Origin of the sequence: Pseudodesulfovibrio aespoeensis Aspo-2, from assembly GCF_000176915.2 — a bacterium.
In the GTDB taxonomy this organism is placed as follows: Bacteria; Desulfobacterota; Desulfovibrionia; order Desulfovibrionales; family Desulfovibrionaceae; genus Pseudodesulfovibrio; species Pseudodesulfovibrio aespoeensis.
Map to the genome: position 1 here is coordinate 3024786 of NC_014844.1, position 113445 is coordinate 3138230.

Genomic DNA, 113445 nt, shown 5'->3' on the forward strand with positions numbered 1-113445 from the left:
CAAACTCAACTATCAATATCTGGGCATTTCTATCCACTCCTTTCCCTCCAGAAGCCGCCCATTTTTTTTCTTTGACCGCTTCACGCTATCTGCCCCCCAAGTACCCCATTGTTTGAAATAAAAAGGAATATTTTGGGCAACACATTGATTTCTAATATTAACAACCCATCGAGATTCCATTTGCCGTGCCCTCGGGCCACTTTCTCCTCCGACAATAACCCAGTTTATTCCTTCCAAATTGATAAACCCCAAATCCTCCAAAAGTGGTTCAATCGATAAAAAACGAACTTTAGCAGCTGACAACTGACGTAGATCATCAATGCGTGGAATACCATGATCAACATTTTCTACGGTTACACCCAGCATTACATTTTCAGGAATAACTCTACTTGCAAAATAGTTGAGCATTCGATCAGAACGTTTTGTCAATATTTGGTATCTATGCTGAGGCGTTTTGCAGATCGTGTTGAGTACCTCATCAATAAATGAACCAGGCATTTCTTCATGAAAAAGGTCGCTCATTGAATTGACAAAAAAAATGGTTGGCCGCTTTATCAAGACTGGTTGCGAAAGCCTATGTGGAAGAATTGTGAATTTGAATCCTTTTGCATAGTCTACCATTTTCATTGACTGTAATCTTTTTGCCATCACTTCGGCATAGCAATTGATACACCCAGGGCTAATTTTGGTGCATCCAACAGAAGGATTCCAAGTCTCTTCAGTCCACTCGATTTTACTAGGCATTACACTCCCATCAAAATAAAGACCCCTGATTTATTGATGCAGAGATAACTATTCTTCGGTCATTGTTTTTATAGTATTTTTTTCCAAGAAAAAAAATCCCTTTACCACGCTTCACGCCATCATTCTTCTTGATATGAATCAGCTCCCTGCTTTCCAATTTTTCAAGGCAGGCTCGAACTCCGGATGGCGTGAAACCATTTTTAAGGCCAAGCATGTACATCTCACAGTTGTCCACCCCCCTATCCGGCAATATGGCTAACAACTCTTTTTCTTCTCCCATGGGGATCAAAGAAAGTTGAGAACTACATTGATCTTTTAAAATTTTGTCTCTTGCTTCAAGAAATTTTTCTAAACCATAGTGGTGTCGGCTAATAAAAACAAGTGAGTAATGAAGTGGCCCCTCTACCATCGTCGCATGCCATGAGTAGTTATATAGCTCTTGCATCTTTCTTGATATTAAATCTGCAAAGGCAATAGGGGTTGAACATAACCTAGCCTCTTTTTGCGCTATCGAATAGTCATTGAGAAATTTTGCAACAGGCTTAAGTTTAGCGTCATGATCCAAATTTCCGTTTAAAAACCTATATATAAATGTTAGTGGTATAAACAAAAGAACTTCGGAACTTGCTTGCTCCATTATTTTTGAAACGCTGCTTCTACCGACTTGCGTATATCCATATGGATCGATGAACCAGAGTTTGTGCCCAGAATGTCCAGCGCTGCAATACTTTTCAATAAATGACTCTGCCTTTTGATTATCGATGCACTCAACAAATTCATACGAACAAACCTTTGACAACTCTTTACGGTTATCATCATCTGGCTCATTTAGATACAAATGAAACCCCACTGAGGGGGCATAAGGTAAATGAGCACGAATATTATTACAGGCAGTCAACGCGCTCCCTACACAATCACCATATATTCCCTTACCCGCGCAAGGGTCATATATGCTTACACGCGAATATCCTCCCTTTGATACTATCTTCAGATATCTCTTCAAATAGGCATCAAAAATAGCAACCTTCTGCCTCGTATGCTGATCCATCTCTAGCTTCTTAGGATTACCCACGCACTCCTCACTGGCTCTCGTCTATAGGATATACAATTTGCCATTTATGCTTTCTTACCCCAAAAAGCTAGATAACAATGGTTCTTTTCTGAGAATGAACGTGCAGCACTGGATAGCAGACGATCACAACAACACATTCCCATTACACATATTTTTGTTTTTTTACCACCCCCCCAGCCATTAAGCCTCCTAAGGGTTAGAAGCTGACCAATCGGGCGGAGCGGCTCTTCGAATCACGGAGCCGCTTCGGCGACTTGATTCGGGGAGCGGAGCCGATTGGATCAGCTTCTTGGCCGTGGAGTGCGGCGGCCAAGCTAGAAAGCCGAGCTTTTTTTCCTATGTGGCCCACCGTCAAGGGAATCTGTGTATAGCCTTTTCCTATTCGTGCTCTCTGGCACCAAGTACCATTCGTTCGGTACAAAATCATTATTGCGCCATTTGGTTCACGCTGTCTAAACAGCCGAAAAACGCCCGCGCAGATTGGTGATTCAGGTTATGAACTTTGATAACAACGGCCCGAAAGACTCAAACGCCATAAAACGATTGCCAGGAGGCGAGCTATGGCTGCAATGGCTTTTTGCGGCACTCCTGTTTTTGCGACAAGCTGGTTGTAACGTTCTTTGATTTTAGGAACTTTTGCCTGCCATATCCAAGCGGATTCGACCAGGAGGCTTCGCAATCGTTTTTGTCCGACAGGAACAAGTCGGCCGCGTGATGATCGCTCACCACTTTGGCGAACCGTCGGCGCAAGACCGAGATACGACACGACCTGTTCATGACACTGAAAACGCTCCGGACGAAAGACCTCCAGCAAAAACGTGGTGGCGACCGTCGGGCCGACGCCGGGGACCGTCCGCAGCCGCTTCATAGCCTCTTCATGCCGTTTTACCATGATCATGGACAGAGTCGCCTCGATCTCTTTTAGCTCCACCTTCTGCCAAGACAACTCGCGCAACAGGCTGTCCAGCGTCAACTTGGCGGCAGGCTCGATTTGAAGAGTCGACAGTCTCCCAACGGCTTGCCCGGACCACTGCGATAGCCCTGGCGGCTCCTCCGCGCCGACGTAAAGCAGCAACGACTTGATCCGTAACTTGGCGCGGCGGATGTTGTCGACAATCTGCGACCTGCGGCGAATCAGGCTGCGCTCTCCTTCCTCGGCAGGAGTAGGCACGGCGATCCCCTTAAGCATGCCCTTGGCGGCATAGTCGGCCAGTTTGATACAGTCCAACCGATCTGTCTTTGACCCCGCAACCACAGCACGGGGAACCTTGCTCGGGGCAACCACGCAGCAATCTATGCCAGCCTCTTCCATGGCCCGACATAGCCCAAAACCCGTTGGGCCGGATTCATAAGTGACCTGTGCTATTGGCTGCCCCAATTCGAGCAACGCCAGGACCAAATCATATGGCTTGGCAGGCGCTACCCATGTCTCACAAGCCCCATCCTCGCGACGCACCGCCACATGATAACTGAGTTTGTGAACGTCCACGCCGACGTGAATCTCCCGGCCTTCAAACGCTTCCAGAAAATCGCTGATTCGTGATACTGAATACTTTGCCATGCTGTGCCTCCTGCGGTTCTAAGTTGTCGTTCAAACTCAGACTACCTCAGGTAAGGCCAGCATGGTATTTGGTTCTTTTTTGGGGCGGCTCAGCCAAAAAAGAACCCCGCCGGGAGGGCTCTTAAAAACTGGAGGAGCGCAAGCGACGGCTCTTCCCCCCTCCCTCATCACCTCTCTCCCCGCTCCGCCACATCGCGCAAAAAAAGAGAGCGACCCTCAGGCCGCTCCCTTCATTTCGAATCAATCAAATCTCGATCTACCAAGCGTAGAGCGGGAACTCGCGGGCGAACTCCTCGACCTCTTCGCTGATCTCTTTCAGAATCTTGTCATCCCCAATGTTCTCCAGCGCAGCGGTGATAGCCTCTGCCACCACGATCATGTCTTCCTCGATCATGCCGCGGGTGGTCAACGCAGGGGTGCCCAGCCGGATGCCGGAGGTCTGGAACGGCGACTTGGTCTCGAACGGGATGGTGTTCTTGTTGACGGTGATGCCCGCCTTGTCCAGGGCGATCTGCGCGTCCTTGCCGGTGTAATCCCTGTCGGAGAGGTCCACGAGCATGAGGTGGTTGTCCGTGCCGCCGGACACGAGCCTGTACCCCGCCTCCTGCATGCTGGTGGCCAGCACCTTGGCATTCTTGACCACCTGCTGCTGATACTCGGTGAATCCGGGGGAGAGCGCCTCGCCAAAAGACACGGCCTTGGCCGCGATGACATGCATGAGCGGGCCGCCCTGGATGCCGGGGAAGATGTTGGAGTTGAGCTCCTGCTCCAGCTCCTCGCCGCCCAGGATCATGCCGCCGCGCGGTCCGCGCAGGGTCTTGTGGGTGGTGGTGGTGGTGTAGTGGGCGTGCTCGATGCAGGACGGGTGCTCGCCTGCGGCGATGAGGCCCGCGATGTGGGCCATGTCGACCATGAGCTTGGCGCCCACCTCGTCGGCGATGGCGCGGAACCGGGCGAAATCGATGATGCGCGGGTAGGCCGAGGCACCGGCGATGATCATCTTGGGCCGGTGTTCCTTGGCCAGGGCTTCCACCTGATCGTAGTCTATGGTCTGGGTCTCGCGGGAGACGCCGTAGTGCACTATGTTGAAGAGTTTGCCGGAGAAGTTGACCGGGCTGCCGTGGGTCAGGTGGCCGCCGTGGGACAGGTCCATGCCGAGCACGGTATCGCCGGGCTTGCAGGCCGCGAAATAGACGGCCATGTTCGCCTGGGAGCCGGAGTGGGGCTGGACGTTGGCATAGCCTGCGCCGAAAAGCTCCTTGGCGCGGTCGCGGGCCATGTCCTCGACCATGTCCACGAACTCGCAGCCGCCGTACCACCGCTTGCCGGGGTATCCCTCGGCGTATTTGTGGGTCATGACGCTGCCCTGGGCCTGACGGACGGCTGTGGACACGAAATTCTCGCTGGCGATGAGCTCAAGCTTGCTGACCTGTCGCTCGATCTCGTTGGCTATGGCCGCAGCCACTTCGGGATCTTGTACGAACAACTCTTCCATGGTGTTACACCTCGTTTTGGATGTGGATACGAATGGCTTCCCACCGTCTCATGCGGCGCGGCTGGTTTCAGGCGGCAGCCGGGCACAGGGACATTCATCCCTGCGGGCGACCGCACCCACCGTCCCATGCGGGGTGGAGATCCGCTTTATATCAAAAAAGGGAGGCCGTTCAGCCTCCCTTGTTGTTATCCCGTGAAGCGCTTGAACAGGATGCAGGCGTTGGTGCCGCCGAAGCCGAACGAGTTGCTCAGCGCATACTCGGCCTGCTGCTGTCGCGGCCCTTCGGCACACACGTCGAGGTCGCATTCCGGATCGGGCGTGTCGCGGTTGGTGGTGCCGGGGATGATGCCCTCGGCCAGGGTCTTGACCGCAAAGACCGCCTCCACGCCGCCGGCAGCGCCGAGCAGGTGGCCCATCTGAGACTTGTTGGCACAGATGGCGATGTCGTAGGCGTGGTCGCCAAAGACATTCTTGATGGCCCTGGTCTCGCACAGGTCGTTGAGTTTGGTGGAGGTGCCGTGGGCGTTGATGTGATCGATGGCCGACGGCTCCACCTTGGCCTCGCGGATGGCGGCGGCCATGGCCAGGGACATGCCCGAGCCGTCCTCGGGCGGGGCGGTCATGTGGTAGGCGTCGCCAGACGCGCCGAACCCGACCACCTCGGCCAGGATGGTGGCCCCGCGCGCCTGGGCGTGCTCCAGCGATTCGAGGAGCAGCAGGCCCGCGCCCTCGCCCATGATGAAGCCGGTGCGGTCCGCGTCGAAGGGACGCGACGCCTTTTCCGGCTCGTCGTTGCGCACCGAGAGCGCCTTCATGGCGTTGAACCCGGCCACACCGAGCACCGAGATGGTGGACTCCGCGCCGCCGCAGATCATGACATCGGCCCGACCGATGGCGATATCGGTGTAGGCCACGCCGATGGCATGGGTGCCGGAGGCGCAGGCCGTGGTGGTGCAGATGTTCGGCCCCATGGCCCCGGCCTCGATGGACACCTGTCCGGCGGCCATGTTGGCGATGAGGATGGGAATGAAGAACGGCGAGATGCGTCCCGGCCCCTTGTCAAGGAGCTTGGTGTGCATCTCCTCGATGCTGTGCAGGCCGCCGAGCCCGGCACCGATGATGGTGCCAGCGCGGTGCTTCTCGGATTCCGGGATGGTCCACCCGGCGTCCTTGAACAGCATCTTGCAGGCGCAGACCGCAAACTGGGTGAAGGTCTCCATGCGCCGGACTTCTTTGGTGTTGATGTAGATGGTGGGATCAAACCCTTTGACTTCAGCGGCGATCTTGGTGTCATACGCGGTGGTGTCAAACTTGGTGATCATGCCCACGCCGGACTTGCCAGCCAGAAGATTCTGCCAACTGGTCTCAACGTCGTTGCCGAGCGGGGTAATGGCCGCAACGCTGGTGACGACAACCCTTTTCATAATGGATATCCGTGCTGTCTGCGTTTCAGAAAAGAAAAAAAGGAGCGCCTTACACCTTGTTGTGCATAAGGCGCTCTCATAATCGTCGTAATCAGGACAGAGCTGGTCAGCCCACGGCCTTTTCGATGTACGCGATGGCGTCCTGGACCTTGATGAGCTTCTGGGCCTGCTCGTCGTCGATCTCCAGGTCAAACTCTTCTTCCATGGCCATGATCAGTTCGGTCAGGTCCAGGGAATCCGCGCCCAGGTCTTCGACAAAAGCGGCACCATCGACCACTTCGTCTGCGCTCACGCCCAGCTGGTCCACGATGATCTCTCTGACTTTTGCGGCTACGTCGGACATGCTTTCCTCCAGTATCAATTGTTTTTGTTGTGACTCGATTACATATACATGCCGCCGTTGACTCCCAGGACCTGGCCGGTGATGTACCCGGCTCCAGGACCCGCCAGAAAGGAGACGGCGGCTGCGATATCCTCGGACTGCCCGAGGGTGTTGAGCGGAATCTGCGCCAGCATGGCCTCGACCACCCTTTCGGGCAGCTCGTCGGTCATGTCGGTCTTGATGAAACCGGGGGCCACGGCGTTGACCGTGATGTTGCGCCCGGCCAGTTCGCGTGCGGCGGACTTGGTCAGGCCGATGAGCCCGGCCTTGGCCGCGCAGTAGTTGGCCTGCCCCGCGTTGCCCATCTGCCCCACGATGCTGGTGATGTTGATGATGCGGCCCAGGCGCTGCTTGCCCATGATCTTGGAGGCTTCCTTGAGAAAGGCGAAACAGCCGGTCAGGTTGATGCGCAGGACCGTGTCCCAGTCCTCGTCCTTCATGCGCATCATCAGCCCGTCGCGGGTGATGCCCGCGTTGTTGACCAGCACTTCGAGCGTGGCCTTGCCCTTGATTTCGTCCCGGAAGAAGTCGGCAATGGCGTCGCGGTCGCCGGAGTCGAGCTTGAAGGCCCTGGCCTTGCCGCCCTGCGCCTCGATGACGGCCACGACCTTGTCCGCCTCCTCGGGACGGCTGACATAGGTCAGGTAGACCTCGAATCCATCGCTGGCCAACCGCTCGGCCACCTTGCGGCCAATGCCGCGAGAACCGCCGGTAACCAGCGCGACTCTGGGAAGATCACTCATCGACACACCTCGTGGTTCGCTCGTTGGTCAGCCCCCAATATACCAATCCAGAACGGACTGCAAACACTTGGGGGGTACGCCTGCCACGCCGTATCAGGCGACTGTGGCGTGATCGTGTCCAACAGGTCAAAATTGAAAGGCTGATGCAAAACGACCCGAACCCGGCGCAGGGGCTGCCCGCGCCGGAGCCGCTAAAATTGCAGGAGCATCGCGCCCCAGGTGAACCCGCCGCCAAAGGTGGGCACCAGCACCCGGTGGCCCGGCTTGATCACGCCCAGGTCAAGGGCCTCGGACAGGGCCACGGGCACCGAGGCAGCCGAGGTGTTGCCATACCTGTCCACATTGGAGAAGACGCGCTCCACCGGCACCTCAAGCTTGCGGCCCACGGCGTCGATGATGCGGTAGTTGGCCTGATGCGGGATGAGCACGTCCACATCGGCCTTGGTCAGGCCGTGCTTGGCCAGAAGCGCCTCGCTGATGGCGGTCATGTGGCGCACGGCGTGCTTGAACACCTCGCGCCCCAGGAACTCGACGAAATATTCCTCGCCCACGGCCTGGCCGAGCTTGTAGGCAATGGCCGAGCCGCCGCCGCGCACCGTGAGCAGGTCGCCCAGGGCGCCGTCCGCGCCGAGCATGATGTCCACCACCCTGGGGGTCTCGTCCGCGTCGCCGTTGGTGAGCACCGCCGCGCCCGCCGCGTCGCCAAAGAGCACGCAGGTGGCGCGGTCCTCCCAGTTGACCCGGCTGGTGAGCGCCTCTGAGGCCACCACAAGTATCTTGCTCTGCGGATGCAGGGCCAGATATCCGCGCGCGGTCTCCATGGCGTAGAGAAACCCGGAGCAGGCGGCCTGCACATCGAGGCAGACCTGGCCCGCGATGCCGAGCTTTTCCTGGAGCACGCAGGCTGCCGAGGGGATGACGTAGTCCGGGGTGAAGGTGGCGAAGACGATGTGGGTCAGGTCCGAAGCGTCCATGCCCGCGGCGGCCAGGGCCTTGCGCGCGGCCTGAAGCCCCATGTCGGACGAGGTTTCGCCCTCGGCCACGATATGCCGCTCCTTGATGCCGGTGCGGCTGGTGATCCACTCGTCTGTGGTCTCGACGATCTTTTCGAGGTCCGCATTGGTCAAGACGCGCTCTGGGGCGTAATGGCCAAAGCCTCTGAGAATGAAATGAGTATTCATGGAGGGTGGTGTAAGCATTTGGCCTGTCCGGGTCAAGCGGCGCGGGGAGGGGGCCGACGGGCGGCGCGGCTCTAGGCGGCGTCCTTGGCGGTTTTTTCGAACTTGCCCGCCAGGCTGCTGTGGGCGGCCAAGCCTTCGGCCAGGTGCTCGTGCATCTTGTTGCGCACGCTGGTGGCGGCCATCTTGATGGCGTTGACCATGGCCAGCTCGTTGGACTTGCCGTGGCAGACCACCACAAGGCCCTTGAGGCCGATCAGCGGAGCGCCGCCGTACTCGGCGTAGTCCACCACCTTCTTGAACCGCTTGAAGGCGCGCAGGGAGAGCAGGGTGCCCAGCCGGGACAGCCAGCTCGATTTCAGCTCGGTCCGGAGGATGTTGCCCATGGACTTGGCCAGCCCCTCGGACAGCTTGAGGGCCACGTTGCCCACAAAACCGTCGCAGACCACCACGTCCACGTCGCCGGTGAAGATGTCACGCCCTTCGACATTGCCGATGAAGCGCAGGTCCGACTGGCGCAGCAGCTCAAAGGCGTCGCGCACCGTGGCATTGCCCTTGCCCTCTTCCTCGCCGATGGACAAAAGGCCCACCGCAGGATTGGGCACGCCGAGGACGTAGCGGGAGAGCACGTCGGCCATGAGGGCGAACTGGAGCAGGTGCAGCGGCTTGGAGTCCACGTTGGCCCCGACATCGATGAGCACCACCGGGTTCTTTTCGGTGGGCATGATCCCGGCCAGGGCCGGGCGCATGACGCCCTTGATGCGGCCAAGCACGAACATGCCGCAGGCCACGGTGGCCCCGGAGTTGCCCGCACTGACCACGCCATCGGCCACGCCCTCGGTCACGCAGCGGCAGGCCACCTGGATGGACGAGTCCTTCTTGCGCCTCAGCGCGTCCGAAGGCTTGTCGTCCATCTCGACGACCTGCGATGCGGCCCGGACAGTGATGTCCAGCCCGGCAGTGTTCAGCCTGGAAAGCTCGCTTTCGATGCGCTCCGCGTCGCCCACGAGGACGACGGCAATGCCGTTCCGCGCGGCCTGGACCGCGGCGGGCACGACGACATGGGGGCCGAAATCGCCCCCCATGGCATCCACAGCGATGCGCGGAACGATGTCGGAACCGGCGTTAGGCATCTTTGCCGCTGATAACCTGACGTCCCTTGTAGTTGCCGCACACGGAGCAGGCGCGGTGAGGAAGGGTGGGCTCGCCGCACTCGCAGAAGACGACGTTGGGAACGGCCACGTGATCGTGGGAGCGGCGCATGCCCTTGCGGGAGCGGGAAGTCCGTTTCTTGGGAACTGCCATGATGTATACCTCGCTAAAAACTGGTTGTGGTCGTATTAGTGCAGGGCGTGTCGGCTGGCAAGCACAATTCGCCGGGACGCCTATTTTAACTTCAGATTGCGGAAGACGGCAAGCCGGTCGTCCCCGTTGTCCTCAACACATTCGCAGGACTCGATGTTGCGGTCCCTGCCGCAGCCGGGGCACACGCCCTTGCACTCCTCGGAGCACAGGGGCTTGACCGGCAGGGCCAGGGCGAACTCTTCCCACAGCAGCGCGCCGATGTCGAGCTGCAACTCGCCGCTCACCTCGCGCATGCGGGGTTCCTCGCCCACCTCACTCGCGATGACCTGCTCGAAGAGGTCGAAGCTCGAATCGATCTCCACCTCGGCCCGGGCTGCGCACCGGTCGCACGGCATGAGCACCGATCCCTTCAGGGTTCCGCGCACCAGCGCGCCTCCGTCGGACTGGGGCATGATCGTGACCACGGCCACGAGATCGCGCCCCGGTGCGACATCAAGGGAAAAGGCTTCGCACCCCTCGCGCCACAGCGCCTGGTCGTCGAAGATCATGTCCCTGCCCTGGGCGGGAATGTCGCTTATCGCTATCCATTGTTCCGGCATTGTTTCCTCCGCCCGCTGACCGGGATTCCGGTGCGGGCAACCGATGCTTCGTATATGGGAACTTTTTCTCTTGTCAAGAAAAAAACCCTTGCCATTTGGCTTTCAACTCGGTAAAGAATCACTCCCGTCGCATGGAGGGTACCGACTCTCCGGCGACTGTGACTCAAAAATTTTCAAACGATTCAGGATGATTACCCAGGAGGTCGCCATGTCCCAGGTTTGCGATATATGTGGAAAAGGTCCCCAGAGCGGCAACAACGTCAGCCACTCCCACATCAAGACCAAGCGTCGCTTCATGCCCAACCTGCAGAAGGTTCGCCACCAGCTTGAGTCCGGCCAGGTCGTAAGCGTCAAGGCATGCACCCGTTGCATCCGCAACGGCGCCATCACCAAGCCCGTGGCTGTCAAGAAGGCCGACTAGCCCGGATCCGGGCCAGACGCACGCTTTTTATGTCCACACGCTGCCGCCGAATCCTCGGCGGCAGCTTTTTTGCGTCACTGCCCCCCCCCTCGACCAGCTTCAGCCACAGGGCCAAGTCGTCGCACAGGCTATTTTGTGCAAAAAGCACACAACCGGTTGCCGCATATTTGCACATCTGCACAAACCGCGCACAAGACTGCAACGCATGCTCGTTGATTTCATTCATTTTAATTTTTGGCACGACTCCTGCAAATTAGGAGTCACAGAGAGCGGACATCCCGCCCGCCCTTGAACCGCAACGAGGTCCCGATGAATTTTCTTAGTTCATTTGGCACATGGTGCACCCCCGGAGCGTGGCATGGGATCGGGCACGGCGGCGGGGGCATGTTCGGGTTGTTCCCCCTGCCTCTGGGGCCGTTCCTGCAGATCGTCCTTGTCGGCTTGCTCGCCTATGTCCTCATGCGGCGGTTCGGAACCTCTGATCCCGCCCCGGCCAGAGGCCAGTCGCCTGCGGACATTCTCAAGAGGCGGTACGCCCTGGGCGAGCTGGACCAGGAAACATTCGTGCGGATGATGAAAAATCTCGGATAAATTTCTCAGCAGCGTAGCAGCGCGACACCTCCCCTTGTGAAGAGCCCCCTGCCGACCTCAGTCCCGGCAGGGGGTTCGCCGTTTCAGGCAGGGAAAAGCCTTCCGAAGGGCGCCACTGCCCCCCCCTTTGTCGTTGGTCATCTCACCCCGCTTGCGAACACCTCCTTTGCATAACTATGCCGCCAGTGGCATAGTTATGCAAAACCGTGCCACTGATGGGTCGGCTTGCAATCCTTTCGCTGGGGCATACGGTGAGGCCCAGTCACAGGAGTGCAGACAGGTATGCAGCGCGACACACACAGACAGAAACCCGCCATCGGGATCGCCATGGCCGGACCCGCCATCCTTCAGGATGGCGGAGGACCGGTTGGCCGCTCCGTTTGGGATCGGCCTTTCCGTCGTCCTGCCCAGCGCCTGTCCATGCACATGTCTGATGGAGCCCTGTCCCCGGTAACGGGCCAGTTCGCCCCAGAGGCAGTGGGCCACGAGAACCATCGAAACCAGTTCCTCGGGCCGCGCGTCGCGGCCTGGCGACTCTGACTGGTACGCCATGGGAATCAGGTCTGGTCCCCCTCATACACCTCCCCGCAGAGCAGCCGCCCGGCCCCGCACGCCGCAGCCCCTGCTCCTGGAGACGCCACAGCGCCCAGCGCCAGCTGATTCGACGCCCTCTGATCCGGCTTTCTGGCCGGGCATTCCCCAATCCACAGCCCTGATACCGCTTCCTTTTTTGCGAACCGTTGCCGGTTCGCGCCTGTCGCGTTTCCCGCATGGCCCTTGGCCGGGAGCGCGCATCTCTTTGCTTGCGCCTGCCAACCCAGGATGCGTCCCGCCTTCGCGGGGTGTTCGATAACGTCAAAGGAGCATCGAATGTTTTTGTCAACCAGTACAACAGGCACGCCATCTCCGCAGATTCCCGCACCGCCCCCGTTCTCCGGACTGGGGCATGCGCTGGAGGCAGTTGAAACCATCGCACGGGATATGCGTCCCCAATGGGACATCCGCATTGATTGCGAAGTGATCGACATGCTGCCGCTCCCGGCGCACGGCTACGCCCTCCAGCTCTGCCTGGGCCGCGAGATTCGCGGAAGATGACACAACCGACAACCCGAGGAGAATCCATGAAAGTCAACAGAAGGCGATTTCTCAAACTGACGGCTGCCACTGCGGTGGCCACGGCCTTTGGCGGGCTGGGCTTCGTGCCCGACGCCCAGGCGCTCGACAGGGTGGCCATGCTCGGCCCCAAGTGGAGCAGGCAGACGACCAGCATCTGCCCATACTGTGGCGTGGGCTGCGGCCTGATCGTCAACACCGACCTGAAAACCAAACGCGCCATCAACACCGAGGGCGATCCCGACCACCCCATCAACGAAGGCTCCACCTGCGCCAAGGGCGCGTCCGTCTGGCAGTTGGCCGAGAACGAGGAACGTCCCAAGCGCCCCCTCTACCGCGCCCCCTACGCCACCGAGTGGAAGGAAGTGTCCTGGGATTGGGCGCTGGGCGAGATCGCCAAGCGGGTCAAGAAGACGCGTGACGCCACCTTTGCCGTGAAAAACGCCAAGGGCCAGGTGGTCAACCGCTGCGACGGCATCGCCTCGGTCGGCTCCGCTGCCATCGACAACGAGGAATGTTGGGCCTATCAGGCGATCCTGCGCTCCCTCGGACTGGTCTACGTCGAGCACCAGGCCCGCATCTGCCACAGCTCCACCGTGCCGGCCCTGGCCGAGAGCTTTGGCCGCGGGGCCATGACTAACCACTGGAACGACATCGCCAATAGTGACTGCGTCCTGGTCATGGGCAGCAACGCGGCCGAGAACCACCCCATTTCCTTCAAGTGGGTGACCAAGGCCATGCGCAAGGGCGCCAAGCTCATCAACCTCGACCCGCGCTTCACCCGCACCTCGTCCAGGGCGGACCTCCACTGCCATATCCGCGCGGGCACCGATATCGCCATCCTCGGCGGGCTCATCAAGTACATCCTCGACAACGACCTGATCCAGAAGGATTACGTGCTGACCCACACCAACGCCCCGACCCTCGTGGGCGAAAAGTTTGGCTTTGAGGACGGCCTGTTCACCGGGTTCACCCGCAACGGCGACGACAAGGACTACGCAGGCTCCTACAACAAGTCCCTGTGGGCCTTTGACAAGGACGCGGAAGGACTGCCGAGGAAAGACCTCACTCTCAAGCATCCCCGGTGCGTCATCAACCTGCTCAAAAAACACTACGAGCGCTACGACCTGGACACGGTCTCCTCCGTTTCCGGCGCGGACAAGGCGAGCCTGCTCGAATTCTACAAGCTCTTCTCGGCCACGGGCAAGCCGGACAAGGCCGGGACCATCATGTACGCCATGGGCTGGACCCAACACACCGTGGGCGTGCAGTACATCCGCACCATGGCCATGGTCCAGCTGCTTCTGGGCAACATCGGCGTGGCCGGGGGCGGCGTCAACGCCATGCGCGGCGAATCCAATGTCCAGGGGTCCACGGACCACGCCCTGTTGTGGCACCTCCTGCCCGGCTACCTGGCCACCCCCAATGCGGGTCTCGACTCCTACCAGGCGTATGTGGCGGCCAAGACCCAGCCGCACCTCGACGGGGCCAAGGATCCCAAGAGCGCGGCTTGGTGGCAGAACTTCCCCAAATACATGGCGAGCTTCCTCACGGCCATGTACCCGGACGCCACGGCGGAGCAGTCCTACGCCTGGCTGCCCAAGGCCGAGGACGGCAAGACCTACACCTGGCTCCAGCTCTTTGACGCCATGTCCAAAAGCGAGTTCAAGGGGTTCTTTGCCTGGGGCATGAATCCGGCCTGCGGCGGTGCCAATGCGGGCAAGAACAGGAAGGCCATGGCCAACCTCGACTGGATGGTCAACGTCAACATCTTCGACAACGAGACCGGCTCATTCTGGCGCGGTCCGGGCCAGGATCCCAAGAAGATCAAGACCGAGGTCTTCTTCCTGCCCTGCGCCGTGTCCATCGAAAAGGAAGGCTCCATCATCAACTCGGGCCGCTGGATGCAGTGGCGCTATCAGGGACCCGACCCCCGCGGCGAATCCAAGACCGACGGCCACATCATGACCGAGCTCTATGACGTGATCCGCGCCCTCTACGTCAAGGAGGGCGGCGCGCTCCCCGAGCCGATCAAAAACCTGTCCGTGGACATGTGGAAACAGGGCCACGGCTTTGACGCGCACAAGGTGGCCAAGCTGATCAACGGCTACTTCACCCGCGACGTGACCATCAAGGACACGACGTACAAGAAGGGGACCCTGGTGCCGAGCTTTGCCCTGCTCCAGGACGATGGCTCGACCTCTTCGGGCAACTGGCTCTACTGCAACTCCTACACCGAGAGCGGCAACATGGCCGCGCGCAGAAGCAAGGAGCAGACCGCCGAACAGGAGAACATCGGCCTGTTCCCCAACTGGGCCTGGTGCTGGCCGGTGAACCGGCGCGTCCTCTACAACCGCGCCTCCTGCGACAGTACCGGCAAGCCGTATGCCCCGCAAAAGGCCGTGGTCCAGTGGAACGGCGAGAAATGGATCGGTGACGTGCCCGACGGCGGCTGGGCACCGGGCGAAAAGTACGCCTTCATCATGCAGGCCGGGGGCCTTGGCCAGCTTTACGGCCCAGGCCGCGAGGACGGTCCCTTCCCGGAACACTACGAACCCATGGAGACGCCCTTCAAGAGCCACAGCTTCTCCAAGGAACTGAACAACCCCGCAGTCCTGCGCTTTGCCCATGAGGCCCTGGCCGTGGCCGACCCCAAATACCCCCTGGTGGCCACCACCTTCCGGGTCACCGAACATTGGCAGACTGGACACATGACCCGGCACACGCCGTGGCTGCTGGAGGCCATGCCCCAGATCTTCGTGGAAATGAGCGAGGAGCTGGCCAAGGAAAAGGGCATCGAAAACGGAGAAAAAGTGACGGTCGAGAGCATCCGCGGCAGCATTTGGGCCGTGGCCATGGTCACCAAACGGTTGCGCCCGCTGACGGTCATGGGCAAGACCATCCACCAGATCGGCCTGCCCTGGCACTTCGGCTGGCAGATGCCCCACGACGGCAGCGGCGGCGATTCGGCCAACCTGCTGACCCCGTCGGTGGGCGACCCCAACACCGGCATCCCAGAGACCAAGGTCTTTGTGGCCAACGTCCGCAAGCTGTAAGGAGAACGCAATGAATGGAAAGACCTTCTTCGTCGATCTGACCCTGTGCACGGCGTGCCGCGGCTGTCAGGTGGCGTGCAAGCAATGGAAGAAACTCCCGGCTGAGAAGACCGTCAACTGGGGCTCCTACCAGAACCCCAAGGACCTCTCGTCCAAGACCATACGCGTCGTCCGCTTCTCCGAGGTGGAAGTTGACGGCAAGCTGCGGTGGCTGTTCTTCCCAGAGCAGTGCCGCCACTGCATCGAGCCGCCGTGCGCCACGGTTCCGACGAACCCGGCGTCCATCATCCACGATCCGGCCACCGGGGCCGTGGTCTACACCGACCTGACCGCCAAAGAGGATGGCGAGGCCCTGCGCATGAGCTGTCCCTACGACATCCCGCGCGTGGACCCGGAGACCAAGGCCGTGGTCAAGTGCGACATGTGCCTGGACCGCGTCAAGGCGGGCATGCTCCCGTCCTGCGTCCAGGCCTGCCCCACCGGCACCATGAACTTCGGCGACAGGGACGCCATGCTCGAACTGGCCGATAAGCACCTGGCCGAGGCCAAGGTGAAGTTCCCCGGCGCCACGCTCATCGACCAAGACTCGGTCCGGGTCATCTACCTGGCCGCCTTCCGCCCCGCAAGCTACTACGATTACCTTGAAGCGGATGCCTCGGGTGTCGCGCCCGGTCCGCTGACCAGAAAACAGCTCCTGGCCAAGCTCAGCTCGCCAGTCAAACGCATGATCTCGTAACACACCGTACCTGCCGTGCCCGCCCACGCGGAACACGGACCCAAACCAAGCGGCCCGGAAGCGATTCCGGGCCGTTCTCGCGTCGGGCGCTGCCGCGTGTGGCCGTCCGGCGTGCCTCCAGACGCAAAAAGCCCCCGCCGGAATGAATTCCGGTGGGGGCGCTCAAATCTCTTTGCGGGGCGGCGGGGCTACAGGCTGACGGCCCGTCTGAGCCGGGCCAGGGTCTGCTCCCTGCCGAGCACGGCCATGGTCTCGAACAGGCCGGGCGACTGGGTCGTGCCTATGATGGCCACGCGGATGGGTTGGGCAATGGCCTTGAACTTGATGCCGTGGTCCTCGATGAACTGCTTGTGCAACGCCTCAAGGGACGGCTCGGTGAACTCGCCGAGCCCTTCCATGCGCCCGGCGATCTCTTCGAGCAGGGGCTTGGTCTCAGCGGTCAGGTGCTGCTGCACCGCAGTCTCGTCGTAGTGCAGGAACTGGGCGTCCACGATGAAGGGGCGGGCCTGCTCCAGCATGTGCACCACGGATTTGGCCCTGGGCTGGAGCAGGGGCGCGATCCTGGCAAAGGTCGCCCGGTCCACTTTCGCAGCCTCCTCCTCGCCCACCTCGCGGGCCAGAAAATCGCAAAGCATCCCGGCCAGCCGGTCCGGATCAGCCTTTTGCATGTACTGGCCGTTGACCCACTCGAATTTGGTCAGGTCAAAGACCGAGGGCGACGCGCCGAGGTTGTCCGGGTTGAAGAGGGCCTGCATCTCGTCCATGGTGAACAGCTCCTGGTCGCCCGAGGACCAGCCCAGCCGGGCCAGGTAGTTGCACACGGCCTCGGGCAGGTAGCCCATCTTCTCGTACTCCATGACCGAGAGCGCGCCGTGGCGCTTGGAGAGCTTCTTCTTGTCCGGGCCGAGGATCATGGGCACATGGCCGAACTCGGGCACGTCCCAGTTCATGGCCTGATAGATGAGGATCTGGCGCGGGGTGTTGTTGACGTGGTCGTCGCCGCGCAGGACCGAGGTCACGCCCATGTCATGGTCGTCCACCACCACGGCCAGGTTGTAGGTGGGCGAGCCGTCCGTGCGGCGCAGGATCATGTCGTCCATCTCGGCGTTCGCCACCACGATGGGCCCCTTGACCATGTCCCTGAAGGCCGTGGCCCCCGCTTGCGGGGCCTTGAGCCGGACCACGCCGCTGGTCAGCCCCCTGTCGCGGCAGGTGCCGTCGTACTTGGGCTTGCCCCCCTCGGCCATGGCCTTTTCGCGCATGGCGTCCACGTCTTCCTTGGAACATTGACAGTAATAGGCGTGGCCCGCCGCGATCATCTGGTCGATGACCTCGTTGTGGCGGTCAGCCCTGGCCGACTGGTGGACGATCTCGCCGTCGTGATCGAGGCCGAGCCAGCGCATGGAGTCGATGATGGCCCTGGTGGCCTCGTCCGTGGACCGCTCACGGTCGGTGTCCTCGATGCGCAGGCGGAACTCGCCGCCCTTGGAGCGGGCCAGCAGCCAGGAAAACAGCGCGGTGCGCGCGCCGCCAATATGCAGAAATCCCGTGGGGCTCGGTGCGAACCGGGATACGATCTTGCCCATGGGCATGGTCTCCTTGCAGGTGAACTCGATTCAGTGCCGCCCCTGATATGGGACGCGGCACCCTTGATCCGGGCGGTTAGCTGACCGCTTCGACGCCCTTGATTTCGGGAATTTCCTTCAGAATGATCCGCTCGATGCCGTTTTTCAGGGTCATCTGGGACATGGGGCAGCCCTTGCAGGCTCCGGTCAGGCGCACCTGGACGATGCCCTTGTCCGTGATGTCCACCAGTTCCACATCGCCGCCGTCGCCCTGGAGCGCGGGGCGGACCTTGTCCAGCACCTTCATGACTTTCTCACGCATGACGTTTCCTCCGTATGGTTTCCTGGGACGCAGGAGTACGGGGTTCGGCCACCCGTGTCAATTGACGGGCCGGATTCCCGGACGGCGGGGGCCGATTCCCGGACAGGGCTCAAAGGACGAAATGGGGGTTGTACTTCTTTTCATGGACGACCGTGGTCATGGGGCCATGACCCGAATAGACGCGGGTGTCGTCGGGCAGGATGAAGATGCGCGAGCGGATGGAGCCGATCAGCTCCGGCCCGCTGCCGCGCGGCAGATCGGTCCGGCCCACGGCGATCATGAAGAGCAGATCGCCCACAAAGACGCACCCGGCTGCCGGAAAGAAGAAGGAGAGGCTGCCCGGCGTGTGGCCCGGCGTGTCCAGCACCACCATGGGCTGGCCGAGCACGGTGCGCCGCCCCGGCCCCAACGGCTCAGAGGGAAAATCCAGATACTGCGCCAGTTCGCGCACCCCGCCCGCCTCAAGGGAGATGTCCTTGAGAAAATCGTCGAGCGGGCTGACGTAAACCGGCGCGCCGAAGCGTTCGCGCAGTTCGCCCGCTCCGCCCGCATGGTCTATGTGGAAATGGGTCAGATAGACACCGCGCAGGGCAAGCTCCTGCTCCTCGATGCGCGCCGCCAGCCGCGCAGGGTCCACGCCCGCGTCGATGACCACGGCCTCGCCGCCTGCCGAAAGCAGGTAGCAGTTGGTCTCGTCCGGGCCGAGGACAAAGGTCTCGACAGTCAGTTTTTGCATGTTCCCAATGCTCCCGGCCCGGCTCAGCGGCGGGTCAGGCCGAACTTCTTGAGCTTGTATTGCAGGGTGCGGCGGCTGATGCCCAGGGCGTCCGCCGTGCGCTCGCGGTGATTGCCGTTCTCCTCCAGGGCGCGCAGGATGGCGAGCTTTTCCGCCTCTTCCAGCGAGGCCGGGGAGGTCATGGCGTGGCTGAAACCCGGCCCCAGGTCCACTGCGGCCTCGCGTGCGCCCGACACCTGGGGCGGCAGCAGGTCCGGCCCCAGCGCGTCCGAGCGCGAGAGAATCAGGGCGCGCTCCAGCACGTTCTCCAGCTCGCGCACGTTGCCGGGCCAGTCGTAGCCGGACAGGGCGTCCAGAAAGGCCGGGGTCACGGTGCGGATGATCTTGTTGTTCTTGTTGCCCAGCTTGCGCATGAGGAAGCTGACCAGAAGCGGCAGGTCCTCCTTGCGCTCGCACAGGGGCGGGATGCGGATTTCCAGGACCGCCAGCCGGTAATAGAGATCCTCGCGGAAGCGGCCCGCCTCCACCTCGCGCTTGAGGTCGCGGTTGGTGGCCGCGATGATCCGGGTGTCCACCTTGATGGTCCGCACAGAGCCGAGCGGCTCGATGGTCTTCTCCTGGAGCACGCGCAGGAGCTTGGCCTGGAGCGCGCCCGGCATCTCGCCGATCTCGTCGAGAAAGAGCGTGCCGCCGTCGGCCAGCTGGAAACGGCCCGGCTTGTCCTTGACCGCCCCGGTGAAAGCGCCCTTCTCGTAGCCGAACAGCTCGCTCTCCAGCAGGTCGTCTGGCAGGGCCGCGCAGTTGACCTTGATCAGCGGGCGCGAGGCGCGGTTGCTGGCCCGGTGCAGCCCCTCGGCCACCAGCTCCTTGCCCGTGCCGGACTGACCCAGGATGAGCACCGTGGCCTCGCTCGGCCCGGCCTGGGCGATGAGGTCGCGCACCCTCTCCACGCCGGGACTGGCCCCGATGAAATTCAAATCGCCGCCCACCTCGGCTTTGAGCCGGACATTCTCCCGGACCAGCTTGTGGTACTCGAACGCCTTGCCCAGGACCACGGTCAGCTCGTCGTTGTCCGCTGGCTTGGTCAGGTAGTCGAAGGCCCCGCGCTTCATGGCGTCCACCGCGCTGCCCACGCTGCCAAAGGCGGTCAGCAGGACCACGGGCATGCCCTGGCGGCGCATCTGCAACTCCTTGAGCAGTTGCATGCCGTCCATGCCGGGCATCTTCATGTCCACCAGGGCCACATCGGGTACAGTGCCGGACTCGGCGGACTCGGCCAGCACGGTCAGGGCGCGTTCGCCCGACGACGCTTCCAGCACGGTCCAGCCGTCGTCCTCAAGAACCGCCCGGACCATGAGCCGGTGACCCGGTTCGTCGTCAACCACGAGTACCACGCGATCTTCTATCATTCATCCTCCGGCGGCGCGCATTCCTGTCAGCCAGGGGCTGCTGCGCCGTCTTGTCACATTGATACCCTGTCCGCCCTGATCCGTCACGCCTCGCGCGCCGGATCGTCCGCGGGTTCCGGGCCGTTCCCGGTCCCGGTCCCGCTCCCGTTCGTGCTCCCGTTCGTGCTCCCGTCCCTGCTCCCGTCGGGCCCGTCCGGGAAAAAGAGCCGCACCCGGACGCCCTCGTCGGGCCGGGAGTCCAGGACCGCCTTGCCCCGGTGGGCGCGCATGATGTTCTGGACGATGGCCAGCCCCAGGCCGGTGCCGGTCTTCTTGCCGGTGACAAAGGGCTTGAACACGTCGTCGCTCATGTCCGGGTCCATGCCCGGCCCGTCGTCGGCCACCACGATGCACACGCCGCCCTCCACCCGTTCGCTCGTCAGGCAGACATGACCGGGCTTGTGGCACTCCTCGCAGGCAACGATGGCGTCCAGACTGTTGGAAATGAGATTGAGCAGCACCTGCCTGAGCGCGTCCTGGTCGGCATAGACCGTGGGCTGGGCAAAATCGAACACCGGCTCGATCTGCTTGTTCTTGAAGTCGAAGCGCATGAGCTGGCGCAGGGATTCGCCCACCTCGGCCAGATCTGTTTCCACAGGATCAAGCCGCCGGGGCTTGGCCAGGTAGAGCAGGTCCGTGACCACGCGGTTGAGCCGGTCCGCCTCCTGGACCATGGTGGCCGCATACTGGTCCAGCGGGGGCTGGTCCTTGAGCTTGGACGCGAAAAGCTGGGCAAACCCGCGCAGGGAGCTCAAGGGATTGCGCACCTCGTGGGCCACGCCTGCGGCCAGGGAGCCGATGGCGGCCAGCCGCTTGGCCTCGTTCAGGTCTTCCTCCAGGGAGCGTATCTGGGTGCGGTCGCGGATGAGCATCAGCCGCTGGCCCAACTCTGGCGCGGCGTCCTCATCCAATCCCTGAAAGGAGAGCGACAGGATTTCCAGCTGGCGGCCCTGGTAGTCGAACTGCTCCCAGTTGTAGGACGCGGTGCTCGCGGTTTCGCCAGCCCGGCGGGCAAAGGGGTAATCGCCCCAGTTGACGCCGATGATCTCCGGCGCGCCCTGCGCACCCTTGGGGGCGAGCAGCTTCTTGGCCGAATGGTTGGCGGCCATGATCTCGCCGCTCTCGGACAGGGTGACCAGACCGTCGGGCATGTTGTCGAGCAGCTTGCTCTGAAACCGCTCAAGGCGCACCAGCTTGCGCCCCTCGCCCTTGCGCCTGAGATAGGCAAAGGCCAGGGACCACAGGACCACGGCGGCCAGGAAAACATAGCCCGTCTGATAGGTGGCCGCGCGGCGGTACTGGCGGAACTGGGCCAGATGCTTCTCGGCATTGAGCCCCACCAGCAGATACACGGGCGGAACCTCGAAACCCGGAGGCAGGTCCAGGGCCGGATCAGGGGGCATGCCCGGCTCCATCATGCCGTGCCCCATGCCCGGCCCTGCGCCAGACCCTGCGCCAGACCCCGCGCCTCGCCCTTGTCGCCGACTGGGGATGGGCTCCCCTCGCGCCAGCAGGGCGGTGGTGGCCCGGACGCGCAGGCCGGAGATGAGCACAGCCTTCTTGTCCACCTCGGCCATGGCGTGAAAGGCCCGGCCCGGCTCCAGGTCGCGGGTGACCATGTCGGGCAGGGCCACGACCGGGAAACCCGCCTCCTTGTCCGACGAGGCCAGCGGTTTGCCCTCGGCATCGCACAGGGAGATGAAGACGATGTCGTCGGACTTGGAAAGCTCCTGGAAGAGATCCTCGGCCATGGAAGGAAAGATCGGGGAAATGAGCGGGTTGACGCGCATGGAGCGGGCGATGCGCGAGAGGTTGTTGTCCACCCCGCGCAGGATGGAGCCGCCGGTCATGACGATGTGCCCCTCGACGATCTCGCGCTGATGCGCGATGGACCGCCACGTCAGGTAGAGGCTGCCCAGCCCCAGCACGATGAGCGCCAGGACCAGGGCCACCAGCGGGCCTTTTTCTTTCCCTATGGAGTGTACTTCCATCGACGCGCCTGCTCCCCGGTGGTTGTCTACGCCGCTGCGGGGGTTTTGAAAACATGGTTCGCGGCCCTGACCGGCTGCCTGGGTTCGCCCGGACACGCACAGCGGTGTAGCATTATTCCGCCCGGCGCGAAACCTCAAGTCGGGACGACCATGCGGACAGCGGGACGGACGATAAAACGGGCGTACCGGAGCACTCCCCGACACGCGGGAAACGGAGCGGCATTCCCGATGAATGACCGCTCCGCCCGTCCTGGTGTTCCGCGTTTATCCGGAAATCGGAGCTAGGAGCGTCCCGGTCCGCCAAAGCCCTGGCCGTAGCGGGGACCATCCTGCATGCCCTGCCCGCAGCCATAGCCGGAGCCGCAGTCAGGACCAAAGCTGCGGCCGCAGCGGCCAGCGCGGGGCATGATACCGGTCTCCTTGACCAGCTCGTCATTCATGGACGCGCGCAGCTCGCCCATCTTGTCGCGCAGGACGCGGATCTCGCTGACCAGGGCTCCGAGCTTCTTCTCGTCGGCCTTGCCGCCGTTGATCAGGGCCTGCATGGTGGCGTGCTTGGTCCACAGGGCGTCGCGGGCTTCGTCGATCTGGCCGTCATACTTGGCGACAATCGCCTCTGCAGCTGCCTGTTTCTCCGGCGAGAGCTGGGCATAGGGGGTCTGCCCCCAGCCCTGTCCGCCGCAGCCGCCGCGCCCGGAACCGGGACCGGCAATGGCCCAGGACGACAGGGCCAGGATCAGGGCCGCAGCCATGACAGTGGTGGTGATGTTCTTCTTGGTCATTAAAGCCTCCAAATGGTTATATGCAATCAGGGGAAAGGAGAAAACGTCGGTTTCTGACCAAAACCAAGCATACCCCGTGCCAACCATGTAAAGTTCGTGATTTCAGCGTTCTATACGTATGGCCATTTTTTGATCGGAATCGATTTGCACAAAATGTGCGCAATTAGTTGCACGCGATGTGCATGCTTGGCAGCTGCCTCGCAGGCTGGTGACCCTGGCCATATGCTCATTTCCTTTCAGGAAGAGACGTGATAGGGGGTGCTTTCTGTTCACGGCACGGCACTGTGCTGGCCGCCGCTTCCGTCATCATGGCCGACAAGGCCCGACACCATGCCGGAACCCGTGCCGGACATCACGCCAGACGCCACCGGAGGAAACATGCCCGACAGACTGCCCTGGCCCGAATACTTCATGCGCATCGCCCATCTGGTGGCCCAGCGTTCCACCTGCACCCGCCGCGCCGTGGGGGCCATCGCCGTGCGCGGCAAGCGCATCCTGGCCACCGGCTACAACGGCGTGCCCACCAACATCGCCCACTGCGAGGAGGTCGGCTGCATCCGCGACAAGCTGAAAATCCCCTCGGGCGAGCGGCATGAGCTGTGCCGGGGTCTGCATGCCGAGCAGAACGTCATCATCCAGGCCGCCACCCACCACCTCGACCTGACCGGCTGCGACATCTACTGCACCACCAAGCCCTGCATCCTGTGCACCAAGATGCTCATCAACTGCGAGGTCAGGAACATCTATTTCTCCCAGAACTATCCCGACGAACTTTCCGAGCAGATGCTCGAAGAGGCCGGAGTGAACTATGTGTTCATGGAAGGCGACTTCAGCTAGCCCCACCCCCATGGCCCGCGCCATCGAGCTGGCCCGCCTGGGGCGCGGCGCGGTGGCGCCCAACCCGTGCGTGGGCGCGGTCCTGGTTGACGGCGACCGGATCGTGGCCGAGGGCTGGCACATGCGCTACGGAGGGCTGCACGCCGAGCGCGAATGTCTGGTGGACGCCCGCAGCAAGGGCGTGACCCCCAGGGGTCTGACCATGTTCGTCACCCTGGAGCCGTGCAACCACCACGGCAAGACCCCGCCCTGCACCCAGGCCCTCATCGAGGAGGGCGTGGCACGGGTCGTGGTCGGCACCCGCGACCCCAACCCGGTGGCCGCAGGGGGCATTGAGCGACTGACCGCGGCAGGCATCGAGGTCGAGGTGGGCGCGCTCGAATCCGAGTGCCGCGACCTGATCGCGGATTTCCTGGTCTGGCAGAACTCCCACTCCACGTTCAACATCATCAAGATGGCCGCCACCCTGGACGGCAAGATCGCCTCGCGCCTGCGCAGGCCCGAGCCGGTCTCCTGCGCCGAGTCCTTTGCCAGGGTCCACGCGCTGCGCAGTCGGGTGGACGCCATCATCGTGGGCGGCTCCACCTTCCGTGCCGACGACCCCAGTCTGACCTGCCGCCTCACGACCTTGCCCGACGGGTTTGTCCAGCCCTACGGCGTGGTCATCACCTCGCGTCTGCCCGACGATCCGGCCCGGCATGTCCTGACCCGCACCCGGCCCGAGCGCACCATCTTCATGACCACCGACACGAGCGCACGCAGCCAGGAGGCGGACAGGCTGCGCGAGGGCGGCACCAGCGTCTGGCCCCTGCCGGGCCCGCCGGGCGGGCTGAACCTGTCCCTGGGCCTGGAGCGGCTGCGCTACGACCTGGGCTGCCACACCACCCTGTGCGAGGGCGGCGGCCAACTGGCCATGCAGTTTGTCGGCCAGGGGCTGGGCGACGAGATCGTCCACTTCGTGGCCCCGCGCATCCTGGGCGACGAGGGCGCGCCCTCGGCCTATTCGGGCCGCCAGGGCGTGACCATGGCCCAGACCCTCAACTACCGCATCATCGACATGCACCCCTCGGGGAGCGACATCATGCTCACCCTGCGGCCCAGATAGCCCCTCCAGACTATCGGCCGCAAGGCCGCTTTCCCTCCCACGCGACGCCCCCCTGTCCCACATTGCGCCGCACGGCTTCCCAGAGATTGCTGACAGCGGCTTCACCATATACTTGCTCCTGCCGACAACTCCGGCCCTGTCACATCCTGGCGCGCAACCGCCTGTCTTCTCCAGTTGTCCTTGCCATCATTGCCATCATCGCTCTTGGGGATTGACAATATGAACTTGAGGTCGTATTCATATTCAAACATTCAGGAGGAACCATGAACTATCTGTTCCGCAACCAGGGCGACCACGTCTTTAACTTGCGCAACCATTGGATCATCGACAATCCCGTCAGGCGGTGGCTTCACCCCCCGGACAGGCTGCTGGGAGGATTTGTCAGCCCCGGCATGACCGTGGTCGATTCGGGGTGCGGCACCGGCCTCTTCACCCTTGCCATGGCCCGGATGGTCGGGCCGTCAGGACGGGTCGTGGCCGTGGATGTCCAGCCGGAGGCCCTGGCAATGGTTGAGAAGCGGGCGGAACAAGCCCGGCTGCATTCCATCGTCGAAACCTGGAAATGCGAGGCCGACGACATCGGGGTGTTGCCTGCCTGCGATTTCGCCCTCGCCTTCAACATGGCCCACGAAACGCCGGACATCATCCATTTTTTCAGCCGGATGAGCCAGTGCCTGCGGTCCGGTTCGGCCCTGCTTCTCATCGAGCCGATGTTTCACGTCAGACAGGAGCATTTCGACAGGGAGCTCGCTGCCGCGGCCAAGGCCGGTCTTTCCCGCGAAGACGGGCCTTCAGTCAGGTTGAGCCATGCGGCGATCCTCCGAAAGGGTTGATGGACGACCCTCCTCCGGGTAGCATGGGCGGTGGAGGACACATGAATAACGACAAAGCCACCAGAACCCCCCAACAGGCGCGCAGCATGGAAAAACGCAGGCGTCTCATGGACGCGGCCATGCGCCTCTTCGACACACACGGGTTCGACGGGACCAACGCCAAGGCCATCGCCCGTGACGCCGGGGTCTCGGTGGGCACCTTCTACGCCTATTTCAAAGACAAGAAGGATCTGCTCATGGAAATCCTCGGCGAACACACCGCCGAGATCGACACCATCTTCGGCAAGCTGGAGGCCGCTGTCAGGGACGGGGCAACGGGCCGGGAGATCCTGCGCCTGGCCGTGGCGGCGGGCCATGCCAGCCACACCCAGCCGCCGGGCCTGCTGCGCACGATGCTCGCCATGCGCTACACCGACGACGACATGCGCCGTTTCCAGGAAGCCGAGGAAACGGCGCACCTCAAGCGCATGGTCGGGTTCCTCGAAACCCTTGGCCCACGCCTGCGCGTGAGCGACCTTGAAGCAGCCGCCTCCGTGTTTGGGAGCGCCTTTGAGGATATCCTGCACTCGGCCATCGTCTTCAGCCAGGACATTGACCGGCAACGGCTCCATGACGCCCTGGTCGACATGGGCGCGGCCTACCTCTTCACCGATCCCGACGCCAGGGGCTGACCGCTCTGATTTACACCGCCCCGCCTGCCTGCTACAACCACGGGCAACAACGCATCAGCAAGGAGAGGCCATGTTTACAGGTCTGATCATGGGCATGGGCCGCGTCGAGGCGGCGGACGCACGCGGCGCGGAGACGCGGCTACGCATCCGCGCCCTCTTCCCCCTGTCCGATATCGAGGCGGGCGAATCCATCGCGGTCAACGGCACCTGCCTGACCGTGGAGACCTTTGGCAACGGCTGGTTCACGGCCTACGCCAGCCGCGAGACCCTGTCCGTCACCAGCCTGGGCGCGCTCAAGGTCGGCTCGCAGGTCAACCTGGAACGGGCCATGGCCATGGGTGACCGCTTCGGCGGCCACATCGTGGCCGGACACGTGGACTGCCTGGCCGAGGTGGCCGGGGTGCGCCCGGCAGGAGAATCGCGCATCTACCGCCTGACCTTTCCCCTGGCCCAGGGACGGCATGTCATCCCCAAGGGGTCCGTGGCCCTTGACGGCATCAGCCTGACGGTCAACGACTGCGGGCCGGACTGGCTCGAAGTCAACATCATCCCCAAGACGCAAGAGGCCACCACCATCGCGGGCTGGACCCCAGGCAGACGCGTGAATATGGAGACCGACATCATCGGCAAATACGTGGAGCGCATGGTCGCCCCCTGGACCGACCGTCAGTCGGATCGCCAGCCCGACGCGGCCAGCGGCCAAAAATCCGCCATCACCATGGACTATCTGCGCGAACACGGCTTTTGAGGACTGCCCGGCCAACGCCCGGACAAATTGTCTCTCTTCCCGCATTGTTCCCTAAAGCTTCCCCGGATCTGAGCCGATACACAAGAAGACCAGCTGGGTGAAACCGGCTGGGCCGCATAGGAAATCCGGGGTTGGGAGACCCTTGCAAACCCGCAGGGACGCGGGGAGGGAGCAGGCGTATGGCCAGGGACGGCGATATCCTCTTTTCAGTCATCATGCCCACCACGGGCAACCGGCCAAAGGCGCTGCGCAAGGCAGTGGACTCGGTGGAACAGGCCGCCCGCTTCGCCGGACTGGAAACCGGGCAGGTGGAAATCCTCATCGGCTTCGACGGCGTCCGGGGTCTTTGCCCGCGCTCGGTCTACACCGTGCGCGGCCTGAACCTGCCCGCCGACCGCAACGGCGGCAACGGCATCCGCGCCCTGCTCACCAACCTGGCCCAGGGCGACAAGCTCATCTATCTCGACGACGACAACGCGCTCAAGGCCCAGGCCCTGCGCCTCTACCTGAAACACTTCGACACCGAGCTGATCATAGGCCGCATCGACACCCAGCTCGCCCTTGACGCGCCGAGCATCCCCAGGCCGGGGATGGGCGACGTGATCCGGCCCGGCAACGTGGACCCGCTGTGTGTCTGCGTCTCACGGCGGCTGGTCACGGCCCGGTGCGGCGGCTGGCGCTATCGCGACCGCGAGGACGCGGACTTCATGAACATCCTCGACTGGCACGTCAACGCCCACAGCGAGACCGTGGTCGAGGACATGGTCGGCGTGTTCGACGCCGGGCGCAGCCTGGACGCCTCGGCCCTGTCAGACCGGCAGGCCGCGCTCCTCGACCGGCTGGCCGCAGCCCGCGACTGCCCGGCCTGCCCGCCCGGACCGTTCTGCCGCGCGCACAGGGCCGACCCGTTCTGCGCCAGCCGGGCCTGACCGGCCCGCCTGCATGCGGGCCGCATTGAGCCCGCATCCCAGGCCGTATCCAGGGCGAACGCGCCGCACGACCGTGTCCTCTGCCCTCGAAACACGCCCGCCATCTTTGTATCAAACTGGAAATACTGACTTTTTGCCTGGGAATTTTCCCCTTCCCCAGCGCACCCATTTGCGATAAGTAGTGGGGTTCCGCGTGCGCGGGGAGCGGGCCTGCCCGGCTGCCCGGCCCGGAAATAGAACAACGAGGTACTTTGAACATGGCACTGTGCACCCTTGAAGAGGCCATTGAGGATATCCGCCAGGGCAAGATGGTGATCATGGTGGACGACGAGGACCGCGAGAACGAGGGCGACCTCGTCTGCGCTGCCGAGGCCGTCACCCCGGAGATCATCAACTTCATGGCCACCCACGCCCGCGGACTCATCTGCCTGCCCATGAGCAACACCATGGCCGACAGCCTCGGCCTTGAGCTGATGACCAAGAAGAACGAGTCCGGGTTCGGCACCAACTTCACGGTTTCCATCGAGGCCCGCGAGGGCGTGACCACCGGCATCTCGGCCAAGGACCGCGCCACCACCGTGCTGGCCGCCGTGGCCGACGGGGCCGACGAGAACTCCATCGTCACGCCGGGCCACATCTTCCCCCTGCGGGCCAAGGACGGCGGCGTGCTGGTGCGCGCCGGGCAGACCGAGGGCGGCACGGATATCGCCCGGCTGGCCGGGTTCAAGCCCGCCGCAGTCATCTGCGAGATCATGAACGAGGACGGGACCATGGCCCGCATGCCCGAGCTCGAAATCTATGCCAAGAAGCACAACCTCAAGATATGCTCGGTGGCCGAACTGATCGCCTACCGCATGAAGTTCGGCGGCTACTCGGTGACCAAGGTGGCCGAGGCCAACCTGCCCACCCGCTGGGGCAACTTCAAGAGCGCGGCCTTCTATTCCGAGACCGACGGCAAGACCCACATCGCGCTCTACAAGGGCGACATCACCCCGGACGATGCCACCCTGGTGCGCGTCCACTCCGAGTGCCTGACCGGCGACGTGTTCGGCTCGGTGCGCTGCGACTGCGGCCCCCAGCTCCAGGACGCCATGTGCATGATCAACAACGAGGGCAAGGGCGTGCTCGTCTACATGCGCCAGGAGGGCCGGGGTATCGGCCTTGGCAACAAGATCCGGGCCTACCACCTCCAGGACCAGGGCTACGACACCGTGGAGGCCAACGTGAAACTCGGCTTTCCCGCAGACCTGCGCGAATATGGCACCGGGGCGCAGATCCTGCGCGCGCTGGGCGTCTCCAACATGCGGCTGATGACCAACAATCCCAAGAAGATGGTGGGTCTTGAAGGCTACGGCCTCAAGGTGGTCGAGCGCGTGCCCATCGAGGTGGGCGCCTGCGAGCTGAACAGGAACTACCTCAAGACCAAGCGCGACAAGATGCAGCACATTCTCCACGTTGACGAAGACGACAAAGCGTAACATAGTACATAGACCAATTTTCATCACACGGGAGACACCATCATGCCCCTGAAGACCATCGAAGGACAGCTCAACGCGCAGGGCCTCAAGGTGGCCATCGTGGCCGCGCGCTTCAACGACTTCATCGTCGACCGCCTCATTTCCGGCGCGGTCGATTACCTGGTGCGCCACGGCGGCAGCGAGGAAAACCTGACCCTGGTGCGGCTGCCCGGCGCCTTTGAGCTGCCCCTGGCCGCCCAGAAGCTGGCCCGCTCCGGCAACTACCACGGCGTGGTCGTGCTCGGCGCGGTCATCCGCGGGGCCACCCCCCACTTCGACTATGTGTGCAACGAGTGCGCCAAGGGCGTGGCCCAGGCCAGCATGGAATCCGGCGTGCCCATGGGGTTTGGCCTGCTCACCTGCGATTCGCTCGATCAGGCCATCGAGCGGGCGGGCAGCAAGGGCGGCAACAAGGGTGTAGAGGCGGCTTCGGCCATGCTCGAGACCATCCGCGTCCTGGAACAGCTCTAGCCCATGTCAGGCAATAAAAAGGGCAACCGGCCCGGCATCCGCAGGGTGGGACGCACCCTGGCCTTTCAGGTGCTCTACGGCACCCACTTTGACGACCCCAAGAACCCGGTGGACATAGGGACCGCGTTTGAGCGCAACCCCATGGTCGAGGAGCAGGAATCCGAGACTGCGCGGGAGTTCGCCCGCGCCCTGGTCCTGGGCGTGGACAAGAACCTCGCCCGCATCGACGCGGCCATCGGCGAGCACTCCCAGCACTGGAAGTTCGACCGCATCGCGGTCATTGAGCTGTCCATCCTGCGCCTCTCCCTCTACGAGATGCTGTTCACCGACATCCCGGTCAAGGCCGCCATCAACGAGGCCATTGAGCTGTCCAAGCTCTTTGGCGACGAGAAGTCGCGCGGGTTTGTCAACGGCATCCTCGACGGCGTGGCCCGGACCATGCCCAGCGGCAAAGCATAATCTCCAAAGGATAACAGACCATGGCCTTAGGCAAATACGATCCCCAGGCAGTCGAGCGGAAATGGCAGCGCATCTGGCAGGAGTCCGGATGCTTCGAGGTCGAGGTTGATCCGTCCAGGCCCAAGTACTATGTGCTTGAGATGTTCCCCTATCCCTCGGGCAAGATCCACATGGGCCACGTGCGCAACTACTCCATCGGCGACGTGGTGGCCCGTTTCAAGTCCATGCAGGGCTTCAACGTGCTGCACCCCATGGGCTGGGACGCCTTTGGCCTGCCCGCCGAAAACGCGGCCATCAAGCACGGCGTCCACCCCGCCGCCTGGACCTATCAGAACATCGCCGAGATGCGCGAACAACTCCAGCGGCTGGGCTACTCTTATGACTGGCGGCGCGAGATCGCGTCCTGCCGCCCCGAGTACTACAAGTGGGAGCAGAAGTTCTTCCTGAAATTTCTCGAAAAGGGGCTGGCCTACCGCAAGCACTCGCCCCAGAACTGGTGCCCGGACTGCAACACCGTGCTCGCCAACGAGCAGGTGGAGGACGGCAAGTGCTGGCGCTGCGACTCCGAGGTCGAGCAGAAGGACATGGAGCAGTGGTTCCTGCGCATCACCGACTACGCGGACGAGCTGCTGGCCGACCTGGACAGCCTCGAAGGCGGCTGGCCCGAGCGCGTGCTGACCATGCAGCGCAACTGGATAGGCCGCAGCTACGGCGCGGAGCTGACCTTCCAGGTCAAGGACATGGACCACACCATCCCGGTCTTCACCACCCGGCCCGACACCCTGTTCGGCGCCACCTTCATGTCCGTGGCCGCCGAGCATCCCCTGGTGGACATCCTGACCGCCGACGCGCCCGACAAGGCGGAGGTCGACGCCTTTGTGGCCAACATCCGCAACATGGACCGCATCAAGCGCGGCGCGGACGACCTGGAGAAGGAAGGCGTCTTCACCGGCAAATACTGCGTCAACCCGGTCACTGGCGCGCTCATGCCCATCTATGTGGCCAACTTCGTGCTCATGGGCTACGGCACGGGCGCGGTCATGGCCGTCCCGGCCCACGACCAGCGCGATTTCGAGTTTGCCCGCAAATACGAGCTGCCGCTCAAGGTGGTCATCAACCCGGCGGACCTGCACGCCAGGGGCGAGGTGCTGGCCGAGGCAGACCTGACCGCCGCCTATGCCGACCCCGGCATCCTGGTGAATTCCGGCGACTTTGACGGCATGGACAACGAATCCGCCAAAAAGGCCATTGTCGAACACCTGGACAAATCCGGCCTGGGGACCATGGCCGTCAACTACCGGCTGCGCGACTGGAACGTCTCGCGCCAGCGGTTCTGGGGCGCGCCCATCCCGGTCATCTACTGCGACGCCTGCGGCGTGGTGCCAGTGCCCGAGGACCAGCTGCCCATCCTCCTGCCCGTGGACGCCCAGGTCAGAAGCGACGGCAAGTCGCCCCTGCCGACCATGGACTCCTTTGTCAACTGCGTTTGCCCGGCCTGCGGCAAGCCCGCCCGGCGCGAGACCGACACCTTTGACACCTTTTTCGAGTCCTCCTGGTACTATCTGCGCTACTGCGACCCGCGCAACGAGGACGCCCCCTTCAGCCAGGAGGCCACCGGCTACTGGATGAACGTGGACCAGTACATCGGCGGCATCGAGCACGCCATCCTGCACCTGCTGTACTCCCGCTTCTTCACCAAGGCCCTGCGCGACACCGGGTTTGTCCAGGCGAGCGAGCCGTTCGCCAACCTGCTCACCCAGGGCATGGTGCTGAAAGACGGCGGCAAGATGTCCAAATCCAAGGGCAACGTGGTGGACCCCAACTCCATGATCGAGCGCTACGGCGCGGACGCCACCCGGCTGTTCATCCTCTTTGCCTCGCCACCGATCAAGGAGCTGGAATGGTCCGACCAGGGCATTGAGGGCGCGTTCCGCTTCCTGAGCCGTCTGTGGCGGCTGGTGGAGGAGCTGGAGGACCGGCTCCATGCCGTGCGCCCGACCTCCCATGCCGCCCCTAAATCCGACGCGGCCCGGCAGCTGCGCTTCAAGGAGCACGATACCGTACGCCGCGTCACCCGCGACATCGAGAACGAGTTCCAGTTCAACACGGCCATCGCCGCGGTCATGGAGCTGGTCAACGAGATGTACGCCCTCAAGGACGAACTGGCCGACACCGAGCCAAAGGCTCTCGCCTCGGCCATTGCCACCGCCGTGACCCTGCTCTCGCCCGTGGCCCCGCACCTGTGCGAGGAGCTGTGGCAGACCATGGGCCACGCTGAAACCCTGGCCACCCAGTCCTGGCCGACCTTTGACGAAAGCGCCCTGGTCAAGGACGAGGTCACCCTGGTGGTCCAGGTCAACGGCAAGGTGCGCGGCAAGTTCGAGGCCCCGAACAACGCCCCTGCCGCCGAGGTGGAAACAATCGCCCTGGGCCTTGAGAACGTCGCCAAATTCATCGAGGGAAGCACCGTGCGCAAGGTCATCGTCATCCCCAACAAGCTCGTCAACATCGTGGCCAACTAGGCCGCGCCACTCCAATAAAACGGCAAGGCCGGGCGGATCGTGAGGTCCGCCCGGCCTTTTTTTCCTGCCCCTGGTGTCAAACCTGACGGCACACACTGCCCGTTGACCCCTTCCCAGGATCATGCTCTATGAGACATAATCAAAAAACCCGACATGAGGAGGATATTGCCATGCTGTTTCGTTTCCTAAAATCGACCTGCCTGGGCCTGCTGGCCGCGACCATGCTGCTCGGTCCGGCGAGCGTTGCCAAGGCCGAGCCTGCGGGCACGCTGACCATCTACCTCGCAGGCAGCCTGACCGAGCCGCTCAAGAAGATGATCAAAGAGTTCAACACCCAGTATCCGGCGGTCACCTTCGTGACCAAGGCGGGCGGCAGCACCAAGATGGCCCGACTCATCGCCGAAGGCGGCGAGACGGCAGACATCATGGCCTCGGCAGATTATGTGGTCATCGACAAGACCCTGATCCCGAAATTCGCCGCCTGGAACGCCCGGTTCGCCTCCAACCAGATCGTGCTCTGCTACACCGAGACCAGCAAGATGCGCGACACCATTTCCCCGCAGAACTGGTACGAAATCCTTCAGACCAAGGGCGTGGCCTGGGGCCATACCGACCCCAACCTGGACCCCTGCGGCTACCGCAGCCTGATGGTGCTGCAACTGGCCGAGCAGTTCTACGGCAAGCCCGGCCTGTATGACGCGATCATCGCCAACCGGCCTTCCACCAACATCTACGCCAAGGCCAAGGATCTGGTGGCCCGGCTCAAGGACGGTACGCTGGACTACGGTTTCGAGTACCTCTCCGTGGCCGTGCAGCACGGGCTGGACTATGTGCCCCTGGACCGGCACATCAACCTGGGCGACATGGCGCTCGACCCGTTCTACAAGCGGGCCAAGGTCACGGTCTCCGGCCCCAAGCCCGGCACCACCATCGATCGCATCGGCTCCTCCATCACCTACGGCGTGACCATGCTGAACAACGCGCCCAATCCAGAGGCCGCAGAGGCATTCCTCGGCTACCTCTTCTCGCCCGATGGCGGCCTCATGGTGCTCGACACCATGGGCCAGCCCCCCTTCATCCCGGTGAACGTGCCCACCCAGGCCATGCTCGACGCCATGCCCGCCTCCCTCAAGCCCAAGGTGACGGTGGCCAAATAATCTCGCCTCTCAAATAGAAAGCCCCCGGAAGGACCAGACGGTCTTCCCGGGGGCCATGTCTTGCAATGGATCGGACCTGCCAGCAACTGCCCCTCTAGAACTCCCAGCGCATTTGCCCAAACACGGAGTGACTGTCCGAGGACGCGCTGTATTCACCGGCATAGCCCAGGGTCACCTTGGTGCTTCCGGCGCTGAAGGTCATGCCGAGCTCTCCGGTGAATCGGCTGTCGTCGTTCTTGGTCGTCACCTCGGCGGAGGTGGTTGTCAGGTACTGTTTCACCGTGATGTCGTTGCCCGTCAGGGAGTGAACAGCACCCAGGCCTGCATAGGGAGTCACGGCCAGGTCGTCCTTCATGAAGGTCCGCTGCACGTTGACGGCCACAAGCCCCTCGGAGAAAAACTGGTCCAAGGTCTGGTAGGTGAGGGCGTTGATCGAGCCGCTTTCAGAGAATCCGGGGCGGTGAAGGTGGGTGACGTTCACTCCGGCGCGGGGCGTCACCAGCCAGTTCTCGGCCGGAGACCAATGGTACACGGCCAGGAATTCATTGGCGATCAGCCATGACTCGTACTTGGCGGTGGCTGTGTCCGTGGCGCTGGCCTTGCGCTTTGACTTGTGGTCGGCGTAGGTCACGCTCAGGGTGTCGGCAAAGGTCCAGTCTCCCGCGCGATAGCCGACATAGGCTCCGGCGGTATAGAGCCGCTGGTCTTCATTGTCGTTCGCCACCCAGTCCGAGCCGGTGAAGTCCATGTGCGAGGAGCCGTATCCGGCCATGGCCCCGACCACCCAGTCGTCCCCGATGCGGCGGTCGATCCCCGCCTCCAGGCCGTACATGCCGTAATTGTACCCCTTGCTTGAGGCATCGCCGTTGCGCGAGCCGAAGCTGTACACCGGCTGGAGGTATATGCCCCAAGGAGTCTCTTCCTTGCGGGGATTCAGCAGCCCGTCCAGAGAGCCGATAGACGCCACCATGATCTCACGGTCCTCGTCGCTGTCGCCCATGTCCGCGAGCAGGCCGAGGTTGCGCGATTGGGCCACGCCGGCGAAGGCCTGGGAGGAGGAAAGGATCGTCGTCGACGCCAGGGAAGGCGCGTCGTCCTGCGGAGCGAAGGCGGTGGACACGCTCACGGAGCCGCCCGCGCCCGTAGTCGTGGTGACGTTCACCGCAAAATTGGGGTTGCCAGTGAAAAAAGCGGAGTAATCCGCACCCGTATTCAGGGTCCCGGCGGTGAGAAGGGTGGCCGATCCAAGCCTGTCGGCAAAAGGATCCACAGTGATGGCCCCGTTCAGGGTGGCCGTGCCCGTCACCGTCACCAGCGAATTCGGCACAAAGTTCAGGGACGCTCCGGAATTCATGTCCATTGTGGCCGAGGTCAGGCGCGACCCGCTGAACATTGTGGTTTTGGAGCCGGCGTTCAGGGTCAGGGTGGACGCCGAGGCCGAGCTGTCACCGTTGAGTGACCAGATGCCGCTTCCGCTGTGGGTGACGGATTTCCAGTTGCCGTCGAGGGTAAAGCCGAGGTCGCTGTCGCTCCGGATGATGAGATCGGCTAAGCCGTTTTGGCCAGAGACAGAGCCGTTGAGAATACGTGTCCCTGTGTCCAGATATACAGAACTGTGCGTGCGCGCCAATATTGCTTGGGATTTGGTGCCACCCTGGGCATTTATGGAGCCGGTGTTTATAAAGGTGTTGCTGCTAGTAACTCCAGAAGGGTTGGTTATGTACACACCGGTGGCAGCTCTCGGGCTTGTTGCAGTGACCAAGCCTGAATTGGTGAACGTCGAGCCCTTTTCTAATTGCACTCCATATGCCACGTAATCACCTGTGGCGGTGATCGTACCCGTGCTGGTCAGCGTCGAGAGGCCGGAAGTAATCGCGCCAGCTGCACCATCCTTGGTCGAAACGGCTGCCACCGTGCCGGAATTGATGACCTTCGAATCATTATCAAGCACCACACCGAATGCAGGTCTGGTGATGGATGTGGAGGTGATCATGCCCGTGTTGGTGAGCGTCGAAGAAAAGTCAACATGTGCGCCCCTTGAGAAATAGCTGGTCGAACTGGCTGCCACTGTACCGGAATTGATGACCGTCGCCAGTGTATTAAGATTTACGCCGTATGCAGTTAAACTGTCGGATGTGGCGGTAATCACGCCCGTGTTGGTGAGCGTCGAGAGGCTGGAAAGATCCGCGCCATATGCCTTATCTCCGCTGGCTGCCAGCGTGCCCGAATTGATGAACGTCGATTGATCACCAAGGGATATGCCGTATGCCGATCCGATGGTGGATGTGCCTGTTATCGTGCCCGAGTTCGTTGCCGAGGACTGGGTGTCGAGCATCGCACCATAGCCCGATTCGACAAACGAGGTGCCGGATATCGAACCAGTGTTGGTGAGTGTCGCTGCTGAAGCAAGACTCACGCCGTATGCAAATCCGGAGGTGGATGTGCCTGTTATCGTGCCCGAGTTCGTTGCCCCCGACGAAATCCACACCTGTGCGCCGAACGCATCGCCTGCAGATGATGTACCGCTTATCGAGCCGGTGTTCGTGAACGCTGAGGAGGCCCCGAGGTATACGCCATTCACTTCCCCGGCAGTGGACTCGCCTGCTATCGATCCAAGATTGAATAGCACGCAGTTGTTGTGCAGATAGACACCGTATCCTGTACCATCTTGACTTGACGCGGTTGTGGAGCCGTTCAACTGCAAGAGTGAAGCTTCGTTCAAAAATATGCCAAAGGCATTGTCGGACCCTGTCGCCGTGGCTGAAACGGTTTCATCTAATCCCTGTACTGTCGTGTTTTCAAATCGATAACCGTAGATGTCTGCCGCAGTGGCCAGCGAGAAATGCCCAGCGAGACACGTGAAGATCAGCATGAGAATCAGAGGCGACTGGAACACCGCTGTTTCTAATAAACGCATCATCTGTTGTAAAATCGAAAAGTTGAACTGCAATGCGGACATGCCATTTTCCTTATGGTGATACCGTGCCTATCTCTCGTGTACACGTTGATGCGCCTTCGGGGTCGCCGCGCCGGGACGCCGAACGAAAGGAAATCATGTCCCCATACCATGCAAATGCAACTGGCTGGCGCGTCTGGCAAAAAATGAATTAATTGTGTTTTTGGGACGCATGGAAGCACAGTTGTGCACCAGATAATATGCCGATGGCTGGAATGATGGGCTGGGAAAGGCGCACTGCCTTTTCGGAGTGAGTGTGCAACGAGGTCAGTCAGTGCGGTTTACTTGGGAGGAATAATCGATTAATCCCATTAGAATTTCTTGGCAAAAGCACGGTTATCAGGCTGTCTGCCGTCGATTCGATCGAGAATGCCTCGGAAGCGGGATATGTATCAATGAAAGCAAAAATTCCGTCAGGCCGCCCATCCCTCAACCGCAATCGCGTCGCCGGAGAGCATCTGCGGATTGCCTTGAAAATGCTCGGCAAGAAATGGCGCAGGGATGTCGAAGACACCCGCCACGTGCTCAACTGGGAGAGCTGGATCGCCTGCGGCCTGCCGCGCAGCCCGACGACCATCGACACGGACATCCGCGAGGGCATCCCGGAGAACCGGATTGCCGATTATGCCCATTGTCTCGGCATTATGCCCGAATTATTCATCTCCCCGCAGACCGACATGGTCAAGGTGTTGGCGGACTCGCTCTCCACGGATGACGGCCGGACGCCGTCCATGGTCCTGGGATACAAGGAGGCCTTCCCCAAGCGGTACGTCGAACACAACAGGCAATCGTACATGCAGGAGCTGTTCGCGCTGATGAACGGCGTCTACCGGATGCATTATGTCCTGCAGGGAGTCGAGCTGATCCACCGCTGTACGGTCTGGGTTTATGACGTTGAAGCGTATCGTTTGTTGCTGCGCGGCCGATTCTCCATGTTCGGGGCCGAAAACGAGTTCAACGGCAACATGTTCCGCTGGCACAACAATCTGCACGTTCATTATCTCTGCCAAAACGAGATGGAACTGGGGTACACCATGACCGTCGATCCCCTGCGACACAACCTGGTGAAACGGCGCAGCCCGTTTTGGCTCAAGGGTCAGGGGCTCACGGATCGCGGCCTGGCCGACAACATCCCCATCATCTTCACATACCGCATGGAAATGCTGCCCCTGCCGGATGGGATGACGCATGAGGGATTGTGGCGTCAGGAATGCAAGGCGGTGCTTGAGCAGCCGTTTTTCCCCCCGGGGTCGCCCGAGCACGGAGCGCTGTGGGCGCAAGTGCTGTCGCCGGACGATCTGTTGTCATGACGAGCCGGGATCAGGGGCTGTGCCAAATCACGGGGTCGCTTCTGCCATCTTCCTGGCGTCACTCCCTTCTCATGCCCCTGCAAGTGGACTCTTGTCGCGTTTCCCAGTAGTATCCGGCGTCATGACATCGAATCGTTGGGAGACATACATGCCCTTGCTCCGCATAGCCCCCTTGATGCTGCTCGCCATCCTGCTGCTCGTGCTCGCTGCCTGCGGCTATTCGGTGGGCGGCTCCGGGGAGTCCGTCATCACACCGGAGTACCGGACCATGGCCATCTCCGGCGTGGACAACCCGACCACCCTGGCCTGGCTCGAACCGCGCGTCCGCGAGCTGCTGCGCGACGAGCTGACCCGGCGCGGCACCGTCACCTGGACCGATGAGCGCAGCCGGGCCGACAGCCTCATCCACATCACCATCATCAAATACTACCGGCCCACGGCGGTCGAGGGCTCCAGCGACCAGACCCTGCGCTCCAACGCCATCTTCCGGTTCAGCGCGGAGATCAAGTCCGCCACGGACGGCCACAGCATCTGGAGTTCCGGCGAGATCGGCCAGGACTGGCCCTTTTATCAGGGCCAGGAGGACGAGGCCGACGCCGAGGTCACCAGCCTGGGCATCCGCAGGCTGGCCGACCGCATGGAACAGAACTACTAAGGCCCGCACACGGATACCGCAGCATGCAGCGCACCCGATACCTCATCCTCGTCTGCCCTGACCCGCAGCTGATCAAGACGCAGATCGAGCAGCGCCTTGCCGCGTCCGGCCAGCAGGGGTGGGAGGTCAAGCCCTTCTGGGGCGATGACGACGAGCCGCTGCCCGCCGCCTTCTGGACCGACCTGACCATCAAGAGCCTCTTCGCCCAGCCCAAGGCGCTGGTCATCCGCCGCGCCCACGCCCTCAGGGCCGAGCATTGGGACAAGCTCGACGCCGGGGTCAAGGGAGTGTCAGCCGACATCCTGCCCATCTTCTGCCTGGAGGGCGAGTGGAAGGGCAAGAAGCCGTCGATTCCGGCCACCCTGTCGCGCCGGACCATCTACAAGAAGGCCAGGGACGAGGGGTGGGTGTGGGAATCTGCCGGACTGGATCAGGCGTCCCTGGGCGGGTTTGTCAAGGCGTGGGCCAAAGAGCGCGGGGTCACCTTTGAGCCCGGTGCGGACCGCGCCCTGGTGGCGGCCCTGCCTGCCGATGCCGTGGCCGTGCGCCTGGAGCTGGACAAGCTCGATCTGGCCGCAGGCGACAGCAGGCTCGTGCGCCGCGAGCATGTGGAGCTGGTGGCCCCGGTGGGCGAGATGGAATTCTTCGACCTCATGGACGCCCTGGGCCGACGCGGGGCCGAGGTGGCGGTGTGGAAGCGCGTGCTCGGCGACCACCTCAAGAAATCCCAGGACAGGATGCTCTTCAACCTCATCGGCTATCTGGCCAGCCAGGCCCGCATGTACTGGATGCTCATGAGCGGTGAGGAGGCCCTGGTCAAGGCCCACCCCTACGTCAAGCAGCTCAAGACCGAGGTGGCCCGGCGGCTGGGCCGCCAGGGCGTGGCCCGGATGATAGACCTGGCCCTGGAATCGGAACTGAGCGTCAAGACCGGCGCGCGCCACCACGAGGAGGTCCTCGACGTACTGGTGGCCGGGCTCATCGATTTGTTCCAGCCCCGGCAGACGGCCCGATGAACGGCCCGCCGCGTTATAATATCCCCGTAATAATACCCCGCAGCTTGACACCGAAGCTATGAAAGAGACGGACGCACCGCACTATCTCGGCCACCGCCAGAGGCTCAGGGAGAAACTCCTCCGGGACAGCCGCGCCCTGGCCGACTATGAGATCCTGGAGCTGGCCCTGGCCGCCATCATCCCGCGCCGGGACACCAAGCCCCTGGCCAAGCTGATGATCGAGCGGTTCGGCTCGCTCAAGGACGCGCTCATGGCCCGGCCCGACCAGCTGGAAGCCATCAGCGGCATCGGCCCGGCAGCGGTGGCCCACTGGGCCTTGACCCAGGAGCTGTTCGCCCGCATGGGCGAGGCCCGCACCCGCAGCGGCGCGCCCCTGTCCGACCCGGCAGAGGTGGCCCGCGCGGCCATGGCCCGCATCGGCTCCAAGGGCGTGGAGGAATTCTGGGCCGCGTTCATGGACTCCAAGAACCGGGTCATCGCCTGGGAGCAGGTGAGCAAGGGCACGGTGGACGCCACCCCGGTCTTTCCCCGGGAGATCATGGTCACGGCCCTGCGCTTGGAGGCTGCGGCCCTGATCCTGGCCCACAACCACCCCGGCGGCGACCCGACCCCGTCCAGGGAGGACCTGGACCTGACCCGGCGAATCCGGGACACCGCCCAGGGGCTGGGCATCAGGATTCTGGACCACATCATCGTCACGGACCACGAGTATTACAGCTTCAACGAACACGGACGGCTTTGATGAAAGAGGCGCACTGCACGGTTCACGGCAAGGTCCAGGGCGTCTGGTTCCGGGCCTGGACAGCCGACATGGCCCTTGAGCTGGGCGTCACCGGCTGGGTCCGCAACCGGCCCGACGGCAGCGTGGAAACCGTGGGCCAGGGCGGGGCCGAGGCCCTGGAGCGATTCGTGGAGCGGCTGCACCAGGGGCCGCCCCTGGCCAGGGTGACGCGCGTGGACACCGACTGGCGCCAAGCGGACGAACCGTTCACCCGTTTTTCCGTCGCGGGCTGAAAATCCCCATTTTGCACAAAAAACGGCCTTGCCAAGCCGTCCTGACGACTTATGTGGGGTAACACACGCAATTATCGTCAAAATGAAAGGATCGACCCTTGAGCAGGAAAAAGAACAAATCGCCGGTCAAGCCGACGCGAATCAGGCGCATCACGCCAGATATAGACCAGAAGAAAACCCCTGAGCGCGAGTCTGGAAAGCCGGGCAAGGGCTCCGAGGAACTGCCGGACATCATCGAGGCCCTGACCGGCTCCCCAACCCCGACCACGCCCTTTGCCGAGGGCGACGACGCCTCCGGTCCCGGCCCCGGCGACATCCCCAAAGTGCTGCCCGTGCTCGCCGTGCGCGACATCGTGGTCTTCAACTACATGATCCTGCCGCTCTTCGTGGGGCGCGACAAATCCGTCAAGGCCGTGGACGCGGCCCTGTCCGGCGACCGCTACATCCTCATCCTGACCCAGAAGGACGAGACCGTGGACGATCCGAACCCGGACGAGCTTTACGCCACCGGCACCGTGGGCATGATCATGCGCATGCTCAAGATGCCTGATGGCCGTCTCAAGGTGCTGGTGCAGGGACTGGCCCGGGCCAGGGTCAAGCGGTTCACCGCGAGCGATCCCTACCATATCGCCGAGCTTGAGCCGCTCATGGAGCCGGAAGTGGGCTCCCTGACCAGCGAGCAGGAAGCCCTGATCCGCTCGTCGCGCGAGCAAAGCGAACGCATCCTCTCCCTGCGCGGCATCTCGTCCCAGGACATCATGAGCGTGCTCAACAACGTCAACGAGCCGGGCAGGCTGGCCGACCTCATCGCCAGCAACCTGCGCATGAAGGTCGAGGCCGCCCAGCGCATCCTCGAATGCCACGATCCCATCATCCGCCTTGAGCTGGTCAACAGCCAGCTGCTCAAGGAGGTGGAAGTGGCCAGCATGCAGAACAAGATCCAGACCATGGCCAAGGAAGGCATGGACAAGGCCCAGCGCGACTTCTACCTGCGCGAGCAGCTCAAGGCCATCAAGCGCGAGCTTGGCGACGACGGCGACGAAAGCGAGGAGATGGAGGAGCTCAAGCAGGGGGTGACCAAATCCGGCATGCCCAAGGATGTCATGAAGGAGTGCTTCAAGCAGCTCAGGCGCCTTGAAACCATGCACGCCGAGTCGAGCGAGGCCACGGTCATCCGCACCTACCTCGACTGGATGATCGACCTGCCGTGGAAGAAGCTCTCCCGCGACCGCCTGGACATCAAACTGGCCGAAACGATTCTCAACGAGGACCACTACGACCTGGAAAAGGTCAAGGAGCGCATCCTCGAATACTTGAGCGTACGCAAGCTCAACACCAGGATGAAGGGGCCGATCCTCTGCTTCTCCGGCCCTCCTGGCGTGGGCAAGACCTCCCTTGGCCGCTCCATCGCCCGCAGCCTGGGCCGCAAGTTTCACCGCATGTCCCTTGGCGGCATGCGCGACGAGGCCGAAATCCGCGGCCACCGGCGCACCTACATCGGGGCCATGCCGGGCCGCATCATCCAGGCCATCAAGCAGTGCGGCACGCGCAATCCGGTGATCATGCTCGACGAGATCGACAAGCTCGGCTCGGACTTTCGCGGCGATCCGTCGTCGGCCCTGCTCGAAGTGCTCGATCCGGAGCAGAACTTCTCCTTCACCGACCACTACCTGAACGTGCCCTTTGACCTGTCCAAGGTCATGTTCATCTGCACGGCCAACATGCTCGACTCCATCCCCGGCCCCCTGCGCGACCGCATGGAGATCATCCGCATCCCCGGCTACACCGAGCAGGAAAAGACGGCCATCACGCGGCGCTACATCATCCCCCGGCAGATCCGCGAGAACGGTCTCAAGGAGAGCGAGCTGGCCATCAGCGACAAACTGGTGGCCAAGGTGGTGCGCGAATACACCCGCGAGGCCGGGCTGCGCAACGTGGAGCGCGAGATCGGCACCCTGTGCCGCAAGATGGCACGCAGGAAGGCCGAGGGGGAAAAGGGGCCGTTCAAGATCACGCCCCAGACCCTGCACACCCTGCTCGGCCCGCCCCACTTTCTGGACGACGAAAAGGAGACCGCCCTGCCTCCGGGCGTGGCCGTGGGCCTGGCCTGGACCCCGGTGGGCGGCGAGATGCTGCACATCGAGGTGACCACCATGCCCGGCAAGGGCCAGCTCATCCTCACCGGCAAGCTCGGCGACGTGATGAAGGAGTCGGCCCAGGCCGCCCTGTCCATCGCCCGCGCTCGGGCCGACGAGTACGGCATCGATCCGAAATTCAACGAAAAGCTGGACATCCACATCCATGTCCCGGCAGGGGCCACGCCCAAGGACGGTCCGTCGGCGGGCGTCACCCTGGTCACGGCGCTGATCTCGGCCCTGACCAACACGCCGGTCAGCCCGGACGTGGCCATGACCGGCGAGATCAGCCTGCGCGGCCGCGTCCTGCCCGTGGGCGGCATCAAGGAGAAGATCCTGGCCGCTGTCTCGCGCGGCATGAAGAAGGTCCTCATCCCGGCCCAGAACAAGAAGGACCTGGCCGAGATACCCGACGAGCTGCGCAAGCGCATCATTATCAAGACCATCGAACGGGTCGAGGACATCTGGCCCCTGGCCAAGGCCAAGTAGCCACCACCAGAAACAGGCACAAGGGGTGCGCCGACTGGTCGGCGCACCCCTTTTCCGTTGCAATAGCATTGCGGTCAGGCCGCGACAGGCCTGTCAGATGTCGAACTTCAGGTCCTCGCGGGAGACGCCTGTTCCGGCTTGATTTCCCGAGTCCGAGGCTGGCTCGATATCGGTCGGTCCGGTCCCGGCTCTGGCCCGGCCAGATTCCAGGGTCTCGGCCCCGCTGCCGTCGCTGGCGGGCAGGGTGGGCCGCTCGGCGCGCATGAGCCCGGCCAGCCCCACGGCGAGGTCGTCCGGTATGGGCGGCTTGTTGTACTGCTCGCGCAGGCTGTCGTTGTTGGCCAGCTCGACTATCAATTCGCCGAGCTGGCTGGTGGCCGCCAGGCCGGGGTTGAGGGAGCGGCTCCTGCCGATGGCATCGATGCACTCCGCCCAGTGGCCGCGCTCGTAGTTGGTGCGGGCCAGGTTGTAATAAAGGTGTTCGTCATCCTCCACGAATTCCAGGGCCTTGGCATAATATGCCGAGGCCTCCTCGAACAGTCCGTTCTTGCGCAGGGCAATGCCGAACTCGTTGAACAGGTGCTGGTCCTTGCCCGTGAAGGTGGAGCGGATCTTGAGCAGCTCGCGCATGGTGTCGCGCGCCTTGTCCAGGTCGTTCAGAGCCAGGGCGATGAGGCCGAGGTTGAACAGGGCGCGGACGTTCCCCTCGTCCAGGCCCAGGGCGCGGCCAAAGCTGTCCTGCGCGCTGTAGAGCTTGCCCTTGGCGCGCTGTTCCGTGCCTTCGTCAAGATACTCCTGAAGCAGCTCAAGGGCCGGGATCGTGTTGCCCTCGAAAAACTCCACCTCGGGCGTGTAGTTGGCGACCAACTCCTTGAGGGTGACGACCACCTCGTCCCCGCTTGGCACATGGTGGGAGTTGATCCGGCGCAGGGAAAAGCGTTCCTCGTCCAGCTCCTCCACATACCAGTAGATTCTGCTCAAATGCTTGCGCGTGGTCGTGCCAGTACCCACACGCAACTCATCCAGGGCGGAAAAAACGCACCTGACGCTCCCGCCCGCGTCACTGATCCGGGCCAGATCGCTCGTGCCCGCTTCCGGCTTAACCGCGCCGGTCTTTTTGCTCATGGGGCCAAACGCTCCTTGTTTTCGTCCCGTGGGATCATTTTGCACCCTCCGGCCTGTCCGATTGCCTGTCCGGCGCGGCGCGCCCGCCCGCGTCTGTCGCGTCAGCCGCCCCTGAGACCGGCACCGGGCCAATACCCATGCGCGCCCGGCCCCGCTCCATGTCGAAGACCACCACTTCCTCGTCCAGAACCAGGGTACCGGTCTGCGCAGCCAGCAGGTTCCTGGCCCGGCCAGCCACCTCCGGCGGCACCGGAGGCTTGCCGTACCGCTCCAGCAGCCGCTCATCATCGGCCAGCCCCACGATGACCCGGAAAAGCTCGCGGGCCACGGGCAGGTCGGGATTGAGCCTGTTGGAGACGATGAGCGCCTCAAGGCACCCCTCCCAGTCGCCCTTCTCGTAGCGGGTGCGCGCAAGGTTGTAAAACAGGTTCTCGTCATCCTTGACGTAATCCAGGGCGCGCCGATAGTAGGCGCTGGCCTCGTCAAACAGGCCGGATTTGCGCAGCCCGATGCCGAACTCGTTGAACAGGTGCTGGTTCTTGCCGTCAAAGGCGGCCTTGACATCCACCAGTTCCGAAAGGACCATCCGGGCGCGCGAATACTCGCGGCGGTTCAGGAAGATAAGCCCCAGGCCGTACAGGGCGCGGACGTTGCGCTCCTCGATGGTCCTGGCCCTGGCATACTGCATCTCCGCGCTGTAAAGGCGCCCGTGGGCACGCTCGCGGTCGCCCTGGTCAAGGATCTTTTCGAGATCCTTCATGGCCGGAAGAACCACATCCTCGTAATAGGCGAGGCGGGGGGTGAACTCGTTGAGCAGCCGGCGCAGGGAGATGGCCTCCGCGTTGCCGGCGGGCACGTTCTTGGCGTTGATCTTGCGCGCCTCGAACAGGTCGTCCTCCACCTGCTCCACATACCAGTAGAGGGTGCTCTCATGACGCTGGGCCATGGCGCTCTGGCCGAGCTTGACAATGGACGTGGAGGAAAAGACACACCGAATCGCGCCATCGCCGGGCAGAAAATCCCAACCCGATACCGTCTTCTTGGCTTCAGCCCCGGCGGTTCCCGCCAAGCCAGTCTTCCCCGATCCCTGGTTCATGGCTCCCCATCATGCAACCTGTTCAACCCGAAACATGAAACACATGCTCAAGGCGCGTGAACTCCTGGTCCCCGCCCAGAGTCCTGCGCTTGCCACGCACGCCCTGCCAGACGACATCCAGGGCCAGATCAAAGGCGCTGCTGCGCGCCAGGAGCGGACCAAGGCTGTCAAAGACAAGGGTCACGTCCTCCTGGGTGCGAAATTCCACGTCATCCCAGCGAAAGAGCATCGCGCTTTCGCGCTTGGCCCAGAACACGGCGAGCATGTCCTTGAGCTTACAGTCTTTCATCAGATCCTGCGGGTGTAAAGCCCTGTTTTTGGCCGCGACCATGGTCAGAGGCACATGCTCCCCGCCGTAGAATGCCTCGAGCCCGAACCGGGAGTCGTGCATGGCAAACCCACGCGCATGGTAGAGTTCCCGGATGGGGTGGCCCAGGGTATGGGCCACTTCGCCCATTTTCCGCTTGGCGTTGCGGCCCAGGGCTATATCCCTGACGATGTTGTTCCACTTGGCCGGGCCATAGGCCTTGATCGCGGCCTTGACAGCGGCCCTGCCAAGGTGCAGCCCGCTCACGCTGTAAAATGTGCCGAACAGGCTCACCTCAAGCCGCTTGCCCACAGCCCACTCCAGTCATCACTTCTCCTGTTCCAGTTCCATCATCAGTGATGACGACGACAGCCGTCCATCCACCCCGGCGGGGCTGATCTCTATGGTCATCTCGTCGGCCCCCGGCTCAATGCCCGCGCATCGTCCGGCCTTTCGGGCCACCGCGTCCGGGACCGGCGGCTTGCCGTAGCGCGCCCGCAGGTCATCGTTGCCAGCCAGGGCCACCGCGACCTTGCACAGGTTCAGGGAGTGGTCGTGGTCGGGCTTGATCGAGAGGGAGCGGGCCGCGAACTCGACACTGTGCTCCCAGTCGTTCTTCTCGTAGAAGGCGCGGGCAAGATTGTAATAGAGGTTCTCATCCGCCTCGGTCAACTCCACTGCGCGCGAGTAGTATTGCACCGCCTCGTCAAAAAGCCCGCTCTTGCGCAGTTGGATGCCGAACTCGTTGAACAAGTGCTTGTGCTCCTCGGAAAATGCCGCGTGCAGGCCGAGCAGCTGTTCGAAGACGGTGCGCGAATTTTTCTTGTCGCTGCGCCCCAGATAGACCAGCCCAAGGCCGAAGATGGCCCGCACGTTGGTCTCGTCCACGTCCAGCGCCTTGGCGTACTCCATCTCGGCAGAGAGCGGCTCGCCCTTTTCGCGGTGTTTGTCGCCCTTGACGATGGTCTTTTTCAAGGCGATCATTGCAGGTTCCACGCGGGTGTTGTGGATCTCCACCTCGGGCGTGTAGCTGGTCAGCAACGCTTCCTGGTCGATGATCCTCTCGTCGCCCACAGGCACGAACTGGGGATTGATCTTGCGCACCCCGAACTGGTCGAACCCGCACTGCTGCACATACCACAACAGCTTGCTGCGCTGCTTTTTGGCCGTGGTGCCGGTGCCCACCTTGATCTCGGACACAGTGGAAAACACGCACTTCAGCGGCTCGTCCGGGTTGTCGAGCCCGGTGCAACCCCGCCTTGCGTCAGCCGTGCGGCCATCCGCGCCGGTATGTATCCGTGCATCCTCCATAAAAACCCCGCAAGAGACGGCTCCGCCCGGAAACTGCCTCCCTGAACTCATTACGCATGTATGGGATTTCAGATTGTTTTCCGCCCTTCAAAAGATACCTCAAACAGGTGTTCAAGGCAATGCCATCATGCGCCCGAGGGTGTTCACTCTTTTTCGCGCCATGACTGGACAAGTGGCGCACGGGCATTACCTTGACAGAACGTTGAAAATAGCATTCTCGCAGGCTGTTCAAAAATGTTCGAGTGCAAGGCGCGAATAAAGGTCAAGGACGAAGCGTACTTCTAGTACGTGAGGGTTTGACCTTTTTGAAGCAACGCAGCAATCGGACGTTTTTCAACAGCCTGTTGACGGGAAGCGGACGGCCCGGCGTTGCCAGCCAAGTCCTTTTCAGCTATGCAGACCTCCTGCCTGGCGGTCGCAACGCCCGGCCACGAACACTCAAGCATCGGAGCATGCCATGCCCATATTCGAATACCAGTGCGACGACTGCGGCAACGAATTCGAGGAACTCGTCTTTGACAGGGACGAATGCCCGCCCTGCCCCAAGTGCGCCTCCGCAAAGACCAGCAAGCTCATGAGCGCGGTGCGCTCAAAGGTCGGCGGTGCCAGCCCGGATTCGGGCAGCGACTCCGCCCCGGCCCCGGCTGCGTCCTCCAGCGGCTGCGCGGGCTGCTCCGGCGGCAACTGCTCCAGCTGCCATTGACCGCCCGACCCGCTGCACTTCACCCACGACACGCAAAAGGCTCCCACCGCATGAAACAGCTCACTATTGCCACCCGAGGCAGCGCGCTCGCCCTCTGGCAGGCCAATCACATCAAGGACCGCCTTGAGGCCGAGCATCCCGGCCTGACCGTCCACCTGCTCAAGATCAAGACCAAGGGCGACAAGATTCTCGACGTTCCGCTGGCAAAGGTCGGCGGCAAGGGGCTTTTCGTCAAGGAGATCGAGGAGGCGCTCCTGGATGGCCGCGCCCAGCTGGCGGTCCACTCCATGAAGGACGTGCCCACCGAGCTGCCCGAGGGGCTTGAGGTGGGCGTCATCCCCGAGCGCGAGGCGTCCACGGACTCCCTGCTCTCGGTCAAGTACGAAGGACTGGCCGGACTGCCGCGCGGAGCCGTGGTTGGCACTTCGAGCCTGCGCCGCCAGTCCCAGCTCGCCACCCTGCGGCCCGACCTGAAGATCGAATCCCTGCGCGGCAACCTCGACACCCGCGTCAGGAAGCTCCTGGCCGGCGAATTCGACGCCATCGTGGTGGCCACTGCGGGCCTCAACCGGCTCGAACTGACCGCGCCCAAGCATGAGATCCTCGGCCCGCCCGACTTCCTGCCCGCCGTGGCTCAGGGCGCGCTGGGCATCGAATACCACTCGGCCAATGCCGAGGTGGCGGCCATGCTCCAATTCCTGAACCACGAGCCGAGCAAGCGGCAGGTGCTGGCTGAACGCGGCTTTCTGACCGGCCTTGACGGCGGCTGCCAGGTGCCCATCGCGGCCTGGTCGGTCATCGACGGCGAGCGGCTGCGCCTGACCGGTTTCGTGGCCGACGTGGACGGCTCGCGCCCCATCCGCATGACCGCCGAAGGCCCTGTGGACAACGCCTGGGACATTGGCGCGGCCCTGGCCGAAAAGGTGCTGGCCGCAGGCGGCAAGGCGATCCTCGACGAGGTTTATGCCCGCGAGGGACGCTAGCGCACAAGGCCGCAAGGCAGACCCCTTCGTCAAAACGATAGCCAGGACAGCGACGGCAATGACAAAAAAGCATGAAATAAAAGTGGTTGGGAACAGAACGCCAAGCGCTCCGGCGCGTCCCCTAAAGTTCCATCGACATGCTCCGATAAGAACTGCAAGAGTGCTTTTCAACACCCCATGCAAGGAGGTACGGATCATGGATATCGGAGGACTCGGAGTGCAAAACACAAGTCTGGCGGATCAGGTCAAGAGCATCAGCAAGGTCAAGCTGCAACGGCAGGTCATGGAGAACCCGGAAATGGCCCGCGAGCTGGTCAAGGTCGAAGCCACCGGCACCTACAACGCCAAGGGCGATGTCATCCAGGCGGTCTCCAGTGATCTTGGCGACGCATAACAAGGCCGCAGCCTGCGGCACGCATAAGGGATAGGCCGGACGACGAATCGTCCGGCCTATCCCTTTTGTGCGCCAGGGCCGCCAGCCAGCTCCGCCTCTTCTACTCCGTTGACGCCGACACCCCTGCGTCGGCAAAGGTCGCCATTTTCGTATACATGTCCGCCGCGCTCCTGACGAGGTACATGGCGCAGGCCGCGCCCGTGCCCTCGCCCAGGCGGAAGCCGAGATCGAGCAGGGGTTTGAGGCCAAGCGCCCTGACCGCCTCGGCGTGGCCCGGCTCGGCAGAGGCGTGGCTGATGACGCAGTAGTCGGCCACCGCGGGGCAGAGCTTGAAGGCGGCCACATAGGCGACGGTGGAGATGAAGCCGTCCACGCAGACCAACTGACGGTTCCTGGCACCGCCCAGGATCAGCCCGGCCAGGGTCGCTATCTCCAGCCCGCCGAGCGCGGCCAGCACGGCCAGCGGGTCGCCGGATTCCACGGCCTCGCGGTTGACGGCCAGCCCGCGCCGGACCACCTCCGCCTTTTTCGCCACCTCGGCCTTGCCCAGGCCGGTGCCAGGGCCGGTCACGGCCTGCGGGTCCAGGCCCAGATAGGCGCAGTACAGGGCGGTGGAGGGCGTGGTGTTGGAGATGCCCATGTCGCCGGTGCCCAGCACCCGGACCCCGTCGGCCAGGGCGCGGTCGGCCAGGGACACGCCGAGCATGAGCGCGCGCAGGCACTGCGCTTCGGTCATGGCCGGACCCTTGGCCAGATTGGCCGTGCCCGGCGCGATCTTGGCCTGGATCAGCCGGGGATGCTCGTCGTAGCCGCCGCCGCACGATCCGGCATCGACCACGTAGAGCTGCGCCCCGGCAGTGGCGGCCAGCACGTTGATGCCAGCCCCGCCGCGCAGGAAGTTGAGCACCATCTGCCGGGTGACCTCCTGGGGAAACAGGCTCACGCCCTCCTCGTTGACGCCGTGATCCCCGGCCACGGTGTAGATGCGCATGGGGTCTGCCTGGGGCGGCTCCCCGCCCTGGATGAGAAAGAGCTGCAAGGCCAGCTCCTCAAGGCGGCCCAGGCTGCCTTTGGGCTTGGTCAGGTTGTCGATGTGGGCCTGACCGCGCCCGGTCAGGGAGCGGTCCAGGGGACGGATGGCGGCCAGGGCCGCCTGCAAATCTGTGCGCATCATATCCTCGCTTGCATGATTGTCGGATGGTCCCGGTGGGATACACCCCAGCCGCCCCACTGTAAACCGCCCAGCCGGACGCCCCTTGAAGCGCAGGGGTATCCGTGCTATCGGTCACAGGCGTACTTTCGCAGGAAAAATCAACCGGTTCCGGGGCGTCATGACCAAAGAACTCTGCATCGTCCACGCCAACTGCCAGGGGGAACCGCTCGTGGAGCGGCTCCTGACCAGCCCGGAGTTCGCCGCCCGGTTCGAGTGCGAACTGCACACCAACTACACCCGCCAGCCCGTGCCCGTGGAGCGGCTGGACCGGTGCGCCCTCTTCCTCCATCAGCACCTCGGCCCCGAATGGGGCGACCTGGCCTCGGCCTCGCTGCTCCAACGGCTGCCCCAGGCAGCGGCCAGCCTGTGCGTGCCCAACATGTTCTTCAAGGGATACTGGCCGACCTGGAGCGGACGCAAGGGGTTTGACTTCCGGTGCGAGCACCTTGACGAATGCATCGCCATGGGGTTGCCACCCGAGGAGACCGTGCTGTTCTTCCTGCACTCAGACCCCGGCGAGCGGTACGACCTGCTCGATCTGGTCAGCCGGACCCTGGCCCAGGAACGCGAGCGCGAGGCCCGCACGCCGGTCAAGTACCTGGACCTGATCATCGACAACTACCGGGACACCCGGCTCTTCAACACCGTCAACCACCCTGGCCGGATGCTCATGGACCACGCGGCCAGGGGCGTGCTGGCCCAACTCGGGCTGGCTGGTCCGGACGCGGATGCCCTGGCCCGGCTCAACGCCCCGTTTGCCGATTTCGAGCAGCCCGTCAATCCGAGGGTGGCCCGGTTTTTCGGCTGGGATTTCGCCAGAGCCGACACCGAGTACCGGATCTACGGCAGGCGCATGACCTTTGCCAGGTACGCGGTCAACTACGTCATGGCCGCCAGGACCGGGGTGAGCGACTTCATCGGCTTCCTCCAGGGGGACTCCGTTGCCCTCTAGAACCATCGCCTGGGTGGGCGGCATCTACTTTCGCGACTCCTTCGCGGCCCTGGGCCACACTGTCATCCACATCCCCATGGAACACCCGGAAATCCTTGACTGGGAAGCGCTGGTGCACCGGGCCGGATGCGTGCCCGACGTTGTGTTCTACGCCGACCGCAGTCTGCCGCCCCCGTTTGTCGGGGTGGAGCGGTTCCCCTGCCTGACCGCCTTCTACGCCATCGATTCGCACATCCACACCTGGTATCCCCTCTACGCCCAGGGGTTCGACCTGGCAGCGGTCAGCCTGCGCGACCACCTGCCCCGGTTCCGGCAGCGGCTGCGCGACGGGCAGGTGCTCTGGCTGCCGCCCTATCCCCTGCGCAACGAACACCCCCCGGCCAGCCCGCCCAAAAAGGAATGGGACCTGCTCTTTGCAGGCAAGGTGGACCCCGCGACCACGCCCGGACGCCACGCCATGCTCAGGGAGATCCGGGCGCGCTTTCCCGGCCTTGTGGTGCGCCAGGGCGAGTTTGCGGACCTCTTTCCCCGCGCCAGGGTGGTGCTCAACATCGCCGAGCAGGGCGACCTCAACTTCCGCGTCTTCGAGGCCCTGGCCTGCGGCGCATGCCTGCTCACGCCCGAGGTGGGCCACGGCCAGTCCCTGCTCTTCACCGAGGGGGTTCACCTGACCACCTACCCGCCGCACGACGTGGACCGGCTGGTGGAACTGGCCTGCGCCCTGCTCGACGACCCCGCACGCTGCGAGGCCATGGGCCGGGCCGGCAGCGCCGAGATCGACGCCCACCACAGGGCGCATCACCGCGCCCGCGCCCTGGCCGACGCCCTGGACGCGATGCCGCCTGACACGGTGGCCGCCCGGTTGGCCCGCGCCGACGCCATCCGCGCCAGATACCTCCGCCTCGTCTACCTGCACTGGGCCGAGGCCTGCGACGACCCGGTCCGGCGCGCCCGCTACCTGGCCGCTGGCAGCGGCGCCTAGTCACGCCCACCGAGCAAACCTCGCTCCACCCCCTTCAGCAAACCGCGCCCATGGCCGATAGGATGGATGGACACACGCCACGGAGGGCGAGCCATGCATATCGACACAGTTTTTCCCATGCCGGGCGGACTTGCACCGGACATGCCCCAGTCCGAGGCCCGCGAGGCGGATTTGGCCGAAAACAGACAGGCCGAAAACGCCCCCCTGCGGCCCACGGGCGACCTCGCGGCCTTCTCGCCCGAGGCGATCCGCGCCTTCCGGGAGAGCGTCATCGAGCCCATCAAGAACGGCACCTTTTCCCTGCGCCAGATCGAGAGCCGCATCAGCACGGTCCGGGCCGAGATCGTCCAGGTCTGGAACTCGGCCCTGCCTGACGACGAGAAGTTCCGCATCATCAGCTCGCGCGAGAACGAGATCGCCCTGCTCCAGGCCGGGCAGTTCGCCTTTGCCAAGGCCGGGTTTTCCATGACCGCCTGACGCAGGCTCCCAGAGCCACCAGCAACAAGGCCGCCCGAATCGCTTCGGGCGGCCTTGTTGCCGTATGGACAGTGCGGCTACCTGAGCCTGGGCGGGCCGAGCACGATCATCTCGGCGATGGTGTGGTCCACCTTGGGCAGGCTGCGCAGAGCGTTGCCCACGAACTGCATCTCCAGGGCGGCCAGCTCCCTGTAGAGGGGGGTGCGGTCCACCACGGGAATCTTCCCGCCCTCGGCCTTGAGTCCCTCTGTCAGCCCCTGGCAGCGCTGGCAGCCGGGGAAGACCACCCGACGGCCATCGGGCCGGACCAGTTCGTTGGGCACGCCGTGCATGCGGCAGATCATCAGCCGGTGGTCGTAGAGCCCGCAAATGCCCTGCTTCTGGTCCGCGAGGTTGAGAGGACACATGATGCGGGGCCTCAGCCCGCGACTCAGGGCATTCTGGGCCTGCTCCACATAGTCGCGTGCCCGAATGCGGATCTCTTCCAGCCGCTCGGGCGGCAGGGCGGCAAGCCCCTCCCACAGGTAGGCCCACTCCACATGGGTGTGATGCTGGAAAAAGCTCAGGCAACAGTTGTCCGGGCAGCCGTCGCAGGTCAGGCCAATGGACCCGGCGGTCTCGCCATAGCGGTCCACCATGGCCGAATAGATGGCGGCCAGCTTGCGGAACGCGCCCTTGGGAGTCAGTTTTTTCATGCAAAGTCGATGTGTTGAAGAATTGAATCCACACACGCCTCAGGCGTTTCCCGGTCCGTGCGGACCACGATGTCGGCCACGGCGCGATAGAGCGGTTGCCGCCGGGCGTAGAGGTCGCGCAGGGTCTCGCCCGGCGCAATGGCCAGCCCCCGGTTGCCGCCGTCGCCCACCCGGTCGAGAAAGGTCTGCTCGTCGATGTCCAGCAGCACCACCGGGCCGAGGGATTTGAGCCGCTCCATGGCGGGCGCGCTGTAGATGACGCTGCCGCCCGTGGAGATGATGGTCCGGGTCAAGGAGAGCTGGCTGACCAGATACCCCTCGATGCGCAGGAACTCCTCAAGGCCGAAATGGTCCATGATCGTTTGCAAGGGCAGGCCATAATAGGCCTCCAGGTGGCGGTCGGTATCGAGCTGGCACCAGCCCAGCCGGGCGGCAAGCACCTGGCCCAGGGTGGATTTGCCAGCCCCGGCCATGCCTACCAGGGTGATGCACGGCTTGAGCACCGCATCTCGCTCAACAGCGGAAAATCCCATGACCAGGTCAGCTCCGGACAAGACAGACACGGTCTTCGTCGTCGCGCTCGACCACCATGACGTTGACATGCTCATCGCCCAGGGTATCGAGCTTCTTGCCCACATAGTCGGCCTGGATGGGCAGTTCGCGATGCCCCCTGTCCACCAGGACCAGCAGCTCCACGCGCCGGGGCCTGCCGTAGTCGAGGATAGCCTCCAGGGCCGCGCGGGTGGTGCGCCCGGAGTAGAGCACATCGTCCACCAGCACGACGGACGCGCCCTCGATGTCAAAACCTATCTCGGAACAGTTGATGGTGGGCGCAAGCTCCAGGTTGGTGGTCCAGTCGTCGCGGTAGAGGTTGATGTCGAGCTTGCCCAGGGGAATCTTGCGCCCCAGCCGCTCGTCGAGCCGTCGCTTGAGCCGCTCGGCAAGGTCCGCCCCGCGCCGCTGGACGCCGATGATGACCAGCCGCTCGTCCTCGCCGCGGCGCTCAAAGACCTCGAGGGCCAGCCGCTCCAGGGTTCTGTCCATATCCCGCGCGTTCAGGATGGTGCCGCATTCTTTCATCTCGTGCCTCGCTTGCCCGTGGGACGTGTTGCAACGTCTGAAATTATCCCATCAATCACGGGGGGTCAACAGCCACGCCGGATTCCCCCCTTTTTTTGCGTTTGACAAAGCGCATCTTTGATCTTACCTCTTCCTTTCCCGACCATCGAACAGGAGGCACCAATGCTTGATGTAACAGACGCCGCCAAGAAGCAGCTCGAAGGCTACTTCAGCGACAAGACCCCTTCCCCCATCCGCGTGTATCTCGCGGAGGGCGGTTGAGCAGGCCCTCGCCTGACCCTGGCTCTGGACGAGCCTAACGAAAAAGACGAAGTATTCGAGACGGACGGATTCACCTTTTTGATCGACAAGGGCCTCAAAACCCAGACCGGCGCGGTAAAGATCGACATGACCTACTACGGTTTCGTCGTCGAGTCCGAGAACCCGGTCGGCGGCGGCAGCAGTTGCAGCACCGGCGGGTGCAGCAGCGGCTCCTGCTCCTGCTAGATCAGTCCGACCGACCGTTGACAAAGCGGCGTCTCGTTATGGGACGCCGTTTTTTTTCACCTAGCCACTGGACAAGCAATGGTTACTAGTTACAATAAGCGAAACCCAACCAACACAGGAGATGCCATGATCACCGTAACCGAATCCGCCCAGAAGGAACTGACCACCTACTTTGAGGGCAAGAAAATCGAACCCATCCGATTGCATCTGGCCGACGGCGGCTGCTCCGGCCCCCGCCTCTCCCTGGCCCTGGACGAAGTGCGCGACGGCGACAAGTCCGTGGAGCAGGGCGCGTTCACCTTCCTGATCCAGGAAGAACTGGCCGAGGCCGCAGGTGCCATCACCATAGACATGTCCCAGTACGGCTTCCAGATCGCCTCGGAAAACCCCATGGGCGGCGTCTCCGGCTGCGGCTGCTCCTCCGGTGGCGGCTGCTCCTCGGGAAGCTGCGGCTGCTAGAGCCGATCCACACCACCCAAAACGCAAGGCCGACAGGGAGTTCTCTCCCTGTCGGCCTTGCGTTTTGTCGGCCCCAATCAAAAGGGGCGACGCTCCTGGCGCCGCCCCATCCGATGAGGACCGCAATCCCGGACGAGAGCCGGGGTTAACCGAAAGTCCTTTCGTCCACGAGTCTTGGCGCGTCCGCCGGGAGCGTGCCCGGCCTGACCACCTCGACCACGGGTCTGAGCTTCATTGTGGCCTGGAAATCAGCGGCAAAGGCGTCTGCATCGATTTCCACCGCTGTTTCCAGTAGCACGACAAGGGCGTCTCGTCCACCCGGATTCCTCACCCTGATCTGCCACGCACACACATCGGGATACCGGGCGCACACACCCCCGGCCTGACCCGGATAGATGAACTGCCCCTTGACCTTGGCCGTGTCGTCGGCCCGCCCCTTCCAACCCGTCAGCCTGCGCGCCGTGCGCCCGCAGCCGCACTTCGAAACGTCAATGGACGACAAATCCCCCGTGGCCAGCCGCACCAGCGGATACTCGGTGAAGAACGGGGTGACCACCACCTCGCCCACCTCGCCGTCGGCCACGGGCTCACCCGTGGCCGGGTCGCAAATCTCCACATGCCGGAAGTTGGACAAATGCATGCCGCCAAGCTCCATGCACTCGTAGGCGATGCAGCCCACGTCCGCCGTGCCGTACCCCTGGCGCACCGTGATGCCGAACATCTCCTCCACCTCGCGCCGCAGGCTCTCGGGCAGCGGCTCGGCAGCCACATACGCCTTCTTGAGCCGAAAATCCCGCGCCAGATCATACCCCATGGCCACCGCCTTCTCGCCGATCACCTTGAGATAGCTGGCCATGCCCACAAAGGCCGTCACCGGCAGCCGGGTCATGAACTCGACCTGCTTCTCGGTATTGCCCGGCCCGGCCGGAATCACGGCGCACCCGATGGCCCGCAGCGGCTGCTCCAGCATCAGCCCCGCCGGAGTCATGTGGTAGGAAAAAGTCATCTGCGCCAGATCACCGGGCCGGAACCCGGCAGCAAAGAACCCCTCGGCCCACGCCCAGTAATCCGGCTCCGCGCCCTCGGGATCAAATATCGGCCCCGGCGACTGGTAGATCCGCCCAAGCCGCCCCGGCTCGCACCCCAGGAACCACTCAAGGCCATGCTCGGCCTGCAACCCGATGATCTCCCGCTTCCTGAGCACCGGGATCCTGCCGAAATCCTCAAACCCCTTGAAATCCTTGGCGCACGCCCCAAGGCCCTCCAGCCGCGCCCGAAACTCGCCCGACGACCGCTCGGCCTCAAGCAGCACCTCGCGCACCGCCTTCCACTTGCGCTTCATCCGCTTCTCGCGCGGCTCGGTCTCATACTCGTGATAATACATAGAAGGATGCCTCCGGCGGCCAGAGAACCTTTTGAAAAAGGTTCTCTGGACTCTCCAAAACTTTTTGGCTCTCCGCCGCCTGGAAGAACCCAGGACAACCTGGTCATTGACGGCGGCGAAGATGGCGTTGATCTTCAACAGTCAACCCCAGCTTACGACAACTCCAAAAAAAGCTCCACCATGACCGACTCTTTTTCATCCAGGCCCAGCCCCTCTGCTCACCCCCCGCCCCACCCACAAAACGTTTAGGGGAAAGGAGGGGTTGGGGGTCTGGGGGAAGGGGAGGAAAACTCCCTTTTCGCAAAGGGGGTTTTCCTCCCCTTCCTCCAGCCGCCGGAGGCACCGCCCCCACACCCGCGGCTATCCCAGCCAGCGTTTTCTCCGGCGGTAGTGCTTCACGTCGCGGTAGCTGCGCCGGTCGCCGGAGTGTCCCATGCCGAGGTAGAATTCCTGCACGTCCGGGTTGTGCAGCAGGTCGGCGGCCTTGCCTTCCATGACCACACGGCCATTTTCCATGATGTATGCCTGCCCGGCCACGGACAGGGCGGCCCTGGCGTTCTGCTCCACAAGCAGCACGGTTACGCCTTCGGCGGAATTGATTTTCTTGATGATCTCGAAAATTTCCTCGACCAGGAGCGGAGCCAGGCCAAGGGACGGCTCGTCCAGGAGCAGCAGCTGGGGCCGGGCCATGATGGCGCGGCCAATGGCGCACATCTGCTGCTCGCCGCCGGACATGTAGCCCGCGAGCTGCTTGCGCCGCTCGCGGAGCCTCGGAAAGTAGTCGTAGACCTTTTCCAGCCCCCCGGCGATCTCGGAGCGCGGGCGGGTGAACGCGCCGCAGCGCAGGTTTTCCTCCACGGTCAGATCCTCGAAGATGCGGCGGCCCTCCATGACCTGAAAGATACCCTTGCGCACGATCTTTTCCGGGATCAGGTGCTGGATGGGCTCGCCCTGATAGAGAACCGACCCGTCCGTGACCTCGCCGTCCTCGCATTCGAGCAGGCCGGAGATCGCCTTGAGCGTGGTGGACTTGCCCGCGCCGTTGGCCCCGAGCAGGGCCGTGATCTCGCCGCGCGGGCAGGCCAGGGAAAGCCCCTTGAGCACCAGCACCACGTCGTTGTAGACCACTTCGAGGTTCTCGACCTTGAGAATATCGTTCACTGTGCCTCCGGCCATGTGGTTTGCCTCCGGCGGCCAGAGAACCTTTTCGAAAAAGGTTCTCTGGACTCTCCAAAACTTTTTGGCTCTCCGCCGCCAGGCTGGGCTGGGAGAACCAAGCGACGGAGAGCGGCGGAGATGGCGTAGATGCTCGAAAAAGCGAGCTTTTTATTGTTGTTTCGCACAAAGGGCCGCTCAACGCGGACATGCGCCCCTCTACGCCGCCATCAAACTCTCCCAAATTTCCTGCCCTTCCTGGCGGTGGAGCCCCAAAAAGTTTGGGAGCAACGGGCCGAGGCGACATAATTTCTTTCCCGGTGCTAAAAACAGAAGGATTCCCCAACTAATTTAGCGACGCAGCACTTACTGCTATTCATCATTTTGGATAAATTTATGGTACTCATCAATTAAGCATTCTGTTTTGGTAACTTCGGATGATAAGGTATAAAGTTCATTTTCCATTTGTGGTACACTTCCCCAATTTTTAACAGTACGCTTCCCGAGGCTCTGTATCGTTTTGTGGAAAAAACACCGCCATTTTGTGTTAAACGAACGATCATATTTTCTTTTTTTCAAGTAGTATTTGAGCCGCATGTAGTTGAGAACTCGAAATTTTGCCAGACATGCAATGTCAATCCATAGCTTGTTCAATAGGATTAGCGCCATCTCGCACTCGCCTTCTTTGAATCGATCTTTTTCATTATTAGCTGTCGAGTACAGGTCACTTTCATCGAAGAGCGGTTTTTTGTTATTAAAAAACTTTTTAGACACAGAGTTATTGGTATCTTCATATTTCTTCATGAACTCAATTCGTTCAGTTCTGGAGAACAGTCTTTTATTGCCGGTTATTCCTATTGCTTCATTGATTGTTTTTAAAGTCACCCACAGAAATGACGATTCAAAATGAAAGTTGTAGTTTTTGGGGCCATTGATTTTGTAAAAAGAGGCCATCTTCCGGGCGAGTTCTATAAATCTACCGTCGAGACTAACGTTTACTGTTTTCTCAGGGATAGTAAATTCTGGATCCCACTGTAGCCCACCGGCAGAAATAAAATCATTAAATATTGACCCACTCTCAAAGGCACCGCGTTCATAAACTCTTACAACTAGTTTATCTTGGGGTCTAAGATGATCACTCATGATGTTTAGCCAGCGTGAATACTCATAGACTTTCGTGGTTTGTCCGTAATCAAATATCATATAATCATCAGATGGAGACGGGTTAAATTTTCTAAACTCCCCGTGCACGATGTTCTGTCCGTACAATGATTCATAATGGAGATCTTGTCGACGTATGTATACTATAATTGTGATGGGATTTTCAGGAAGTAGTTTGGTCAAATCCAATACAAACTCCGGGCGTTCTTCAACAATGTTTGAAAAACTTTCATTGCTGTACATGACGCTGCTATGTTGCAATGATAATTTTATAGGCTTCCAAAGTTCTTCGACAGGAACGGTGGCGTCCTCTCGGTTTCGGTAAATGGGCCAAGCCATATACAGCCTTGTTGGATTAATTATGTAGTTTACGCGTTGTCGCTTCAAGATATTTGTATTTATTTCCAGAAAACTCTGAATGGCAGTGGTCCCTGTTTTTTGCAGTCCAACATGAAGAATCAATCTGTTTTCCATGATTGTTATTCCTTATTCTTGGCAAGGCAGTATTACCATCGTTTCTCTTTTCCTCTAAACAACCTATTGCCTAGACAAAATAAAGAAAGGCGGTCCGGGGGGAAACTTTTCCAAAAGTTTCCCCCCGGTTCATCATGCAACTTTTAATGCCCCAGCCAGTCGGCGCGGCGTTCGAGGATTTCCTCTTTGACAAAGGTGAGCTTCCCGTCCTTGAAGGTATAGAGGAACACGGCCATGTTCGGGCGGTGATCATCCGGGAAGAAGGAGATGAGCGGTGCCAGTCCCATGGGGTCGAAGTCGCGCAGGGTTTCGGCTGCGATCTTGATGGATTCGCCGGTGACAGGGCCATTGGCGGCAGCCCGCTTCATGCATTCGGCCATGGTCAGAACAGAGACGAAACCGCGCGTGAAGTGTGTCATCTGCGGCTTGCCTTCGGTCAGCTGTTCAATGGCCTTCATGCCCGGCACGTCCATGCCGTAGACTGCCGCGGCCTGGTTGGAGTACGAGCCGTCGGCGTCGGCCCCGGCCAGCATGGAGAGGGTTTCGTCAGATCCCCAGATGTTGGTGAAGAACACGGTGGTCATGCCGATGTTCTTGGCAGACTTGAGGATGACCGAGGTGGACGGGGTGGTGCCGCCGATCCAGCAGAAGTCGGGGGCCTTGTCCTTGAGGGGCAGCAGTTCGGTGGTGGCGTCGATGGCGTTGAGGGCCACGTTGACCTCGCCCACGATCTCGTAGCCGATCTCGGCGGCGTACTGCTTGCCTGCCTGAATGGGGGCCAGCCCGTAGGGGTGGTCGGGATAAATGAAGGCGACCTTGGGTGCGCGCTCCTGGGTCCACTGAGAGCGGAAGTGCATCAGGGCGGCCCGCAGCTGGGTCGAGTAGTCGGCGGAGGTGAAGAAGTTGTAGGGGGCGGTCCTCGGATCGGTCAGGTGGGCCGAGTAGGAGGCCGAGAAGTTGGGGATCATGTCCTTGGCCAGGGTACGGACCAGGGCCTCGGTCACTGCCGAGCCGAATCCCTGGATGCAGACCACCTTGTCGGTGTTGACCATCTTCTTGTAGAGCGAGAGGCCCTGCTGGACGTTGTAGGCGGTGTCCTGCAGATCAAATGAGAGCATGCGGCCATTGATGCCGCCGTTGTCGTTGACGTACTTGACGGCGGCCTTGATGCCATCTGCATAGGGTACGCCCACGGACGAGGTGGGGCCGGAGAGGTCGATGAGCCCGCCGACCCTGATGGGCGAGGTGTCGGGCGAGGCGTCTGACGGCGCGGCTTCAGTTGCGGTTTCGGTTGCGGTTTCGGTTTTCGCCGGTTTTTCTTCCCCGCCTCCGCAGCCAAGCAGCATCAGCCCGGCAAAAAGCGTGATGCATGCTGCGGTTATGATTGTACCTATCCTCATGTCGTAAACTCCTCAAGGATTGAAGGTTGTCGCGCTCCGCCCCATCCCGGGCCGGTCGCGGTCGCTATGTTCACCCGCCGTGTGCGGGATTAATGGGCGAACGGATAGAGCTTCCAGTACGCCTTGACCAGCCGCCAGCGGTTGACCAGCCCCTCGGGCTCGAAGATCAGGAACAGGATCAGCACCAGGCCGAACACGCCCTCGCGCAGGGCCACCAGATGCTGGGCGATATCCGGGAGAAACCCGCCCAGGCCGTTTGCCAGCACGTTGAGCGCCTCGGGCAGCAGGACGATGAACACGGCCCCGAAGACCGAGCCGAGCACGCTGCCCATGCCGCCGATGATGATCATGGCCAGGTACGAGATGGACAGGCCGATGTTGAACTGCTCCGCCGAGATGTAGCCGGTGTAGTGGCCCCACAGCCCCCCGGCCACCCCGGCCAGGAAAGAACTGACGCCAAAAGCCACGAGCTTGTACCAGAAGAGGTTGACGCCCACGATCTCAGCCGAGAGGTGGAAGTCGCGGATGGAGACAAAGGCCCGGCCATACTTGGTGCGCATGATGTTGGAGACCAGGAGCAGCGCGCACGCGGCAAAGAAGAAAAGCAGGTAGTACATCCTGGCCTCGGAGTCGAAGGCAAAGCCGAGGATGCGCGGCGGTTCTAGGAGCAGGCCGCTTGAGCCGCCGGTGAGCGCGCCGCCATGCAGGAAAACATATTCGAGCACGAGCTGGGCGGCCAGGGTGGCGATGGCCAGGTAGATGCCCTTGAGCCGCAGGGACGGGATGCCGAAGACCATGCCGACCATGGCCGTGATCAGCCCGCCGGCGAGGATGGCCATGGGGAAGGGAACGCCGTGCAGGGAACACTGCCCCGCAGCATAGGCGCCCACGCCGATGAATGCGCCGTGGCCGAGCGATATCTGGCCGCACACGCCGGTGAGCAGGTTGAGGCCCACCGCGCCGATGACCGAGATGAAGATGAGGTTCATGATGGAGGTGTGGTGGATGCTGAGCGCCATCGGGGCGGCCAGGAGCGCGACCACGAACAGGCCGACCATGAGCTTCTGGAATCCGCTCTGGAATATCTGCGCCTCGGCGCGATAGGAGGTGAAGAAGAGTCCGCATTTGCCCTGCATGGCTAGACCCTCTCGATTTCCTTGGTTCCGAACAGTCCGTAGGGCTTGATCATCAGGATGACCACCAGGATGATGAAGGCCGCCACCTCGCGGAACCCGCCCAGGCCGAGCAGCTGCCGGGCCGCGCCGTCGCAGACGTTTTCGAGCACGCCGATGATCAGGCCGCCCAGGGCCGCGCCCAGGAGCGAGTCGAGCCCGCCCAGAATGACTGCGGGAAAGACCTTGAGCCCCAGGTGGCCGAGGTGGGAGTTGATGCCGTTGATGTTGCCCAGGATGACGCCGCCCACGGCGGAGACCACGCAGGCGATGCACCAGCTCATGGCAAAGATGTTCTTGATGCCGATGCCCATGGACTGGGCCGCCTGCTGGTCAAAGGCCGTGGCCCGCATGGCCACGCCGGTACGCGAATATTTGAAAAAGACCGAGAAGATGGCGAAAAGCACGGCGGACAGGGCAAAGGCGGCCAGATAGACCGGGGCCACGGGCAGTCCGGCAATGACCACCGGCTCGGCGGGCAGCACCTGGGGGTAGACCCTGATCTGGGTGCCCCAGAAAAGCTGGACCAGCGACTTGAGCACCGAGCTCATGCCCACGGTGACCATGATCACCGAGATGTGCGCCTCGCCGATGAGGGGCCGCAGGACCACGCGCTCAATGACCAGCCCAAGGAGCACCGAGAAGACCAGGGTGAGCAGGAAGGCCCACAGGAACGGGATGTTGAACTGGACCGTGAGGGCGAAACAGATGTAGGCCCCGGCCATGACCAGCTCGCCCTGGGCGAAGTTGACCACCTTGGTGGCCTTGTAGATGACCACAAAGCCCAGGGCCACCAGCGAGTAGATGCCGCCGACCACAAGCCCGTTGATGAACAGTTGCAGGTAATATTCCACTTACGCCTCCATGTCCTCGATGCGGATGGTGCCGCACATCTCGCGCACCCGGCCATCCTGATAGGTTATCTCGGTTTGCAGATTCAGGACGCAGACATCGGTGTAGAGCGCCTCGATGAGCTGCCCGTAGCGCTCGCCGATGGTGGAGCGGCGCACCTTGCGCGTGCGCGTCAGTTCGCCGTCGTCCGCGTCCAGCTCCTTGTAGAGCAGGCAGAAGCGCCGGATACGGGTCTCCTTGGGCAGCATCTCGTTGGTCCGGGCCACCTCGTCGCGGATCAGGGCATAGACCTCGTCCTTGGCCGCCAGATCCTGGTAGGTGGTGTAGGTGATCATCCGGCTCTCGGCCCAGTGGCCCACGATGTCCATGTCAATGCACAGGATGGCGGCGATGCAGTCGCGCCCGTTGCCCAGGATCACGGCCTCGCGCAGATAGGGCGAAAACTTGACCTTGTTTTCAAGGAACTGGGGCGAGAAGCGCGTGCCGTCCTTGAGGAGCATGACATCCTTGAGCCGGTCGATGACCACCAGCCGCCCGTTGTCGTCGAAGTACCCGGCGTCGCCCGAAAGCAGCCAGCCGTCGCGCAGGGTCTCGCGGGTGGCCTCCTCGTTGCGGTAGTAGCCGAGGAAGACCGCCGGGCTGCGCGAGATGATCTCGCCGGTGTCGGTGATGCGCACCTCGGTCTCGGGGATGGGCGCGCCCACGGAGGTGAAGTCCACCGCGCCCTCCTGATGGATGCAGGAGATGCCCGCGATCTCGGTCTGGCCGTAGATCTGCTTGAGCTTGACGCCCAGGGCGTGGAAGAAGCGGAAGGTGTCCGGTCCGAGCGCAGCCCCACCCGTGGTGGCGCTGCGCATGCGCGAGAAGCCGAGACGGTCGCGCAGGGCGCGGAACAGCCCCTGGTCGGCGATGAAATACTTGAACTTGAGCCACGGGCCGGGCTCGCGCCCCTCGAACAGGGCGTCGGCGTACTCGTAGCCAATGGGCAGCAGCCGGTTGTAGAGGAACCGCTTCAGCGGCGTGGTCTCCATGATGTCGCCGCGCACCTTGGCCGCGACGGATTCCCAAACGCGCGGCGGCGAGAAGACCAGATGCGGCCCGATCTCGCGCGAGTCGGCCCTGGCCGTGTCCGGCTCCTCGGGAAAGTTGACGCAGAACCCGAACATCAGGGCCGAGGCCACGGCCATCATCTGCTCGCCCATCCAGGCCAGGGGCAGGAAGGAGACGAACTCGTCGGTGGGGTGCTTGGGGTCGGCCAGGCCGAGGTTGTGGGCCATGGAGAGCAGGTTGGCGTGGGAGAGCATGGCCAGCTTGGGACGGCCCGTGGTGCCCGAGGTGGTGGCGATGAGCGCGGGATCGGTCTCACGGGTGGAACCGGCCCAGAGGGCGTAGCGGTCCGCCGCGTCGGCGTGCCTCTCGCGGCCCAGGCGGCGCACGGCCTTGAAGTCGATCAGGCCGGGGACCGATTCCTCGTAGGCGGCCAGTCCCCGGGTGTCGTGATAGACAATGTGTTCAAGGTGCGGCAGGTTGCCTCTGAAGGAAAGAATCTTGTCCACCTGCTCCTGGTCCTCGGCCACCACGAGGCGGCATTCGGTCAGGGCGAAGATGTATTCGATCTCGTCGGCCGGGGAGTCCTGGTACAGACCGAGCGCCACACCGCCCAGCCCCTGGATGGCCAGCTCGGCCCAGATCCACTCGGGCCGGTTGTCGCCGATGAGGATGACGATGTCGCCCCGGCCAAGGCCCAGGGCGTCGAGCCCGCAGGCGAACTCCGCCGTGATGCGGAGAGAATCGCGCCAGGAGACGGCCTGCCAGACGCCCCATTCCTTTTCGCGCAGGGCAGGCTTGTCGGCGCGCTCCCCTGCCTGGCGCACGAGCAGCTTGGGCAACGTGGTCTTGTAACGCTTTGTCATGGAAAAATCCGTGTGTCGTATGTGTCTTGGCCCCCAAAGGGAGGGCCGGCCTTCCCGTCTATCTCCCGCTGAACGTCGCCTGCTCGGTCCCCAGGTAGGCGGCGATCACGTTCTTGTCGGCCTGCACCTCGTCCGGCGTCCCTTCGGCCAGCTTGCTCCCGAAGTCGAGGACAATCACCTTGTCGGAGATGTCCATGACCACGCCCATGTCGTGTTCCACGAGCAGGACGGTAACGCCCCATTCCTCGGCTATGTCGAGGATGTACCGGGCCATGTCCTCGGTCTCTTCGAGGTTCATTCCGGCCATGGGTTCGTCGAGCAATATGAGCTTGGGTTCGGCGGCGAGTGCGCGCCCGAGTTCCACCCGTTTCTGCACCCCGTAGGGAAGGCGTCCCGCGTGCTGGTGCCGGTAGGGGGAGAGGTTGAGAAAGTCGATCACGTCTTCGACGCGGCGGCGGTGGCTGTCCTCCTGCCTCGCGGCGCGGCCCCAGTACATGATGGAGGACAAAAGCCCGTACTCCATGCGGCTGTGGCGGCCGACCATGAGGTTGTCCAGGACCGAGAGCCCCTTGAACAGGGCGATGTTCTGGAAGGTGCGGGAGAGCCCCAGCTCCGTGCGCTTGTGCGCGGGCAGGGACAGCAGACATTCGCCGTCGAGCGAAATCGTGCACGGGCCACTTGCGCCCCCGTCGGGGGTGTAGCGGCCACTGATACAGTTGAGCATGGAGGTTTTCCCGGCACCGTTGGGACCGATCAGGGACGCGATGGTCCCCTGCTCGACGGTGAAGGAAACGCCCATAAGGGCGGCGATGCCCTTGAACGTGAGTGTCACGTCGCAAACGTCAAGGTATGCCATAATCCTGCAATTATGGTATGAGGCGTACCCGGTGGGCACTACGATCATGCGGCGGGGCGGCGAATACCGTCTAACTCCGACCAGCCCGCATGTGTGGTGATTGCGGGTAGACCCTTAGGTCCATTCTCCCTTGAAATCATCGGGAGAGACCAGTTTGTAACCCCGGTCCTGCAGCGCAGCGGCCACTGCGGACGGGTCATCGGTATCTATTCGGACGACGACGATCCTGCGTCCGTTGTAAAAGAAGGTTCCGGTGGAGATGATGGAGAGCTTCATGTTGGCGATGACCCCGGCGACCTCGTAGAGCACGCCGGAGCGGTCCTCCACCTCAAGGGTCAGGCGGCTGCCGCCCTCGCGGTATCCCATCTCCTCGGCCAGCACGTCGAGCATGACGTTGCGGTTGATGTACCCGATGAGTTCGCCCTGCGCATCAACCACGGCCAGTCCGGCCAGGTTCATCTCGTACATCATGTCCGCCGCGCCCTCGATTTCTGTTTCCGGGCTGACGGTCTTGATGTCGGTGCGGTAGATCTTCTCCACCGTGAGCTTGCTCATCAGGTAGTTGAGCTCGTGCTTTTCAAGGGAGGTCATCAGGCTGGGCATGGCCGCGGAGATGTCCTCCTTGCGCACATAGCCGACCAGCTTGCCCGACTCGTTGACCACCAGGAGCATCCACAGGGTGCTGGTGTCCAGCATCTTCTGGGCGTCCTTGACCAGGGTCTGGGGGGTGACCTTCACGAAGTCGCGCAGCATCTTGAGTCCGACGTACATGATACTCTCCTTGAAAGCATGCGCCCCGGCCTTTGGTCGGGGCGGCGGGTTCGTGTCCAAGAACCGTACGCGTTTCAGCAGCGCGCATCAAGAGGGTCCGGGTACACGAATCCGTCCAGTACCGGTGCTTACAACCCATTTCATGGCGGCAAGTCAAGCGGAATCCGGTCGCTTGTGAAATAATTATCGAACCCCTGTCCCCGTCCCATGCGGCCCGGCCACACCCTCGCGATCATGGCGCACGAAGTCGCGCATGGTCATGGCCTTTTCACCGTCGAGGCGCATGGCGTCCCAGTCCGGTTCCTGCCCCGTTCTCTGCATGACCAGCCCGTCCGGGCCAAACCAGTGGGGCAGCAGCCCGCCGAAGAAATACCCCCGGCCCCGCAGCAGGGCCACGGCCTCGGCCACGCCGGGATCGCCCAGATTGAGGTACGCCTGCACGGTTTCGGCCCGGCCCTCGGCTCCGGCCACCACCCCTCCGAAGTCCGCACCCGCCCGGCTGACCGTAAGCCGGGACAGCCCGGCCTCGGGCAGGAGGAACTCGGTCCACTCGGTGGCCCCGGTCAAGGGGCGCGGGGCAAGGGAGGAGCGCACAAGCCCGAACCGGTCACACAACTCACCAATGATTTCGCTGTAGGGTGCCGGGACACAGATGGCGCAGGGGCGGGACACATGTACGGAAAACATGAATAAAAGAGAAACGTTGCGAACCACCCCGCCCTCGACCTCATACGCATTGGCGGGCATGCACTCCACCGCAAGCCCGGTACACGCCAGTCCTTGCCCGGAGACGAGCCGCTGCGAGGCCGGGTGGTTGCATACCGCTTCGCCGAAGACCACGGGCACCCCGAGCTCGCGGGGCAGCACCCCAATGGCCAGACGGATGATGGCCGCGCCAAGGCGGCTGGCGCGATACTGCCTGAGCACCATGAGCTGGCCAACCTCGTACACCTCGGGGTTGGGCGCGTGGCGAAAAAGCCCTGCCAGGCCCACCACCTCTCCGCGCGGAGTGCGGGCCACGATGGTGTGCTGGTCGTCCGTGGCGTTGCGGCGGATCACCTCCGCCGGATCGTAAACATGCTCGATGGGAAAAGCGTCCCCGTAGGTTTCCAGATAGGCGAGGCAGACGCCCAAGGCGTCCTCAGGCCGGAACAGCCCCACCGTTACCTCCTGGCCCGGCTCGATCATACGCCGTTCCTCCCGCAGTCTGGCTATCAATGCCTCCCGTTGCATGCGGCTCCTCTTGCTTGGCGGTTTCAATTCCCGCAATTCCCCGAATCGGCTTGGCCCAGAATGACGAACAGAAAAAAGATCGGCTGCGTGCAAGGTCCCTCTGAAAAGCGGTGGCGCGATCATCCCCGGCAGGCCGGGCACGTCCTGAAAGACTCATCGACGATGCGCAGCCCCTCGTCCTCGAAGAACGGCCCCTGCACGACCATGGGCGTGCTCATGTAGCGGACGCACTCGTGGCTGGTGATGGTGGTCCTGGGCCATGTGGAGAAAATGGCGTAGGCCGAGTACAACCGCTCGGCGCTCAGGCCGTAGACCAGCCGCCCGATCCCGGCCTTGAACATGGCGAACATGCACATGGCGCACGGCTCCATGCTCGAATACAGAGTGGACCCGGCCCGGAATGCGGGATCGTCGTAATGGGCGCGGCAAAACCGCGAAGCCAGCACGGCCTCGGCATGCCGGGTGTGATCCTGCGTGGCGATGGTCTCGGCCTGCTGGGTCATGACGACCATGCCGTCCGGCCCGGCCACCACCGCGCCAAAAGGCCCCTCGCCGGACCGGGCCGAGGCTGTGGCCGCGTCCATGGCGGCCCGGAGATTCTGTTCGTCAATGGGTGCGAGCGTCCCCAATTTGCCCTGGGTCTTGGTCATCGTCCTTCTCCTTGTCATGCCTGCGCAGATCGCACGGTCTCGTCCAACACTTCGCCAAAGGCCCGGCAAAAGGCCTCCATGGCCGGCGGCTGGACCAGACTGACGCGAATCCAGTTGGGGAACCGGAAACCGGTCATGGTCCGGACCATGACCCCCTTGCGCATCAGCTTGCGGTACATGAGCGTGTCGGGCATGGGCACCCGCGCCATCAGAAAATTGCCCTCGTTTGCCAGGTATTCCAGCCCCATCCCGTCGAACATGGGACAGAGCATGGCCCTGGCCTCGCGGACCATGGCCCTGGTCTGGCGGACGAACAAGCCGTCGTTTTCCAGCGCGGCCACGGCGCACTGCTGGGCCAGGGTGTTCACCGAGTAGACAATGTGCGTGCGCCGGACCAGATCGACCACCTCGGCAGACCCGCACAAATAGCCCACGCGCAGGGCGGCCAGGGCGTACATCTTGGAAAAGGTCCGAAAGATCAAGACATTGGGATACCGCTCCAACAGCTCCAGCCCGTCAGGGCAGTCATCCTTCTCCACATACTCGATGTACGCCTCGTCAATGACCACCATGGCCCGGTTGCCCACGGCGTCGAGAAACCCGTGCATGGTCTCCCGGTCCCAGTAGGTGCCGGTGGGGTTGTTGGGGTTGCAGATGAACAGGATCTTGGTGCGCGCGTCCATGGCGTCGAGCATGGCCTGGGGGTCGAAGGCCATGTCCTTCAGCGGGATGAGCCGAGCCTCGAACCCCGAGAACTCGGCCACCCACTCGTACACGGCAAAGGTCTTGTCCGCAGTGACGATGTTGTCCCCCTCCTCGCAAAAGGCCTTGATCACGCTGGCAATGACCTCGCACGAGCCGTTGCCCACCAGGAACTGGTCGGCGTTCTTGCCGAATTTATCGGCCAGCCGGTGGCGCAGGGTGAAACAGTCGCCATTGGGATAGACCGGCACGGCCCTGGGCGGGAACGTGTCCACCACCTCGCGGACCTCGGGCGGCGGCCCCAGGGCGTTCTCGTTGTTGTTGAGACGGTGGAGATGGTCCACGCCGTACAGGCGCATCAGCTCCGGGTCCGGGTTGCTCGGATGGTAGGTCTCAAAGGACCGGACATGGGCCGGAACCAGCCGGTGCAGGTCAAGCTCACCCATGCTGGAAGACCACGACATCGGATTTGCCCGCATCCGGGAGCACCAGCCTGGGCGCAAAGCCGTTGTCCGCAAGCGCACCGGCCATGGCCGCCTGCCAGCCGTAGGCGAGATCAAGGTGGAAGAAGATATTGCGGTAGCCGTCCCGGCTCAGGGCGCGCACATGGTCGGCCACCACCTGGGCCGCGTCCCGGCCCGCCACCATGGGAGCCAGGGTGGCGGTGCCCAGCTCAGGCCGCAGCCGGGCCGAGAGCACTGACCGGGCGGGCAGGCTCTCGCCAGAGCTGTCCGTCTCGCGGATGACGCGCATGAGCACCAGCCCGTCGTAGGCGTCCTCCAGAAAGGAACGCATGACCGGGTGCGCCCAGACCGCGCCGCCAGAATCCTCGCGCAGGTGCCGGAACCACATGTCCAGCTCCACCGCCTCCTGTTCGGGCCGGGAGAAAAAGAGCCGCCCCAGCGCCTCGTAATTCCGGGAGATCAGGTCCGGGGTGGCCAGTTCACTGAACAGGCTCACGGCCCTGGTCCGCGCCACTGCCCCCAGCAGCCGGGTTTCCAGCGCTTCAGCCGTGGGACCGCCCTCAAGGAACAGATACGGACCGCAAAAGCTGACACTGCGCTCGGACGGCGACCGCCAGCTCATCAGCCCGGTCAGCGCGCCCGCGCCGTCCACGGCCACGGCCAGCGAGAGGTCGCCGCTGGCCACCATGTCCACCACCTTGCCCGGCGTGAAGAACGGCTCGGGGATGAGGTGGGCCGGGTAGCGGTCCACCGCCAGGGCGCACGCCTCGCGAACCAGCGCGGGCTCCGGGCTATCGACGATCACGACCGCTCCCACGGCCATGGCCGTCGTGGCCGGGCGCGGGGTCACGGCCTGATAGACGCGGTCCTGGCGCAGCTCCAGATGGACCTTGGACCCGTCGATACGGACCACGAACCCGTCCGACATGCGCGCGGCCAGAAGCAGCCCCAGGCGGTCCATGGACTTGCCCGCGCCGATGTCCTCCCTGGCCGCGAGATTCATGGCCCACAGATCCGAGGGATCGGCCACAAAGGAAAAATCGGCGCGCACGCACCAGCCGCCCGAGGCCACGGTCAGGTCGATCCCGACCCCGCCCGCTGTCTCGGCCAGATGGGAGACCAGCTCCTCTGACGCCATGGTCAGCCGAAGCGCCTTGGCCCGCTCAAGGCCGAAAACCGATGCAGCCTGTTCCACCACCCCCTGAACCAGCGGGATGAACTTGGCATCAGCCGACAACCTGAGCGACACGCAATGACCGGAACCCTGCATGGGAACTCCTTTTCCACCCTGAATACATGGCAGGGGGCGTCAATTCAAGGGATACGATGCACCGGGCCACGATTCCGGCAGCCCGCCCGCTGCCCAGCCGGATGGGGCCTATCCGGAACTCCTTGCCCACACACCCCTTTTCCACCGGGCATCCATGGTGTATAAGAGGGCCGGACAGCGACAAAGGGCAGCGCCCCGCCCATCCATTGACTTTTTCCGGGACTTTTCGAGAAAGACTGGTATACATCCAGGCATCGGAGGCCTGACCACCATGCTTGAACTGCTGCGCATCAGGGATCTCGCGCTCATCGAGGACGTTGAACTGGAGTTTGCTCCGGGCCTCAACACATTGACCGGCGAAACCGGCGCGGGCAAGTCGTTCATCATGCGCGCCGTGGATTTTCTCCTGGGCGAGCGCATGGATGTCAAGCTGGTGCGCCCCGGCAAGGAAAAGGCCTCGGTGGAGGCGCTCTTTGTCCTGCCCGAGGGCGAGACCGTCATCCGCCGCGAGCTCTCCGCCGAGACAGGCCGCAGCCGGGTCTACATCAACGACCAGCTCTCGTCCCAGCCCACCATCCGCGACATGCGCCACGCCCTGGTCATCCACACCAGCCAGCACGGCCAGCAGAAGCTGCTCTCCCCCGCCTATCAGGCCGAGGTGCTCGACTCGTTCCTGCCCGACCCCTCGCTCTTGACCGCGCGCAACGACGCCCTGGCCGTGCTCAACGACGTGCTCGAACGCAGGACGCGGCTCATGGCCCGTTTTGATGAAGTGGCCAAACAGCGGGAATTCCTCGAGTACCAGAAAAAGGAAATCGACAGGATCAACCCCCGCCCCGGCGAGGAGGACGACCTGGAGGAGCGCAAGAAGATTCTCAAGGACCGCGAGCGGGCGGGCGAGTGTCTGCAAAATGCCCTGAACATCCTGCACGGCGAGGTGGGACTGCTCGACTCCATGGCCCTGCTCACCCGCGAGATGGAGATCATCGCCCGGCTCTTTCCCGGCTTCGAGGACGACCGCGAGGCCATCGAGGAGCTGCGCATGATGCTGCACGACCTGGACACGCGGCTGCGGCGCGGCCCGGAAGGACAGGCGCTGGACGACGACCACATGAGCCTGGACGACATCGAGTCGCGCCTCTTTGAGCTGGCCCGGCTCAAGCGCAAGCTCAAGCGGGGCCTGGACGAGATCGTGGACCTCAAGTCCGAGATCGACGACAACCTCTCCTTTCTCGATGTCTGCGCCCTGGACCTCAAAGCCCTCAGGGGCGAGGAGGACGCGGCGGCCAAAAAGCTCAAGGCGGTCCTGACCACCCTGGCCCGCGCCCGGCAGAAGGCGGCCAGGGAGCTGTCGGTCCGCATCGTGGAGGAGCTGAAGGATCTCGGCTTTTCCGAACACGTCACGGTCCACTTCGAATTCGACGCCCGCGAGCTCTATCCCGGCTGCGACGATCTGCGCGGGCGGCTGATGTGGGTGCCCAACCCGGGCCAGCCCGCCCAACCGCTGGACAAGATCGCCTCGGGCGGCGAGTTGTCGCGCTTCCTGCTCGCTCTGGTGACCATGGGCGGCGACAGCGCGGGCGACCACGACGCCCTGCCCACCCTCATCTTCGACGAGGTGGACGCGGGCATCGGCGGCATGACCCTGAACTCGGTGGGCGACAAGCTGCGCCAACTGGCCGACCGCCAGCAGACCCTGCTCATCACCCACTGGCCCCAGTTGGCTGGCAGGGCGGACCGCCACTTCCTCATCCAGAAAGAAGTGCTGGACGGCGCCACCTACACCCGCTGCGACCGGCTCGAAGGCGAACGCATCCGGGGGGAACTCTCACGCATGGCGGGCGGCGGCGAACAGGGAGACGCCCTGGCCGAGAAACTCTGCCGCTAGCGGACAGTCAGTCGGCAACCTGCTTTTCTCTCTGGACACCACTGCATGGCTACCATACAATAGACATATTTATAAAACACCCTCGAAGGATATCCCCTTGCGCATAGCGATGTGTCTTTTTGCCTGTCTGTTGCCGCTCCTGCCGACATGGACAATCCCGGCTGCCGCAGGGCAGATCGAAATGCAGGCCATCGTGTACCCGCCGCTGGTGTACGAGGAGGACGGCGCGCTCCGGGGTGTGGTGCCTGAAGTGGTCAGGGAGTTACAGCGGCTCGTGGGCGACGACAACGAGCTCAAGGCCGTGCCCTGGCTGCGGGCCTTTCAACAGGCCCAGGAAGCGCCCAGACACGCCCTCTTCGCCATTGTCCGCACCCCGGAGCGCGAGCCGCTCTTCAAGTGGGTCGGCCCGGTCTTTGGCGAGGGCGACTACTTCTACAAGCTCAAGGGAAGCCTGCTTGAAATCAACACCCTGGAGGACGCCAAACGCGTGCCCAGGATCGCCGTGCGCAAGGACGGGTACACGCATCAGGCCCTGGCCGCCAGCGGCTTCACCAACCTCGACATCGGGCCCAGCTACGACTCAAGCTACCGAAAACTCTACGAAGGCCGCGTCGATCTTGTGCTCATGGGCGAGCTGACCCATTACCACATGGTCGAGCATGCGGGCATCGACCCTGCCGAATTCGAGCGGACCAGCTACAAGTTCAACGAATCGAGCGCCTGGCTCGCCTTCTCGCCCGACGTGCCCGACGCGCTCATTGACCAGTGGCAACAAGCGCTGGACGCCCTCAAGGCCGACGGCACCTATCAGGCCATCCTTGAGCGCAACTTCAAACGCTAGCCAGGAACCCGGCAAACGGATACACTCGCGCCGGAAACAATGGCGGGGGGGCACCCCCAGAACGTTTTGCGTGCGCCGGGCGCGGGTATCCCATGAGCAGCCTTTTCATCTCGCTTTTCATCAAGCTCTTCTTTTTGCTGACGCCGTTCTTCGTGCTGACAGTGTTCCTGTCCCTGACCGAGGGCATGGACAAAAACGCCCGGCGCAAGGTGGCCCTGCGGGTCACGGTGGCCGTGCTGATCATCGCGCTGGTGCTCTATTTCGCGGGCAATCCCATCTTCGCCACCCTGGGCATCACCATGGACGGCTTCCGGGTGGGCGCGGGCAGCCTGCTCTTCCTGTCCGCAGTGTCGCTGGTGTCGGGCAAACGGACACGGCCAGAACCGGAAGAGGACACGGACATCGCCGTGGTGCCGCTGGCAATGCCCATCACCGTGGGACCGGCCACCATCGGCACCCTGCTCATCCTCGGCGCAGAGCTGCGCGGGGCCACGGAGCAGGCCGTGGGCGCAGCCGCCCTGGTCTGCGCCTGCCTGACCGTGGGCGTGCTCCTGTTCTCCGGCTCGGCCATCCACCGGGTCATCGGCCCCATGGGGCTGGCCGTGCTCACGCGCGTCACCGGGCTTGTCCTCTCGGCCATGGCCGCCCAGATCGTGTTCACCGGCGTCAGGAACTTCCTGGCCTGATCCGGCCCGGCCAGAGCGCGCGCGGCTTGCAATACCGCGCGCCGCGCCCTATAGTCCCGAAAAAAATCCCCAGACCAGGACACAATGCCATGCCCATCACCCGCAGACGCGCCCTAACCTTGCTCTCCGCCGCCACAGCCGCCATGGCCCTGAACCCGTCCATGGTCCTGTCCGCCCGGCAGACCCTGGTCTGCAACTGGGTCAGGGACTTCCCGCCCTATTGCATGGAGCGCGACGGTTCCATGACCGGCATCCTGGTGGAATGCGCCGACGAGGTGCTCGGCGCACGCATGGGCTTTGCCCTCGACCACCAAGGGTACGACTGGCCCAAGGCCCAGGCTCTGGTGGCCAGCGGCCAGGGCGACATACTGTGCACCAATCCGACCCGGGAGCGCCTTGATTTCGCCCTCTTTGCCGACGCGCCGGTGCTCGAAGTCCCGCCCTCCATCTTCTGCGCCGCCGACAATCCCCGGCTGGCCGAGATCGACGCAGTAAAAACCCTGGACGACCTGGCCGCCTTCCGGCAGGTGGACTACAAGGGCAATGGCTGGGCCGCCCAGACCTTTCCGCCCACGCTGTCCGTCACCTATGCGGACACCCTGACCCTGGCCCTGGAAATGATCGCACGCGGCGAGGCCGACCTGTTCGTGGGCAACGGGCTTGGCGCGCTTTACGCCATCCGTCAGGCCGGGCTCACCGGCGCCATCCTTGCCCGCGAACTGCCGGTGGGCGAGCCGTCGAGCTTTCATTTCGGCCTGCGTGCCGACTATCCGCAAGCCCAAGCCGTCATGGCCCGGCTGGCCACCTTCCAGGACGAGGCCATGGCCCAGGGCGCGATCCGCGAGATCATCCTCAAGTACATCTAGAACCCGCGCCAAGAGCGGCAGGGCAGCCAACCACAACCCCCTGCCCGCGAGACAGTTGCCATGACAGCCCATTTGCCCTTGACCCATGACCGCCTCTACCGCATCCGCTCCTACGAGCCCCGCCCGGACGGGCTCGCCCCCATCACCGCCATCTGCAACCAGTTGCAGGACATCGCCTCCGGCCACGCCGACGCCCTGGGCTTCGGCTATCACGACCTGGAGACCGGCGGCCATTTCTGGCTGCTGGCCCGGCTCCACGTGATGATGGACAGGCTGCCCGCCTATGGCGGGGCCGTGCGCGTGCAGACATGGCCCTCGGGCAACGAGCGGCTGGTGGCCAACCGCGACTTCCTCATCCTCGACCCTGCCGCGGCTCAGGAAACGGTCATGGGTCGCGCCACCTCGTCGTGGGTGACCATGAACGCGTCCACACACCGGCCCGAATCGCCGTCGGAGGTGTTGAGCACTCGATTCATCCCCGACCGCGAGCGCGCCCTGACCTTCCCGGCCAAATCCATCACCCGGCTCAAGGATGGCGAACACGAGACCGGCCTGACCGCCCGGCGTGCCGATCTCGACATCAACGGCCACGTCAACAACGTCCGCTATGCCGAGCTCTGCCTGGAGGCCGTGCCACAGGCGTGGGAGGCGGCGCACCGCTGCCTGGGGCTCGACATCCAGTTCCGCAGCGAATCCTTTGCCGGGGACGCCTATGTCTCGGCCTGTGCCGAGGCCGGGCCGGACAGCGGCATGCGCACCCTGCTGCACCGGCTCACCCGCATCAATGACGACCGCGAGATCGTGCGCATGCGCTCCTGGTGGCAAACGGGCTGACCATGCCCCTGCCCGCTCAATCTGCCGGGCCGCAGGGCCGCAGGGCCGCCGGCCCCCCTGCTTTTGACAGGCCATTGCCGTTTGCCCGGATTCCGGTATATGGATGGGGTATGTCTGGACGGTTGCCGACACTCTTTCTCGCCTTTTTCGCCATCCTCGCCCTCCCCGGCCTGCTCGCCCCGCCATGCCTGACAGCGCAAGCGGACGCGACAAGCCCCGTGGATCAACCCGGCCAGATGATCATCGCCCATGACGCGGGCTATCCGCCGTTCTGCTTTCTCGACCAGGACGGTGAGCCTACCGGGTATCTGATTGATCTCTGGCGCGCCTTTGGCCGCGAGAACGACATCGAGATCACCTTTCTGCTCGGCACCTGGCAGCAGTCGCTGGACATGGTCATGGACGGCAGGGCCGACGTACACGGCGGGTTGGTCCACTCCAACGACCGGGACAGGGTATTTGATTTCGGCCCGGAACTGATCGAGCTTTCAACCCATCTCTTCGTGCGCAACGGCTTCGACGCCCGCCAGACCCAGCCGGTGGGCGTGGTCCGGGGCGGGTACGAGGAGGACTTCATGCGCGCCAACAGGCCCACCACCCGGCTGGTCCTGTTCGACGACAACATGACCATGGTCAGGGCAGCCACGGACGGGCACATCCCGGCCTTTGTCGCGGACAGTCCCACGGTCAGCTACTGCCTGGGCCTGTACGGGGCACGCAGCGATTTCGCGGTCTCGGACCTGATCTACAGGAAACCGCTCCAGGCAGCTGTGTGCGAGGGGCGGCACGACACCCTCGACCTCGTAAACTACGGATGGGCCCGCATGGACCAGAAGACGCTCACCCGGATTCACGGCAAGTGGTTCTTGGACACGGCAAACAGACCTCCATGGCTGCTGGGCGGCATGCTCATCGCCGGTCTGGCCCTTGTCCTGGCCTTTGCCATCCGGGGCGTGACCAAGCGGCTCCACGACTAGACCGACCCCGGCCTCCCTTTTCAGTATCCCGATTCCTGCCTGCGGCACTCTATGGGTTAGACACCTGAGTCCTCTCCAGCCTCGCCGGGCTTGCGGCAGGCGGGCACGCCCCTGGAGACGAGCACGGCCAGCAACCCGGCCAGGGTCTTGTCGTATCGCCGCGAGTCATGGACCAGGGTGGTGGCGGCCTCGGCCACGACCCTGGCGTCGCGGTAGGGCCGCCTGCCGATCATGGCGCAAAAGGAATCGGCCACCGCGCACAGCCGCCCCGGCAGCGAGACGGCCTCGCCCCGCAGCCCCCTGGGATAGCCTGATCCGTCGAGCCGCTCGTGGTGCTGCTCCAGACACTGGCGCACCACCGGGTCATTGACCTTGAGCCGGTCGAGCATGCGCAGCCCGGCCTCGATGTGCCGCTCGATGGAGTCGCGGTCACGGCGCACCAGATAGCGTTCCTTGTCCGTGACGAACCGGGGCACGTTGGTCATGCCCAGATCGTGCAGGGCCAGGCCCAGGGCCACATTGGCCAGGACCGGCCTGTCAAGCCCGCCCGAACCGTCCTGCCTGCCAAGCGAGAGCATGACAAAGAGGCCCAGCCCGACGAACAGGGTGTTCACGGCGTGGACAGCCGGGTCGTGGTCCTTGTGCAGGGAGCCGGTCAAAAACTCCACCCGGCACGGGTCGGCCCACAGGTACTCGGCCAGGATGGCGATGTCCCCGCGCAGCCGGTCGAGCTGCGCCCGTTTGGGCTGGTCCATGAACCGGGCCACCCTGTCGCGAAAGGCGAGGAAGAATATCTCGGCCACCTCCCGGTGGTTGAGACCGTCCTCCACCAGCACCAGCCCGAGCTTGCGGCTCAGGTGCTCGGCATAGACGAGGTAGTCCTCGCGCAACAGGAAAAGACGGCCTGCCAAAGCGTGCCCGGCCACCCGCGCCTGGGCCTCGGTCCCCAGCCGCGCCCCGGCCCGGTGGATCCGCCCGACCCGGCCCACGGCCTCGTCGTGCAGGTAGAGGTCCACGGGCGGACGAAACCTGGGAAATATTTCAAGGATGTTCGGACTGATCTGAAGATAGGTCTCGGACAGGGCTGGAACCGTGGGCGGTCTGTCCGGCAAAGGCGTGGCTGGCTGGGTCATGGGCTATCCGGGGTTGTGGGCGCGTTTTCCCGGACCATACAGCGGTTTGCCCGCCATTGGAAGGGACGCGCCCAAGGGGTTGGGCGGCCAGTCACGAAAAAGGAGGGCCGCCCGATGGCGACCCTCCCGCTGAAGTCATGCTGTCGTCTGCCCTACGACTAGCTCTTGCCCTTGCCCCCGGAATTGCCGCCTCCCTTGCCGTTGCCGGAATTGCCGGAACTGCCGGAGCTGCCCGAATTGCCGCCGCCCTTGCCGCTGCTGCCGGAGTTGCCCCGGCCTCCGGAGGCGGACGCGCTGCTCGACGATGCCGAGCCCTTGGCTCCGGTCTTGGCCTTGGACGAGGCACGGCTCAGGCCCACGGAGTTGACTCCCTCGCCCGCAGCCACGCCGGGCGTCTTTGACACGCCGGTCTTGACATCACGGCCCGTGGCCTTGCCGGATGCGGCGGCAGCGTTCACACTGGCCCGCTCCCGGCCCACGCCCTTACTGGCCACCTGGGCCTGCTCGCGGTTCTTGTGTCCAAGGCCCAGGGAACTGGGATGAACGCCAAGTTCGTGGGCGATCTCGCCCCAGCCCATGCCCGACGCGCGCATGGAGGCGATGGCCCCCACATCCACGGACGACGCCTCGGCCACGGCGGTGTCGGCTGCGGTCCTGGCAGCGGCCAGATCCGCCTCGGCTGCGGCCAGGGCGGCCTGCGCCTCAGCCACAGCCGCCTCGTCTTCGGCGGCTTCGGCGGCGGCAACGGCTGCCGCAGCGGCGTCCACCGCGCTCTGCGCCTCGGCCACGGCGGCCTCGGCAGCTTCCACGGCTTCCGCGTTGACCTCGGCAGCCTCGGCAGCGGCAGCTTCGGCCAGGGCCTCGGCATGGGCGGCCTGGGCCGGGTTGGCAAAGGCCGGAGCCTCCTCGCCAGTGCCGCTGCCGGTCGTGCCGTCGTCGGTCGTGCCATCGCCAGTCGTGTCGCCAGTCTCGGCGGCCACGCCGTCACCGGCTGTCGTCGTGTCGTCCTGAGCCATGGCCGCAGCCACGCCGAGGGCCACCACAAACATTATGATCGTAAACCAGAGCACTGTCTTCCTGATGATCAATTGCATGAAACCTCTCCTTGCGGATTACCGAACCACGGTAATGAATTGGACCGATTCCGGGAGGGTGTGGACAACATCGCCCACCTCCACGGTTTCAGCCGTTCCAAACCAACTCAGAGGCAGCCTTGCGAGATCAATGGACCGGCGTCCGGCAAGGAGGTAGTCGCGCACATTCTTCGCGCGCTCCCTTGCCCGGGCCGGGTCGCCGTTCACGTAGCCGACTATGTGGAGCGCGAGCTTCGCGTTGGTCTCCAGCATGGCGGCCACCACATGGAGCGATTCCTTGCTGTCCATGTCCGGCTCATTGGTCCCTGGTTTGAACGTCATGCTCCTCAGCGTGACATTACGATTTCCTATGATGTAGTTGCGGTAGGTGAAATCCCCGTGCAGATTGAGTCGCTCGGTGGCCGTCAGGGCCAGCATCCCGTCGGGATAGTACTCAAGGAATTCCCTCAACGCCGCAATTTCCCGCATGTCTTGCCCGAGCCCGCGCAGGGCCACGCTTCTGTTGTAAAGCGCTTCGGGGTTGTAGTTGTCTCTGGCGATGACTGTTTCATACCGGGAAAGGGCCTCATCCCACTCTGCCCGGTCGATACAGCCGTGTCCCAGGTAGAGGTTGGCCGAGATATGACCTGGATCGATGCGCACCGCCTCCAGATAAGCGGCCCGTTCGCCCTCGAAATCAAGCAACGCCCAGCGGTTGACGCCCTGCCAGAACCTGTAGTCGGCGTTGTCCGGGGCAAGGCGCACGGCCATGTCCAGATAGGTCCTGGCATCCTCCGGCCTGTTCAGGGCCAGATAATAGCGGCCAATGTAGTAGGCAGAGGAGGCATCGGCGGGGTTTTCGGCCAGTTGCCCGCCCAGCACCGATATCCCTTCCTCGTATTTGCCCTGCTCAAGATAGTACGGCCCGACAACTCTGGCGCACCCGGCCAACATCAGGAACAATGCGGCCAGAACGCCCAAAAAGACTTTTCTCACGAGGACTCCCATGGGTTTGTTCGCGAATCAAACTGTCCTTACCAGAATATACGCCCGCTAGCCCGCGAAGGTCACAAGGCCGGGCAAAAAATCGGGCGGCTGTCCATCCCATCGCATTACTGGAGCCGGGCGCGCCGGGCAACAAGGGGTTACTTGCCGAGTTCCCGACCGCTCAGGTCGCGGTCCGTGAACCCCAGGCTGGCAGAGACATCGGAGGGGGCGCCGCCGCCACGCAGCACCGCGCAGGCGGCCTCGGCCACAGCCTGATCGGTCAGGCCGCGCTGGCGTGCCACCAGTACCACGCGGACAAAATAGCGCCAGTCAGGGGTCAGTCCGCCCGTCGCGAACCCGGCGTCGAGCATCTGGCGGGTCAGCCCGTCGTCGAATCCGGCCCGACTCAGGAGCACGGCCATCTCCAGACCCCACAGGAACGGCCCCGGCTCGCGACCAGCATAGCCGCAGACATACGCGTGCAGGGTCTTGGCGGGCACCCCGCCGAAGACCGCCTCGCCAAGGACGGCCAGCACCTCGGGCGCGGGCTGCAGCCCGCAGTCGCGCAGCATGGCCGCAGCGTGGCGAAAGGCGTCGAGCTTGACGTCCAGGGTGCGGATGATGATCGCGGGCGCAACGCCCTTGGCCAGCCCCTCGGCCAGCTTGCCCTCAAACGGGGCCAGGGGGAATCCCTCGTCGCAGGCCAGGGACAGCCGGGCCAGGATGGCCCCGGCCTGATCCGGTGCAACAGAACTGACCCGCCCGGCCACGGATGGCGACACCGCGCAGGGCTCCTTGCCCGCCTCACCGGCGCACAGCGGCGCGGGCCGGGCGCACAGGGCCAGGGCAAACGCCAGGGCCAGGAGGAGACGAAGGCTAGAGCGTGTGTTCATGGCGTCCATTGACTATGAGGATGGCGTTGACGTTGCCAAAACCGTCGTCGCGCGTCAGCCGCGCGCGGGGATCGGCCACGGGCCTGCCATCCACGAGAAACATGTATTCATGGTCGCCGGGCGGCAACTCGGCTTCGAGCACCCAGACTTTGGCCCCCGCGTCGTAGCGCATGGCCGAGGTTTCGGCCTCCCAGCCGTTGAAAGAGCCAATGACGGACACAGCGCGGGCCGAGGCATCGGCATCGTTCAGCACGAAGCGGACCGTGGACAAGGTCGGCCCTTCCGGCCCGCCCCCCCCCACAGGCGCGCGGTCCAGGGCAAGGAATCCCACGGCCAGCAGGACCATGGCGGCGGCCATGGCCGACGCCAGACGGACGGGCGTGAAGGTCACGGACCTGGGCCGCGTCAGCCACAGCCGCAGCAGCGTCAGGGGTGATGGCCGCTTGGGCGCAAACCCGGCCATGACCCGCGCGGAGAACCCGTCGGGTGGCGAAGGTTCGGGCGCGCGCCTGACGGCGTCCGCGATCATGGCGTCAAGTCGGGCGGTGTCGCGATCACGCGGGCCGCGCGCCGGAGCGTCCTTCTGTCTTGCGTTCCTGCTCTTGGTCATCGTTCACCTCCGTGAACTTCAAGCGAACCATCTCCAGCCCCCGGCTGATGCGCATCTTTGCGCCGCTGACGGTGATCCCCAGGGTCCGGGCGATCTCCTGGAAGGAGAAATCGTACCGGAACCTGAGGAGCATCGCCTCGCGATACTTCGGGGCAAGGCCCATGACATGGTCAAAGGCCTTGGCCCCGTCCAGCCTGTCGTCCATGGCCTGCCGGTCGTCCGGCTGGTCCTCGACGCGGACCATCCCGACCGCGTCGTCCATGAACACATGCATGTCCCTGCCGTTGCGCCGCATCCAGTCGCGCGACACGTTGAGCGCCAGGGAATACAGCCAGGGGAAGAACCGCTTTCCCGTCGAAAAGGTCTCAAGCCGCGCATAGGCCCTGGTAAAGGCCTCCTGGGCGAGGTCGGCTGCCGTATCGACATCGCCCGTATTCCTGAGCATGAGCGCATAGACCGGCCCCTGATATGTGCGCACCAAGGCCTCGAAGGCCTGGGCGTCGCCCAGGAGCACCTCGCGTATGATCTCTGCTTCGCGGCTTTCGTCCATCCATTGTCCCGTCCGCCCCGTGTGGGCGGTGTTCGACTCATCTGCAAAAGACATATACGCGCCCGGCAGGCAAAGGGTCACACGCCCACTTGCCCGGCGCGCCCACGTAGGCTAAACACCAGGGTTCAAGGAGTACACGCTTATGAGGCATGCCGACAACCCCGTGATCGCCGCGATGCTTGAGCGGCGCAGCATCCGCAAGTTCACCGGCAAAGCAGTGGCCCGCGAGGACATCCTGACCATCCTCGAAGCCGGCCGCTGGGCGCCCAGCGGCCTGAACAACCAGCCCTGGCGGTTCCTGGTGATCTCCCGCGACGACCCCCGGCACGCCAAGCTTGCTGAGTGTACCAAATACGCCCACATCGTCCGGGCCTCGGCCGCATGCATCGCCGTGACCCTCGACAAGGGCGACATGTACAGCGAGATGAAGGACCACCAGGGAGCCGGGGCGTGCATCCAGAACATGCTCCTGGCCATCCATGCCCTGGGCCTTGGCGCGGTCTGGATCGGCCAGATCGTCAACGACCAGTCCGCTTCGCTCACGGCCCTGGGGCTGGACGAAACCGCCCACGAGCTTCAGGCCGTCATCGCCCTGGGCCACCCCGACCAGCAGGGCGGCTCGACCCGGAAACCGCTGGCCGAACTGCTCCTGGAGGAGATATAAATGGAAATCAAGAGCTTTGCCCTTGGCCCCCTGCAAACCAACTGCTTTGTGCTGGCAGGCGACGCCCAGGCCGTGGCCGTGGACCCCGGCGGCGACCCGGCCCCGGTGCTGGCCTATCTCAAGGGCAAGGGGCTGACCCTGACCCACATCCTGAACACCCACCTGCACTTTGACCACACCTACGGCAACAAGGCCCTGGCCGAGGCCACGGGCGCGCCCATCCTGCACGGGGTCGACGACGCCTACCTGCTCGAAACCGAGCTGGGCCTGGGCCGGATGTTCGGCCTGCCCCCGGTGGACCCATACGAGGCGCAGACCGTCGAGCCGGGCCAGGCCGTGTTCGCCGGGTTCGACTGCACCGTGCTGGCCACGCCGGGCCACTCCAAAGGCAGCCTGACCTTCTATTTCCCCGAGGCCAGGGCCGCCTTTGTGGGAGACCTCATCTTCTTCCGCTCCATCGGCAGGACCGACTTCGAGGGCGGCGACCTGGACGAACTCAAGCGATCCGTGACCTCGCGCATCTTCACCCTGCCGCCCGAGACCCTGCTCCTGTCGGGCCACGGCCCGGAGACCACGGTGGGCGATGAAATGAACCACAACCCCTTTTTCGCAGGATTCTAGCATGAGCCAGACAGTCAGCATCGACATACGCGACAAGTGTTGAGGGGTGGGACTGGAGGTAGGTTGGTACCTCCGTTTCGCCCGAACGGACCGGATCGAGGCCCTGGTCTGCCCCAAGGGGGTGCCCCAGGTGCGTCACGAGATGCACAGCCATCCGGGCTGGTCCCTTGAGGTCGAGGAACGCGGCGATCATGCCCTCACGCGCATGACCCGCCTCAAGCCGGTATACGCCGGAGAGGACGCACCCGCGAGCGGGAAGGAATGATGACAAGCAGAGCCGTGATCTACGCATGCAGCCACCGCCGGGGCGGCAACTCGGACCGCGCCGCCCAGTGGCTGGCCGCCGGGGTGCGCGAGGCGGGCGGGCAGGCCGACATCCTGTATGTGCGCGACCACGAGGTGCGCCCCTGTCTGGCCTGCGGCTATTGCGACGAGCCGGGCGGGCGGCGCGGGCGCGACCTGTGCGTGCTCGGCCCTGGCGACGCGGCCTGGGATCTCTTCGAACCATTGCTCACAGCCAGGGCCGTGCTCTTTGCCTCGCCCATCTACTTCTACCATCTGCCCTCCATGTTCAAGACCTGGATCGATCGGAGCCAGCAGTTCTGGGCCGCCAGGGCCGAAGGAGCCCCGTGGCTCACGGAGCTCCCCCGGCGCACGGCCAGGGCCGTGTTCCTGGCCGGACGGCCCAGGGGCGACAAGCTCTTCGAGGGCGCGACTGTGACGCTCAAATATTTCCTGCACAATTTCGCCATGCCCCTTGACGAGCCGCTCGCCTTTCGCGGCGTGGACGAGCCGGACGACCTGACGGGCCGGACCGAGCGCGAGGCCATCACCGGGCTGGGCCGACACGCCTGGGAAGAGGCCTCCTAGACCGCAGTGCGCGACCTCCTGACCCGCATCGCCCGATTGACCGGACTGGCCGGTGCGCGCTGCCCTGTCTGCTCGGCCCTGACCAGCGGCGGCGACACTCCACTCTGCCCGGCCTGCGCCCTGGCGTTGCGCCCGCGCACCCGCGGTTGCTGCGCCCTGTGCGGCGACATGTTCGGCGATGGGAACGAGCCTGGCGGCAGGAAGGAACAAGGCGTCGAGAACCAGCCCGACCACGCCCAACCGGACACCGTCTGCGGCGAGTGCCGCCTCGACCCGCCGCCGTGGGACCGGCTCCACTTCCACGGCGCGTACTCCGGCCCGCTGCGCGACCTGATCATCGACTACAAGTTCCACGGCGGCCTGCACCGCACCCGGCTGCTGGTATCCCTGGCCGTCGAGGCCCAGGGACGCGGCGCAGCAGGCCCTCCCGACCTCATCCTGCCCGTGCCGCTGCATCCCCGGCGGCTGCTGTGGCGCGGCTACAACCAGAGCACCGAGCTGGCGCGCGGCCTTGGCCGCGCCCTGCAAAGGCCCGTGCCGTCCAATGCCCTGGTGCGCACGCGCAACACCGTGCCCCAACTCTCCCTGGACATGCACCAGCGGCGCGAGAACATCCGGGACGCCTTTGCCGCAAACCCCGCCCAGGTGGCCGGACGCTCCATCCTGCTGGTGGACGACGTGTACACCACCGGCGCGACCCTGACCGAATGCGCCCGGACCCTGCGCCGGGCCGGAGCCGCCGGGCTCAGCGTCCTGGTCCTGGCCCGCGCCCGGCGCGAGCCTGACTGAGCAGGCAATGCGGAACAACCCCTGAAACCAGCCGGCCATGAGAGAAAAACGCAAAAAAGCAGCGGATGGGGCTTGACTTCACCCCCCGGTTGCGGCTAGCTTGCCTCCTCTTACGAATTGGAGGTTCCAACTATGTTCGCTATCATCGAGACCGGCGGGAAACAGTACCGCGTTGAAGAAGGTCTTGAACTCAATGTAGATTTGCTCAAGGCCGAAACCGGCGACAACTTGAGCATCGATTCCGTTCTCCTGATCGACAAGGACGGCGAGACCAAAATCGGCGAGCCTTTTGTTCAGGGTGCGAAAGTCGAGTGTGAAGTCCTTGGTCACGCCCGCGGCAAGAAGATTGTGGTCTTCCACAAGCTTGCCAAGAAGGACTCCCGGAAGACCCAGGGTCACCGGCAGGACTACACCAAAATCAAAGTCAAATCCATCACGGCCTAGCGCCTGAAGGGAGGATGTCATGGCTCACAAGAAAGCTGGTGGTAGTTCCAGAAACGGGCGCGACAGCGCCGGACAAAGACGCGGCGTGAAGCGCTTTGGCGGTCAGGAAGTCCTGGCCGGCAACATCCTCGTGCGTCAGCTCGGCACCAAGTTTCATCCCGGCGATGGCGTCGGCATGGGCAGGGACTACACCCTGTTCGCCCTGGTCGACGGCGTCGTCAAGTTCGAGAAATACACGCGCCAGAGGGTCGTCAAGACCCGCGTGCTCGTGGTGCCCGCTGAAGCGTAGCCCCAAAGAGACCGACACATCCGGGCAGGGGACGCCATGTGCGCTCCCTGCCCGTTTTTTGCGTTGTCCCGGAGCGGGCGTGCCGCCCAGCGGCGAGCGGGTAAGGAGTTAGTGTATGCGATTTGTTGACGAGGCGACCATCCTGGTGCGGTCGGGCAAGGGCGGCAACGGCTGCGCCAGCCTGCACCGCGAGGCCAACGTGCCCAAGGGCGGCCCGGACGGCGGCGACGGCGGACGGGGCGGCGACGTGATTTTTCGCGGCACGGTCCGGCTCATGTCGCTCTACGACTTCCGCCTGCACCGCCACTACTATGCCAAGAACGGCCAGTCCGGCATGGGCCGCGACCGCTACGGCAAGGCCGCGCCCACCCTCATGGTGGACCTGCCGGTCGGCACCCTGGTCTACGAGATGGTCGAGCTTGAAGACGGCTCCATCCAGGAAAAGCTCATCGCCGACCTCGTGGAGGACGGCACCGAAGTCGTCATCTGCAAGGGCGGCGACGGCGGGCGGGGCAACCTGCACTTCAAGTCGTCGGTCAACCGCACCCCCCGCTTTGCCGAGCCCGGCTGGCCCGGCGAGGAAAAACAGATCCGCCTGGAGCTGAAGATCCTGGCCGATGTCGGTCTGCTCGGCCTGCCCAACGCGGGCAAGTCCACCTTCATCTCCCAAGTCTCGGCGGCCAAGCCCAAGATCGCGGCCTACCCCTTCACCACCCTGCACCCCAACCTCGGCGTGATCGAGAACGACGAATTCGAGCGCATGGTCATCGCCGACATCCCCGGCCTCATCGAGGGTGCCAGCGCAGGCCTCGGCCTGGGCATCACCTTTCTCAAGCATGTGGAGCGCACCCGCTTCCTCGTCCACATCCTGGCCGCCGAGGACCTGAACCGGGACAACCCGGCGGACGGGTACGACATGCTCAACCAGGAGCTGCACGAATACAGCCCGGAACTGGCCCAAAAAACCCAGATCAGGGTCATCAACAAGATCGACACCCTGGGCGATGACGAGCTGGCAGAAATCAGAAGCAAGGTGGAAGGGACCGGGCAGAAAGTCTTCTTCATCTCCGCCCTGACCGGCCAGGGCGTGGACAAGCTGGTGGCCGAAATGTGGCGCACCCTGGCCTTCATTGACGGCAAATAGGCAGCACCCCCGCCCATTCCCTGCGCATTCTCCGCCCATCCTGCTTGCCACCCGACGGGGTGATGCTGTACCGTGCGCTCCATGACGAATTCCCCTGCGGCAATAGAATCCCCTGTGGACAGAAAAGCCCTGCTGGCCCATGTCAAACGGGTGGTGGTCAAGGTGGGCAGCGCCGTGCTGACCACCAGCGACGGCCTCAACCCCGCCGCCATCAGCCGGCTGGCGGCCCAGCTTTCGGCCCTGCGCGACCGGGGGCTTGATGTGGTCCTGGTCTCGTCGGGCGCAGTGGCCGCAGGCCGCCAGCGCATCCGCGAGCGCACCTCGAAGCTCACCTCGAAACACAACAAATGCTCCACCGACCTGCCCGCGCGCCAGGCTGCCTCGGCCATCGGCCAGGGGCGGCTCATGCACGACTACGACGAGGCCTTTGCCGCGCACGGCAGGATCACGGCCCAGGTGCTGCTCACCCGCAGCGGCCTCAAGGACCGCGAGCGCTTCCTCAATGCGCGCAACACCCTTGAGCGGCTGCTCGAATGGGGCGTCATCCCGATCATCAACGAAAACGACACCGTGTCCGTCAAGGAGCTTGAATTCGGCGACAACGACACCCTGGGGGCCATGTGCCTCGGGCTGATCGGGGCCGACCTGTTCATCAACCTGACCAGCGCGGACGGCGTGTACGACAGGAATCCGGAGACCAACCCGGACGCCCGGCCCATGCCCTGCATCGAGGCCATCGCGGCCCTGGACATCGAGGCCATGTGCGACGGCAAGACCAGCGTGGGCACAGGCGGCATGTACTCCAAGCTGCGGGCGGCCCGGCGCGCGGCCCAGCTGGGCGTGCCCACCCTCATCGTCTCGGGCCGGGGCGAGTTCGACCTGCCAGCCGTGCTGGACGGCCAGGAGCGCGGCACCCTGGTGCTGCCCGAGGACCGGACCGTGTCCAGCAAGAAATTCTGGCTCGCCTACCACGACGATCCTTCCGGGGCCATCATGGTGGACCGGGGCGCGGCCAGCGCCCTGGTGGCCAAGGGCAAATCCCTGCTGCCCATCGGCGTGCGCGGGGTGGAGGGATGCTTTGCGCGCGGCGCGCTGGTGTTCATCAAGACCCTGGAAGGCGACGCGCTTGGCGTCGGGCTGACCAATTTCTCGTCCGCCGAGCTCGACCGCATCAAGGGGCTGCGCACCTCGGAGCTGGCCCGCGCCATCGGCCCGGTCAGCTTTGACGAGGCCGTGCACCGCGACAACATGCTGCTCGACGCGGCCATCTAGCCGGGACCATTTTGCGACGACTCTATCTCGACAAGAATCTCCAGCTCGTCTTCGGCGTCACGCTGATGGCGATTCTCGGCGTATCGAGCATCATCCCAGCCCTGCCCGACATGATCACCGGGCTTGGCATCTCCCCGGTCCACATCGGGCTGGTCATTTCGGCCTTCACCCTGCCCGGCGCGCTCTTTGCCCCGCTGGTGGGCATCCTGGCCGACAGGCTGGGCCGCAAGGCGGTCCTCGTGCCCGGCCTGTTCATCTTCGGCGTGTTCGGCTTTGCCTGCTTCTTTGCCGAGAACATCGAGCAACTCCTGGTCCTGCGCTTTTGCCAGGGCATCGGCGCGTCGCCTCTGGGCGTGCTCTACGGCACCATCATCGGCGATCTCTACCAGGGCCGCGACCGGGGCAGGGCCATGGGCTACAACGCCTCGGTGCTGTCCATGGGCACTGCGGGCTTTCCGGCCATCGGCGGCGTGCTGGCCATGCTCGGCTGGCAATACCCCTTCATCCTGCCGCTCCTGGCCATCCCCCTGGGGCTGACGGTCCTCGCCCGCCTGGACGCGCCCGAGCCCAAAAGCTCCGGCAGCTTCGGCGAGTACCTCGCCGGGGCCTGGGTCCGCATCAAGACCCGGCAGGTGCTCGCCCTGTTCGCCACCACCCTGATGACCTTCATGGTCCTCTACGGACCGATCATCACCTACCTGCCCATTCTGCTCAGCCACAAGTTCCAGGCCTCGCCCCTGATGATCGGCCTGATCTTCCTGATCGCCTCGGGCTTCTCGGGCATAGCCTCGTTCCTGCTCGGTCCGCTGGCCGAGCGGTTCGGCCAGCGCAGGCTGCTCATGGCCTCGGCCCTGTTCTACATGCTCTCCATGGTCCTGACCCCAGACGCGCCCGGCCTGTGGCACGTCATCCCGCCGGTCATCTGTTTCGGCCTGGGCCAGGGGCTCAACATCCCGACAGTCATGACCATGCTGGCCGGGATCGCGCCCATGGAGCAGCGCGGCGCGTTCATGGCCGCCAACGGGCTGCTCCTGCGGCTGGCCCAGACCCTGGCCCCCCTGCTCATGGGCGGTCTCTACGCCCTCTACGGCATGACCGGCGTGTTCCTGGGCGGCCTGGCCTGCGCAGTCTCCATCCTGCTCCTGGCAATTTTCCTCGTTCAGGAATAACATGCGGGCATGATCCGCCCTCCACTCCCCACCGGGCAGACCTTCTGCGCCGATGCGTCCGGCGCGGCCATCCCCTGCCAAGAGACCGGCCAGGACGCCGAGTTCTTTGCCCAGGCCGCGCCCGGCCCGGACCGCTTCGCCCCATCTGAACACACCGTGCTGGACCGGCTCACCGGCCTGACCTGGCTGCGCGACGCCAATGCGCCGGGCTTTCCCCTCGCCTGGCAGGAGGCCCTGGACTTCATCGACACCATGAACCAGCGCGGCCATTACGGACACCGCGACTGGCGCATGCCTGACCGGCGCGAGCTCTTCAGCCTCATCTCCTTTGATCACGCCAACCCGGCGCTGGCCGAAGGCCATCCCTTTGCCAACGTGTTCAGCGGCTGGTACTGGACCGCCACCAGGTCGGCCATGCATCCGGCCCAGGCGTGGCATGTCCAGCTCTCCGGGGGGCGGATGTTCTGGGGCACCCGGACCGGCTTCGAGCTGGTCTGGCCCGTGCGCGGCGCCAGTCCCGCGCTGCCAGTCACAGGCGCGGACGATGTTGTCAACGCGCCCTGGCCGAAGCCGCGCTATACCAGACAGGGACCAGCCGTGCTGGACGCCCTGACCGGGCTGACCTGGACCGCGTCCGCCGACCTGACCCGCGGCCCCACGGGGTGGAGCGACGCCTTTGCCGCCATTGCCCAGCTCAACCGGGACCGGCTCGCCGACATTGCCCACTGGCGGCTGCCCACCATCCGCGAGCTGGAATCCCTGATCGATGCCTCGCGCCATTCACCGGCCCTGCCGCAGGATCACCCCTTCGACCACCCCCGCGAGGCGTATTGGTCGTCCACCAACAGCGCGTTTGAGCACGACTGGGCCATGTGCCTGTATCTGCACAAGGGGGCCGTGGGGGTGGCCTACAAGGGCGATGGGGGGTTTCATGTCTGGGGGGTGGCCTCGGGCGTGGATGTGGGCGGATGATGAAGACTGTTGGAGAATCGAGGGGGGATTCCGCTAATCTTTTGCCGCATGTCTGCCGATAAGAGGGGCAAAGGGAGGTGGTCCATGTCTATCCGGTCGCGATTGCAGCACAGGTTGAATCCATTGCATGTTTACTGTCGCCTGCGTTGCATGGGGGTGGGCCACAGCCCGGCAAAAGCGGTGTCATACTGCTATGAACGGATGCTCTATCGGTTGGTGCTGGCTTGAGAGATGAGGAAGAAAGAGGGATACGGAAGCCGCCTGCGGCGGCATGTAGAACCGCAAAGGGTTTCGCTCCTCCGTCGCGACTTACTTTTGGGCCAAAGCGGCCAAAAGTAAGCAAAAACCGCTTTTTAAGAGTCTGTGATCGGGGCTCCCGCATCGCGCGCCAGTAGCATCGACCCGCTGGCGAAACAGTTGGGAGCGGTCGAAGACTCCGCTCCCGCCGGGTTTCGCCCAAGACGCGGCCCGACGCAACTGGCGCTGCGACGCTCCCGCCCATTGTCCGGCTGGCGAAGGGAAGGCGGAGATGGCGTGTCCGGGCAGGACAGTAAGAAGTGAACGGGGGTTTTCCTTTGAATTGAACCTCTGCCGCATGCAATGGCGCGGGCCTGTCCATCCCGAAAGGGTGGGCAGGCCCATGCCATTACATGCGGCTCTTACCGCCGGAGGCTCGCCTGGGGTCCAGGGCAGCGCCCTGGCCGCCGGAGGCATTTCCCTGGCTGTTGACAGAGGCGCGCGGTTGGTGGAGAATCCGGCACAATAATCCGGGCATCCCGGTCATTTCCGCAGGAGCGTGCCAGTGAAGAAAGAATCCATCAGCGAGCGGGACATGAAGCGGTATCAGCTTCAGGCCAGGTCCATCATCGAGACATTGCCGTTCATTTCGGAATTTTACGGCAAGACCATTGTCATCAAGTATGGCGGCAACGCGATGATTGATGAGAGTTTGAAGCGGGCGTTTGCGCTCAACATCATCCTGCTCAAGTATATCGGGATCAATCCGGTGGTGGTGCATGGCGGCGGGCCGCAGATAGGCAAGATGCTCAAGGCGCTCAACATCGAGTCGCATTTTCGCGAGGGGTACCGGGTCACGGACGACGCCACCATGGACGTGGTGGAGATGGTGCTGGTTGGCAAGGTCAACAAGGAGATCGTCAACCTGATCAATCTGCACGGCGGGCGCGCGGTAGGTCTTTCGGGCAAGGACGGCATGCTGATCATGGCCGAGCCCAAGGAACTGACCGTGGAAAAGAAGGACGCCCCGCCTGAGATCATCGACCTGGGCAAGGTGGGCGAGGTGCGCGAGGTGAACATCGCGCTCATCACCTCGCTGCAACGCGATGGGTTCATCCCGGTCATCGCGCCGGTGGGCGTGGACGACGAGGGCAACACATACAACATCAACGCGGATTCCGTGGCCGGGGCTGTGGCTGCCGCCCTTGGGGCCAAGCGGCTGCACCTGCTGACCGATGTGCCGGGGTTGCTGGACACGGACGGCAGCCTCATTTCGTCGCTGACCACGCGCGAGGCGTTCGAGGCCATCGAGTCGGGCGTGGTTACGGGCGGCATGATTCCCAAGATCAAGTGCTGCATCGAGGCCGTGGCCGAGGTGGAGAAGGCGGCCATCCTTGATGGCCGGGTCGAGAACTGCATTCTTTTGGAGTTGTTCACGAAATCAGGGATTGGAACCGAAGTCATCAAGTAGGCTTCACAGGAGTTGCCCGATGTCCTACCCCGACTGGACCGACGTGCTCGACATAGGGTTGCCGATTCTCGACGACCAGCACAAGCAGCTCCTGGCTGTGGCCGACGATCTGCTGAACGCCATCGCCCGCGACGAGGGCGAGGCAGCGCTCAAGGACACCTTTGAACGGCTCAAGGCGTATACCCGGTACCACTTCAAGGAGGAAGAGGCGTACATGACGCGGATCGGGTATCCCGGCCAGAGCGAGCACTCGGCGGAGCATGTGTTGCTGCTGATCCGGGTGAACACCTTGTGGCGGCTCATCGAATCGGGCCAGATCGTGTCACCCAAGGGCATCTCCCTGTTCATCAATGACTGGATCGTGGAGCACATCATGCACAAGGACGCGATGATCGGCGAATACGCCAGGGCGTTGCGCCAACCCTAGCAGGTCGTCAAAAAATCAGAACATGCAGGCTGTTCAAAAATGTTCAGTGCTAGGCGCGAAAAAAGGTCAAGGCCGAAGTGTACTTTTAGTACGTGAGGATTTGACCTTTTTGAAGCAACGCAGCAATCGGATGTTTTTCAACAGTCTGCTAGCGGTGCCGGACCTGCGGCAAAAGGGCAGGCCTTGCCAGAGCCCGGCCCTGCCGGTAGCGTGCATTCCACATGCCTGATCACGGGGGGTCCGCCGGATGCCCATGAAGACACAAGGGGGTCACCCGAGCATGAGCCAGCCTAACACGCCCCACGGATTTTTCACCATCATCAGCCGCCCCAGGTTCGAGGAGCTGCTCCGGCAGTTCCCGCCCCTTGAGAGCGAGCAATGCGGTCTGTCCGAATCCTCGGGCCGGGTACTGACCGAGGATCTGATCGCCGAACACGACTGGCCCCTGCTCGACCGCTCGTGCATGGACGGTTTTGCCGTCAACGCGCGGGATGCCTTTGGCGCGAGCGAAACCAACCCCGCGTATCTGGAATGCACGGCCACCCTGTCCATCGACGTGGTGCCGGACACCCCGCTCGGTCCGGGGGAATGCGCCAGGATACCCACGGGCGGCGTGCTGCCCGAGGGTGCGGACGCGGTGATCATGATCGAACACACCGGCGAGATGGACGGCACAACCATTGAGGTGCGCAAGAGCGCGGCTCCGGGCGAGAACGTCATGCTGCGCGGCGAGGACGCCCGCCAGGGACAGATCGCTCTGGCGCGGGGCACGGTCATGCGTCCGCAGGAGATCGGGCTGGCCGCGGCGCTCGGCTTTCAGGAGATGGCTCTGGGCAGGCGTCCGCGCGTGGGCATAGTGTCCACGGGCGATGAGCTGGTCGGCGTCAGGCAGATGCCCCGGCCCGGCCAGGTGCGCGACGTGAACAGCCACACCGTGGCCGCGCTGGTGGCCCAGGCGGGCGGCATCCCGGTGCACTACGGGCTGGTCAGGGACGAGTTGGAGAGCCTGACCGAGGCGCTGACCAAGGCCGTGGCCGAAACCGACGTGGTGCTGCTCTCAGGCGGCAGCTCCATCGGGGTGCGCGACCTGACAGTGGCGGCCCTGGAGGAACTGGGCGACTCGGCCATCCTGGCCCACGGCGTGGCCTTGAGCCCAGGCAAGCCGACCATCCTGGGCCGCGCCTCTGGCAAGCCGGCCATCGGCCTGCCGGGTCAGGTGACCTCGGCCCTGGTGGTCATGCATGTGCTCATCCTGCCGCTGCTGCGCCACTTGCAGGGCGACCGCAACGCCTTTGACACCACGCTGCGGCCCGTGCTCCAGGCCGAGCTGGCCCGCAACGTGGCCTCCAAGCCGGGCCGCGAGGACTATGTGCGCATCAGGCTTGAGCCGCGCGCAGGCGCGCTGCCGCTGGCCCATCCCGTGCTGGGCAAGTCGGGCCTCTTGCGGACCATGCTCCAGGCCCACGGGCTGGCCACAATCCCTGCCGAATCCGAAGGGCTGGACCAGGGACGGTTGATTGATGTGTGGATCGTGTAATCAGCTGGAATAAAATAGGAAGGATTAATAGCCGTCCTGTCCATCCAGTTCGACGATCTTCCACCCCTCCGGATCCTTGACCACCACGAAGACCGAATCCTCATCCAGATTCCTGTCCAGGTTCGCCACCTTGACGCGGTAGGCGCCAAAGACGCGGACCTCGGCGAAGTTGCCCTCGCTGCGGACCATCTCGAATCCGAGGCCCGAGGTGTCCACCTCCGCAGTGCGCAGGGTGCGCAGGGTGCCGAGCTGACGCTGGGTCTCCTTGAAGACCTCGAACTGAAAATCGTTGCGGTCGCGCACATCCGCGGCAAAGAGCTCGGCAAAATCGTCGGCCAGAGTCGTCTGCCTGACGTAGAACTCGCGCAGCAGCGCGATGAGCGGCTCGGGCACGGCAGCGGCGGGGTCTGACGGGGGCGGGGCTGCCAGCCGCGCGGGGTCCGGCACGTCGCGCTCCGACTCGCCGCCGGGCGCGGCCATGAGCGAGAGGTAGAGCTTGATTTCGGACACGGCCAGCTTGACCTTGGCCGTCAATTCACCTTTGGGAAAGACCTCGTCCACCACGATGCGCAGGGATTTGTAAGGCCTGCCGCTGCACTCGACCAACTGCTCGCCCGGCTCGTCGCGCAGCCAGAACCGCGTCTCGGTGCCGTCCGGGTAGAGCACCCGGCCAGAGCGGATGCGCCGGTACTCCTGAAACAGCCCCTCGCCCTGATGGCCGTTGTAGATGCCCAGCCGCTCCACGCGCGTGGGCAGCCCGAAGATCAGGTCGATCCACTGGCCCACACCCGGCCCGATTCCGCCGCTGACCCAGGCCGTGGCCGGATTGTCGTCCAGCAGATTTTCAGGCGCGTGGGGCAGGCCGAAATCCACCTTGACGCTCGACACCTTGACGGTCACGTCAAGGGCGCTGGCAACGGACGGCCAGAGGAGCATGGCCAGCAGGAGGACCAGGGCCGGAACATGGGCCCGGAACAAGACGAAATTGGCGGTGCGCGTATGATGCATGACAGGGTTCCTAGCACATTCCGGGCCGGGCCGCCTCCACCAAAATGCGGGGGCCGCGACAGGGGCCGCACGCGGAAAGGGGGCCGTTGGCCCCCTGCATTCCACGATCATTGGTGCTTCTAGTATCTGTAGTGGTCGGGCTTGTACGGGCCTTCGATCGCAACGCCGAGGTAGTCGGCCTGCTTTTTGGTCAGCGTTTCGAGCTTGACGCCCAGGCGCTCCAGGTGCAGCCGGGCCACTTCCTCGTCCAGCTTCTTGGGCAGGATCATGACCTTGGGCTCGTAGTCGTTCTTGGCCAGGTCGAGCTGGGCCAGCACCTGGTTGGTGAAGGAGTTGGACATGACAAAGCTGGGGTGGCCGGTGGCGCAGCCCAGGTTGACCAGCCGTCCCTCGGCCAGGACGATGAGCGACTTGCCCGAGGGCAGGGTCCATTTGTCCACCTGCGGCTTGACGGTCTTCTTGACCGCCTTGGGGTTCTTCTCCAGGTGTGCCATCTCGATCTCGGAATCGAAGTGACCGATGTTGCACAGGATCGCCTCGTCCTTCATGGCGTCCATGTGCGCGCCGGTGATGACGTGGTAGTTGCCGGTGCAGGTGACGAAGATGTCGCCCTGGGGCGCGGCCTCGGCCATGGTGAGGACCTGATAGCCCTCCATGGCGGCCTGCAGGGCGCAGATGGGATCAATCTCGGTGATCAGCACGCGCGCGCCGAAACCGCGCATGGACTGGGCGCACCCCTTGCCCACATCGCCGTAGCCCACCACGACCACCACCTTGCCCGCCACCATCACGTCCGTGGCGCGCTTGAGGCCGTCGGCCAGGGACTCGCGGCAGCCGTAGAGGTTGTCGAACTTGGACTTGGTGACCGAGTCGTTGACGTTGATGGCCGCAAAGAGCAGCTCGCCCGCGCGCTGCATCTCGTAGAGACGGTGCACGCCGGTAGTGGTCTCCTCGGACACGCCGCGGATCTTTTTGGCGATGGCGGTCCATTTGCCGGGGTTGGCCGCAAGGCCCGCCTTGAGACGGTCCATGATGATCTGGAACTCGTGAACATCGTACTGCTTGTCGCACAGGCTCGGGTCGGCCTCGACCTTGACGCCCTGGTGGACCATGAGGGTGGCGTCGCCGCCGTCGTCCACGATCAGGTCAGGGCCGCTGCCGTCGGGCCAGGTCAGGGCCTGCTCGGTGCACCACCAGTAGTCCTCCAGGGTCTCGCCCTTCCAGGCAAAGACCTTGGCCATGCCAGACAGGGCGATGGCCGCAGCCGCGTGGTCCTGGGTCGAGAAGATGTTGCAGGACGCCCAGCGGATGTCCGCGCCCAGTTCATAGAGGCACTTGATGAGCATGGCGGTCTGGATGGTCATGTGCAGCGAGCCCATGACCTTGAAGCCCGCAAGGGGTTTCTCCGTGCCGTGTTTTTCGATCAGGGACATGAGGCCCGGCATCTCGCGCTCGGAGAGTTGCATCTCCATGAGGCCCCACTCGGCCAGGGACATGTCGGCGACCTTGTGGTCGCAGGCGGGATCGACGGGCATGACGTTCTTGGACATTGAATCCTCCAAATAAGGGGTTGGTTGCTATTTTTTCTCGGCCTCGTAGACGACGACGACAAGGCCCATGTTGACGGTGAACTTGGTCACCCCGGTGACATTGAACCGGGCCTGATCGAGCCAGTCGAGCATCTTCTGGCTGGGGATGCCGAGCCTGCGGTCGCCGTATTCGGTGCGCATCAGCTCGTTGGCGTGGCGCTCGAACTCGGCGATGATCAGCCTGCCTCCGGTCTTGAGCACGCGCCCGGCCTCGCGGATGGCGTCCAGCGGCCTGGGCAGGTGGTGGAGCACCAGGGACATGACCGCACAGTCCGCCTCCCAGTCGCGCAGGGGCAGGTGGGTCAGCTCGCCGATGCGCAGGCTCATGCTGGCGTCGCCGGAGAACCGCTCCTCGGCCAGTTCGAGCATCTTGGGCGAGTTGTCCACGCCGATGACCACATCGGCAGAGGCGGCCAGGATAGCCAGCATGTCGCCCGGCCCGCAGCCCAGGTCCGCGGCGCAGGCGCATCGGGGCAGCCGGGCCTGGATCTCGCGCCCCAGCTCGATCTCGCCCAGCACCTCGGCGGTCATGCGGTCCCAGTCCGGGGCGATGTCGTCAAAGAACTGCCGGGTGGCCGCGGTGCGCTCCCGGATGACCTTGACGGCCACGTTGCGGTCCCGCTTGAGCGCGTTCTCGCCCGCCATGAGCGGGGCCACGCCGTCCAGGAACTCGCGCCCGTTGCCGCTCTCGCTGGCCCGGTAGAAGGCCCACAGGCCATCGCGCCGCACTTCCACCAGCCCGGAATCCGACAATATCTTGAGGTGACGCGATATGCGCGACTGCCCCATGCCCATGACCTGCACGATCTCGCCCACGTTCAATTCATATTCGAGAAGAACGTTGACCAGCCTGGCCCGGGTTTCGTCAGACAATGCTTTGCAATACTTTATTATTTCCATTTTTGCCCTTATATCAGGATATCTTGATATATGGAATATCCGTTTCCTAGCCCAAGAATTGGAGAGCGTCAAGCAGAAAGGGGAAAGACCGCAGGGCTGACGCATCTCAGGATCGCGTCTGACGCGTTTTTGTCGGTTAAGTGCCTCCTGACTTCATTTATTCGTTTGACTCAAATGCCATGTGTCAAAGCATTCATAATGATTTTAGTCTGATATAGTGTATGGTGCACTCCAAAAGGGAGTGCAGATGCCAAATTGCGACAAGTCGTTGATCACCCATCTGTCCATTGTCAAAGACCCGCGAATTGACAGGACAAAAAAACATAACCTTATTGACATACTGGTCATTGCCGTTTGCGCAGTTATTGCCAATGCTGAGGGGTGGGAGGATATAGAATGCTTTGGAATAACGAGGGAAAAATGGCTGAAAACATTTCTTGAGCTTCCAAATGGCATTCCATCCCACGACACGTTTGCGCGCGTCTTTGCCAGACTGGAGCCCATCGAATTGCAACAAGCGCTGTCGAGTTGGCTTTCGGCCCTACAGATCGAAATGCGCGGCAAAGTTGTGGCGTTTGATGGAAAGACGGTGCGGCGATCGTTCGATAGGGCAACGCAAAAAACTCTCTTCATTTGGTCAACGCATGGCTTTCACAGGACAACCTTATCCTTGGCCAAGTGAAAGTGGATGACAAGTCGAATGAAATTACTGCAATCCCCAAGCTGCTTGAAATGCTGCATCTTGAAGGTGCAATTGTCACCATTGATGCCATGGGGTGCCAAAAAGCCATAGCCAAGCAGATCGGATCAAAAAAAGCCGACTATGTGCTTGCCGTAAAACAGAACCAGCCAGAACTTTATGAATATATTGATCTTTTGTTTAACGAGTCCAAGGTCAATACATCTTTGCTACATCAGACGCGCCGGACAATCGATTCCGGCCATGGCCGAATCGAAACCCGTGAATACAGCACCATTGTGGGTGACGATCTTCTGGCAGGAATAACAGGGTGGGACAATCTCAATGCCATCGGCATGGTTGAATCAAAACGCGAAGTTGGCAACACCATATCGAATGAAAAAAGATATTTCATCATGAGTATCAACGGGCACGCTCAACGTTTCGGCGATGCCGTCCGTGAGCACTGGGGGATAGAAAACACAGTCCATTGGGTGCTTGATGTCAGTTTCGGCGAGGACCAAAGTCGTATACGAAAGGATAATTCGCCGGAAAACCTCTCAATGTTGAGGAAAATAGCGCTCAATTGTGTGAAACAAGAGTCTACGAAAACCAGCATGAAGAGAAAGCGCAAAATGGCTGGCTGGGACAACTCGTTTCTTATCAAGGTGCTGACTGGAAATTAGATGCGGTTGCCCTGGGAAAGACCGGCTGGGCGGCCAGTCCGGGCGGCACCGACGCTCCAGTGGCAGGAGCGCGCCAGCAAGTGTCAGTGAGAACTGGACACGAACGAGTTTTCTGCCATAGACTGAATCCGAGACACGACCGAGCAAACAGCGAGGAGAGTCAATGCCTCTTAAAATACTGGTCATCGACGACGAACGCCCCACCCTGTCCATGTTCAAGCTCTTCCTTGATGCTTACGGGTTCGAGGTCTACACGGCGGAAAACGGCGACCAGGGCATTGAGCTCTTTTGCGAGCACAACATGCCCATCGTCCTGACCGACATCAAGATGCCGGGCATGGACGGGCTCGAGGTGCTGCGGCGGATCAAGGAGATATCCCCCAAGACTGAGGTCATCATCATCACCGGCCACGGCGACATGGATCTGGCCATCAAGGCGCTGGGCCTTGACGCCACGGACTTCATCAACAAGCCCATCCAGCAGCGCAGCCTCGACGCCGCCCTCAAGCGCGCCCAGGAGCGCATCCAGCTCTCGCAGAGCCGGGACGAGAGCTTCCTGGTCAGACACCTGGACGGCATCGGCGTCATCGAAATCAAGGGAACGGTCAACTCCGGTTCCGAGGAGTCGCTGCGCACCGCCTTTGCCTCGGCCAGAGCCGACTCGGGCAAACTGGTCCTCTCCTTTTCCGAGAACACCTCCATCAACGGCGCGGGCATCGCCCTGCTGACCCAGCTCCTGCTCGACTGTCGCAAGGACGGAACGCCGGTGGCTATGGCCGGACTGTCCAGCAACTTCACGAAAGTCCTGACCATGGTGGGCATGACCACCCTGGCAACGCTCTGCGAGACCGAAGCAGACGCCCTCAGAGCCGTCTGAACAAAACGCCCTGCAAGGAGACCTATCCCCATGAGACACCGCACCCTGCCCTTCCTGCTCCTGGCGCTGTCCCTGGCGCTGTCCTGGGCCGCGCCCGCCTGGGCGGAGCTGCCCAAGGTCGGGGACACCCTGCCCAGCTTTGCCATCGCGCCCTTTGCCGTCGAGGCCGACGCGGCGGAGCTGGGGCTGTCCCAAAACGCGCCCTTCACCATCGCCGACATCCCAACTCCATACATTCTCCTTGAAATCATCGGGGTCTACTGCCCCATCTGTCACGAGATGTCGCCCCAGCTCACCCGACTGACCAAGCGGCTGAAGCGGGCCGGGCTCGACACGCGCATCACCCTGCTCGGCATTGCCGCCGGGGGCACGCCCATGGAGGTGCAGTATATCCGCCAGCGAGAATACGCCTTCCCGGTCTCGCCTGACACGGACTATGCGATCTACGACCTGCTCGACAAGCCCAAGACGCCCTTCACCATGATCGTGGACAAGCAGGGCACGGTCCGCTACGCCCACCGGGGCATGATCCCGGACATGGATGCACTCTTCAGAATCATACAAGAATTGGAATAATGAACAGGGATCGCCCCAAGCCAACCGCCCCGGACGCGCCTCCGGACACCGCCGAACACGGGCAGTCCCGGGAGTTCGAGCGCCGGATGTTCCACCTCAGGACCCTGTTTGAAGCGTCCATGGAGTTGTCGGTTCCGGCTGACCCCAGGACGACCCTCAGACGGTTCCTGCCCATCGCCATGGGGCCGCTGGGCCTGACCTTCGGCTTTGCCGCCCTGGTCGGGCCGGACCGGCTGCAGATGGAGAGCCTGGGCCTTGAGCCAGCCACCAGAGAGCGGTATGAACGGGCCGGGGCCGGGCTGGTGGAAAAGTTCTTTCCCGACAGGGACCCGGCCACCCCGCAGCCGCGCCCCACGGTTCTGGCGGGCCAGCATCTGGCCAGCGACCCCAACCTCCCGGCAGGGACCAGCGCCGTGGTCGCCATCCAGATCGACGAGTCCGACTGCGCCATCCTGGTCCTTGGCCCGAAACTCACCGGCACCCCTTACGGCGAGGACGAGATCGAGCTCCTCCAAGGACTGACCGCCAACCTCTCCATAGCGCTCAAACGGGCCTGCGCCGACGAGCGCGTCAGCCGCCTCAACGCCGATCTCAGGGACAGGAACCTGCGCATGGAGCAAGGTCTTGAGAGCGTGAAACAGGCACGCGAGGAACTCGGCCATCACGCCTTCAGGCTCCAGACCCTGTACGAGACGACCCTGGAGCTTTCGAGCCTGAACAACCCGGAGGCCATCCTCAATGCCTTTCTGCTCACGGTCATGGGCACCTTCTCCTATTCCACCGGCTGGATAGCCCTGTACGGCCCGGAGTCCGCACGGGCCGACATCGCCTATCGCGGCCCGGATCCGGGCGAACACGCCGCCCTGGCCGCCCCGGCCGGACGCGAGCAGGTGCTGGCCCGGTTCGTGGACCTCAAGGACAGGATGCCCCAGGCCAACCAGTCCATACTCCTGGACGACGCCCAAGCCGTGTCCAACCTGCCCGCGCCCGCAGAGCTGGGCATGCTTTTCTCGCTCGACGACGAATGGCACGGCGCCATCGGGCTCGGCTCGCCCCTGTCCCCCAAGCCCATGACCCAGGAGATGCGCCAGCTCCTGAGCTCCCTGATGGGCACCTTCATCGTCACCCTGGGCAATGCCAAGCACTGCCAACTCATCCACGGGCTGAACACCGCCTTGAGCACGCGCAACGCCGAACTCCAGGCAACCCTCGACGCGCTGACCACGGCCAGGCAGGAAGTCACCATCCAGACCGAGGCCAAGGAGCGCATCATCGGGCTGGTCCACGGCGAGGTGGAGCGGGTCTGGCGCGCGTCCTGGCGCGATGTCTGCCTGATCATCCTGGCCGGGATCGTCCTGGGCGCGCTCTTCAACGCCACCAGCCCAAGCGGCGTCGAGCTGGTCCCGCAGGCCCTGTTCGAGCCGCCCCCGGCCATGATCGACGCCAGGCAGGCCCACCGCATGGCCCAAAGCGGCGAGGCCGTGCTCATCGACGCCCGGCCTGCGGACTTTCACCAGCAACAGGCCATCCAGGACTCGATCAACCTGCCCAAGGACCTGTTCGACTTCGTCTATTCCATGAAGCTCGCCGCCATGGACCCGGAGACCACCCTGCTCGTCTACGGACGCACCATCAGCCGACACTACGACGCCGAGGTGGCACGCGAACTGCGTATGCTCGGGCACAGCAATGTCCTGGTCATCGAGGGCGGCCTTGCGGCCTGGGAAGCGGCGGGATACGAGGTGACCCCATGATCGCCCTGCTCAAGCGAATAGTGACCCATCCGTGGCTGGCCCTGGCCTTTCGCCTCTACATCGGCGGCCTGTTCGTCTACGCGGCCATGTACAAGATCAACTACACCGCCGAATTCAGCGAGACCATTGCCTCATACCGGCTCGTGCCCTACTGGGCGGTCAACGCCCTGGCCGTGTTCATGCCCTGGACCGAGATCATCTGCGGCGCGCTGCTCATCCTCGGCGTGCGGGTCAAGTCCGCCGCGGCCATCATCACGGCCATGCTCGGCGTTTTCACCCTGGCCATCGTCGTCAACCTGTTCCGGGACGCACCCATCAGCTGCGGCTGCTTCAAGACCATCGAAGACCCCATCAGCTGGTGGACCGTGCTGCGCGACCTGTCCTGGATCGCCATGACGCTCCACGTCTTCCGCAACGACTCGGCCTTCCAGACGGATCAACTCTTCCTTGGCAAGCTCGGGAGGATCGAATCATGACACTGCGCACGGCACTGCCCTGGCTGCTGCTCCTGCTCCTGACTCTGGCCGCCTGCGCCCCGGACAGAGGCGAGGCCGTGGGCAGCTATGTGGCCGACACCGAGGACACCGAAATCGTCCTGACCCTCAACGACAACGGACGCGGCACCTGGAGCACGGACACGGACGAAATCCCCTTCAAGTGGTCCCTGCCCAAGGCCGGACAGCTGTGGCTGCACACCAGGGAGGGCGGCGTGATCCAGGGCCGCATCGAGGACAGGCGCGTGACCATCACCCTGCCCGGCGTGGGGGAACTGGTGTTCGAACGCCGGTAGCGGCCTGACCGTTATCAGGCCGCCGTTGCGGGCCGTCATGCGGAACGCCATGGCGATTCCGTTTCACAACCCGGCCAAATTGCTGTATGCCTGGGACAAAAGCCGGGCCTGTTCGACCAAGAGATCGACACGGGACACCGCCCCGGACGCACGACCGTCCGGGTGGAGACGCGCCATGTTCCTCATTGTCCTGTGTTCGACCCTTCTCCAGTTCGCGGCAGGCTTCTTCGCGTTCAAGCTCATTGTCGATGCCGGGAAAAAATGGGCCTGGACCCTGCTCTCTGCAGGCATCTTCACCATGGCCTTCCGCCGCGCCTACTCCCTGGTTGGCGTCTATCTCGGTCATGAAGTCCCCTCGCTCTCCTACGAGGTGATCGGCCTGATCATCTCGATCCTGGTTTTTGGCGGCGTCCTCCTGATCGGCCCCCTGATCCGGGCCATGCGCCATGTGGCCGAAAAACTGGCCGAGAGCGAGGAGCGCTACCGGACTGTGGCCGAGTTCACCTTTGACTGGGAATACTGGCTCGCCCCGGACGGCTCCTTTGTCTTTGTCTCCCCGGCCTGCGAGCGGATCACCGGGTACACCTGCCAGGAGTTCATGGACGACCCGGCTCTGTTCGCGGATCTGGTCCATCCCGACCACAAGGAGGAGTTCCTCAAGCGCACCGCGACCTTCGACGCCCTGCGCAAACCCGCGAGCTTCGACCTTCGGATCATTGACAGGCAGGGTCTGGAACACTGGGTAGCCCACAGCAGCCTGCCGGTTTTCTCGAAAAAAGGCGTGTTCCTCGGCACGCGCGGCTCGATCAGGAACATCGACCCCCGCAAGCAGCTTGAGGAAGAACTCAGAAGCAGCCGGGCCGTCTACGAGAGCATGGTCCAGAACGCGCGCTGCCTTGTCCTGCGCCTGGACCGGGACGGGGCCGTCACCTTTGCCAACCGGTACGCCGAGGAGCACTTCGAGCGGCGAGGCCCGACGCTGATCGGGCTGCCCATCACCGAACTGCTCGCCCCCAAAGACACGTCAGGGCCGGACATGGCTGAGAACAACGCCCTGCTCTCCGAACTGGGCCGGACCATCGCCGCGGGCGAACGCCTGGATTTCGAGTGCGAGAGCGTGGGACTGGCCGGGAACCACTTCTGGGCGGAGTGGGTCAACAGCCCGGTCGCAGACGTCCACGGCGAGGCCAGGGAATTCGTCTGCGTGGGCATCGACGTGACCCGGCGCAAGGCCCTGAGCAAGCTCAAGGAGGATGTGACGCGCATCGTGCGCCACGACCTCAAATCGCCGCTGTCAGGCATCATCGGCATCCCGCGCATCATCCGGCAGGCCGACAACATCACCCCGAGACAGGCCGAAATGCTCCAGGCCGTGGAAGACGCCGGAACCATGATGCTCGCCCTCATCAACCAATCCCTGGAAATGTACAAACTGGAGACGGGAACCTACGAGTTCCGCTTCGAGGAGTTCGACCTGCCCGCCCTGCTGCGCGAGGTCATCCGCAACACCCAGATGGGCAGGGAGCGGCCTGTTCCGGTGACCCTGACGCTGGACGGGCGCGACATCGACGACCAGCAGCCTGTCCTGCTCCATGCCGAGCGCCCCCTGATCTACACCATGCTCGGCAACCTCATCAAGAACGCCGTGGAGGCGAGCGAGGACAAGCCTGTTTCCGTAGACATAGGCATGGATCGCGACTGCCGCATCAGCATCAGCAACGCGGGTCTGGTTCCGCTCTCCATACAGCCGAGATTTTTTGAGAAATATGCCACAGAAGGGAAACGCGGCGGCACTGGACTCGGCACCTACAGCGCACGGCTGGTGGCCGAAAAACACGGCGGTTCCATCGCCATGTGTTCGGCCCCGGACACCGGCACCACGGTCTCGGTCAGAATCCCGCGCGAACAGCCGGACTCGGCCACGGCCCGACTCCGGCATTCTGAAAATCAATCAGGATAGCATGATCTCAATGGAAGGCGGCCCCAACCAATGAGCAAGGTTCCTTCCGCCTGACTCAGACGAGCTGGCGGACCTGGACTTGCCCGTCACCCGCGTCGCAGCGCAGGTCGTCCAAGGCTCCGGCCTTGAACAGGATATCCGCACATTTGGCGCAGTAGTGGTGGCCCTCCTGCGATCGGGCGGCAGTGGCGATGTCCCGGATGGGGGCGAAGCAGACGGAGCAATGACGCTCCACTGCCAGGAAACAGCGATCAGGGCTTTCGACAACTTGCTGGAATTTCATGTCAAATCCTCCAAGATGCATCTGAGCCAGGAGAATGCCCCCTGACGCGGAACGAACAATATCCCATTTTTCAGAAACTTCTGTGACAAACAGGTGACAATTGCAATCTTTGCCGCGCGGCCAGGGCAGGCCGTCGCGGCCAAGGCTGCCCTCGCGCCAGGAGCAACGGGCCTTGACGGCCTCCCGCGCCTTGCCTCCCCTTTGCAATGGAAGAATCCTGACGGAACACAACGGCCAAAGCGTCGCGGACGGCTCCACCACCGAGCTGGAAGTGGACGGCGCGTTCGTGGCCATCGGACAGGTGGCGGCCACGAATCTGGCCAAGAGCCTGGGCGTGGCCCTGCGCGAGGACGGCTTCGTGGCCATGGACACGGCCATGAGCGCCTTCGAGGACATCAGCCGCCCCTCCTGAAATGAGCGGGACTGACGGCGGGACGCGGCAGGCGCACCGCCTGCGGGAGGCCCGGCGCAGCGAGCCGGGCGGGGTCTGGTCGCCATGCCCTTTGACTTTTTCCTGCCAATGTTGTTAGACGGATGCGATCGTTGACCGGAAGACCAGTCCATTCATCATGGAGGATGAGTGACCCACGCCATGCCAAACCACGAAGCAGATCCGTCCGACCAGGAATCCGCGCCCGGCGGACCCGACACCGGCCCGCCCGCCAAAGGCGAGCCGGGGCCGCTGTTCATCTTCCCGCTGGACGACGGCAGGCAGCACCTGATCACCTTCCAGGACATGGACCAGGACGGCGACAAGGACATTGTCGTCGCCGTCCCCGGCAGCCCCGCCTACTGGATCGAGAACACGCTGGGCACGGAAGCCGAGACGCTGTTCACGGACTCCTTCTTCGCCTTCACCGCGCCCACAGCCCTGGCCGCCGGGGATCTCAACAACAACGGGCGGCCCGATCTGGTGATCGGCCACCGGGACGGGCTCAAGATCTTCCACAACGACGGCGACTGGAGCGAGGAATCCGTCCGGGTGCGCCTCGACCATCCGCAGGCCATTGTCATTGCGGACGTGGACAACGACGGCCATGCCGACATCATCATCCGCGACAGCCGGGAACTGGTGCTGCTCAAGGGGCAATCCGGCATGTTCGGAGTCCAGGCCATGAGCTGGCCCAACCTGGGCGGCAGCTCGCTCCTGGCCGTGGGCAACTTCGACTTTTCCAACACGACCCTTGAGCTGCTGACCACCCACGGGAAAACCGGCGCGCTCGTCATGATCACCCATAACGCCACCAGTTGGCAGGCCTTCCAGACCATCCACGAGACCGCCGTGGTCACCGTGCGCGTGCAGGACATCAACAACGACGGCCTGGACGACGTGTATGTCGAGGACACCCAGGGCCGCGAGGCCTGGCTCATCAGCGACGGCGCGGGCAACTTCGCGACCCAGGAGGTTGCCGATCCGGTCCAGGAGGCGGGCACCGGGTTGCGCGGCCCGGTCTTCAACGTGAACGGGACCACAAGCGGGAATACCAGCGAAACCGTTCCGCTCAAGTCCCTGGGCCTGACAAGCGCAAGCGGCAAGCTCGGCTCGTTTCTTCTTGCCAAAACAGCAAAGCCGGACCCCGCCTTCGACTTCGACGCCGAGCCAGATCCCGAAACAGACCCGGACAACACGATGGATCATTCGGCAAGCAAGGTCGCCGTGAAATTAGCCCTGTCCGGCAACAGCCCCGCCAACGCCGTGGGGTCGTCCTTTGGCGACCGCATCACGGGCGACGCCCGGGCCAACACCATCCTGGGCGGCAACGGCAACGACTGGCTCGACGGCCAGGACGGCAACGACACCCTTGTCGGCGGCAGCGGCCACGACTGGCTCCTGGGCGGCAACGGCAACGACCTGCTGCTCGGCGGGGACGGCAACGACTTACTCTTCGGCGACGCAGGCAGCGACCAGCTCTACGGCGGCAACGGCGACGACATCCTCTTTGGCGGCAACGGCAACGACACGCTCCTTGGCGGCAACGGCGGCGACATCCTCTTTGGCGGCAACGGCGACGACGTGTTGTGCGGCGGCCTGGGCCACGACATCCTCGTGGGCGGCAAGGGGAGCGATACCTTTCACTACTCCTCTCCCGACGAGGGCGGCGACCTGATCACCGGCTTCACACAGGGCGAGGATGTCCTTCAATTCGCCTTTGGCTCCAAATCACTGCACACGGTCCACGAACCCTACGGAGGAACCCTGGCCGGTGCGGGCGAATCCTTTGTCTGGGAAACCACCGACCCCGGTTCGGGCAAGCTCTACTACGACCCGGACACCTCGCTGGCCGGGGACGAAATCCTCATCGCCGAAATCGGACTGACCGACCCGGAAAGCACCCTGACCATCGACGACATCACCCTGGTCTAGGCCGCCCCCAAGGGCTCCTGGCACCAAACGCCTCTGTCTGCCAGACCGCCTTTTCTTGACAGCCGGACAGGCGTCATGCTAGCGGTGACCTCTGCAAATGACCTTCGGTCACTTTTTGACCAAGGGTCATTTATCCCCAGCCAGTCACTTGAACCTAGCGAAATCACTGCAGGAATGGCAATGGCGAAGAAGCAGCAGGAAAAATCCCGGCAGACCATGCAGGAGCTGATGGACTCGGCCTTTGTCCTGTTCGGTTCCAAGGGGTTCGTGCAGACCTCGGTGGCCGAGATCACCGAGCACGCGGGCTATGCCAAGGGGAGCTTCTACCGCCACTGGAACAGCAAGGACGAGCTGTTCCTGCTCATCGTGGAGCAGAAGTTCCGCCACTACCGGGCCGAGCGCAACGGCAAGGTGGATCAGGCCCAAAGCCTCGAAGCGGTCATGCACATCATCTGGGATTTTCTGGAGTCCATCCTCGACGACGAGAACTGGTCGTCCATCTTCCTCGAATTCACGGTCTACTCGGCGCGCAACGACGTGCTGCGCCAACGCATGAACAAGTCCGGCTACCGGCTCTCCAACGCCATTTTCGCCGATCTGGTGCGCGACCACATTGAGACCGGCTATCCGCCGGAGAAGATCGGCGCGCTCAACACCGCACTGTTCGAGGGGTTTCTCATCCACCGCGCCCTGGGCACCCAGCTGCTGACCGTTGCAGACGTGCGCAGCGCGGCCATCGCCATGGCCCTGAAGCACGGGACTCAACAAGGCTGAAACCGGCGGGCGTGAGCCCGGTCCGGATCAAAAATCATAACCAGCGAGACACGCCATGAAAAAACCGTTCCTGACCCTGACCGCCCTTGTCATGCTCTCCCTGGCCCTGGCCGCCACGGCCCTGGCCGGGCCTGTCCGGCTGACCTACTCCAATTTCTTCCCCCCCACCCACGTCCAGTCGCAACTGGCCGAAGAGTGGTGCCGCGAGGTGGAGAAGCGCACCGACGGCGCGGTGGTCATCGACTACTTTCCCGGCGGCACCCTGACCCCGGCCCAGCAGACTTACGACGGCGTGGTCGAGGGCATCGCGGACATCGGGCTCTCCTGCCTCGCCTATTCGCGTGGCCGGTTCCCGGTCATGGCCGCCCTGGACCTGCCCATGGGCTACGCCACCGCGGCCCAGGCCACGGCAGCGGCCAACAAGGTCTACGCCAAGTTCACCCCTGCCGAGCTGGATGACGTGGCCCCCATGTATTTCCACGCCCACGGCCCCGGCCTGCTCTTCACCACCCCGCGCGCCGTGGCCACCCTTGAGGACATGAAGGGGCTCAAGATCCGCTCCACCGGCAACTCGGCCCAGCTGGTCGAGGCACTGGGCGGCACCCCGGTGGCCCAATCCATGCCCACCTGCTACCAGTCCCTGCAAAAGGGCGTGGTGGACGGCTCCATGCACCCCATCGAGTCCAACAAGGGTTGGAAGCTGGCCGAGGTGGTCAAATACGGCACCGAGTCCTTTTCCGTGGCCTACACCACCACCTTCTTCGTGGTCATGAACAAGGACAAGTGGGCGAGCCTTGACGACAAGACCCGCGCCATCATCAGCAAGATCAACGCCGAGTGGGCCGTGCGCCACGGCGTTGCCTGGGACGAGGCCGATGAGGAGGGCAAGCGGTTCTTCCTTGAGAAGGGCGGCAGCTTCGTGCCCCTGACCGAGGGCGAGGCCGCGCGCTGGGTCAAGGCCGCCGAGCCGGTCATCGCCGCCTATGAAACGAGCGTATCCGAAAAGGGCGTGGACGGCGCCAGGGTGGTCGAGTTCCTCAGGGCGGCCATGGCCGAGGCCAGATAGCGGGAAAAGCACGCCGCGCGAGGCCGCCCTGACGGCCCGGCGATCACATATACGGAGGGCCAACCCCTCCCAGGATCAATGCAACCCCGGAGACACCGATGAAAAAACTGATTCTGTCACTGGCGGCCCTGGCCGTGCTCTGCGCGTCCCTGCCCACCGTGGCTCAAGCCGACCCTGTCAAGCTGACCTATTCCAACTTCTTCCCGCCCGCCAACCACCAGTCGCAACTGGCCGAGGAGTGGTGCCGCGAGGTGGAGAAACGCACCGGCGGCAAGGTGGTCATTGACTACTACCCCGGCGGCACCCTGACCCAGGCCAAGCAGACCTACGACGGCGTGGTCGAGGGCATGTCCGACATCGGGCTCTCCTGCCTCGCCTACACGCGCGGACGCTTCCCGGTCATGGCCGCCGTGGACCTGCCGCTCGGCTACAAGACCGCAGCCCAGGCCACGCACACGGCCAATGCCGTGTACCAGCACTTCAAGCCCGAGGAACTGGCCGATGTCGAGGTCATGTACTTCAACGGCCACGGTCCGGGCCTGCTCTTCACCACCACCAAACCCGTGGCCACCCTTGAGGACATCAAGGGGCAGAAAATCCGCTCCACCGGCAACTCGGCCCAGCTGGTCCAGGCCCTGGGCGGCACCCCGGTGGCCAAGCCCATGCCCGAAAACTACCAGCTCCTGCAAAAAGGCGTGGTGGACGGCTCCATGCACCCCATCGAGTCCAACAAGTCCTTCAAGCTCGGCGAAGTGTGCAAGTTCGGCACCGACTGTTTCGACGTGGCCTACACCACGGTCTTCTTCATCGTCATGAACAAGGCCAAGTGGGCTTCGCTCGACGCCGACTCCCAGAAGGCGATCCGCGAGATCAACGCCGAGTGGGCCCCCAAACACGCCAAGGCATGGGACGAGGCCGACATCGAGGGCCGCCAGTACCTCATCGACCAGGGCGGCAAGATCATGGAGCTTTCCCCCGAGGAGTCGGCCCGCTGGGTGGCGGCCTCCCAGCCTGTCATCGAAGGCTACATCAAGGAAACCGACGCGCGCGGCCTGGACGGCAAGGCGATCATCGAGTTCACCCGCTCCACCCTGAAATAGCGAAACACCCGGCGGGGCGGGCTCGCTGTCCGCCCCGCCGCAATCACAAGGATTCTTGATTCATGGAAGAAGTGAAAAGCGGCCTGCTCGACCGGGCCGAGGCGGGCATGCGCATCGCCGCCGCCATATGCCTGTTCGGCATGGCGCTCCTGACCGGGGCCGATGTCCTGCTGCGGGGCATCTGGAACACCCCCATCTTTGGCTGCGAGGAGATTGTCTCCATCCTGGGCATCGTGGTGGTCGGATTCGCCCTGCCCTACGCCCACGAGCAGAAAAGCCACATCGGCGTCGAGATTTTCGTGCGCAGGCTGCCACGCGGGCCGCGCCGCGCGGTCAAGCTCGTCACCGACACGGCCACCCTCGCCCTGGTGGCGGTCATCGCCTGGCGCATGGCCCTCTACGCCCGGACCCAGTCCGAATCGGGCGAGGTGTCCATGAACCTGGAGCTGCCCGACTACCTGATCATCTATGTGCTGGCCTTCGGCTTCCTGGTCTACGCCCTGTGCGTGGCCCGCGACATTGTGCGCTTCTTCAAGGGCAGGGAGGACTAGCATGGACCCGACAATAGCCGGAGTCACCGGCATCGCCATCATGGTCTTTCTCTTCATGACCCGGATGCCCGTGGCCTTCGTCATGATGCTCGTGGGGTTCGTGGGCTTCTCCCTGCTCACCTCGTGGAAGGGCGGGCTCAACCTCATGTCGCGCAACATCTACGACGCCTTTGCCTCCTACGAGCTGTCCACCATTCCGCTGTTCATCCTCATGGGGCAGATCGCCTTCAACTGCGGCATCTCAAGAAGGCTGTACAACACGGCCTACCACTTCCTGGGCGATATCCGGGGCGGGCTGGCCATGGCCACGGTCTCGGCCTGCACCGCGTTCGGCGCGGTCTGCGGCTCCAGCCCGGCCACGGCGGCCACCATGTCCACGGTGGGCATCCCGGAGATGAAGCGCTACGGCTACGCCAACTCCCTGGCCACGGCCTCGGTGGCCTCGGGCGGCGGGCTGGGCATGATCATGCCGCCCAGCGTGGTGCTCATCATCTACGGCGTGCTCACCGAGCAGTCCATCGGCGCGCTCTTTGTTTCAGGCATCTTCCCGGCCTTCCTGCTCACGGTCCTGTTCGTCATCGCCATCTACATCCAGTGCCGGATCAATCCCAGGCTCGGCCCCAAGGGCGACTCCTTCACCTGGCCGCAGAAGTTCCGGTCCCTGGCCGGGCTCATCGACACCCTGATCATCTTCGCCCTGGTCATCGGCGGGCTCTTCCGGGGCTGGTTCACGCCCACCGAGGCCGCGTCCATCGGCGTGCTCGGCGTGCTGACCCTGGCCCTGATCAAGCGCCAGCTCAGCTGGGCCGCCTTTGTCAACTCGCTCTATGAGACCCTGCGCACCTCGTGCATGGTGCTGGTGCTCATCGCAGGTGCGGTGGTCTTCGGCAAGTTCCTGGCGGTCACGCGCATCCCGTTCGACATCGCCAACTGGGTCTCCTCCTTTGACATGCCGCATTTCGCCATCATGGGGACCATTATCCTCATCTACTTCATCGGCGGCTGCTTCATGGACTCACTGGCCCTGATCATGCTGACCATCCCGGTCTTCTTCCCGGTGGTCACCAGCATGGGCTACGACCCCATCTGGTTCGGCATCATCATCGTCCTGGTCACCGAGATGGGGGTCATCACCCCGCCGGTGGGCATCAACGTCTACGTGGTCTACGGCATGTGCCAGAAGATCGCGCCCGGCGTGACCCTGGAGCAGGTCTTCCGGGGCATCGTGCCCTTCATGCTGGCCATCATCGTGGGCATCGCCCTGCTCTTCGTCTTCCCGCAGATCATCCTCTTCCTGCCAGGTCTCATGTACTGACCCCGGAACAGAGCCGACAAGAAAAGACCCCCCGTGGCCCGGCACAGCCGGACCACGGGGGGTTCTACACTTTCGGGCCGGGCGGCCTGGCCAGACCGCCCTGCCCGCAGGGAATCTCTA

Annotated in this window: 112 protein-coding genes and 1 pseudogene (1 of these 113 cut by a window edge); 63 read left to right on the forward strand and 50 right to left on the reverse strand. The window is 63.4% G+C overall.

Features of this window, described 5'->3' with window-relative positions; translation table 11 throughout:
- Positions 1-12: 12 nt before the first annotated feature.
- The 11 genes from DAES_RS17430 to DAES_RS14040 form a co-directional block, all read right to left on the reverse strand.
- A complete protein-coding gene (locus DAES_RS17430; protein ID WP_013515690.1) occupies positions 13-744 on the reverse strand; it encodes a phage Gp37/Gp68 family protein in 732 nt (243 codons plus the stop codon).
- A gap of 10 nt (positions 745-754) precedes the next feature.
- On the reverse strand, positions 755-1816 hold the full coding sequence (gene tcmP / locus DAES_RS17435) for a three-Cys-motif partner protein TcmP (RefSeq protein WP_013515691.1): 1062 nt from the start codon (positions 1814-1816) through the stop codon (positions 755-757).
- Positions 1817-2309: 493 nt separating this feature from the next.
- Positions 2310-3377: an IS110 family RNA-guided transposase gene (locus DAES_RS14000; RefSeq protein ID WP_013513773.1), complete on the reverse strand. Its 1068-nt coding sequence runs from the start codon at positions 3375-3377 to the stop codon at positions 2310-2312.
- Between the two features lie 256 nt (positions 3378-3633).
- On the reverse strand, positions 3634-4872 hold the full coding sequence (glyA, locus tag DAES_RS14005) for a serine hydroxymethyltransferase (RefSeq protein ID WP_013515692.1): 1239 nt from the start codon (positions 4870-4872) through the stop codon (positions 3634-3636).
- A 185-nt stretch (positions 4873-5057) separates the two neighbouring features.
- Positions 5058-6296, reverse strand: a complete 1239-nt coding sequence (gene fabF / locus DAES_RS14010) for a beta-ketoacyl-ACP synthase II (RefSeq protein ID WP_013515693.1) — start codon at positions 6294-6296, stop codon at positions 5058-5060.
- 106 nt (positions 6297-6402) lie between these two features.
- Entirely contained in the window at positions 6403-6639 is a 237-nt protein-coding gene (locus DAES_RS14015; protein WP_013515694.1) for an acyl carrier protein, read from the reverse strand.
- 38 nt (positions 6640-6677) lie between these two features.
- Positions 6678-7421 carry a 3-oxoacyl-[acyl-carrier-protein] reductase gene (fabG, locus tag DAES_RS14020; protein WP_013515695.1) on the reverse strand — a complete coding sequence of 248 codons (744 nt, stop codon included), beginning with the start codon at positions 7419-7421 and terminating at the stop codon, positions 6678-6680.
- A 191-nt stretch (positions 7422-7612) separates the two neighbouring features.
- Positions 7613-8602, reverse strand: coding sequence for a beta-ketoacyl-ACP synthase III (locus tag DAES_RS14025; RefSeq protein WP_157864959.1), 990 nt, complete (start codon positions 8600-8602; stop codon positions 7613-7615).
- A 71-nt stretch (positions 8603-8673) separates the two neighbouring features.
- Positions 8674-9732: a phosphate acyltransferase PlsX gene (gene plsX / locus DAES_RS14030; RefSeq protein ID WP_013515697.1), complete on the reverse strand. Its 1059-nt coding sequence runs from the start codon at positions 9730-9732 to the stop codon at positions 8674-8676.
- The gene (rpmF, locus tag DAES_RS14035) at positions 9725-9904 is read right to left on the reverse strand and encodes a 50S ribosomal protein L32 (RefSeq protein WP_013515698.1); all 180 of its coding nucleotides are present in this window, start codon (positions 9902-9904) and stop codon (positions 9725-9727) included. Before rpmF ends, plsX begins: the two co-directional genes overlap by 8 nt.
- An 80-nt stretch (positions 9905-9984) precedes the next feature.
- Positions 9985-10503: a DUF177 domain-containing protein gene (locus DAES_RS14040; RefSeq protein ID WP_013515699.1), complete on the reverse strand. Its 519-nt coding sequence runs from the start codon at positions 10501-10503 to the stop codon at positions 9985-9987.
- 208 nt (positions 10504-10711) lie between these two features.
- On the opposite strand from DAES_RS14040, the gene rpmB reads away from it, so the two are divergent.
- From rpmB to DAES_RS14075, 4 genes are all read left to right on the forward strand, one after another.
- Entirely contained in the window at positions 10712-10924 is a 213-nt protein-coding gene (gene rpmB, locus DAES_RS14045) for a 50S ribosomal protein L28 (RefSeq protein ID WP_013515700.1), read from the forward strand.
- A 384-nt stretch (positions 10925-11308) separates the two neighbouring features.
- Positions 11309-11515 (forward strand): SHOCT domain-containing protein, encoded by a 207-nt coding sequence (locus tag DAES_RS14055; RefSeq protein WP_049776414.1) that lies wholly within the window; start codon positions 11309-11311, stop codon positions 11513-11515.
- 1121 nt (positions 11516-12636) lie between these two features.
- The gene (fdnG, locus tag DAES_RS14070) at positions 12637-15684 is read left to right on the forward strand and encodes a formate dehydrogenase-N subunit alpha (protein ID WP_013515703.1); all 3048 of its coding nucleotides are present in this window, start codon (positions 12637-12639) and stop codon (positions 15682-15684) included.
- Positions 15685-15694: 10 nt separating this feature from the next.
- Entirely contained in the window at positions 15695-16420 is a 726-nt protein-coding gene (locus tag DAES_RS14075; protein ID WP_013515704.1) for a 4Fe-4S dicluster domain-containing protein, read from the forward strand.
- Between the two features lie 188 nt (positions 16421-16608).
- Here DAES_RS14075 and gltX read toward each other — a convergent pair whose 3' ends face one another.
- From gltX to DAES_RS14105, 6 genes are all read right to left on the reverse strand, one after another.
- Positions 16609-18006, reverse strand: a complete 1398-nt coding sequence (gene gltX / locus DAES_RS14080; protein ID WP_013515705.1) for a glutamate--tRNA ligase — start codon at positions 18004-18006, stop codon at positions 16609-16611.
- Between the two features lie 76 nt (positions 18007-18082).
- Positions 18083-18307, reverse strand: coding sequence for a NifU family protein (locus tag DAES_RS14085; RefSeq protein ID WP_013515706.1), 225 nt, complete (start codon positions 18305-18307; stop codon positions 18083-18085).
- A gap of 109 nt (positions 18308-18416) precedes the next feature.
- On the reverse strand, positions 18417-19043 hold the full coding sequence (locus DAES_RS14090; RefSeq protein WP_013515707.1) for an MBL fold metallo-hydrolase: 627 nt from the start codon (positions 19041-19043) through the stop codon (positions 18417-18419).
- A 23-nt stretch (positions 19044-19066) separates the two neighbouring features.
- Entirely contained in the window at positions 19067-20452 is a 1386-nt protein-coding gene (locus DAES_RS14095) for a sigma-54-dependent transcriptional regulator (protein WP_013515708.1), read from the reverse strand.
- Positions 20453-20535: 83 nt separating this feature from the next.
- Positions 20536-22482 (reverse strand): two-component system sensor histidine kinase NtrB, encoded by a 1947-nt coding sequence (locus DAES_RS14100; protein ID WP_013515709.1) that lies wholly within the window; start codon positions 22480-22482, stop codon positions 20536-20538.
- A 281-nt stretch (positions 22483-22763) separates the two neighbouring features.
- Complete coding sequence (locus tag DAES_RS14105; RefSeq protein WP_013515710.1) at positions 22764-23264, reverse strand: periplasmic heavy metal sensor; 501 nt, start codon at positions 23262-23264, stop codon at positions 22764-22766.
- 378 nt (positions 23265-23642) lie between these two features.
- Between DAES_RS14105 and DAES_RS14110 the strand changes: the two genes are divergently transcribed.
- The 11 genes from DAES_RS14110 (at position 23643) to wtpA (ending at position 34513) form a co-directional block, all read left to right on the forward strand.
- Positions 23643-24101, forward strand: a complete 459-nt coding sequence (locus tag DAES_RS14110) for a deoxycytidylate deaminase (RefSeq protein ID WP_013515711.1) — start codon at positions 23643-23645, stop codon at positions 24099-24101.
- Positions 24073-25206, forward strand: a complete 1134-nt coding sequence (ribD, locus tag DAES_RS14115) for a bifunctional diaminohydroxyphosphoribosylaminopyrimidine deaminase/5-amino-6-(5-phosphoribosylamino)uracil reductase RibD (protein ID WP_013515712.1) — start codon at positions 24073-24075, stop codon at positions 25204-25206. The genes DAES_RS14110 and ribD overlap by 29 nt, the downstream gene beginning before the upstream one ends.
- A gap of 263 nt (positions 25207-25469) precedes the next feature.
- Entirely contained in the window at positions 25470-26039 is a 570-nt protein-coding gene (locus DAES_RS14120) for a class I SAM-dependent methyltransferase (protein ID WP_013515713.1), read from the forward strand.
- A gap of 41 nt (positions 26040-26080) precedes the next feature.
- Complete coding sequence (locus DAES_RS17050; protein WP_013515714.1) at positions 26081-26710, forward strand: TetR/AcrR family transcriptional regulator; 630 nt, start codon at positions 26081-26083, stop codon at positions 26708-26710.
- Between the two features lie 70 nt (positions 26711-26780).
- Positions 26781-27458 carry a riboflavin synthase gene (locus DAES_RS14130; protein ID WP_013515715.1) on the forward strand — a complete coding sequence of 226 codons (678 nt, stop codon included), beginning with the start codon at positions 26781-26783 and terminating at the stop codon, positions 27456-27458.
- Positions 27459-27637: 179 nt separating this feature from the next.
- The gene (locus DAES_RS14135; protein ID WP_013515716.1) at positions 27638-28387 is read left to right on the forward strand and encodes a glycosyltransferase family 2 protein; all 750 of its coding nucleotides are present in this window, start codon (positions 27638-27640) and stop codon (positions 28385-28387) included.
- Between the two features lie 257 nt (positions 28388-28644).
- Positions 28645-29865 carry a bifunctional 3,4-dihydroxy-2-butanone-4-phosphate synthase/GTP cyclohydrolase II gene (locus DAES_RS14140; protein WP_013515717.1) on the forward strand — a complete coding sequence of 407 codons (1221 nt, stop codon included), beginning with the start codon at positions 28645-28647 and terminating at the stop codon, positions 29863-29865.
- Between the two features lie 39 nt (positions 29866-29904).
- Entirely contained in the window at positions 29905-30375 is a 471-nt protein-coding gene (ribH, locus tag DAES_RS14145) for a 6,7-dimethyl-8-ribityllumazine synthase (RefSeq protein WP_041271458.1), read from the forward strand.
- A 3-nt stretch (positions 30376-30378) separates the two neighbouring features.
- Positions 30379-30834, forward strand: a complete 456-nt coding sequence (nusB, locus tag DAES_RS14150; protein ID WP_013515719.1) for a transcription antitermination factor NusB — start codon at positions 30379-30381, stop codon at positions 30832-30834.
- 20 nt (positions 30835-30854) lie between these two features.
- Positions 30855-33356, forward strand: a complete 2502-nt coding sequence (leuS, locus tag DAES_RS14155; RefSeq protein WP_013515720.1) for a leucine--tRNA ligase — start codon at positions 30855-30857, stop codon at positions 33354-33356.
- Positions 33357-33526: 170 nt separating this feature from the next.
- Positions 33527-34513, forward strand: coding sequence for a tungstate ABC transporter substrate-binding protein WtpA (wtpA, locus tag DAES_RS14160; protein WP_013515721.1), 987 nt, complete (start codon positions 33527-33529; stop codon positions 34511-34513).
- A gap of 94 nt (positions 34514-34607) precedes the next feature.
- Here wtpA and DAES_RS17440 read toward each other — a convergent pair whose 3' ends face one another.
- Complete coding sequence (locus DAES_RS17440) at positions 34608-37472, reverse strand: autotransporter outer membrane beta-barrel domain-containing protein (RefSeq protein WP_013515722.1); 2865 nt, start codon at positions 37470-37472, stop codon at positions 34608-34610.
- Positions 37473-37723: 251 nt separating this feature from the next.
- Between DAES_RS17440 and DAES_RS14175 the strand changes: the two genes are divergently transcribed.
- The 6 genes from DAES_RS14175 (at position 37724) to lon (ending at position 44088) form a co-directional block, all read left to right on the forward strand.
- The gene (locus DAES_RS14175) at positions 37724-38779 is read left to right on the forward strand and encodes a hypothetical protein (RefSeq protein ID WP_157864870.1); all 1056 of its coding nucleotides are present in this window, start codon (positions 37724-37726) and stop codon (positions 38777-38779) included.
- Between the two features lie 148 nt (positions 38780-38927).
- Complete coding sequence (gene lptE, locus DAES_RS14180; RefSeq protein WP_013515724.1) at positions 38928-39434, forward strand: LPS assembly lipoprotein LptE; 507 nt, start codon at positions 38928-38930, stop codon at positions 39432-39434.
- A 23-nt stretch (positions 39435-39457) separates the two neighbouring features.
- On the forward strand, positions 39458-40450 hold the full coding sequence (locus DAES_RS14185; RefSeq protein WP_013515725.1) for a DNA polymerase III subunit delta: 993 nt from the start codon (positions 39458-39460) through the stop codon (positions 40448-40450).
- A 58-nt stretch (positions 40451-40508) separates the two neighbouring features.
- Entirely contained in the window at positions 40509-41192 is a 684-nt protein-coding gene (gene radC / locus DAES_RS14190; protein WP_013515726.1) for a RadC family protein, read from the forward strand.
- On the forward strand, positions 41192-41464 hold the full coding sequence (locus tag DAES_RS14195; RefSeq protein WP_013515727.1) for an acylphosphatase: 273 nt from the start codon (positions 41192-41194) through the stop codon (positions 41462-41464). Before radC ends, DAES_RS14195 begins: the two co-directional genes overlap by 1 nt.
- Before the next feature lie 98 nt (positions 41465-41562).
- Complete coding sequence (lon, locus tag DAES_RS14200; RefSeq protein ID WP_013515728.1) at positions 41563-44088, forward strand: endopeptidase La; 2526 nt, start codon at positions 41563-41565, stop codon at positions 44086-44088.
- A 93-nt stretch (positions 44089-44181) separates the two neighbouring features.
- Here the strand turns inward: lon and DAES_RS14205 are convergent, their stop codons facing one another.
- From DAES_RS14205 to DAES_RS14220, 4 genes are read right to left on the reverse strand one after another with little or no spacing between them, the layout of a single operon-like run.
- Entirely contained in the window at positions 44182-45213 is a 1032-nt protein-coding gene (locus DAES_RS14205; RefSeq protein ID WP_013515729.1) for a tetratricopeptide repeat protein, read from the reverse strand.
- A gap of 34 nt (positions 45214-45247) precedes the next feature.
- Positions 45248-46309 carry a tetratricopeptide repeat protein gene (locus tag DAES_RS14210; RefSeq protein ID WP_013515730.1) on the reverse strand — a complete coding sequence of 354 codons (1062 nt, stop codon included), beginning with the start codon at positions 46307-46309 and terminating at the stop codon, positions 45248-45250.
- 22 nt (positions 46310-46331) lie between these two features.
- Entirely contained in the window at positions 46332-46928 is a 597-nt protein-coding gene (locus DAES_RS14215) for a hypothetical protein (protein WP_013515731.1), read from the reverse strand.
- A 15-nt stretch (positions 46929-46943) separates the two neighbouring features.
- The gene (locus DAES_RS14220; RefSeq protein ID WP_236608415.1) at positions 46944-47927 is read right to left on the reverse strand and encodes a tetratricopeptide repeat protein; all 984 of its coding nucleotides are present in this window, start codon (positions 47925-47927) and stop codon (positions 46944-46946) included.
- Between the two features lie 457 nt (positions 47928-48384).
- On the opposite strand from DAES_RS14220, the gene DAES_RS14225 reads away from it, so the two are divergent.
- The 3 genes from DAES_RS14225 to DAES_RS14235 all read left to right on the forward strand — a co-directional run bounded on the left by DAES_RS14225 (position 48385) and on the right by DAES_RS14235 (position 50007).
- Positions 48385-48630 (forward strand): FmdB family zinc ribbon protein, encoded by a 246-nt coding sequence (locus DAES_RS14225; RefSeq protein WP_013515733.1) that lies wholly within the window; start codon positions 48385-48387, stop codon positions 48628-48630.
- A 50-nt stretch (positions 48631-48680) separates the two neighbouring features.
- On the forward strand, positions 48681-49613 hold the full coding sequence (gene hemC, locus DAES_RS14230) for a hydroxymethylbilane synthase (RefSeq protein ID WP_013515734.1): 933 nt from the start codon (positions 48681-48683) through the stop codon (positions 49611-49613).
- A 196-nt stretch (positions 49614-49809) separates the two neighbouring features.
- Positions 49810-50007, forward strand: coding sequence for a hypothetical protein (locus DAES_RS14235; RefSeq protein WP_013515735.1), 198 nt, complete (start codon positions 49810-49812; stop codon positions 50005-50007).
- 100 nt (positions 50008-50107) lie between these two features.
- Here the strand turns inward: DAES_RS14235 and cobT are convergent, their stop codons facing one another.
- The gene (gene cobT / locus DAES_RS14240) at positions 50108-51178 is read right to left on the reverse strand and encodes a nicotinate-nucleotide--dimethylbenzimidazole phosphoribosyltransferase (RefSeq protein WP_013515736.1); all 1071 of its coding nucleotides are present in this window, start codon (positions 51176-51178) and stop codon (positions 50108-50110) included.
- Positions 51179-51338: 160 nt separating this feature from the next.
- On the opposite strand from cobT, the gene DAES_RS14245 reads away from it, so the two are divergent.
- The 3 genes from DAES_RS14245 (at position 51339) to DAES_RS14255 (ending at position 53631) form a co-directional block, all read left to right on the forward strand.
- Positions 51339-52172, forward strand: coding sequence for a WcbI family polysaccharide biosynthesis putative acetyltransferase (locus tag DAES_RS14245; RefSeq protein ID WP_013515737.1), 834 nt, complete (start codon positions 51339-51341; stop codon positions 52170-52172).
- The gene (locus DAES_RS14250) at positions 52162-53154 is read left to right on the forward strand and encodes a glycosyltransferase family protein (RefSeq protein ID WP_013515738.1); all 993 of its coding nucleotides are present in this window, start codon (positions 52162-52164) and stop codon (positions 53152-53154) included. Before DAES_RS14245 ends, DAES_RS14250 begins: the two co-directional genes overlap by 11 nt.
- Before the next feature lie 93 nt (positions 53155-53247).
- Complete coding sequence (locus DAES_RS14255) at positions 53248-53631, forward strand: hypothetical protein (RefSeq protein WP_013515739.1); 384 nt, start codon at positions 53248-53250, stop codon at positions 53629-53631.
- Between the two features lie 77 nt (positions 53632-53708).
- Here the strand turns inward: DAES_RS14255 and DAES_RS14260 are convergent, their stop codons facing one another.
- Genes DAES_RS14260 through pyrR form a run of 3 tightly spaced genes read right to left on the reverse strand, consistent with a single transcriptional unit; the run spans position 53709 to position 55406 of the window.
- Positions 53709-54326 carry a hypothetical protein gene (locus DAES_RS14260; protein WP_013515740.1) on the reverse strand — a complete coding sequence of 206 codons (618 nt, stop codon included), beginning with the start codon at positions 54324-54326 and terminating at the stop codon, positions 53709-53711.
- The gene (gene thrB / locus DAES_RS14265; protein ID WP_013515741.1) at positions 54323-54859 is read right to left on the reverse strand and encodes a homoserine kinase; all 537 of its coding nucleotides are present in this window, start codon (positions 54857-54859) and stop codon (positions 54323-54325) included. The genes DAES_RS14260 and thrB overlap by 4 nt, the downstream gene beginning before the upstream one ends.
- Positions 54860-54866: 7 nt before the next feature.
- Positions 54867-55406: a bifunctional pyr operon transcriptional regulator/uracil phosphoribosyltransferase PyrR gene (gene pyrR / locus DAES_RS14270; protein WP_013515742.1), complete on the reverse strand. Its 540-nt coding sequence runs from the start codon at positions 55404-55406 to the stop codon at positions 54867-54869.
- Positions 55407-55568: 162 nt separating this feature from the next.
- On the opposite strand from pyrR, the gene DAES_RS18000 reads away from it, so the two are divergent.
- Both DAES_RS18000 and DAES_RS14280 read left to right on the forward strand, forming a co-directional pair.
- Entirely contained in the window at positions 55569-55892 is a 324-nt protein-coding gene (locus tag DAES_RS18000; RefSeq protein WP_013515743.1) for an IscA/HesB family protein, read from the forward strand.
- A gap of 126 nt (positions 55893-56018) precedes the next feature.
- Entirely contained in the window at positions 56019-56351 is a 333-nt protein-coding gene (locus tag DAES_RS14280) for an IscA/HesB family protein (RefSeq protein ID WP_013515744.1), read from the forward strand.
- Between the two features lie 145 nt (positions 56352-56496).
- Here the strand turns inward: DAES_RS14280 and DAES_RS14285 are convergent, their stop codons facing one another.
- From DAES_RS14285 to DAES_RS17055, 13 genes are all read right to left on the reverse strand, one after another.
- A complete protein-coding gene (locus tag DAES_RS14285; RefSeq protein ID WP_013515745.1) occupies positions 56497-57735 on the reverse strand; it encodes a phenylacetate--CoA ligase family protein in 1239 nt (412 codons plus the stop codon).
- Positions 57736-58095: 360 nt separating this feature from the next.
- Positions 58096-58911, reverse strand: a complete 816-nt coding sequence (locus tag DAES_RS14290; RefSeq protein WP_013515746.1) for an ABC transporter ATP-binding protein — start codon at positions 58909-58911, stop codon at positions 58096-58098.
- 351 nt (positions 58912-59262) lie between these two features.
- Positions 59263-60525 (reverse strand): hypothetical protein, encoded by a 1263-nt coding sequence (locus tag DAES_RS17695; protein ID WP_013515747.1) that lies wholly within the window; start codon positions 60523-60525, stop codon positions 59263-59265.
- 143 nt (positions 60526-60668) lie between these two features.
- The gene (locus tag DAES_RS14295; RefSeq protein WP_013515748.1) at positions 60669-61925 is read right to left on the reverse strand and encodes an ABC transporter substrate-binding protein; all 1257 of its coding nucleotides are present in this window, start codon (positions 61923-61925) and stop codon (positions 60669-60671) included.
- An 89-nt stretch (positions 61926-62014) separates the two neighbouring features.
- On the reverse strand, positions 62015-63061 hold the full coding sequence (locus tag DAES_RS14300; protein ID WP_013515749.1) for a branched-chain amino acid ABC transporter permease: 1047 nt from the start codon (positions 63059-63061) through the stop codon (positions 62015-62017).
- Between the two features lie 2 nt (positions 63062-63063).
- Complete coding sequence (locus DAES_RS14305) at positions 63064-63951, reverse strand: branched-chain amino acid ABC transporter permease (protein ID WP_013515750.1); 888 nt, start codon at positions 63949-63951, stop codon at positions 63064-63066.
- The gene (locus tag DAES_RS14310) at positions 63952-65862 is read right to left on the reverse strand and encodes an AMP-binding protein (protein WP_013515751.1); all 1911 of its coding nucleotides are present in this window, start codon (positions 65860-65862) and stop codon (positions 63952-63954) included.
- 58 nt (positions 65863-65920) lie between these two features.
- Positions 65921-66718, reverse strand: a complete 798-nt coding sequence (locus tag DAES_RS14315) for an ABC transporter ATP-binding protein (RefSeq protein WP_041271461.1) — start codon at positions 66716-66718, stop codon at positions 65921-65923.
- Between the two features lie 114 nt (positions 66719-66832).
- Positions 66833-67489, reverse strand: coding sequence for a CBS domain-containing protein (locus DAES_RS14320; RefSeq protein WP_013515753.1), 657 nt, complete (start codon positions 67487-67489; stop codon positions 66833-66835).
- Positions 67490-67672: 183 nt separating this feature from the next.
- On the reverse strand, positions 67673-68677 hold the full coding sequence (locus DAES_RS14325; protein WP_013515754.1) for a GNAT family N-acetyltransferase: 1005 nt from the start codon (positions 68675-68677) through the stop codon (positions 67673-67675).
- Between the two features lie 164 nt (positions 68678-68841).
- Positions 68842-69372 carry a deaminase gene (locus tag DAES_RS14330; RefSeq protein WP_013515755.1) on the reverse strand — a complete coding sequence of 177 codons (531 nt, stop codon included), beginning with the start codon at positions 69370-69372 and terminating at the stop codon, positions 68842-68844.
- Positions 69373-69386: 14 nt separating this feature from the next.
- Positions 69387-70520 carry a histidinol-phosphate transaminase gene (gene hisC, locus DAES_RS14335; RefSeq protein ID WP_013515756.1) on the reverse strand — a complete coding sequence of 378 codons (1134 nt, stop codon included), beginning with the start codon at positions 70518-70520 and terminating at the stop codon, positions 69387-69389.
- Complete coding sequence (locus tag DAES_RS17055; RefSeq protein WP_013515757.1) at positions 70513-71808, reverse strand: ATP-binding protein; 1296 nt, start codon at positions 71806-71808, stop codon at positions 70513-70515. The genes hisC and DAES_RS17055 overlap by 8 nt, the downstream gene beginning before the upstream one ends.
- Positions 71809-72079: 271 nt before the next feature.
- Between DAES_RS17055 and DAES_RS14345 the strand changes: the two genes are divergently transcribed.
- The 6 genes from DAES_RS14345 to DAES_RS14370 all read left to right on the forward strand — a co-directional run bounded on the left by DAES_RS14345 (position 72080) and on the right by DAES_RS14370 (position 77900).
- On the forward strand, positions 72080-73696 hold the full coding sequence (locus DAES_RS14345; RefSeq protein ID WP_013515758.1) for a DNA repair protein RecN: 1617 nt from the start codon (positions 72080-72082) through the stop codon (positions 73694-73696).
- Positions 73697-73793: 97 nt separating this feature from the next.
- On the forward strand, positions 73794-74537 hold the full coding sequence (locus DAES_RS14350; protein WP_236608418.1) for a substrate-binding periplasmic protein: 744 nt from the start codon (positions 73794-73796) through the stop codon (positions 74535-74537).
- 92 nt (positions 74538-74629) lie between these two features.
- On the forward strand, positions 74630-75223 hold the full coding sequence (locus DAES_RS14355; RefSeq protein ID WP_013515760.1) for a MarC family protein: 594 nt from the start codon (positions 74630-74632) through the stop codon (positions 75221-75223).
- Between the two features lie 89 nt (positions 75224-75312).
- Positions 75313-76089 carry a substrate-binding periplasmic protein gene (locus DAES_RS14360; protein ID WP_013515761.1) on the forward strand — a complete coding sequence of 259 codons (777 nt, stop codon included), beginning with the start codon at positions 75313-75315 and terminating at the stop codon, positions 76087-76089.
- A 60-nt stretch (positions 76090-76149) separates the two neighbouring features.
- Positions 76150-76923, forward strand: a complete 774-nt coding sequence (locus tag DAES_RS14365; RefSeq protein WP_013515762.1) for an acyl-[acyl-carrier-protein] thioesterase — start codon at positions 76150-76152, stop codon at positions 76921-76923.
- Between the two features lie 110 nt (positions 76924-77033).
- Positions 77034-77900, forward strand: coding sequence for a transporter substrate-binding domain-containing protein (locus DAES_RS14370; protein WP_013515763.1), 867 nt, complete (start codon positions 77034-77036; stop codon positions 77898-77900).
- 56 nt (positions 77901-77956) lie between these two features.
- Here DAES_RS14370 and DAES_RS14375 read toward each other — a convergent pair whose 3' ends face one another.
- The 6 genes from DAES_RS14375 to DAES_RS14400 all read right to left on the reverse strand — a co-directional run bounded on the left by DAES_RS14375 (position 77957) and on the right by DAES_RS14400 (position 83146).
- Positions 77957-79033, reverse strand: coding sequence for an HD-GYP domain-containing protein (locus tag DAES_RS14375; RefSeq protein ID WP_013515764.1), 1077 nt, complete (start codon positions 79031-79033; stop codon positions 77957-77959).
- 158 nt (positions 79034-79191) lie between these two features.
- On the reverse strand, positions 79192-80127 hold the full coding sequence (locus DAES_RS17700; RefSeq protein ID WP_013515765.1) for a hypothetical protein: 936 nt from the start codon (positions 80125-80127) through the stop codon (positions 79192-79194).
- 18 nt (positions 80128-80145) lie between these two features.
- Complete coding sequence (locus tag DAES_RS14385) at positions 80146-81102, reverse strand: tetratricopeptide repeat protein (protein ID WP_013515766.1); 957 nt, start codon at positions 81100-81102, stop codon at positions 80146-80148.
- A gap of 149 nt (positions 81103-81251) precedes the next feature.
- The gene (locus DAES_RS14390) at positions 81252-81986 is read right to left on the reverse strand and encodes a hypothetical protein (protein ID WP_013515767.1); all 735 of its coding nucleotides are present in this window, start codon (positions 81984-81986) and stop codon (positions 81252-81254) included.
- On the reverse strand, positions 81970-82596 hold the full coding sequence (locus DAES_RS14395) for a glycogen-binding domain-containing protein (RefSeq protein WP_013515768.1): 627 nt from the start codon (positions 82594-82596) through the stop codon (positions 81970-81972). Before DAES_RS14395 ends, DAES_RS14390 begins: the two co-directional genes overlap by 17 nt.
- Entirely contained in the window at positions 82541-83146 is a 606-nt protein-coding gene (locus DAES_RS14400) for an RNA polymerase sigma factor (RefSeq protein WP_013515769.1), read from the reverse strand. The genes DAES_RS14395 and DAES_RS14400 overlap by 56 nt, the downstream gene beginning before the upstream one ends.
- A gap of 142 nt (positions 83147-83288) precedes the next feature.
- Between DAES_RS14400 and DAES_RS14405 the strand changes: the two genes are divergently transcribed.
- The 14 genes from DAES_RS14405 (at position 83289) to DAES_RS14470 (ending at position 95052) form a co-directional block, all read left to right on the forward strand.
- A complete protein-coding gene (locus tag DAES_RS14405) occupies positions 83289-83810 on the forward strand; it encodes a nitroreductase family protein (protein WP_013515770.1) in 522 nt (173 codons plus the stop codon).
- Complete coding sequence (locus DAES_RS14410) at positions 83811-84431, forward strand: MBL fold metallo-hydrolase (protein ID WP_013515771.1); 621 nt, start codon at positions 83811-83813, stop codon at positions 84429-84431.
- Between the two features lie 46 nt (positions 84432-84477).
- Positions 84478-84696, forward strand: a complete 219-nt coding sequence (locus DAES_RS14415) for a hypothetical protein (RefSeq protein WP_049776416.1) — start codon at positions 84478-84480, stop codon at positions 84694-84696.
- On the forward strand, positions 84693-85301 hold the full coding sequence (locus DAES_RS14420; protein ID WP_013515772.1) for a flavodoxin family protein: 609 nt from the start codon (positions 84693-84695) through the stop codon (positions 85299-85301). Before DAES_RS14415 ends, DAES_RS14420 begins: the two co-directional genes overlap by 4 nt.
- A gap of 6 nt (positions 85302-85307) precedes the next feature.
- Positions 85308-86090 carry a ComF family protein gene (locus DAES_RS14425; protein ID WP_013515773.1) on the forward strand — a complete coding sequence of 261 codons (783 nt, stop codon included), beginning with the start codon at positions 85308-85310 and terminating at the stop codon, positions 86088-86090.
- Between the two features lie 132 nt (positions 86091-86222).
- Positions 86223-86534 (forward strand): 50S ribosomal protein L21, encoded by a 312-nt coding sequence (gene rplU / locus DAES_RS14430; RefSeq protein ID WP_013515774.1) that lies wholly within the window; start codon positions 86223-86225, stop codon positions 86532-86534.
- A gap of 19 nt (positions 86535-86553) precedes the next feature.
- Complete coding sequence (rpmA, locus tag DAES_RS14435; protein ID WP_013515775.1) at positions 86554-86823, forward strand: 50S ribosomal protein L27; 270 nt, start codon at positions 86554-86556, stop codon at positions 86821-86823.
- Positions 86824-86938: 115 nt separating this feature from the next.
- Positions 86939-87967 (forward strand): GTPase ObgE, encoded by a 1029-nt coding sequence (obgE, locus tag DAES_RS14440; protein WP_013515776.1) that lies wholly within the window; start codon positions 86939-86941, stop codon positions 87965-87967.
- A gap of 81 nt (positions 87968-88048) precedes the next feature.
- On the forward strand, positions 88049-89239 hold the full coding sequence (gene proB / locus DAES_RS14445; RefSeq protein ID WP_013515777.1) for a glutamate 5-kinase: 1191 nt from the start codon (positions 88049-88051) through the stop codon (positions 89237-89239).
- Positions 89240-89250: 11 nt separating this feature from the next.
- The gene (locus tag DAES_RS14450; protein ID WP_013515778.1) at positions 89251-90408 is read left to right on the forward strand and encodes an MFS transporter; all 1158 of its coding nucleotides are present in this window, start codon (positions 89251-89253) and stop codon (positions 90406-90408) included.
- A 9-nt stretch (positions 90409-90417) separates the two neighbouring features.
- Positions 90418-91380 carry an Lcl C-terminal domain-containing protein gene (locus tag DAES_RS14455; RefSeq protein WP_013515779.1) on the forward strand — a complete coding sequence of 321 codons (963 nt, stop codon included), beginning with the start codon at positions 90418-90420 and terminating at the stop codon, positions 91378-91380.
- A gap of 832 nt (positions 91381-92212) precedes the next feature.
- Entirely contained in the window at positions 92213-93088 is an 876-nt protein-coding gene (gene argB / locus DAES_RS14460; protein WP_041271846.1) for an acetylglutamate kinase, read from the forward strand.
- A 19-nt stretch (positions 93089-93107) separates the two neighbouring features.
- Positions 93108-93515: a bacteriohemerythrin gene (locus DAES_RS14465; RefSeq protein ID WP_013515782.1), complete on the forward strand. Its 408-nt coding sequence runs from the start codon at positions 93108-93110 to the stop codon at positions 93513-93515.
- Positions 93516-93795: 280 nt separating this feature from the next.
- The gene (locus DAES_RS14470) at positions 93796-95052 is read left to right on the forward strand and encodes a molybdopterin molybdotransferase MoeA (RefSeq protein ID WP_013515783.1); all 1257 of its coding nucleotides are present in this window, start codon (positions 93796-93798) and stop codon (positions 95050-95052) included.
- A gap of 24 nt (positions 95053-95076) precedes the next feature.
- Here DAES_RS14470 and DAES_RS14475 read toward each other — a convergent pair whose 3' ends face one another.
- The 3 genes from DAES_RS14475 to DAES_RS14485 all read right to left on the reverse strand — a co-directional run bounded on the left by DAES_RS14475 (position 95077) and on the right by DAES_RS14485 (position 98549).
- Complete coding sequence (locus DAES_RS14475) at positions 95077-96060, reverse strand: NADase-type glycan-binding domain-containing protein (RefSeq protein WP_013515784.1); 984 nt, start codon at positions 96058-96060, stop codon at positions 95077-95079.
- 119 nt (positions 96061-96179) lie between these two features.
- On the reverse strand, positions 96180-97610 hold the full coding sequence (gene ahcY / locus DAES_RS14480) for an adenosylhomocysteinase (RefSeq protein WP_013515785.1): 1431 nt from the start codon (positions 97608-97610) through the stop codon (positions 96180-96182).
- A 27-nt stretch (positions 97611-97637) separates the two neighbouring features.
- Entirely contained in the window at positions 97638-98549 is a 912-nt protein-coding gene (locus DAES_RS14485; protein ID WP_013515786.1) for an ArsR/SmtB family transcription factor, read from the reverse strand.
- A gap of 247 nt (positions 98550-98796) precedes the next feature.
- On the opposite strand from DAES_RS14485, the pseudogene DAES_RS14490 reads away from it, so the two are divergent.
- From DAES_RS14490 to DAES_RS17070, 7 genes and pseudogenes are all read left to right on the forward strand, one after another.
- Positions 98797-99914 (forward strand): annotated as a pseudogene (locus DAES_RS14490) (ISAs1 family transposase).
- A gap of 163 nt (positions 99915-100077) precedes the next feature.
- Complete coding sequence (locus DAES_RS14495; RefSeq protein ID WP_013515787.1) at positions 100078-100791, forward strand: response regulator; 714 nt, start codon at positions 100078-100080, stop codon at positions 100789-100791.
- A 30-nt stretch (positions 100792-100821) separates the two neighbouring features.
- Positions 100822-101367: a peroxiredoxin family protein gene (locus tag DAES_RS14500; RefSeq protein ID WP_013515788.1), complete on the forward strand. Its 546-nt coding sequence runs from the start codon at positions 100822-100824 to the stop codon at positions 101365-101367.
- Entirely contained in the window at positions 101367-103121 is a 1755-nt protein-coding gene (locus DAES_RS17065; protein ID WP_013515789.1) for a rhodanese-like domain-containing protein, read from the forward strand. The genes DAES_RS14500 and DAES_RS17065 overlap by 1 nt, the downstream gene beginning before the upstream one ends.
- Positions 103118-103597, forward strand: a complete 480-nt coding sequence (locus tag DAES_RS14510; RefSeq protein WP_013515790.1) for a MauE/DoxX family redox-associated membrane protein — start codon at positions 103118-103120, stop codon at positions 103595-103597. Before DAES_RS17065 ends, DAES_RS14510 begins: the two co-directional genes overlap by 4 nt.
- Positions 103594-103911: a hypothetical protein gene (locus tag DAES_RS14515; protein ID WP_013515791.1), complete on the forward strand. Its 318-nt coding sequence runs from the start codon at positions 103594-103596 to the stop codon at positions 103909-103911. The genes DAES_RS14510 and DAES_RS14515 overlap by 4 nt, the downstream gene beginning before the upstream one ends.
- 175 nt (positions 103912-104086) lie before the next feature.
- Positions 104087-105871 (forward strand): sensor histidine kinase, encoded by a 1785-nt coding sequence (locus DAES_RS17070; RefSeq protein WP_013515792.1) that lies wholly within the window; start codon positions 104087-104089, stop codon positions 105869-105871.
- Between the two features lie 55 nt (positions 105872-105926).
- Here the strand turns inward: DAES_RS17070 and DAES_RS14525 are convergent, their stop codons facing one another.
- Positions 105927-106154, reverse strand: coding sequence for a hypothetical protein (locus tag DAES_RS14525; protein WP_013515793.1), 228 nt, complete (start codon positions 106152-106154; stop codon positions 105927-105929).
- Between the two features lie 100 nt (positions 106155-106254).
- Between DAES_RS14525 and DAES_RS14530 the strand changes: the two genes are divergently transcribed.
- The 7 genes from DAES_RS14530 (at position 106255) to DAES_RS14560 (ending at position 113325) form a co-directional block, all read left to right on the forward strand.
- Positions 106255-106566, forward strand: a complete 312-nt coding sequence (locus DAES_RS14530; RefSeq protein ID WP_157864873.1) for an FAD-dependent oxidoreductase — start codon at positions 106255-106257, stop codon at positions 106564-106566.
- Positions 106567-106746: 180 nt separating this feature from the next.
- Entirely contained in the window at positions 106747-108519 is a 1773-nt protein-coding gene (locus DAES_RS17075) for an FG-GAP-like repeat-containing protein (RefSeq protein WP_157864874.1), read from the forward strand.
- Between the two features lie 180 nt (positions 108520-108699).
- Positions 108700-109293 (forward strand): TetR/AcrR family transcriptional regulator, encoded by a 594-nt coding sequence (locus DAES_RS14540; protein ID WP_013515795.1) that lies wholly within the window; start codon positions 108700-108702, stop codon positions 109291-109293.
- Positions 109294-109348: 55 nt separating this feature from the next.
- A complete protein-coding gene (locus DAES_RS14545) occupies positions 109349-110359 on the forward strand; it encodes a TRAP transporter substrate-binding protein (RefSeq protein ID WP_013515796.1) in 1011 nt (336 codons plus the stop codon).
- A 98-nt stretch (positions 110360-110457) separates the two neighbouring features.
- Positions 110458-111459, forward strand: a complete 1002-nt coding sequence (locus DAES_RS14550; RefSeq protein ID WP_013515797.1) for a TRAP transporter substrate-binding protein — start codon at positions 110458-110460, stop codon at positions 111457-111459.
- Positions 111460-111521: 62 nt separating this feature from the next.
- Entirely contained in the window at positions 111522-112010 is a 489-nt protein-coding gene (locus DAES_RS14555; protein WP_013515798.1) for a TRAP transporter small permease, read from the forward strand.
- Position 112011: 1 nt separating this feature from the next.
- The gene (locus DAES_RS14560; RefSeq protein ID WP_013515799.1) at positions 112012-113325 is read left to right on the forward strand and encodes a TRAP transporter large permease; all 1314 of its coding nucleotides are present in this window, start codon (positions 112012-112014) and stop codon (positions 113323-113325) included.
- Between the two features lie 117 nt (positions 113326-113442).
- Here the strand turns inward: DAES_RS14560 and ald are convergent, their stop codons facing one another.
- A protein-coding gene (gene ald, locus DAES_RS14565) for an alanine dehydrogenase (protein ID WP_013515800.1) crosses the window boundary here: on the reverse strand, positions 113443-113445 show its end. It continues 1101 nt past the right edge of the window; the window shows 3 of its 1104 coding nt (coding positions 1102-1104); the start codon falls outside the window, past its right edge — the gene reads right to left on this strand; it ends in the stop codon at positions 113443-113445.

What these genes read in the sequence shown, in the direction of transcription:
- DAES_RS14260 (WP_013515740.1), bottom strand. Translation starts at nt 54,326, where the DNA reads ATGAAAAAACTGACTCCCAAGGGCGCGTTCCGCAAGCTGGCCGCCATC.
- DAES_RS14325 (WP_013515754.1), bottom strand. Translation starts at nt 68,677, where the DNA reads ATGATCGAGCCGGGCCAGGAGGTAACGGTGGGGCTGTTCCGGCCTGAG.
- DAES_RS14375 (WP_013515764.1), bottom strand. Translation starts at nt 79,033, where the DNA reads ATGACCCAGCCAGCCACGCCTTTGCCGGACAGACCGCCCACGGTTCCA.
- DAES_RS14355 (WP_013515760.1), top strand. Translation starts at nt 74,630, where the DNA reads ATGAGCAGCCTTTTCATCTCGCTTTTCATCAAGCTCTTCTTTTTGCTG.
- DAES_RS14140 (WP_013515717.1), top strand. Translation starts at nt 28,645, where the DNA reads ATGGCACTGTGCACCCTTGAAGAGGCCATTGAGGATATCCGCCAGGGC.
- DAES_RS14470 (WP_013515783.1), top strand. Translation starts at nt 93,796, where the DNA reads ATGAGCCAGCCTAACACGCCCCACGGATTTTTCACCATCATCAGCCGC.
- argB (WP_041271846.1), top strand. Translation starts at nt 92,213, where the DNA reads ATGAAGCGGTATCAGCTTCAGGCCAGGTCCATCATCGAGACATTGCCG.
- DAES_RS17065 (WP_013515789.1), top strand. Translation starts at nt 101,367, where the DNA reads ATGAACAGGGATCGCCCCAAGCCAACCGCCCCGGACGCGCCTCCGGAC.
- DAES_RS14540 (WP_013515795.1), top strand. Translation starts at nt 108,700, where the DNA reads ATGGCGAAGAAGCAGCAGGAAAAATCCCGGCAGACCATGCAGGAGCTG.
- thrB (WP_013515741.1), bottom strand. Translation starts at nt 54,859, where the DNA reads ATGGGATTTTCCGCTGTTGAGCGAGATGCGGTGCTCAAGCCGTGCATC.
- DAES_RS14055 (WP_049776414.1), top strand. Translation starts at nt 11,309, where the DNA reads ATGTTCGGGTTGTTCCCCCTGCCTCTGGGGCCGTTCCTGCAGATCGTC.
- DAES_RS14100 (WP_013515709.1), bottom strand. Translation starts at nt 22,482, where the DNA reads ATGGAAGTACACTCCATAGGGAAAGAAAAAGGCCCGCTGGTGGCCCTG.
- DAES_RS14370 (WP_013515763.1), top strand. Translation starts at nt 77,034, where the DNA reads ATGTCTGGACGGTTGCCGACACTCTTTCTCGCCTTTTTCGCCATCCTC.
- glyA (WP_013515692.1), bottom strand. Translation starts at nt 4,872, where the DNA reads ATGGAAGAGTTGTTCGTACAAGATCCCGAAGTGGCTGCGGCCATAGCC.
- DAES_RS14300 (WP_013515749.1), bottom strand. Translation starts at nt 63,061, where the DNA reads ATGCAGGGCAAATGCGGACTCTTCTTCACCTCCTATCGCGCCGAGGCG.
- DAES_RS14090 (WP_013515707.1), bottom strand. Translation starts at nt 19,043, where the DNA reads ATGCAAAAACTGACTGTCGAGACCTTTGTCCTCGGCCCGGACGAGACC.
- DAES_RS14015 (WP_013515694.1), bottom strand. Translation starts at nt 6,639, where the DNA reads ATGTCCGACGTAGCCGCAAAAGTCAGAGAGATCATCGTGGACCAGCTG.
- DAES_RS14130 (WP_013515715.1), top strand. Translation starts at nt 26,781, where the DNA reads ATGTTTACAGGTCTGATCATGGGCATGGGCCGCGTCGAGGCGGCGGAC.
- DAES_RS17695 (WP_013515747.1), bottom strand. Translation starts at nt 60,525, where the DNA reads ATGGAAAACAGATTGATTCTTCATGTTGGACTGCAAAAAACAGGGACC.
- DAES_RS14310 (WP_013515751.1), bottom strand. Translation starts at nt 65,862, where the DNA reads ATGACAAAGCGTTACAAGACCACGTTGCCCAAGCTGCTCGTGCGCCAG.
- DAES_RS14105 (WP_013515710.1), bottom strand. Translation starts at nt 23,264, where the DNA reads ATGACCAAGAAGAACATCACCACCACTGTCATGGCTGCGGCCCTGATC.
- DAES_RS17075 (WP_157864874.1), top strand. Translation starts at nt 106,747, where the DNA reads ATGCCAAACCACGAAGCAGATCCGTCCGACCAGGAATCCGCGCCCGGC.
- DAES_RS14455 (WP_013515779.1), top strand. Translation starts at nt 90,418, where the DNA reads ATGATCCGCCCTCCACTCCCCACCGGGCAGACCTTCTGCGCCGATGCG.
- DAES_RS14525 (WP_013515793.1), bottom strand. Translation starts at nt 106,154, where the DNA reads ATGAAATTCCAGCAAGTTGTCGAAAGCCCTGATCGCTGTTTCCTGGCA.
- DAES_RS14290 (WP_013515746.1), bottom strand. Translation starts at nt 58,911, where the DNA reads ATGGCCGGAGGCACAGTGAACGATATTCTCAAGGTCGAGAACCTCGAA.
- DAES_RS14495 (WP_013515787.1), top strand. Translation starts at nt 100,078, where the DNA reads ATGCCTCTTAAAATACTGGTCATCGACGACGAACGCCCCACCCTGTCC.
- DAES_RS14245 (WP_013515737.1), top strand. Translation starts at nt 51,339, where the DNA reads ATGACCAAAGAACTCTGCATCGTCCACGCCAACTGCCAGGGGGAACCG.
- DAES_RS14410 (WP_013515771.1), top strand. Translation starts at nt 83,811, where the DNA reads ATGGAAATCAAGAGCTTTGCCCTTGGCCCCCTGCAAACCAACTGCTTT.
- DAES_RS14285 (WP_013515745.1), bottom strand. Translation starts at nt 57,735, where the DNA reads ATGTATTATCACGAGTATGAGACCGAGCCGCGCGAGAAGCGGATGAAG.
- gltX (WP_013515705.1), bottom strand. Translation starts at nt 18,006, where the DNA reads ATGGGCAAGATCGTATCCCGGTTCGCACCGAGCCCCACGGGATTTCTG.
- DAES_RS14110 (WP_013515711.1), top strand. Translation starts at nt 23,643, where the DNA reads ATGCCCGACAGACTGCCCTGGCCCGAATACTTCATGCGCATCGCCCAT.
- DAES_RS14485 (WP_013515786.1), bottom strand. Translation starts at nt 98,549, where the DNA reads ATGGAAATAATAAAGTATTGCAAAGCATTGTCTGACGAAACCCGGGCC.
- DAES_RS14210 (WP_013515730.1), bottom strand. Translation starts at nt 46,309, where the DNA reads ATGAACCAGGGATCGGGGAAGACTGGCTTGGCGGGAACCGCCGGGGCT.
- plsX (WP_013515697.1), bottom strand. Translation starts at nt 9,732, where the DNA reads ATGCCTAACGCCGGTTCCGACATCGTTCCGCGCATCGCTGTGGATGCC.
- DAES_RS14420 (WP_013515772.1), top strand. Translation starts at nt 84,693, where the DNA reads ATGATGACAAGCAGAGCCGTGATCTACGCATGCAGCCACCGCCGGGGC.
- DAES_RS14550 (WP_013515797.1), top strand. Translation starts at nt 110,458, where the DNA reads ATGAAAAAACTGATTCTGTCACTGGCGGCCCTGGCCGTGCTCTGCGCG.
- DAES_RS14560 (WP_013515799.1), top strand. Translation starts at nt 112,012, where the DNA reads ATGGACCCGACAATAGCCGGAGTCACCGGCATCGCCATCATGGTCTTT.
- DAES_RS17050 (WP_013515714.1), top strand. Translation starts at nt 26,081, where the DNA reads ATGAATAACGACAAAGCCACCAGAACCCCCCAACAGGCGCGCAGCATG.
- DAES_RS17055 (WP_013515757.1), bottom strand. Translation starts at nt 71,808, where the DNA reads ATGCAGGGTTCCGGTCATTGCGTGTCGCTCAGGTTGTCGGCTGATGCC.
- DAES_RS14395 (WP_013515768.1), bottom strand. Translation starts at nt 82,596, where the DNA reads ATGACCAAGAGCAGGAACGCAAGACAGAAGGACGCTCCGGCGCGCGGC.
- DAES_RS14085 (WP_013515706.1), bottom strand. Translation starts at nt 18,307, where the DNA reads ATGCGTGAGAAAGTCATGAAGGTGCTGGACAAGGTCCGCCCCGCGCTC.
- ribD (WP_013515712.1), top strand. Translation starts at nt 24,073, where the DNA reads ATGTGTTCATGGAAGGCGACTTCAGCTAGCCCCACCCCCATGGCCCGC.
- obgE (WP_013515776.1), top strand. Translation starts at nt 86,939, where the DNA reads ATGCGATTTGTTGACGAGGCGACCATCCTGGTGCGGTCGGGCAAGGGC.
- DAES_RS14235 (WP_013515735.1), top strand. Translation starts at nt 49,810, where the DNA reads ATGGATATCGGAGGACTCGGAGTGCAAAACACAAGTCTGGCGGATCAG.
- DAES_RS14365 (WP_013515762.1), top strand. Translation starts at nt 76,150, where the DNA reads ATGACAGCCCATTTGCCCTTGACCCATGACCGCCTCTACCGCATCCGC.
- DAES_RS14545 (WP_013515796.1), top strand. Translation starts at nt 109,349, where the DNA reads ATGAAAAAACCGTTCCTGACCCTGACCGCCCTTGTCATGCTCTCCCTG.
- nusB (WP_013515719.1), top strand. Translation starts at nt 30,379, where the DNA reads ATGTCAGGCAATAAAAAGGGCAACCGGCCCGGCATCCGCAGGGTGGGA.
- radC (WP_013515726.1), top strand. Translation starts at nt 40,509, where the DNA reads ATGAAAGAGACGGACGCACCGCACTATCTCGGCCACCGCCAGAGGCTC.
- DAES_RS14225 (WP_013515733.1), top strand. Translation starts at nt 48,385, where the DNA reads ATGCCCATATTCGAATACCAGTGCGACGACTGCGGCAACGAATTCGAG.
- hemC (WP_013515734.1), top strand. Translation starts at nt 48,681, where the DNA reads ATGAAACAGCTCACTATTGCCACCCGAGGCAGCGCGCTCGCCCTCTGG.
- DAES_RS14000 (WP_013513773.1), bottom strand. Translation starts at nt 3,377, where the DNA reads ATGGCAAAGTATTCAGTATCACGAATCAGCGATTTTCTGGAAGCGTTT.
- DAES_RS17440 (WP_013515722.1), bottom strand. Translation starts at nt 37,472, where the DNA reads ATGTCCGCATTGCAGTTCAACTTTTCGATTTTACAACAGATGATGCGT.
- DAES_RS14515 (WP_013515791.1), top strand. Translation starts at nt 103,594, where the DNA reads ATGACACTGCGCACGGCACTGCCCTGGCTGCTGCTCCTGCTCCTGACT.
- DAES_RS14295 (WP_013515748.1), bottom strand. Translation starts at nt 61,925, where the DNA reads ATGAGGATAGGTACAATCATAACCGCAGCATGCATCACGCTTTTTGCC.
- rplU (WP_013515774.1), top strand. Translation starts at nt 86,223, where the DNA reads ATGTTCGCTATCATCGAGACCGGCGGGAAACAGTACCGCGTTGAAGAA.
- DAES_RS14205 (WP_013515729.1), bottom strand. Translation starts at nt 45,213, where the DNA reads ATGAGCAAAAAGACCGGCGCGGTTAAGCCGGAAGCGGGCACGAGCGAT.
- DAES_RS14510 (WP_013515790.1), top strand. Translation starts at nt 103,118, where the DNA reads ATGATCGCCCTGCTCAAGCGAATAGTGACCCATCCGTGGCTGGCCCTG.
- DAES_RS14475 (WP_013515784.1), bottom strand. Translation starts at nt 96,060, where the DNA reads ATGCATCATACGCGCACCGCCAATTTCGTCTTGTTCCGGGCCCATGTT.
- fabF (WP_013515693.1), bottom strand. Translation starts at nt 6,296, where the DNA reads ATGAAAAGGGTTGTCGTCACCAGCGTTGCGGCCATTACCCCGCTCGGC.
- DAES_RS14555 (WP_013515798.1), top strand. Translation starts at nt 111,522, where the DNA reads ATGGAAGAAGTGAAAAGCGGCCTGCTCGACCGGGCCGAGGCGGGCATG.
- DAES_RS14465 (WP_013515782.1), top strand. Translation starts at nt 93,108, where the DNA reads ATGTCCTACCCCGACTGGACCGACGTGCTCGACATAGGGTTGCCGATT.
- DAES_RS14345 (WP_013515758.1), top strand. Translation starts at nt 72,080, where the DNA reads ATGCTTGAACTGCTGCGCATCAGGGATCTCGCGCTCATCGAGGACGTT.
- rpmB (WP_013515700.1), top strand. Translation starts at nt 10,712, where the DNA reads ATGTCCCAGGTTTGCGATATATGTGGAAAAGGTCCCCAGAGCGGCAAC.
- DAES_RS14120 (WP_013515713.1), top strand. Translation starts at nt 25,470, where the DNA reads ATGAACTATCTGTTCCGCAACCAGGGCGACCACGTCTTTAACTTGCGC.
- DAES_RS14280 (WP_013515744.1), top strand. Translation starts at nt 56,019, where the DNA reads ATGATCACCGTAACCGAATCCGCCCAGAAGGAACTGACCACCTACTTT.
- fdnG (WP_013515703.1), top strand. Translation starts at nt 12,637, where the DNA reads ATGAAAGTCAACAGAAGGCGATTTCTCAAACTGACGGCTGCCACTGCG.
- DAES_RS17700 (WP_013515765.1), bottom strand. Translation starts at nt 80,127, where the DNA reads ATGCAATTGATCATCAGGAAGACAGTGCTCTGGTTTACGATCATAATG.
- DAES_RS14405 (WP_013515770.1), top strand. Translation starts at nt 83,289, where the DNA reads ATGAGGCATGCCGACAACCCCGTGATCGCCGCGATGCTTGAGCGGCGC.
- proB (WP_013515777.1), top strand. Translation starts at nt 88,049, where the DNA reads ATGACGAATTCCCCTGCGGCAATAGAATCCCCTGTGGACAGAAAAGCC.
- rpmA (WP_013515775.1), top strand. Translation starts at nt 86,554, where the DNA reads ATGGCTCACAAGAAAGCTGGTGGTAGTTCCAGAAACGGGCGCGACAGC.
- DAES_RS14255 (WP_013515739.1), top strand. Translation starts at nt 53,248, where the DNA reads ATGCATATCGACACAGTTTTTCCCATGCCGGGCGGACTTGCACCGGAC.
- lptE (WP_013515724.1), top strand. Translation starts at nt 38,928, where the DNA reads ATGCCCTTGCTCCGCATAGCCCCCTTGATGCTGCTCGCCATCCTGCTG.
- DAES_RS14040 (WP_013515699.1), bottom strand. Translation starts at nt 10,503, where the DNA reads ATGCCGGAACAATGGATAGCGATAAGCGACATTCCCGCCCAGGGCAGG.
- cobT (WP_013515736.1), bottom strand. Translation starts at nt 51,178, where the DNA reads ATGCGCACAGATTTGCAGGCGGCCCTGGCCGCCATCCGTCCCCTGGAC.
- DAES_RS14320 (WP_013515753.1), bottom strand. Translation starts at nt 67,489, where the DNA reads ATGTACGTCGGACTCAAGATGCTGCGCGACTTCGTGAAGGTCACCCCC.
- DAES_RS14400 (WP_013515769.1), bottom strand. Translation starts at nt 83,146, where the DNA reads ATGGACGAAAGCCGCGAAGCAGAGATCATACGCGAGGTGCTCCTGGGC.
- DAES_RS14315 (WP_041271461.1), bottom strand. Translation starts at nt 66,718, where the DNA reads ATGGCATACCTTGACGTTTGCGACGTGACACTCACGTTCAAGGGCATC.
- DAES_RS14390 (WP_013515767.1), bottom strand. Translation starts at nt 81,986, where the DNA reads ATGAACACACGCTCTAGCCTTCGTCTCCTCCTGGCCCTGGCGTTTGCC.
- fabG (WP_013515695.1), bottom strand. Translation starts at nt 7,421, where the DNA reads ATGAGTGATCTTCCCAGAGTCGCGCTGGTTACCGGCGGTTCTCGCGGC.
- DAES_RS17070 (WP_013515792.1), top strand. Translation starts at nt 104,087, where the DNA reads ATGTTCCTCATTGTCCTGTGTTCGACCCTTCTCCAGTTCGCGGCAGGC.
- wtpA (WP_013515721.1), top strand. Translation starts at nt 33,527, where the DNA reads ATGCTGTTTCGTTTCCTAAAATCGACCTGCCTGGGCCTGCTGGCCGCG.
- ahcY (WP_013515785.1), bottom strand. Translation starts at nt 97,610, where the DNA reads ATGTCCAAGAACGTCATGCCCGTCGATCCCGCCTGCGACCACAAGGTC.
- DAES_RS14330 (WP_013515755.1), bottom strand. Translation starts at nt 69,372, where the DNA reads ATGACCAAGACCCAGGGCAAATTGGGGACGCTCGCACCCATTGACGAA.
- DAES_RS17430 (WP_013515690.1), bottom strand. Translation starts at nt 744, where the DNA reads ATGCCTAGTAAAATCGAGTGGACTGAAGAGACTTGGAATCCTTCTGTT.
- DAES_RS14185 (WP_013515725.1), top strand. Translation starts at nt 39,458, where the DNA reads ATGCAGCGCACCCGATACCTCATCCTCGTCTGCCCTGACCCGCAGCTG.
- DAES_RS14500 (WP_013515788.1), top strand. Translation starts at nt 100,822, where the DNA reads ATGAGACACCGCACCCTGCCCTTCCTGCTCCTGGCGCTGTCCCTGGCG.
- DAES_RS14095 (WP_013515708.1), bottom strand. Translation starts at nt 20,452, where the DNA reads ATGATAGAAGATCGCGTGGTACTCGTGGTTGACGACGAACCGGGTCAC.
- DAES_RS14360 (WP_013515761.1), top strand. Translation starts at nt 75,313, where the DNA reads ATGCCCATCACCCGCAGACGCGCCCTAACCTTGCTCTCCGCCGCCACA.
- DAES_RS14195 (WP_013515727.1), top strand. Translation starts at nt 41,192, where the DNA reads ATGAAAGAGGCGCACTGCACGGTTCACGGCAAGGTCCAGGGCGTCTGG.
- hisC (WP_013515756.1), bottom strand. Translation starts at nt 70,520, where the DNA reads ATGGGTGAGCTTGACCTGCACCGGCTGGTTCCGGCCCATGTCCGGTCC.
- DAES_RS14220 (WP_236608415.1), bottom strand. Translation starts at nt 47,927, where the DNA reads ATGGAGGATGCACGGATACATACCGGCGCGGATGGCCGCACGGCTGAC.
- pyrR (WP_013515742.1), bottom strand. Translation starts at nt 55,406, where the DNA reads ATGAAAGAATGCGGCACCATCCTGAACGCGCGGGATATGGACAGAACC.
- rpmF (WP_013515698.1), bottom strand. Translation starts at nt 9,904, where the DNA reads ATGGCAGTTCCCAAGAAACGGACTTCCCGCTCCCGCAAGGGCATGCGC.
- leuS (WP_013515720.1), top strand. Translation starts at nt 30,855, where the DNA reads ATGGCCTTAGGCAAATACGATCCCCAGGCAGTCGAGCGGAAATGGCAG.
- DAES_RS14135 (WP_013515716.1), top strand. Translation starts at nt 27,638, where the DNA reads ATGGCCAGGGACGGCGATATCCTCTTTTCAGTCATCATGCCCACCACG.
- DAES_RS14075 (WP_013515704.1), top strand. Translation starts at nt 15,695, where the DNA reads ATGAATGGAAAGACCTTCTTCGTCGATCTGACCCTGTGCACGGCGTGC.
- DAES_RS14025 (WP_157864959.1), bottom strand. Translation starts at nt 8,602, where the DNA reads ATGAATACTCATTTCATTCTCAGAGGCTTTGGCCATTACGCCCCAGAG.